At 42.6% G+C, this 115,343-nt stretch carries 108 protein-coding genes, 1 tRNA gene, 1 other RNA gene and 3 pseudogenes (2 of these 113 only partly in view); 20 read left to right on the top strand and 93 right to left on the bottom strand.

Annotated elements, in window-relative coordinates; all coding sequences use genetic code 11:
• The 4 genes from EL081_RS04425 to yghU form a co-directional block, all read right to left on the bottom strand.
• Positions 1-37, bottom strand: partial view of an NAD(P)/FAD-dependent oxidoreductase gene (locus EL081_RS04425; protein ID WP_126404120.1) — the beginning only. It extends 1,079 nt beyond the left edge of the window; 37 of the gene's 1,116 nt are visible here — the first part of the coding sequence; the start codon lies at positions 35-37; its stop codon lies off the left edge, out of view.
• Between the two features lie 9 nt (positions 38-46).
• Positions 47-844 carry a Nif3-like dinuclear metal center hexameric protein gene (locus EL081_RS04420; RefSeq protein WP_126404119.1) on the bottom strand — a complete coding sequence of 266 codons (798 nt, stop codon included), beginning with the start codon at positions 842-844 and terminating at the stop codon, positions 47-49.
• Complete coding sequence (locus EL081_RS04415) at positions 831-1,520, bottom strand: tRNA (adenine(22)-N(1))-methyltransferase (RefSeq protein WP_126404118.1); 690 nt, start codon at positions 1,518-1,520, stop codon at positions 831-833. The genes EL081_RS04420 and EL081_RS04415 overlap by 14 nt, the downstream gene beginning before the upstream one ends.
• A gap of 81 nt (positions 1,521-1,601) precedes the next feature.
• Positions 1,602-2,393, bottom strand: a complete 792-nt coding sequence (yghU, locus tag EL081_RS04410) for a glutathione-dependent disulfide-bond oxidoreductase (protein ID WP_126404117.1) — start codon at positions 2,391-2,393, stop codon at positions 1,602-1,604.
• Positions 2,394-2,531: 138 nt separating this feature from the next.
• Between yghU and add the strand changes: the two genes are divergently transcribed.
• Complete coding sequence (add, locus tag EL081_RS04405; protein WP_126404116.1) at positions 2,532-3,551, top strand: adenosine deaminase; 1,020 nt, start codon at positions 2,532-2,534, stop codon at positions 3,549-3,551.
• Between the two features lie 319 nt (positions 3,552-3,870).
• On the opposite strand, the gene EL081_RS04400 is transcribed toward add, so the two are convergent.
• The 15 genes from EL081_RS04400 to EL081_RS04335 all read right to left on the bottom strand — a co-directional run bounded on the left by EL081_RS04400 (position 3,871) and on the right by EL081_RS04335 (position 16,277).
• Positions 3,871-5,058, bottom strand: a complete 1,188-nt coding sequence (locus EL081_RS04400; protein WP_126404115.1) for a glycerophosphodiester phosphodiesterase family protein — start codon at positions 5,056-5,058, stop codon at positions 3,871-3,873.
• A 21-nt stretch (positions 5,059-5,079) separates the two neighbouring features.
• Positions 5,080-5,766 (bottom strand): DnaD domain-containing protein, encoded by a 687-nt coding sequence (locus EL081_RS04395; RefSeq protein ID WP_126404114.1) that lies wholly within the window; start codon positions 5,764-5,766, stop codon positions 5,080-5,082.
• A 9-nt stretch (positions 5,767-5,775) separates the two neighbouring features.
• Complete coding sequence (gene metA / locus EL081_RS04390; protein ID WP_126404113.1) at positions 5,776-6,720, bottom strand: homoserine O-acetyltransferase MetA; 945 nt, start codon at positions 6,718-6,720, stop codon at positions 5,776-5,778.
• Between the two features lie 101 nt (positions 6,721-6,821).
• Complete coding sequence (locus tag EL081_RS04385) at positions 6,822-7,334, bottom strand: adenine phosphoribosyltransferase (protein ID WP_003002788.1); 513 nt, start codon at positions 7,332-7,334, stop codon at positions 6,822-6,824.
• Between the two features lie 161 nt (positions 7,335-7,495).
• Positions 7,496-8,089 (bottom strand): TipC family immunity protein, encoded by a 594-nt coding sequence (locus EL081_RS04380; protein ID WP_126404112.1) that lies wholly within the window; start codon positions 8,087-8,089, stop codon positions 7,496-7,498.
• On the bottom strand, positions 8,089-10,302 hold the full coding sequence (recJ, locus tag EL081_RS04375) for a single-stranded-DNA-specific exonuclease RecJ (RefSeq protein ID WP_126404111.1): 2,214 nt from the start codon (positions 10,300-10,302) through the stop codon (positions 8,089-8,091). Before recJ ends, EL081_RS04380 begins: the two co-directional genes overlap by 1 nt.
• Positions 10,303-10,735: 433 nt before the next feature.
• Complete coding sequence (locus tag EL081_RS04370; RefSeq protein ID WP_126404110.1) at positions 10,736-11,173, bottom strand: protein-export chaperone SecB; 438 nt, start codon at positions 11,171-11,173, stop codon at positions 10,736-10,738.
• Positions 11,170-11,460 carry a hypothetical protein gene (locus EL081_RS04365; RefSeq protein ID WP_126404109.1) on the bottom strand — a complete coding sequence of 97 codons (291 nt, stop codon included), beginning with the start codon at positions 11,458-11,460 and terminating at the stop codon, positions 11,170-11,172. Before EL081_RS04365 ends, EL081_RS04370 begins: the two co-directional genes overlap by 4 nt.
• Positions 11,454-12,008, bottom strand: a complete 555-nt coding sequence (locus EL081_RS04360) for a hypothetical protein (RefSeq protein ID WP_126404108.1) — start codon at positions 12,006-12,008, stop codon at positions 11,454-11,456. The genes EL081_RS04365 and EL081_RS04360 overlap by 7 nt, the downstream gene beginning before the upstream one ends.
• 726 nt (positions 12,009-12,734) lie before the next feature.
• A complete protein-coding gene (locus EL081_RS04355) occupies positions 12,735-13,145 on the bottom strand; it encodes a DUF1492 domain-containing protein (protein WP_126404107.1) in 411 nt (136 codons plus the stop codon).
• Between the two features lie 35 nt (positions 13,146-13,180).
• A complete protein-coding gene (locus EL081_RS10050) occupies positions 13,181-13,357 on the bottom strand; it encodes a hypothetical protein (protein WP_164555432.1) in 177 nt (58 codons plus the stop codon).
• 301 nt (positions 13,358-13,658) lie between these two features.
• The gene (locus EL081_RS04350; RefSeq protein ID WP_126405040.1) at positions 13,659-15,086 is read right to left on the bottom strand and encodes a phage/plasmid primase, P4 family; all 1,428 of its coding nucleotides are present in this window, start codon (positions 15,084-15,086) and stop codon (positions 13,659-13,661) included.
• A gap of 312 nt (positions 15,087-15,398) precedes the next feature.
• Positions 15,399-15,671, bottom strand: a complete 273-nt coding sequence (locus tag EL081_RS04345) for a MerR family transcriptional regulator (protein WP_126405039.1) — start codon at positions 15,669-15,671, stop codon at positions 15,399-15,401.
• A complete protein-coding gene (locus tag EL081_RS04340; protein ID WP_126404106.1) occupies positions 15,664-15,843 on the bottom strand; it encodes a hypothetical protein in 180 nt (59 codons plus the stop codon). The genes EL081_RS04345 and EL081_RS04340 overlap by 8 nt, the downstream gene beginning before the upstream one ends.
• 233 nt (positions 15,844-16,076) lie before the next feature.
• Entirely contained in the window at positions 16,077-16,277 is a 201-nt protein-coding gene (locus EL081_RS04335; protein WP_126404105.1) for a helix-turn-helix transcriptional regulator, read from the bottom strand.
• A 179-nt stretch (positions 16,278-16,456) separates the two neighbouring features.
• Here EL081_RS04335 and EL081_RS10130 point away from each other — a divergent pair, with 179 nt between their 5' ends.
• From EL081_RS10130 to EL081_RS04300, 6 genes are all read left to right on the top strand, one after another.
• On the top strand, positions 16,457-16,969 hold the full coding sequence (locus EL081_RS10130; RefSeq protein ID WP_232011402.1) for a helix-turn-helix domain-containing protein: 513 nt from the start codon (positions 16,457-16,459) through the stop codon (positions 16,967-16,969).
• Between the two features lie 138 nt (positions 16,970-17,107).
• The gene (locus EL081_RS04325) at positions 17,108-17,362 is read left to right on the top strand and encodes a hypothetical protein (RefSeq protein WP_126404104.1); all 255 of its coding nucleotides are present in this window, start codon (positions 17,108-17,110) and stop codon (positions 17,360-17,362) included.
• A 2-nt stretch (positions 17,363-17,364) separates the two neighbouring features.
• Positions 17,365-17,574: a hypothetical protein gene (locus EL081_RS04320; protein WP_126404103.1), complete on the top strand. Its 210-nt coding sequence runs from the start codon at positions 17,365-17,367 to the stop codon at positions 17,572-17,574.
• Positions 17,575-17,801: 227 nt separating this feature from the next.
• Positions 17,802-18,617 carry an EbhA gene (locus tag EL081_RS04310; protein ID WP_126404102.1) on the top strand — a complete coding sequence of 272 codons (816 nt, stop codon included), beginning with the start codon at positions 17,802-17,804 and terminating at the stop codon, positions 18,615-18,617.
• A 299-nt stretch (positions 18,618-18,916) separates the two neighbouring features.
• Complete coding sequence (locus EL081_RS04305) at positions 18,917-20,089, top strand: site-specific integrase (RefSeq protein ID WP_126404101.1); 1,173 nt, start codon at positions 18,917-18,919, stop codon at positions 20,087-20,089.
• Between the two features lie 625 nt (positions 20,090-20,714).
• Entirely contained in the window at positions 20,715-22,691 is a 1,977-nt protein-coding gene (locus tag EL081_RS04300) for an Ig-like domain-containing protein (protein WP_232011403.1), read from the top strand.
• Between the two features lie 221 nt (positions 22,692-22,912).
• Here the strand turns inward: EL081_RS04300 and EL081_RS04295 are convergent, their stop codons facing one another.
• The 9 genes from EL081_RS04295 to miaA form a co-directional block, all read right to left on the bottom strand.
• Positions 22,913-24,271: a hypothetical protein gene (locus tag EL081_RS04295; protein ID WP_126404100.1), complete on the bottom strand. Its 1,359-nt coding sequence runs from the start codon at positions 24,269-24,271 to the stop codon at positions 22,913-22,915.
• Positions 24,272-24,581: 310 nt separating this feature from the next.
• The gene (locus tag EL081_RS10125; protein WP_232011404.1) at positions 24,582-25,358 is read right to left on the bottom strand and encodes a hypothetical protein; all 777 of its coding nucleotides are present in this window, start codon (positions 25,356-25,358) and stop codon (positions 24,582-24,584) included.
• A gap of 342 nt (positions 25,359-25,700) precedes the next feature.
• The gene (locus EL081_RS04275; RefSeq protein WP_126404099.1) at positions 25,701-26,105 is read right to left on the bottom strand and encodes a GNAT family N-acetyltransferase; all 405 of its coding nucleotides are present in this window, start codon (positions 26,103-26,105) and stop codon (positions 25,701-25,703) included.
• Between the two features lies 1 nt (position 26,106).
• A complete protein-coding gene (locus EL081_RS04270; RefSeq protein ID WP_126404098.1) occupies positions 26,107-26,817 on the bottom strand; it encodes a class I SAM-dependent methyltransferase in 711 nt (236 codons plus the stop codon).
• Positions 26,818-26,827: 10 nt separating this feature from the next.
• The gene (locus tag EL081_RS04265; RefSeq protein ID WP_126404097.1) at positions 26,828-27,583 is read right to left on the bottom strand and encodes an SDR family NAD(P)-dependent oxidoreductase; all 756 of its coding nucleotides are present in this window, start codon (positions 27,581-27,583) and stop codon (positions 26,828-26,830) included.
• Position 27,584: 1 nt separating this feature from the next.
• Positions 27,585-28,514 carry a ribonuclease Z gene (gene rnz / locus EL081_RS04260; protein ID WP_126404096.1) on the bottom strand — a complete coding sequence of 310 codons (930 nt, stop codon included), beginning with the start codon at positions 28,512-28,514 and terminating at the stop codon, positions 27,585-27,587.
• A gap of 10 nt (positions 28,515-28,524) precedes the next feature.
• The gene (locus EL081_RS04255; protein WP_164555451.1) at positions 28,525-29,145 is read right to left on the bottom strand and encodes a cystathionine beta-lyase; all 621 of its coding nucleotides are present in this window, start codon (positions 29,143-29,145) and stop codon (positions 28,525-28,527) included.
• Complete coding sequence (gene hflX, locus EL081_RS04250; RefSeq protein WP_048691349.1) at positions 29,129-30,379, bottom strand: GTPase HflX; 1,251 nt, start codon at positions 30,377-30,379, stop codon at positions 29,129-29,131. Before hflX ends, EL081_RS04255 begins: the two co-directional genes overlap by 17 nt.
• Entirely contained in the window at positions 30,366-31,256 is an 891-nt protein-coding gene (miaA, locus tag EL081_RS04245) for a tRNA (adenosine(37)-N6)-dimethylallyltransferase MiaA (RefSeq protein WP_126404094.1), read from the bottom strand. Before miaA ends, hflX begins: the two co-directional genes overlap by 14 nt.
• Before the next feature lie 83 nt (positions 31,257-31,339).
• On the opposite strand from miaA, the gene EL081_RS04240 reads away from it, so the two are divergent.
• On the top strand, positions 31,340-31,510 hold the full coding sequence (locus tag EL081_RS04240) for a DUF3042 family protein (RefSeq protein ID WP_003002781.1): 171 nt from the start codon (positions 31,340-31,342) through the stop codon (positions 31,508-31,510).
• A gap of 319 nt (positions 31,511-31,829) precedes the next feature.
• On the opposite strand, the gene EL081_RS04235 is transcribed toward EL081_RS04240, so the two are convergent.
• The 7 genes from EL081_RS04235 to EL081_RS04200 form a co-directional block, all read right to left on the bottom strand.
• Positions 31,830-32,135 (bottom strand): DUF4298 domain-containing protein, encoded by a 306-nt coding sequence (locus tag EL081_RS04235; RefSeq protein WP_126404093.1) that lies wholly within the window; start codon positions 32,133-32,135, stop codon positions 31,830-31,832.
• Positions 32,132-35,824, bottom strand: a complete 3,693-nt coding sequence (gene addA / locus EL081_RS04230; RefSeq protein ID WP_126404092.1) for a helicase-exonuclease AddAB subunit AddA — start codon at positions 35,822-35,824, stop codon at positions 32,132-32,134. Before addA ends, EL081_RS04235 begins: the two co-directional genes overlap by 4 nt.
• Entirely contained in the window at positions 35,821-39,099 is a 3,279-nt protein-coding gene (gene rexB / locus EL081_RS04225) for an ATP-dependent nuclease subunit B (RefSeq protein ID WP_126404091.1), read from the bottom strand. The genes addA and rexB overlap by 4 nt, the downstream gene beginning before the upstream one ends.
• Before the next feature lie 135 nt (positions 39,100-39,234).
• Positions 39,235-39,999 carry a CPBP family intramembrane glutamic endopeptidase gene (locus EL081_RS04220; protein ID WP_126405036.1) on the bottom strand — a complete coding sequence of 255 codons (765 nt, stop codon included), beginning with the start codon at positions 39,997-39,999 and terminating at the stop codon, positions 39,235-39,237.
• 285 nt (positions 40,000-40,284) lie between these two features.
• Complete coding sequence (locus tag EL081_RS04210; protein ID WP_126404090.1) at positions 40,285-40,959, bottom strand: potassium channel family protein; 675 nt, start codon at positions 40,957-40,959, stop codon at positions 40,285-40,287.
• A 9-nt stretch (positions 40,960-40,968) separates the two neighbouring features.
• Positions 40,969-42,351 (bottom strand): TrkH family potassium uptake protein, encoded by a 1,383-nt coding sequence (locus EL081_RS04205; protein ID WP_126404089.1) that lies wholly within the window; start codon positions 42,349-42,351, stop codon positions 40,969-40,971.
• Between the two features lie 31 nt (positions 42,352-42,382).
• A complete protein-coding gene (locus tag EL081_RS04200) occupies positions 42,383-43,147 on the bottom strand; it encodes a nucleoside phosphorylase (protein WP_126404088.1) in 765 nt (254 codons plus the stop codon).
• A 158-nt stretch (positions 43,148-43,305) separates the two neighbouring features.
• Here EL081_RS04200 and EL081_RS04195 point away from each other — a divergent pair, with 158 nt between their 5' ends.
• Complete coding sequence (locus EL081_RS04195; RefSeq protein ID WP_126404087.1) at positions 43,306-46,020, top strand: DEAD/DEAH box helicase family protein; 2,715 nt, start codon at positions 43,306-43,308, stop codon at positions 46,018-46,020.
• Positions 46,021-46,078: 58 nt separating this feature from the next.
• Here the strand turns inward: EL081_RS04195 and EL081_RS04190 are convergent, their stop codons facing one another.
• Positions 46,079-47,116 (bottom strand): zinc-binding dehydrogenase, encoded by a 1,038-nt coding sequence (locus EL081_RS04190; RefSeq protein WP_126405035.1) that lies wholly within the window; start codon positions 47,114-47,116, stop codon positions 46,079-46,081.
• A 79-nt stretch (positions 47,117-47,195) separates the two neighbouring features.
• A complete protein-coding gene (locus tag EL081_RS04185) occupies positions 47,196-48,098 on the bottom strand; it encodes a cation diffusion facilitator family transporter (protein WP_126404086.1) in 903 nt (300 codons plus the stop codon).
• Between the two features lie 132 nt (positions 48,099-48,230).
• Here EL081_RS04185 and EL081_RS04180 point away from each other — a divergent pair, with 132 nt between their 5' ends.
• On the top strand, positions 48,231-48,770 hold the full coding sequence (locus EL081_RS04180) for a TetR/AcrR family transcriptional regulator (RefSeq protein WP_232011431.1): 540 nt from the start codon (positions 48,231-48,233) through the stop codon (positions 48,768-48,770).
• Between the two features lie 51 nt (positions 48,771-48,821).
• Positions 48,822-49,142 carry a glucuronide permease gene (locus EL081_RS10240; RefSeq protein WP_126405034.1) on the top strand — a complete coding sequence of 107 codons (321 nt, stop codon included), beginning with the start codon at positions 48,822-48,824 and terminating at the stop codon, positions 49,140-49,142.
• A 50-nt stretch (positions 49,143-49,192) separates the two neighbouring features.
• On the opposite strand, the gene EL081_RS04170 is transcribed toward EL081_RS10240, so the two are convergent.
• From EL081_RS04170 to EL081_RS04115, 12 genes and pseudogenes are all read right to left on the bottom strand, one after another.
• Positions 49,193-50,131: an AEC family transporter gene (locus EL081_RS04170; RefSeq protein WP_126404084.1), complete on the bottom strand. Its 939-nt coding sequence runs from the start codon at positions 50,129-50,131 to the stop codon at positions 49,193-49,195.
• A 227-nt stretch (positions 50,132-50,358) separates the two neighbouring features.
• Positions 50,359-51,879: an ABC transporter permease/substrate-binding protein gene (locus EL081_RS04165; protein ID WP_126404083.1), complete on the bottom strand. Its 1,521-nt coding sequence runs from the start codon at positions 51,877-51,879 to the stop codon at positions 50,359-50,361.
• Positions 51,872-52,600, bottom strand: a complete 729-nt coding sequence (locus EL081_RS04160; RefSeq protein ID WP_126404082.1) for an ATP-binding cassette domain-containing protein — start codon at positions 52,598-52,600, stop codon at positions 51,872-51,874. Before EL081_RS04160 ends, EL081_RS04165 begins: the two co-directional genes overlap by 8 nt.
• 159 nt (positions 52,601-52,759) lie before the next feature.
• Positions 52,760-53,908: a DUF4767 domain-containing protein gene (locus tag EL081_RS04155; protein WP_126404081.1), complete on the bottom strand. Its 1,149-nt coding sequence runs from the start codon at positions 53,906-53,908 to the stop codon at positions 52,760-52,762.
• Positions 53,909-54,018: 110 nt separating this feature from the next.
• Positions 54,019-54,878 (bottom strand): annotated as a pseudogene (locus EL081_RS04150) (alpha/beta hydrolase).
• On the bottom strand, positions 54,865-56,157 hold the full coding sequence (locus tag EL081_RS04145) for a PTS transporter subunit EIIC (RefSeq protein WP_126404080.1): 1,293 nt from the start codon (positions 56,155-56,157) through the stop codon (positions 54,865-54,867). Before EL081_RS04145 ends, EL081_RS04150 begins: the two are co-directional and overlap by 14 nt.
• A 155-nt stretch (positions 56,158-56,312) precedes the next feature.
• Positions 56,313-56,621: an ABC transporter gene (locus EL081_RS04140; RefSeq protein WP_126404079.1), complete on the bottom strand. Its 309-nt coding sequence runs from the start codon at positions 56,619-56,621 to the stop codon at positions 56,313-56,315.
• 155 nt (positions 56,622-56,776) lie between these two features.
• Positions 56,777-57,361 carry a DUF1307 domain-containing protein gene (locus EL081_RS04135; protein ID WP_126404078.1) on the bottom strand — a complete coding sequence of 195 codons (585 nt, stop codon included), beginning with the start codon at positions 57,359-57,361 and terminating at the stop codon, positions 56,777-56,779.
• A gap of 128 nt (positions 57,362-57,489) precedes the next feature.
• Positions 57,490-58,488 carry a UDP-glucose 4-epimerase GalE gene (galE, locus tag EL081_RS04130; protein WP_126404077.1) on the bottom strand — a complete coding sequence of 333 codons (999 nt, stop codon included), beginning with the start codon at positions 58,486-58,488 and terminating at the stop codon, positions 57,490-57,492.
• 63 nt (positions 58,489-58,551) lie between these two features.
• Entirely contained in the window at positions 58,552-60,024 is a 1,473-nt protein-coding gene (galT, locus tag EL081_RS04125) for a UDP-glucose--hexose-1-phosphate uridylyltransferase (RefSeq protein WP_126404076.1), read from the bottom strand.
• Positions 60,021-60,680, bottom strand: coding sequence for an HAD family hydrolase (locus EL081_RS04120; RefSeq protein WP_126404075.1), 660 nt, complete (start codon positions 60,678-60,680; stop codon positions 60,021-60,023). The genes galT and EL081_RS04120 overlap by 4 nt, the downstream gene beginning before the upstream one ends.
• 11 nt (positions 60,681-60,691) lie before the next feature.
• Positions 60,692-61,858 carry a galactokinase gene (locus tag EL081_RS04115; protein ID WP_126404074.1) on the bottom strand — a complete coding sequence of 389 codons (1,167 nt, stop codon included), beginning with the start codon at positions 61,856-61,858 and terminating at the stop codon, positions 60,692-60,694.
• Positions 61,859-61,999: 141 nt separating this feature from the next.
• Here EL081_RS04115 and EL081_RS04110 point away from each other — a divergent pair, with 141 nt between their 5' ends.
• Together EL081_RS04110 and birA are read left to right on the top strand one after the other, a co-directional pair.
• On the top strand, positions 62,000-63,001 hold the full coding sequence (locus EL081_RS04110) for a LacI family DNA-binding transcriptional regulator (protein WP_126404073.1): 1,002 nt from the start codon (positions 62,000-62,002) through the stop codon (positions 62,999-63,001).
• 29 nt (positions 63,002-63,030) lie between these two features.
• Positions 63,031-63,972 (top strand): bifunctional biotin--[acetyl-CoA-carboxylase] ligase/biotin operon repressor BirA, encoded by a 942-nt coding sequence (birA, locus tag EL081_RS04105; protein WP_126404072.1) that lies wholly within the window; start codon positions 63,031-63,033, stop codon positions 63,970-63,972.
• Positions 63,973-64,939: 967 nt separating this feature from the next.
• Here the strand turns inward: birA and EL081_RS04095 are convergent.
• From EL081_RS04095 to udk, 5 genes are all read right to left on the bottom strand, one after another.
• On the bottom strand, positions 64,940-65,152 hold the full coding sequence (locus EL081_RS04095) for a DUF3272 family protein (RefSeq protein WP_126404070.1): 213 nt from the start codon (positions 65,150-65,152) through the stop codon (positions 64,940-64,942).
• A gap of 38 nt (positions 65,153-65,190) precedes the next feature.
• Positions 65,191-66,867 (bottom strand): DNA polymerase III subunit gamma/tau, encoded by a 1,677-nt coding sequence (dnaX, locus tag EL081_RS04090; protein WP_126404069.1) that lies wholly within the window; start codon positions 66,865-66,867, stop codon positions 65,191-65,193.
• Positions 66,867-67,364 carry a GAF domain-containing protein gene (locus EL081_RS04085; protein WP_126404068.1) on the bottom strand — a complete coding sequence of 166 codons (498 nt, stop codon included), beginning with the start codon at positions 67,362-67,364 and terminating at the stop codon, positions 66,867-66,869. The genes dnaX and EL081_RS04085 overlap by 1 nt, the downstream gene beginning before the upstream one ends.
• Positions 67,365-67,676: 312 nt before the next feature.
• Positions 67,677-68,348: a YoaK family protein gene (locus EL081_RS04075; protein ID WP_048788887.1), complete on the bottom strand. Its 672-nt coding sequence runs from the start codon at positions 68,346-68,348 to the stop codon at positions 67,677-67,679.
• A gap of 66 nt (positions 68,349-68,414) precedes the next feature.
• Positions 68,415-69,050 (bottom strand): uridine kinase, encoded by a 636-nt coding sequence (gene udk, locus EL081_RS04070; protein WP_048691384.1) that lies wholly within the window; start codon positions 69,048-69,050, stop codon positions 68,415-68,417.
• Positions 69,051-69,259: 209 nt separating this feature from the next.
• On the opposite strand from udk, the gene EL081_RS04060 reads away from it, so the two are divergent.
• Together EL081_RS04060 and EL081_RS04055 are read left to right on the top strand one after the other, a co-directional pair.
• On the top strand, positions 69,260-70,237 hold the full coding sequence (locus tag EL081_RS04060; RefSeq protein WP_126404066.1) for a Gfo/Idh/MocA family protein: 978 nt from the start codon (positions 69,260-69,262) through the stop codon (positions 70,235-70,237).
• Position 70,238: 1 nt separating this feature from the next.
• Complete coding sequence (locus EL081_RS04055; protein ID WP_164555431.1) at positions 70,239-71,327, top strand: DEAD/DEAH box helicase; 1,089 nt, start codon at positions 70,239-70,241, stop codon at positions 71,325-71,327.
• A gap of 308 nt (positions 71,328-71,635) precedes the next feature.
• Here the strand turns inward: EL081_RS04055 and EL081_RS04050 are convergent, their stop codons facing one another.
• The 5 genes from EL081_RS04050 to EL081_RS04025 form a co-directional block, all read right to left on the bottom strand.
• Positions 71,636-73,021 (bottom strand): polysaccharide deacetylase family protein, encoded by a 1,386-nt coding sequence (locus EL081_RS04050; RefSeq protein WP_126404064.1) that lies wholly within the window; start codon positions 73,019-73,021, stop codon positions 71,636-71,638.
• A gap of 195 nt (positions 73,022-73,216) precedes the next feature.
• Positions 73,217-73,603, bottom strand: a complete 387-nt coding sequence (gloA, locus tag EL081_RS04045; RefSeq protein ID WP_126404063.1) for a lactoylglutathione lyase — start codon at positions 73,601-73,603, stop codon at positions 73,217-73,219.
• A 247-nt stretch (positions 73,604-73,850) separates the two neighbouring features.
• Complete coding sequence (locus EL081_RS04035; RefSeq protein WP_126404062.1) at positions 73,851-75,224, bottom strand: sensor histidine kinase; 1,374 nt, start codon at positions 75,222-75,224, stop codon at positions 73,851-73,853.
• On the bottom strand, positions 75,214-75,888 hold the full coding sequence (locus EL081_RS04030; RefSeq protein ID WP_006596563.1) for a response regulator transcription factor: 675 nt from the start codon (positions 75,886-75,888) through the stop codon (positions 75,214-75,216). The genes EL081_RS04035 and EL081_RS04030 overlap by 11 nt, the downstream gene beginning before the upstream one ends.
• A gap of 113 nt (positions 75,889-76,001) precedes the next feature.
• Positions 76,002-76,598: a hypothetical protein gene (locus EL081_RS04025; RefSeq protein ID WP_126404061.1), complete on the bottom strand. Its 597-nt coding sequence runs from the start codon at positions 76,596-76,598 to the stop codon at positions 76,002-76,004.
• Positions 76,599-76,807: 209 nt separating this feature from the next.
• On the opposite strand from EL081_RS04025, the gene EL081_RS04020 reads away from it, so the two are divergent.
• On the top strand, positions 76,808-77,350 hold the full coding sequence (locus EL081_RS04020; RefSeq protein WP_126404060.1) for a biotin transporter BioY: 543 nt from the start codon (positions 76,808-76,810) through the stop codon (positions 77,348-77,350).
• Positions 77,351-77,405: 55 nt separating this feature from the next.
• On the opposite strand, the gene EL081_RS04015 is transcribed toward EL081_RS04020, so the two are convergent.
• From EL081_RS04015 to truB (EL081_RS03940), 17 genes and pseudogenes are all read right to left on the bottom strand, one after another.
• Entirely contained in the window at positions 77,406-79,949 is a 2,544-nt protein-coding gene (locus EL081_RS04015) for a M1 family metallopeptidase (protein WP_126404059.1), read from the bottom strand.
• A gap of 130 nt (positions 79,950-80,079) precedes the next feature.
• Positions 80,080-80,733, bottom strand: coding sequence for a phosphate signaling complex protein PhoU (gene phoU, locus EL081_RS04010; protein WP_126404058.1), 654 nt, complete (start codon positions 80,731-80,733; stop codon positions 80,080-80,082).
• Positions 80,734-80,747: 14 nt separating this feature from the next.
• Complete coding sequence (gene pstB / locus EL081_RS04005; RefSeq protein ID WP_126404057.1) at positions 80,748-81,506, bottom strand: phosphate ABC transporter ATP-binding protein PstB; 759 nt, start codon at positions 81,504-81,506, stop codon at positions 80,748-80,750.
• A gap of 36 nt (positions 81,507-81,542) precedes the next feature.
• Positions 81,543-82,346, bottom strand: coding sequence for a phosphate ABC transporter ATP-binding protein PstB (pstB, locus tag EL081_RS04000; protein WP_048689960.1), 804 nt, complete (start codon positions 82,344-82,346; stop codon positions 81,543-81,545).
• Between the two features lie 11 nt (positions 82,347-82,357).
• A complete protein-coding gene (gene pstA / locus EL081_RS03995; RefSeq protein WP_061563816.1) occupies positions 82,358-83,242 on the bottom strand; it encodes a phosphate ABC transporter permease PstA in 885 nt (294 codons plus the stop codon).
• The gene (gene pstC, locus EL081_RS03990) at positions 83,232-84,143 is read right to left on the bottom strand and encodes a phosphate ABC transporter permease subunit PstC (RefSeq protein ID WP_006596571.1); all 912 of its coding nucleotides are present in this window, start codon (positions 84,141-84,143) and stop codon (positions 83,232-83,234) included. Before pstC ends, pstA begins: the two co-directional genes overlap by 11 nt.
• 17 nt (positions 84,144-84,160) lie before the next feature.
• The gene (locus EL081_RS03985; RefSeq protein ID WP_126404056.1) at positions 84,161-85,027 is read right to left on the bottom strand and encodes a phosphate ABC transporter substrate-binding protein PstS family protein; all 867 of its coding nucleotides are present in this window, start codon (positions 85,025-85,027) and stop codon (positions 84,161-84,163) included.
• A 129-nt stretch (positions 85,028-85,156) separates the two neighbouring features.
• Positions 85,157-86,461 (bottom strand): RsmF rRNA methyltransferase first C-terminal domain-containing protein, encoded by a 1,305-nt coding sequence (locus EL081_RS03980; protein WP_126404055.1) that lies wholly within the window; start codon positions 86,459-86,461, stop codon positions 85,157-85,159.
• Positions 86,458-87,231: an inositol monophosphatase family protein gene (locus tag EL081_RS03975; RefSeq protein WP_126404054.1), complete on the bottom strand. Its 774-nt coding sequence runs from the start codon at positions 87,229-87,231 to the stop codon at positions 86,458-86,460. The genes EL081_RS03980 and EL081_RS03975 overlap by 4 nt, the downstream gene beginning before the upstream one ends.
• On the bottom strand, positions 87,221-87,499 hold the full coding sequence (locus tag EL081_RS03970; RefSeq protein ID WP_048689976.1) for a UPF0223 family protein: 279 nt from the start codon (positions 87,497-87,499) through the stop codon (positions 87,221-87,223). Before EL081_RS03970 ends, EL081_RS03975 begins: the two co-directional genes overlap by 11 nt.
• Before the next feature lies 1 nt (position 87,500).
• The gene (locus EL081_RS03965) at positions 87,501-87,902 is read right to left on the bottom strand and encodes a Spx/MgsR family RNA polymerase-binding regulatory protein (RefSeq protein ID WP_040803090.1); all 402 of its coding nucleotides are present in this window, start codon (positions 87,900-87,902) and stop codon (positions 87,501-87,503) included.
• A 127-nt stretch (positions 87,903-88,029) separates the two neighbouring features.
• Positions 88,030-88,947, bottom strand: coding sequence for a bifunctional riboflavin kinase/FAD synthetase (locus EL081_RS03960; RefSeq protein ID WP_126404053.1), 918 nt, complete (start codon positions 88,945-88,947; stop codon positions 88,030-88,032).
• 4 nt (positions 88,948-88,951) lie between these two features.
• Positions 88,952-89,848, bottom strand: a complete 897-nt coding sequence (gene truB / locus EL081_RS03955) for a tRNA pseudouridine(55) synthase TruB (RefSeq protein ID WP_126404052.1) — start codon at positions 89,846-89,848, stop codon at positions 88,952-88,954.
• Between the two features lie 164 nt (positions 89,849-90,012).
• Complete coding sequence (locus tag EL081_RS03950) at positions 90,013-90,774, bottom strand: hypothetical protein (protein ID WP_126404051.1); 762 nt, start codon at positions 90,772-90,774, stop codon at positions 90,013-90,015.
• 44 nt (positions 90,775-90,818) lie between these two features.
• Positions 90,819-90,932: a DUF4176 domain-containing protein gene (locus EL081_RS10040; protein WP_223363364.1), complete on the bottom strand. Its 114-nt coding sequence runs from the start codon at positions 90,930-90,932 to the stop codon at positions 90,819-90,821.
• Positions 90,932-91,372: pseudogene (locus tag EL081_RS03945) on the bottom strand (hypothetical protein); the annotation flags it as partial. The pseudogene EL081_RS03945 and the gene EL081_RS10040, both read right to left, overlap by 1 nt.
• 2 nt (positions 91,373-91,374) lie before the next feature.
• Positions 91,375-91,622: pseudogene (gene truB, locus EL081_RS03940) on the bottom strand (tRNA pseudouridine(55) synthase TruB); the annotation flags it as partial.
• A gap of 588 nt (positions 91,623-92,210) precedes the next feature.
• Between truB (EL081_RS03940) and EL081_RS03935 the strand changes: the two are divergent.
• Positions 92,211-93,527 carry an FAD-containing oxidoreductase gene (locus EL081_RS03935; RefSeq protein ID WP_126404050.1) on the top strand — a complete coding sequence of 439 codons (1,317 nt, stop codon included), beginning with the start codon at positions 92,211-92,213 and terminating at the stop codon, positions 93,525-93,527.
• A 33-nt stretch (positions 93,528-93,560) separates the two neighbouring features.
• Here the strand turns inward: EL081_RS03935 and EL081_RS03930 are convergent, their stop codons facing one another.
• The 3 genes from EL081_RS03930 to pcrA all read right to left on the bottom strand — a co-directional run bounded on the left by EL081_RS03930 (position 93,561) and on the right by pcrA (position 98,294).
• Positions 93,561-94,361, bottom strand: coding sequence for an alpha/beta fold hydrolase (locus EL081_RS03930; protein WP_126404049.1), 801 nt, complete (start codon positions 94,359-94,361; stop codon positions 93,561-93,563).
• A 3-nt stretch (positions 94,362-94,364) separates the two neighbouring features.
• A complete protein-coding gene (locus EL081_RS03925; protein ID WP_126404048.1) occupies positions 94,365-95,639 on the bottom strand; it encodes a DUF2130 domain-containing protein in 1,275 nt (424 codons plus the stop codon).
• Between the two features lie 369 nt (positions 95,640-96,008).
• Complete coding sequence (gene pcrA / locus EL081_RS03920; protein ID WP_126404047.1) at positions 96,009-98,294, bottom strand: DNA helicase PcrA; 2,286 nt, start codon at positions 98,292-98,294, stop codon at positions 96,009-96,011.
• 191 nt (positions 98,295-98,485) lie between these two features.
• Here pcrA and EL081_RS03915 point away from each other — a divergent pair, with 191 nt between their 5' ends.
• The gene (locus tag EL081_RS03915; RefSeq protein WP_126404046.1) at positions 98,486-99,679 is read left to right on the top strand and encodes a cation diffusion facilitator family transporter; all 1,194 of its coding nucleotides are present in this window, start codon (positions 98,486-98,488) and stop codon (positions 99,677-99,679) included.
• 89 nt (positions 99,680-99,768) lie between these two features.
• Here the strand turns inward: EL081_RS03915 and lepB are convergent, their stop codons facing one another.
• From lepB to dnaG, 11 genes are all read right to left on the bottom strand, one after another.
• Positions 99,769-100,326, bottom strand: coding sequence for a signal peptidase I (gene lepB / locus EL081_RS03910; RefSeq protein WP_126404045.1), 558 nt, complete (start codon positions 100,324-100,326; stop codon positions 99,769-99,771).
• Between the two features lie 151 nt (positions 100,327-100,477).
• The gene (gene pyk / locus EL081_RS03905) at positions 100,478-101,983 is read right to left on the bottom strand and encodes a pyruvate kinase (RefSeq protein WP_126404044.1); all 1,506 of its coding nucleotides are present in this window, start codon (positions 101,981-101,983) and stop codon (positions 100,478-100,480) included.
• A gap of 58 nt (positions 101,984-102,041) precedes the next feature.
• Positions 102,042-103,055 (bottom strand): 6-phosphofructokinase, encoded by a 1,014-nt coding sequence (gene pfkA, locus EL081_RS03900; protein ID WP_023026651.1) that lies wholly within the window; start codon positions 103,053-103,055, stop codon positions 102,042-102,044.
• 85 nt (positions 103,056-103,140) lie between these two features.
• Positions 103,141-106,242 (bottom strand): DNA polymerase III subunit alpha, encoded by a 3,102-nt coding sequence (locus tag EL081_RS03895; RefSeq protein WP_126404043.1) that lies wholly within the window; start codon positions 106,240-106,242, stop codon positions 103,141-103,143.
• 127 nt (positions 106,243-106,369) lie between these two features.
• Positions 106,370-106,457 (bottom strand) — tRNA-Ser (locus EL081_RS03890).
• 132 nt (positions 106,458-106,589) lie between these two features.
• Positions 106,590-106,937, bottom strand: a transfer-messenger RNA (tmRNA) gene (gene ssrA, locus EL081_RS03885).
• A gap of 76 nt (positions 106,938-107,013) precedes the next feature.
• Positions 107,014-107,814: an ABC transporter ATP-binding protein gene (locus tag EL081_RS03880; protein WP_126404042.1), complete on the bottom strand. Its 801-nt coding sequence runs from the start codon at positions 107,812-107,814 to the stop codon at positions 107,014-107,016.
• 9 nt (positions 107,815-107,823) lie between these two features.
• Positions 107,824-108,531, bottom strand: a complete 708-nt coding sequence (locus tag EL081_RS03875) for an ABC transporter ATP-binding protein (protein ID WP_006596589.1) — start codon at positions 108,529-108,531, stop codon at positions 107,824-107,826.
• A gap of 156 nt (positions 108,532-108,687) precedes the next feature.
• The gene (locus EL081_RS03870; protein WP_006596590.1) at positions 108,688-109,017 is read right to left on the bottom strand and encodes a metal-sulfur cluster assembly factor; all 330 of its coding nucleotides are present in this window, start codon (positions 109,015-109,017) and stop codon (positions 108,688-108,690) included.
• Between the two features lie 344 nt (positions 109,018-109,361).
• Positions 109,362-110,474 (bottom strand): RNA polymerase sigma factor RpoD, encoded by a 1,113-nt coding sequence (gene rpoD, locus EL081_RS03865; RefSeq protein ID WP_006596591.1) that lies wholly within the window; start codon positions 110,472-110,474, stop codon positions 109,362-109,364.
• Positions 110,475-110,476: 2 nt separating this feature from the next.
• Positions 110,477-112,261 carry a DNA primase gene (gene dnaG, locus EL081_RS03860; RefSeq protein ID WP_126404041.1) on the bottom strand — a complete coding sequence of 595 codons (1,785 nt, stop codon included), beginning with the start codon at positions 112,259-112,261 and terminating at the stop codon, positions 110,477-110,479.
• A 238-nt stretch (positions 112,262-112,499) separates the two neighbouring features.
• On the opposite strand from dnaG, the gene mscL reads away from it, so the two are divergent.
• Complete coding sequence (mscL, locus tag EL081_RS03855; RefSeq protein WP_126404040.1) at positions 112,500-112,880, top strand: large conductance mechanosensitive channel protein MscL; 381 nt, start codon at positions 112,500-112,502, stop codon at positions 112,878-112,880.
• Positions 112,881-112,982: 102 nt separating this feature from the next.
• Here mscL and rpsU read toward each other — a convergent pair whose 3' ends face one another.
• The 3 genes from rpsU to gla form a co-directional block, all read right to left on the bottom strand.
• Positions 112,983-113,159, bottom strand: a complete 177-nt coding sequence (gene rpsU, locus EL081_RS03850) for a 30S ribosomal protein S21 (protein ID WP_000048054.1) — start codon at positions 113,157-113,159, stop codon at positions 112,983-112,985.
• Positions 113,160-113,305: 146 nt separating this feature from the next.
• On the bottom strand, positions 113,306-113,617 hold the full coding sequence (locus EL081_RS03845; protein WP_126404039.1) for a hypothetical protein: 312 nt from the start codon (positions 113,615-113,617) through the stop codon (positions 113,306-113,308).
• Between the two features lie 79 nt (positions 113,618-113,696).
• Positions 113,697-114,566 (bottom strand): aquaglyceroporin Gla, encoded by an 870-nt coding sequence (gla, locus tag EL081_RS03840; protein WP_023026647.1) that lies wholly within the window; start codon positions 114,564-114,566, stop codon positions 113,697-113,699.
• A gap of 206 nt (positions 114,567-114,772) precedes the next feature.
• On the opposite strand from gla, the gene EL081_RS03835 reads away from it, so the two are divergent.
• A protein-coding gene (locus tag EL081_RS03835) for an NAD(P)/FAD-dependent oxidoreductase (protein ID WP_126404038.1) crosses the window boundary here: on the top strand, positions 114,773-115,343 show its 5' portion. 398 nt of this gene lie beyond the right edge of the window; the window shows 571 of its 969 coding nt (coding positions 1-571); it begins with the start codon at positions 114,773-114,775; the stop codon falls past the right edge of the window.

Raw genomic sequence — 115,343 nt, 5'->3', positions numbered from 1 at the left:
ATCCAACGATCCCTGCACCGATAATGGCAACTTTCATGATAACCCCTTAGATATGGTAAAAAGGATTGGTGCTGGCTTGACTGCCAATCACTTCGATCTCCCACGCTTCTTCAGACTTCCACTGATTGAGTTTTTCGACTAGTTTCGACACAAAGAGAACTTCGATATGGTGACCTGGATCCAAGGCTAGGAGACCATCGCTCAGCATGTCTTGAGCCGTGTGGTAGTAGATATCTCCTGTGATATAGACCTCTGCCCCCTTAGCAAGAGCATCCTTGTAAAAGGATTGGCCACTTCCGCCACAGATAGCGACGCGCTCAATCACCCGATCCAGGTCCGCCTGGTCATAACCAACCAAGCGTAAGGCATCTAAGCCAAAGGTTTCTTTTACCTTATGAGCCAACTGGCCAAAGGTTTGGGTGCGCACTTGACCGATACGGCCGATTCCTAGACCTTCTCCTGTCATGCTGAGAGGCTCTGCATCTTCAATTTCCAAGAGCTGGCAAAACCAATCGTTGAGACCATCTGGGACAATATCAATATTGGTATGGCTGACATAGACCGCAATATCGTGCTTGATCAAGTCAATGTAGATCTGATTTTGAGCCCGATCGGAAACCAAATCCTTAATAGGACGAAAAATGGGCGCATGCTTGACGATGATCAAGTCCACTCCATGGTCAATGGCTTCTGCCACCGTCTGCTCCCGGATATCCAAGGCTACCATGACCTTCTTGATGTCTTTTTGCAGGGTGCCGACCTGTAGCCCACGGACATCTCCCTCCATGGAAAGTTCCTGGGGACAGTAGGCTTCATAGCGTTTGATGACTTCACTTGCTAACATGTAGGACCTCCTTGATTTGGGCGATACGGTCTTCTAACGATGCTCTGGCGGACTGATTCTCAACTGGGACCTGTTCCAAGGCAAAGGCTAATTTCTCCACTTCCTTGGACCATTTTTGAACAAAGGCTGGAGCTTGTTCCAGTATCAAATACGGACCAAAACGCAGTTCCTTAGCTGATAACTCTTGAGAACCCTGTTCGACCACGAGGATCTCATAAAACTTCTCATTTTCTTCTAAGATAGCTTCATCAACAAGGCGGAAATCATGGTCTACTAACCAAGTCCGCAATTCATCCTCCCGATTATTGGGTTGCAAGACCAAGCGAGAGACACCGGCTAATTTCTCAAGTCCAGCTGCTAAGATATCTGCAATCAAGCGCCCGCCCATTCCTGCAATGGTGATGCAGGAAATACTATCTGTTGGTTCAAATGCAGCCAAACCATTAGCTAGGCGGACTTCAATCTTGTCCTCTAAGCCATTATCGGCGACGTTTTGCAGGGCAGACTGATAAGGTCCCTCAACCACTTCCCCTGCAATAGCAGCCTCAATCTTGCCTTCTTGTAAGAGGGCGATTGGGAGATAAGCGTGATCACTTCCCACATCTAACAGACGCGCTCCTTCTGGGACGAAGCTAGCCACCAAGTCCAAGCGATTTGATAATTTTGTAAATTCCATGTGCTACTTTCTAAACTTTTATTCCACCCTTAAGTATACCATGTTTGCACCATTAAAAAAAGGCGCGACGGCGCCTTTTCATTATTCATCAATTTCTTTATATTCTACTTCCAAGCCACGTTGAACAGCTGGGCGATTAGCAATTTTCTCTGTCCAAGCTTGCAAATGCTTGTATTCCTTCACATCTAAGAAAATTCCTGCACGGTCCCAGATCTTGTCTTGGGCTAGACGGCCATACCAAGACCAGATGGCGATATCTGCAATGGTATAGTCATCTCCTGCGATATAAGGTTTAGTAGCCAGTTCCTTGTCCAGTAGGTCCAATTGGCGTTTGGCTTCCATGGCAAAACGGTTGATGGCATACTCGATTTTTTCAGGAGCATAGTGGAAGAAATGACCAAAGCCTCCACCTAAGAATGGTGCCGCACCCGTCTGCCAGAAGAGCCAGTTGAGCACTTCTGTCCGCTTAGCAGGATCTGTCGGGATTAATTGGCCAAATTTCTCTGCTAGATACAAGAGAATATTAGCTGATTCAAAGACCCGAATCGCTTCCTCTCCTGATTGATCCAACATAGCTGGAATTTTCGAGTTTGGATTGATGGCTACAAAGTCACTGCCAAATTGATCTCCCTCACCAATCTTGATGCGATAAGCGTCGTAGTCTGCATCCACTCCCAGCTCTTTCAATTCCTCCAGCAAAATGGTTACCTTAATCCCATTTGGAGTTGGAAGGGTATAGAGTTGGAAAGGCTGATCCCCTTTTGGAAGAGTTTGTTCAAAGCGGGCACCTGCTGTTGGTTGGTTCAGGCCACCCCAGGCACCTCCCATCTGGCTCGGTGCTTCCCATACTTCTGGTAATTGATAATCTGACATCTCTTTTCTCCTTTGTCTATGTTACTACTAGCATATCAAATCCTGCCTCTAGTTTCAAAAATCTGCTACACTAGCTTTACTTGACTTTTCTTGGCAAAATGATAGTATAGAAAAAATACATTTTGAAGGAGAAAAAACATGTCCACGATCGACTTTCATAGTTTGGCAAAGACAGAACTACACTGCCACTTAGACGGTTCCTTGTCTCTTCCGACCATTCGCCAATTGGCAGCCATGGCCAATATTGACCTTCCTGCTAGTGATGAAGAGCTCAAGCACCATGTTACTGCACCTGCCCACTGTGAGAATCTTTTGGACTATTTGGAGGCCTTTGACTACATTCGCCCTCTTCTTCAGACCAAGGAAGCCTTGACCCTTGCTGCTTACGATGTTGCCAAGCAAGCTGCTTTGGAAAATGTCGTCTACATTGAGGTTCGTTTTGCCCCTGAATTGTCCATGGACCAAGGGCTCACTGTCCCAGAAACAATCGATGCAGTCTGTGAAGGACTGCGCCAAGCCCAGGATGAATTTGGCATTGTTGCAAAAGCCCTCGTCTGTGGTATGCGCCAGTCTGATCAAGAACTCACTTCTCGTATCCTGGCAGAATCCAACCAAGTTAGGGATCAAGATTTTGTCGGCTTTGACTTCGCTGGGGATGAACACCACTACCCACCACAAGCCATTGATGCCCTCATCCAACAGGTTAAAAGTTACAACCGTCCCATGACCCTGCATGCTGGCGAGTGCCACTGTCCAGCCAATGTCGCTCAATCCATGGCCTATGGCATCAAACGAAATGGTCACGTGACCTTGCTAGCGGATGAACCAAAGCTTCTAAAAGAGTTTGTGAAAAATGGGGTCACCGGTGAGCTCTGTTTGACTAGTAACCTTCAAACCAAGGCAGCTGCCTCTGTGGCGGACTTCCCTTACCTCAAGATGAAGGAAGCTCAAGCCCATATCAGTATCAACACCGATAACCGGACCGTCTCTGATACGGATTTGACCAAGGAATATACCCTCTACCATCGCCACTTCCATACGACGCCAGCTGACTTTTACCAGCACAATGTCGATGCCATCCAAGCTTCCTTTGCTAGTGACGAAGAAAAGCAAGAACTCCTAACCAAACTTGAAAAAGCTTACGCGGACTATTTATAAATATATTAGCTTGCATTTGATTAAGCAATGGCTTAAGGTTGAAGACAGAAACTTATTGGAAACTTTCCTTAGGTGAGTACGGACGTCAGCGAACTTCGAAGAAGTTCCATGACTTAGTTTTGAACCTAAAGTTTCAAAACTCCCGGGTACTAGAAACAATAATGTTTCTAGTACCTTTCTCACGGTGGAAAGTTCCAATATTCGCTTGTCTGCCTCCAAAAGCACCTATATATTTTACTGAATAATGCAAGGTTTTTATCGAAAAAAGTTCGACTACATTCAAAAACTAGCACTTTTATAAAGCGCTAGTTTTTTTCTATTATTTAGAAACTGATTCATACAATGCTACGTCTCTAGGCGTTAGCAAACCAGTATAAAAACCGTCTACATTTACATTGGCATACTTGGTTAAATCATCATAAGTATGAATGGTGTGAATGTAAATTCGTTTATTCAGTCGATGAACAGCATCAATAAAATCCTGATTGAAGCGAGGATCAGCAAATGAAATCGTCACTGCCTCGATTTCCTTATGTTTTGAAATAAAATCGATAACCTCTTCTGCACTATCTGGCGAAGAATACAAGGTATAGATGATATGTTGGAAAGGATAAATGGCTTCGATTTCCCCGAACATCTCTTGATTGTAGATTTGTGGAATCACACGATCCAATAGAGATTCATCTCGATTTTTAGCTTCAGTTACAATTTGCTCGAATTGCGTAACAGTATCTTCCTTAGGGATTTCCATCGATTTGGTATCTGTGATCAATACCATATCAGAGTTAATAACCATCTGATCTAAAACATCCCCAATCAGCATGGTCGTAAAGCGACTTGGTGTCTCTGGAGAACCATAGGCTTTGAAGTTTTTCCACTCCTCTGATGAAAGAGCAACACCATCTTTATTCCCAAATTGATGCCAGTCATGGACAGCCGCCAATTTACGATCGCTAGTTAAATAGAAATCCATTTCAAACAAGCGATGCCCTAGACCATAATTCTGTTGCAAAGCTTCAAGGGAGTTGGTATAAAAAGTATTGTATTCTTTCTCACGTATGGTACCACCTGCATGGGCAACCAATCTTGGCGAATCCTTTAACCAATTCTTTTTCTTGTTCTCCGTATAGTGGACAAATCCGAAGGTGTTTGAAAATTTCCCGTTAGTAAGCACTTCTAAACTTTCTTTATCCACATACTGAGAAGACAATAATTTGGCTTCTTGCTGAGTCGAAATAAGGTAATGGTTTTTATCAAATTGCTTTTTCTCTTTGTTCCATTTAATTGTAATGGTGACATTGGATTGTTTCTTTTCGAAACCATCCGATGTTTTTTTATAGCCTGCTTGGATCAAAGATTCTTCAACTGGATACAAACCAGACGAAATCATGCTTAGCTTGCTAATATACAAACCAAGAAAACCAAGAATGACTACTGTTCCTAATACAAATAAGGCTGAATAGATCCGTTTGTGCGATCTATTTTCCTTTCTATCTCCCCTTCTCATCTCTAAACCGAATCTCCTCTATTAATCTTTCCACAAATCCATCGCCTGTAAGAAATCATCTGAAACTGTGACATTTTCAGGCTGAAGAGCTTCCCGTTCTTGTTGTTTGATTTTTAATTGTGTCAAACTGGCAATCCCCTCCCGTCGCCAATTGCGCAGGATTGCCTGGATATATTTCCAGTGAGGCTTGCCATTAAAGACAGCTTCTCTCAAGGCAGCCTTTACAATATCAGGGTCTGTTTGGTCCTGTTTGACTGTCTGCGTCAAATCTTCGATTTCAAATGGCGTCAACAAACGTCCTAACTCCTGCTCAAAAGTTTTGACCAAATCAGCCAGTTCATTTTCTGCTTGCTTGTCTTGCCCACGCTGTGCTACCTCCGTCTTGCTTTGAAGCAGGTCATCCAAGCGTTCGAGGGCAATGGTCGCATCAAAAAGAACTTCAATCTCGCCATCTAACTCAATAGTCCGATATTGGAGCAACCCTTGGTTGGTTAGGCGAGACATAGACTGGTTGACTTCTGCGACAGACTTGCCAATCGCATCTGCAATTTGATTAGGTGTGAGGCTGGATTGGTTGGTTGTGTTTTGCAAATAAAAGAACTGCCAAACCAGAAAATCCTCTGCGTCTTTAAATAAATGGTGATAATGGAAAAGTAAGGCACTTGGTAAGACCAAATTGCCCGACTTAAATGCTTGTGAATATGTCATACTACCCCTTTATAGGTAACCATAAAATGAAATATCTTTTTCTAACTCCTCCAAACGATAAGGAGTCTCTTGGTAAACTGCATAATTGATCCAATTACTAAAGAAGTTGGCTGCCGCTAAGTTCCACCGCATCCGAGGGTCCCGACTACTGTCATCCTGATCATAATAATTCTTTGGAAGATCTGGATTCAAGCCTGCTTTGACATCTCGCTGGTATTCCTTGGCCAAGGTATCACGGTCATATTCCAAATGGCCAAAACTATAGACCTCTCGAAGGTCTGGACTGGCCAGGATAGATAGGCCTACCTCATCCCCTTGAGCTAAGACTTGCAAATTACTCTTGTCTAGCACTTCTTTGAGGGGGACATCCGTATACCGTGAGTGAGGGGCCAAAAAAGCATCGTCAAAACCACGCATCAAACGGTTCTGTGGATTCATGACAGTTTGCTCATAGATGCCAGATAGCTTGTCGCACAGAGCTACTTTTTCAATACCATAGCGGTAATAGAGACCAGCTTGGGCACCCCAACAAAGATGGAGGGTTGAAAAGACATGGCGTTTAGACCAAGCAAAGACCTTTGTTAACTCCTCCCAGTAATCCACTTCCTCAAAAGCTAATTTCTCTACAGGAGCTCCTGTAATAATCAAGCCGTCATAATAGTTTTCTTCAATATCCTCAAAGGATTTATAGAAGACCTCCATATGCTCTGCTGCCGTCGTCTTAGACTTATGGCTAGTCATATAGAGGAAATCCACATTAATCTGCAAGGGAGTATTGGCCAGGAGGCGTAGCAGTTGAGTCTCAGTTGCTTCCTTAGTCGGCATGAGATTCAAAATCAGAACATTTATAGGACGAATATCTTGGTGAGTTGCCCGAATATCATCCATGACAAAAATATTTTCTGAACGAAGAATATCAACTGCTGGTAATTTCTTATCTAAGGTAATTGGCATAAAAAGCTCCCATCTTACAAGTTGTTACCTCTTATTATAAGACAGGAGCATATAGTTTTCAATTATGGTTTTTCTCTATCTAGATATAGTTCTAAACTATATTAGTAATGCATCAAGACCTTGTAATCGTAGTCTCCGATTGCTTCGCGGCCTTTGAGATCATCGAGCTCGATCAAGAAGGCGCAACCTGCAACCACTCCACCGAGTTTTTCAATCATTTCGATAGTTGCTTTAACCGTGCCACCTGTTGCCAAGAGGTCATCGACGATGAGGACGCGTTGACCTGGTTTGATAGCATCAGCGTGCATGGTTAAGGTATCCACACCGTATTCTTTTTCGTAGTCCGCTGAGATAACTTCACGTGGCAACTTGCCAGGCTTACGAACAGGTGCAAAACCAATTCCTAATTCAAAAGCGACTGGACATCCAACGATGAAGCCACGCGCTTCAGGACCAACGATCATATCAATCTTCTTATCGGTTGCATATTGAACGATTTCACGAATCGCATAACTATAAGCATTGCCATCTGCCATCAAAGGGCTGATATCACGAAAGGTAATCCCTTCTTGTGGATAGTTTTCAATGCTTGCAATGTAATCTTTTAAATTCATGGTTAACTTTCTTTCATAAAAAAATTTTTACATTCCATTATACCATGAATTCTACTAACGTGCATCATTTTTTACTAAATCATTTTCCCAAACACCTGTAGCGATAGCAAAAATCCCACATCTGAAAAAGATGCGGGATAATTCTTGAAAGAAAGAGCCTTTTACTTCTCTTCTAACAATTCATTGTACTCAATTTTCATATCCCCTAGGTTTTTCAAGGAATAACGCGAGCTGCCATTCTTAAACCAAGTACCAAGGATGTATTGTTCGGCGACCTTCTTGCTTTGGTTTCGAAGCCAAGTAAGGTCTTTGCCGTAGTTAGCAAGTTTCTGTAAAAAATCACTCCCTTCAACTGTTTGATTATCCTCGTAAAGATACACTTTTTCTTGAATCAATGCTCTTTTTTTAGAATTGTATTTGAAGGTCATCCAAACGTATGCATTTTCGTTTAGATGGTATTCATACCAGTAAACCCATTCAGAACTGTCTCGAAACATCATGACAGATAGGTCTTCCTGACCACCAACGATGTCATCTGAATAGGGATAGGACTGAAATCCTTCATCCTCCTTCCAGATGCGATCACTACCGATTGTCTCTGTATAGGGGCTAAACATCACATAGCGCATCCAGCTGCCATTTTCAGCGTAGTTGATCTCCTCCATGGGGTTTCTCAAACTCCAGTAGATCCCCAACCAATAGAGGGCAAAAAGGAGGAAAGGGCTGAGCCAGAGAAATATTTTCTTTTTGTTCATTAAATCGATTCCGTTAAATAGTCATAAATTTCTTGCACAGATCCTAAAGCCATGAGTTCCTGGTCTTTGACCGTCTGCACCAAGTCCTGATAGATGGAACTAGAGGCAATCTCCTTCTTCTCCGCATCCTTGTTGACCGTCATGATGCCATTTTCAATCTGGACAAAGCCCAACTCTTGGAAGATCTGGATCATCTTGATCAACAAGACTTGTGGAATCTTGAGGTAGTCAGATAGTTGGCTGAGCTTATGGCGAATATCAAACTCAGGGAACTGATACAGTGTTTTGTAGAGTTTGGCATACTGATCCCGACTACCATAGCCAGTCAAATAATAGGCCTTGTCTAGGTGATTTTTAAAATAGACCGCTTGGAAGCTCTGTTCTTGGAAGAGGGCTTTCAAGTCAGCCAGGTCATCCGGTATGCGATCGATGACAATGGCAGGAGAATCTTCCCCTTCTTCCAACTGACTAAAGAGGGGAATATCTTGTGGGAGAGGAGCATTTTTCCCTCGGATATTATAGAGCTGTACTCCTTCTACACGGGCATCCACCACCATCAGTTGCAGGGTGGTCTGTCCATTCCACTGATTGACGGACAAGGATACCACCAACTCCAAGTTTTTCGCTTGGGAGTACTCCAATTCCAAATGGCCCTGGCCAAAAGCCACGACATCAAAGCGGGCATCGCCTTTTTGAATCTTCAACTTCAGATGGCTATTGCCAGCCCCCATGGTCCGACTAGACTCCACTTGGAAATCACGAATGTAAAAGACTGGCTTCTGATGGTCCATCCCAAAAGGAGCGAGACGGTCAAAACTCTTCAAGGTATCCAAGGTCAGCTCTTCTAGGTCCAATTCCTCATCAACAAAGAGGGTAGATTTGGCCGTCAGGTCAATCCCTTTTTCACGAATATAATCGGAAAAAATCTCGGTCAGACGAGGGAGCTTGTCAACTTCCAGAGTCATACCAGCTGCACCCGCATGGCCTCCAAAGGCGATAAAGAGATCCCGATGGGGATCTAGGGCTTCAAAAATATGAACACTTTCAGGGCTACGTGCGCTCCCCTTGGCCTTGCCTTGGTCTATGGTGAGGACGATAATGGGCTGATGGAGCTCTTCAAGTAGTCGACCGGCCACGATCCCTAAGACACCTGGATTCCAGCCTTCCTTGGCCAAGATTTGGACAGGAAGGCTTGGGTCAACCATGGCTTTGGCCTCATCGTAGATGGCTTGGACGATCTCCTTGCGCTCTTCATTCTTGGCTTGAATCATCAGCGCAATTTCCAGCGCTTCTTCGTCATCAAAACCTGTCAAGAGTTCGACCGCTGGATTTGGGTCATCCAAGCGACCCAGCGCATTGAGACGAGGGGCAATCTGAAAACCAACCGTTTCTTCATTTACATCTTGAGGGGCGATGGAGGCCAGCTTGAGCATTTCCTGGAGGCCGATCCGTTGGGTTTGACGAAGGACACCTAGGCCGTACTTGACCAGGATGCGGTTTTCGTCTGTCAGACTGACCATATCCGCAATGGTCCCAATGGCTACCAAATCTAGAAAATCTAGAGGCACCTCTTCTAAGAGAGCAGTCGCTAATTTAAAGGCAACTCCACAGCCCGCTAAGTGTTTGAAAGGGTAATCGGCATTTGGATGCTCGGGGTGAATGACAGCATAGGCATCGGGTAAGACTTCGGGCATGGCATGGTGGTCTGTCACAATGACATCTACCCCCATGCTTTGGGCCAAGTCAATGGCTTCGTGTCCAGCTACTCCATTGTCCACCGTGATGATGAGGGAAATCCCCTGCTGTTCGATAAAGTACTTGTAGACACTGGCATTGGGACCATATCCATCTGTAAAGCGGTTAGGCAGATAGACCGCTACTTCCGCCCCCATCTGCTCCAGGGTTTCCTTTATGATAGAAGCGGCCGTCATCCCGTCCGCATCATAGTCCCCATAAACTAGGATTTGTTCATAATCTTCAATGGCTTGGCGAATGCGATCCACTGCCTTGTCCATATCGTGAAGCAGGTAGGGATCATGCAGATCTTCTAGCCGAGGTTCAAGAAAACGATCCAGCGCCTCTTCCGTCTGGATCCCTCGTTCTCCCAGTAACTTGGCTGCAGATGCTTCTAATCCTCTCTTCTTTGCCTGCGCCAAAAAAGTATCATCTGAAAAGGGCGCAGCAAACTGCCATTCATATTTTGACGTGATCATCTCGGTCCTTGTCTCCTGTTTTTCTTATCAGCATATTATATCACATTGCATAATATAGTTGAAATTAATTCGCAAAAATCCCATAAAATAGGCGTTTTCGGGTTATACACTATTCAATTATACCGACTTAAACAGTTCACAAAGTTCCTAAAAAGTCCACAAAAAAATTGACCCTAAAAGGATCAATCATTTACGAGTTCAGCAGGCAAGATCTAGCACCCTCACACGGTGCTTTTTTTGCATCTATATCAGCCACTTCTCCCCAATGATCAAAGCTCAGTATAGTTTTTCAATACTGGTAAGTTCCGTATCTATAATACTACTATATACTTATAGTTAATACAAAAGAAAAACCCTAGAATTCTTCTAAGGTTTTATATTATGACAGGAAAGAATACTAATTGATTTACAAGCCTTTTCGCCTGGTAATATTTTATTTTTTATTATTTGATTTAGATAGATTTGTCATTAGATCATAAACATTGATTGCCGGAATCTGTACATTTTGAATTCCAAACATCCCTGTTGTAGCTGATATATATGATCTGACGTATGGATATAGTATGCTAATCATATTCGGGAAATACTTTTCAAAAACGTTCATATTTGACGTTTGATCAGAGTCAGTAAACATCCCTTGAACAACAATTTCAATATGAAAAGGTTTATTGTTTTCTATATAAAATTCATCAAATAATTCAACTGATAATTCTACAACACCTGAATGGATATCATCTTTAGCTAATTTAGGTGTTGGTGATATCAAAATATCGACATCTTTTATCTCAGACAAATCAATTGCCTCGTTGATTGAATAATTTAAAGACTTGACTCTAACATTTTTTAAAATTAATTCACTATCTATGCTCATGCAGCATCACCTAATTTATTCATTTCTATATTTCTAATATTTGCAGAGTTACTACCCAATTTTGATTTAATAAAAAATTCAAAGTTGATTTGTTCAACACTAACTTTAGTTTTTATCTTTGGATATATACTTTGATTCAAATTAGATAAGTATCCACTTGGTAATTGGGTTTCTTCATATTTTTCAATTTGTCCATTGCTATATATAATAAATGGCTCTTCTTGGTCTACTTCAAAATTAACATCTGCACCTTTTAAAAGCTCTATTAATTGTTCTCTACTTAACATATTTTACCTCCTTCATGTACCAATCGAATTAATTCTATATTCTCAAACGGGATTACGCTCTGATCAACAATACACAACTGATCAGATAATAAGTTAAAGCCAGCACCGTTTTCCTTCAAACCTGTTTTAGTTGAGTCAAAAGTTCTATGAACTGCTTTATATCCCTTGTTTTTTTCCAAAAACATATCAATTACTTTACAATTTTTTTCATGTATATCTTTAAATTTGATAGTTATTTTCTCTCTTTTCAAGGATTCAAAGAAATCTATAGCAAAATCATCAAGTTTGATAAGGTCTCTCTCAGTATTTAAATCTAATAATTCTGTGCTTTTAAGTTCAACCTCACATTTTAGCACTACTGGACTTGTTTCTTTATTAGGTCGATTATGCTTCGCCCACCATTCAGCCTTATCATAATCATTAATAAAAAAATAAACTCCTTGCCCTAACCAATGATTCGATCGATACTTGAATTTAAATTCCTTAGAAGATTGGATTTGTTTAGAATTACTTTCGCCAGTACCATGGTAACATTGATATTTAATCAATTATCGACCTCAGTTCTCGCCACTAAATTATAAAATTATTTTTATATATAGATTAATTTTCTATACACTATTCCAGTATATCATAAAACACTCATTACGTGTATTAATTTATTTCTTTATTTTGAAAATATTTCTTTCAATACTTTGATTTTATTAGCTAACAATTTAAAAAATGTATTATCAACTCTATCTTCAATATTATAAAAGTTTTTCTTTCTTTGTTTTCAATGCTCTAACTTTGAAAAAGTTCCCTTCACTAATACCCGATTAGCTAAAAAAGACCAAATAGAGAAAATTAAAAATGATAACAAGTATTTTGTTACCATTTTCTTATGATTCAAGATATTATTTTACAAATTAAACTTAATGAACTAAAACTAGACGAACGTCTCAATATTGAAGATCTAAAAGATAGAATTTTGAAATTAGAAAAATCTATCGAATTATTGAATGATCAATTAGATAGAATATACCTGGACTAAAACCATTTATAAATTCTTCCTTTACCATTTACCAACTTTTAAAAGATCCAATCCCTTCAGTATTTTATTGAATTGAAAAGGTAAAATAATTAGTTTTTTCTTATTGCTTTTTAAATGTTAGTAATTGTCAGCCTGCAGGTATTTTAAATAGCATTTTCCTTTTCCTATTGTATTTAAAACCTTAGCAAATGATAACATTTTTGTTTTTTTTCAATTGGTAAAACACGCGCACCACTTATCTTTTCTATAAAATCTTCGCTAATCGTTCTTTTCCTCTTCTTAGAATCAGGTACATTGCTGATACTGATCTATCTATTTTTTCCGCCACAGCCCAGTTCGGCAAGTTGCTGACGTAGAATAAACGTAGCACTGTACGTTCCAAAACGTATGGGTTTTTGTCAATCATCCCAACGATTTCCAGGCGTTCTTCAATAACCCTATCCAGTCGTTCTTCCAGGTCTTCTTTCAACTTAATAGTAGAAACTATTTTGTTTTCAGCATTATTATTAGTATTTTTTTGAAATGGTGAAGCAGAAAGATGATTACGCTTATATACCCCACTATCAAGTGATTCTATTTCTAATTTAAGTGCCTCTATTTCTTTATCTAGCCATTTTATATTTTCTAGCCTTTCATTTAATTGCTCTAATTCCATTTGTGCCCTCTCTGCCTTCTAAGTACTTTTTATCCTTATTGATAAACCACTAATAAGGTAGTCTGTGCTGACATATCTTCGCTACTGCCCAACGTTGCCCCTGAGATCTTCACATCCACCAATTGAACAGTGGCCAAAAAGTCATTCACTTCTTGCTCAAAATCTTCTAATGGTTGTTTCCAGGCACGATAAATAAATAATTTAGTTTTCATTTGTTTGCTCCTTTTTGTCCAAATTCTATACACTTTTTACAAATTCTATACACTTTATTTTAGAAGTGTATAGATTTTTCTATCAGTTATATCAAGGCTTTAGCTCTATTTCTATACACTTTATACACTTTATACACTTAAAATAAAATATATATAGAGAATTATTGAGCCCTTAATAATAACAAATATACTGTAAGAGAAAAAACCTAGTGTATAGAGTGTATAAAGTGTCTAAACCCCTTGGTGCTCTAAGGGTTCTAGCTCCCACACTTTCATTTAGAAGTGTATAGAGTGTATAAAATCATTTTCTCTTTTTAGCATTTCCGTTAAAATATCCCCGTTCATTCCTAGATTTTTTACGTCGTTCAGGTTTTTCCCTGCCATTGAAATATACCTGAGCGTAGGGGGTTTTATCCTCATTAGGATAGAAGCCAGCGGGAAGTTGTCTCCCTGCTGATATTGTTTTCTGCCCTGTGGTTATCCAACTAGGAAGATTATTTTTAATCTCTCTGTGTAAGCTCATTTCTGATTTATGTAGCTTAATTCCATAATGTTCAGTATATGCTTTCCAGTTATGGAATACAAAACTGTTAGGTAAAAACTCACTAGTTAGATCTTCAGTAAAGAATGACGATACAAAAGCGATAACAGGGTTATTTTCTTCGTGATACTCCCTTAAAATCTCTTTTGATTTCTTAGGTGTAATATCTTCTGTTGGTGTTTCAAGAGCTATGCGCGTGAAGTATTCTAAAACTTCTTTCTTGTTAATGTAGTAGTCTTTGATAGCCTTGTTTGGTTTGCCTTTAAAGACTTTAGTAAAAGGTAAAATTTTAAACCGTCTATCAATCGCTTCTCTGTCCCCGTTCATTCTTGGTAAACCATTAGACGATTGTACAATAGTCATATTTAAACGTAAACTATAAGGGCGCTTCCCTTTATCTTCTATGGTCATGATGTCCCCTGTTGCAAGACTAAACATATTAGAGGTATCTCTAATAATTGCATCCTTTTGTACGTCGTCCCCGATAACCAAAGTTTTACCTAAAAGGATAGAGGTAGAAAAACGGCTTTTATCAAACTCAGTCATTTTCAAACTTGCTACATTTTCCATACCTACCAAGTTTATGAGTAATTGCTGAAAAGTACCTTTACCAGTTCCACCCTCTCCATAAAGCCAAAAGATATTTTTTAAGGATCTTCCTGTGATACTTGCTTTAATAATTTGAATAGCTAGGTTATATAGTTCCTGGTCATTGTCAAACAATTCAGAAAGCCACTTGCTGGGTTTCCAACCTTTTATAGTTGGTTCTTCAGCTTCAGGATTGTACCCCGTTTTAATCTTTCTAGTTACAATTACACTAGGTGTCAGCTCTTCAAACTCTTCAGAATCTGAATTGTAAAGCTTATCCCCGATAACAGTATAATTGCTCTGTATCTTTCTAAGTGTACTTTGATGTGCAATTTTATAGAGAATATCAAACGCCTTTTTTTCCGTTACTTCAGGATATATAACTGAAATTAAATCCTGTAAAAACTCGTTATCTTCAAGCCATATTCCTTTATCAGGATCATAATAATACAATGGCGCTTTCTGTCCCTGCACTTCAGGCTTAATTCTAATAAATCGCACGAATTTCCGAAGCATTAAAGCAACCCCTAAGGTTGAAGACGGCAAGGCCTTTTTTCTTGCCTTTTGTGCTTGTTCTTTGGCTAATACCTCCAGTTCCATTTCAGTAATTGAACCACTATTAACCTTTTCAAGTTGCTTAGGGTCGCTTTTAACTTCCTGGTACGCTTGTTGATAGGCTTTGTCCTTTATAATGTCACACTCAAAGCCTAATTGACCTCTTGCTCCTCTAAGTGATAAAAAATAAGTTTCTTCATTTCCCAAATCTATATTATCCCTTTCTACGTTTTTTTCTTAACTTCTTAAGTCGCTTTTGTTCTTTCAACTGCTCTACTGTTGGTCGTCTATCCTTGTATACGTCCATTTCTCCAACTCTTAACCCTCTACCATTTGCAGGGTGTATATCAAATCTTGTCATTCTTCCACCCCCAAAAAGATCAAGATATCACTCACTTTATAGTACGCTTTGCGCGTGTCTTCTAAAGGTGGTTGGTAACGTTTCAAGCCTTTTTCTTCCCATCGTTTCAGTGTGTTGTCTGTTACGTTAAGTTCATCTTTTAACTGCTTTGCTGTCATAAGGCCCAAAAGTCTTTGTTCTGGTTGGCTTTTAGATTTTAAAAAATTATCTACCAGGTCTAGAAGCGCGTGAGATAAATCAAATTCACTTTCTTTACTCAAACTAAACATTTTCATCCTCCTTGATCCCGTTAAGTGAAACCTCTCCACGAATTTCAAAAAGAATGTTACAAATGGTATTTAAACCAGTGATTAGAGTTTTTTCACCCTCCATAATTTCAGCTAAGAAATCTAGCCGATTCATTGCCTTATCAATCTTGTTGATCAATTCTGTTTTGTTCATGTTGTTCTCCAATCTTTCTTTAATATACTTCTGTACTAAGTCTTTTTCGACTTTTAATAAACACCAAAGAATGGTATAATTTAACCATAAAAATATTTCCTAAAACCCTTACGGCTTGCCTGCTGTCCTGTGTTTTAGTTAATTCCATTTAAGGCTTGTTAGTTGGTGGCTACAGGCTTTTTTTTATTGCCTCACGCGCCTTACGGTGAGTTCATTTTCCTACATCGTTTTTTCTAGCTATAAAACAATTCATCTATAGTTATATCTGGTTTGATTTTCGCAACCATTGACTTGATTATCAGGCGCTCTTTATCATTAAAAGCTGTTTTAGCTAGTTCCTTATTATTGTATGATTGTAAAGAAATTTCTAGCTTATCAGCCATTTCTTGCTGAGTCAGGCCTAACATAACCCGATAACCTCGTAATTTACTCATCTTTTACTCCTTTCCCAAAAGCTTCAATAAAAACAACAATACACATTTTTATTGTGCATCTATAACTATATGATACACACCTTTTTTTCGTTTGTCAACTATTTTTTTGTATTTTGCACAAAATAAATGTACTTTTTTCAAAATATAGTATATAATCATTTGAGAAAGGCAATTTAAAAATGAATAGATTGAAAGAATTAAGACAAGAAAAAAAGTTATCTCAAAAAGAGTTAGCAGAAATTTTAAGGGTTCATTATAGAACTCTTCAAAATTGGGAAAATGGAGAAAGCCAAATCAAACCAGAAAAGGCCAAACAACTTGCCGATTTTTTTAATGTAAGTGTAGGGTATTTATTGGGTTATGATACTAAAATATCAGAATTACAGAATGATCTTTTGATTTCTACAAAAGGATTAGAAAGAACAATAAGCGAAGCATTTTCGCAAGCAAATTCATATTTTGAGTTACAAACTCAAGGAATTGTAGATACTATTGATTTATTAATTGAAGGGGTAAAAAATGAACAATTACCTCCCAAACAAATAGTAGAAGCTTTGGAATTTATTAAAGAAAGTGCCAAATCTCTGGATGAAATCGTGGATAAAATGACCGAATACCAGGCAAAATACACAGCAGAAAATCTATTAAGATATCGATTAGAAAACAAAATTAATAAAAATAATAAAGGTTAAATTTTGTTAAATAAATCAACTATTATCAACAACAAGAAGAGATCACAGCCATTATTAATTTAAGGTTGATAATGAGCTGTGTTCTATAAATTAGTATTAGCGGAAGTAGAAAAAGCCAAAAATGAAAGGAAAATCATCATGAGTAAAAAAAGTAGAACAGAAAAAGGAAAAGTATTAGCTGACGCAGATTGGGGAGTATGGGCTTTAGCTATCATAGTTACGGTTATGGGGATATTAGCTTATAACTACGAATGCATAGGAGACAAATGGACAAAAGTGTTAGAAATAGTGGGCGCGCCGTTTGCTTTAGGTTTAGGTTTCTTTGCTTTCGATAAAAGTTTTGAAGTACTAGACAAGTATAACGAAAGAAAGAACAAAGAAGAGGATCAATAAAGATGAATAAAGAAAACCGCAGAGTAGCTATATTATGTAGCTTTGCACTAACAGGCCTAGGGGTGCTACTGTATGCATTGCCTTACATTGATGATAAAGGGTTAACAAGTTTAGTAGAAAATTTAGCAACACCGTTTACCCTTACGCTTATCTTCTTTTTAATTGAAAGTATAAGAGATCAACAAAAACAAGACGAGGACGCAGAGGAGTGATACTTATTGAAGAGCCAAGAAACAAAGACAGAATTTGTTAGATTAAGAGCGTCTGGAAAGTCTTTTGACTACATAGCTAAAGAACTGAATATTAGTAAGTCCAACTTGTAGCAGTTGGGAAAAATAACCGCTCAAAATATGATTTAAGCGCGTGAAATGCATGGTTTGTTAAAATACTAGAAAAATAAAAGATTAGGATATTATTTAAAACTTTTAGGAGAAAAATTATGAAAAAGAATGTTATTACTACTGCTGTTGTTTTAGCTCTTGCCACTGGTGGAGCAAGCTATTATTTCTCGGAGTATGCACCACACCAAACTGCAATAAGTCACTTTGAAAAGTCTGTTGATACTCTTAATGAGAATAATAAAGCAATTGAAAAACAAATTGCTGATACTGAAAAAATCATTAAAGAAAAAGCTGAACCATTAGAAGCTAAGACTTTAGAAGATTTAAAAACTGCTGTCAAAGAAGCAAAAAACTCGATTCGTAAAGCCCCAAAAATGGAAAGCGATACACAAAAGATCGAAGATCAAGCGAAAGAAATTGCAAAACCTGTCGATTATTCTGAAACTCAAAAAAACCTCACTGAGAAACTAACAGCTTACCAAAACAGCGTTAAGCAACTAGCACAGATTACAAACCCCAAGGATTCTTTTGTTGAGGAACGGTTGAAAGAAATCGATACAATCCAAGAAGTACAACATGCTACAGAAGAAAATGACCCTAATGGAATATTAAATAAACAAGGTGGCTATACTGCTTCTATCTATTTTGCAGATAACCAGGTAACAGAACCTGTTGAGGGGACTGATCTATTAGATAAGGGGACTGAAGCAGGCGGTTGCATTGAAGTATACAAGACCAAAGAAGAAGCTGAAAAGAGAAATACTTACCTATCAGCGTTTGACGGTGGAATATTAGATCCTGGATCTCATTACGTGTATGGTACTATCGTAATTCGTACCTCTCACCACCTCACTGCTAGCCAACAAAAAGCCTTAACTGAAAAAATTCACAATAAACTAATTGAACTGAAGTAATTCTTATAAAATAGATATTTTCGCCTATTCTAAGTTCAAAGATTATATATATCAAACCTTAGCAAACCTTAGCACTTCTATTTTTCTTTAGGGTGTCCGAAAACTCCGATTTTAAAAAATAAAGTGTGCTTTAACCGTCTAATACAAGCCCTATACACGCTTTCTAAATCCGATATATAATCCAACCGTCTGACCCTTTAAAATCGAATACAGGGCATTCTGTGAAGCCCTGGCATGATATAAACCACAAACTAAAACCTTTACGGCTTGCCTGCTGATGAATTAGAAAGGTTTAGATCATGAATATTACAGAATACAAAAAGAAAGACGGTACAACCGTGTACCGCACCAGCTTATATCTTGGTATTGATTCAATCACAGGGAAGAAGATTAAAACAACCATTTCAGCCCGTACCAAGAAAGAAATTAAGAACAAGGCTTTACAAGCAAAAGTTGAATTTGAAAAGAACGGTGCAACTCGTACCGCTTTTACTCAATTTGAAACATATAGCGAATTACTAGATAGTTGGTGGGAAACTTACTCACCCACGATCAAAACAAACTCTCAAATCGCTATCAAGTCACAGATAGAAAATTATTTACGCCCCGCTTTTGGATCGTACAAACTAGATAAGTTGACCCCTGCCATTATTCAGCAACAAGTGAACAAATGGGCTAGAGATTACAACCAAAATGATGGGGGCTTTAAACGATATGGGCAACTCCACTCATTCAATAAGCGTATCTTACAGTATGGAGCTTCATTACAAGCGATTGCTTCCAATCCTGCAAAAGATATACTAGTACCAAAGATCAAAAAAGAAAAGAACAAGGTAAAGACAAAGCATTTTACAGATCCAGAATTAAAACAATTCTTCGAATACTTGGATAATTTGGATCAAACTAGCTTCAAAAATCTCTTTTGTATCACTCTTTACAAGTTTCTACTTGCTACTGGTTGCCGTATCAATGAAGCTTTGGCGTTGGAATGGTCTGATATTGATCTTGATAATGCTGTTGTTCACATTACAAAGACACTTAATTATAGACTTGAAATTAATAGTCCTAAATCAAAATCTAGCTACCGTGATATTGATATTGACCCCAAAACGGTTACAATGCTAAAACAATATAAACATAGACAAACTAAAGAGGCTTGGACACTTGGAAGAACTGAAAAAGTGGTCTTTTCAGATTTTATCCATGAATACCCAAACAACCGCACTCTTCAAGCAAGATTAAAAATACATTTTAAACGGGCGCAAGTTCCTGACGTTGGTTTTCACGGTTTCCGACACACTCACGCTAGTTTGTTATTAAATGCTGGAATACCATATAAAGAACTCCAGCACCGACTAGGACACTCCACCTTATCCATGACAATGGACATATATAGTCACCTCTCAAAAGAGAGCGCAAAAAAAGCCGTCTCAATCTTCGAAACGGCACTAAATAATATCAAAAGTTCCTAAAAAGGAGAACATTTTTCACTTAAAGATACGTTAATCCCTTATGAACCAAGGCTTTGACGTATCTTTAAATTATATCAGCATATTATAACATGAAAGCCGGGAATCCGGAAAATGAAAGCTAGCTTTGAATCAGTAGGGGTAAAATCTTCTATCCAAGGTCATAAAAATCAAGCTTAGCCCAGCTCCCAAACTGCGTCTGTTACAAGTCTTCTTCCAATCTTTTCAATCTTTTTAACCTACGAAAAAACCTCCCAATAAAAAAATCCTACTATTTTTTATTATTTAGATACAAATTACTTGACACTGCAAAGGATTGTAATATAATATAAGAGGCCTAAAATTATAGGGAAACAAAGCGATCGGTTTTTCAGCCGTCTTGGTTTGAAACTCTTGACTTTATGGCCCTTGGAGTTATTAATTCTGTGTGTGGAAAGGACAATCAGTTTTTTATTTTAAGCTGTCACAGTCGACTTTCGCTTTTCTCTGGCTACAACGATGGTCTCTACCATTCAGTCCTAGCAGAAAAACCGTCATAAACATCTAGCCGACTTTTTGTCGGTATAGAACTGGACACGCTTAAAATGTGTGGAAAAAAAGTGATATACTTCCAAACCAGGAAAAAGGAATGGAGGAACAAGTGAAAACTTTCTATAAAAAATTATTCGCGTTTGTAGCAATGATTAGTGTAGTTGCTCTTGGCTTGTCAATCATTAAGCCAGTTTCTGCAGCAACTGTTACACCAACCATTACAAACCTTAAAGCAGATACATCTGGTCAAAAGGTCACATTTTCTTTTGACTGGGACTTAACAGGAATTTCTGTTAAGGAAGGTGATACGTTTACCATCGATGCTCCTGAAGGTGTCAATATCACCAAACTTGCAACGGAGTCACTTCAAGCTAATGGTGCTGAAGTTGCTACCTTGTCGATGACAGACAAAAAGATTACTTTTACCTTTAAAAAAGCAATCGAATCCATGAACCAAAACGTTAAGGGTGGTTTCTCATACCAAGCAGTGTGGGATAGCACTCCAGGAAATCCTGGAAATAAGACTGCCACTTCTAAAGTCGGTTCAGAATCTGTCATCATCACTCGTCCTGATGGACCTGGCGTATTTGAATCTGTTTTGAACAAGTACAACCTTACTGGTGACTATGTATCTAAAGAATTCAAACTCGATGCATCAGAAAACTATGCATGGATGAATGTTGGAGATGACTACTACCTTACAAAATGGTTCATCCGTATCAACGGAGATGGTAAAAAACAAGCCATCACAAATCCTGTTGTATCAGATAAAATCCAAGCTTCAGCTGTAGATTACTCAAAAATCACTTTTAAAACACCTGCTAATCACGCTGCAAGTGAATTCTTCGTTGGAACTTACTTGAAACCATCCTTCACATTAAGAAAAGGTGGTCAAGTGGTTGCTTCAGGATGGAACTTCTGGAAACATGTGACATTTGATCCAGATGGTAATGGATTTACTGTGAACTTATCAGATGTCAGCGATGTCTTCAAGACAGCTACAGATGAAGAAATCATTGTTGAATACCAAACAATCATTCCTAAAACAACTATCCGTGTTGACAACAACGCTACCTTGACAGCTGACGAAATCACAACACCTCAAACAGACCCAGCCTTCTGGAACAATACAGAATTGAAATTCTGGGTATCTGGTGACACAACTGTGACCGTTCAGAAAGAATGGGTTGGTGATGAAGAAGCTGACCGTAAAGATATCACTGTTCAATTGTATGCTGACGGCAAAGCTTTAGAAGGAATGACACAAACTCTTACAAAAGCTTCTGGTTGGCAAGCAGAATTTACCAAATTGCCAGGTATCAAAGACGGTAAGAAGATTGAGTACTCAGTAGTGGAAACAAACACACCTGAAGGTTACACTTCAAAAGTTGAAAAAATTGATGATGCTAACGTGATCAAGGTCATTAACACATCAAACAAACCAACTACAACGACTACAACAACCACTACTACGACATCTACAACTACTACTACAACTACAACTGAAGAGCCAACTACTTCAACTACTACAACAACCGAAGAGCCAACTACTTCAACCACTACAACAACTGAAGAGCCAACTACTTCAACTACTACAACAACCGAAGAGCCAACTACTTCAACCACTACAACAACTGAAGAGCCAACTACTTCAACTACTACAACAACTGGAGAGGCAACTACTTCAACTACTACAACAACTGGAGAGGCAACTACTTCAACTACTACAACAACTGAAGAGCCTAAGACTACAGTAACTACTACACCTGAAACTCCTGCTACAACTGTTTCTACAAAGGAGCCTAAGACTACTGTAACTACTACGCCTGGAACACCAACTACAACACCTGGAGGACCTACTACAACACCAACGACTACACCTGGAGGACCTACTACAACACCTGAAGGTACTACACCTGAAAATCCAACCGGACCTAACGCTGGAGGCAATGGTGGCGGACGTAAGAAACTTCTTCCAAGTACAGGTGAAGTTGTCGCAACAGGTCTTGTTCTTACAGGAGTATTGGTCTTGGCCGGTGCCGTTGTATTGAAACGTAAAATGACTGATAACTAATTCAGTTCAGAAAACTACTATTAGCTTGCACTAGCTCCACCTCCTAGTCACTAATAGCACGAGAGAGAATCACATTCTCTCTCTTTTTTATGGACCTATGACGATAGAATAAACTAGAAAACCAAGTCCTACCTCATTCTCATTTTTCTGTCCTAGAGGTTATATAAAAGAGCCTGTGAAAACTTCACTAGGCTCTTTTGTATCTTCACTTATATTCCAGTCTATTTCATATATGGGAATGTTTCTATTATTTTCTTCCTTAATTTTTCATTTTCTATCTTTTCAATATTGAGGACCTTTTGAAATTGGAGCACATCTTGAATCACATGTTCTTGCCCATCTTTTGAAAACTCGGCGGGAATGGTTAAATTTTTAAAAAGATCTCTCCTTATGTATCCTTCTGGTGTTTCTTCGTAAAATATATTCATAAGATCCAACTCAAAATTAGTACTGTTTTTTTGAGGCTGAGATTTGAAGTATTGAAGAAATTCTTCTTTATTCTGAACAAGGTGCTCTTGCCCATCTATTGAAAAATCAGCAGGAAGCGTGAAATCTTTAACAAATGAATTATAGGGACTTGTTAGTAATTCTAAAAAGGAGAGACGAAACTCTACATCTTCCTCGCCTAAGAAATACAAAACTGAGCGATAGTGATTTTTCAACATCTGATAGGCCTTTGGATAGACTGCTGCTAGAGATATTTTGTACCTTTCAGTTTCCCTAAAACTTTGATTAAACCTAAGTTGTAATCCTCTAGAAATGTAGTCATTTCCTCCGGAACCAGATAATCTCGTTTTTGGCATAAGAGCGAATGGATGTCTATTCTCAAGTCTCTGTTTTGACTCCGTTTTAACTTCTTCAACACTTTTACCAGAGGAACTCTTTTTAGATATTTTTCCTGTTTTTGCATCAATCAGCCCCTCCTCAACCGGATACTGTGAAGTCTCGTTAAACCCCTCCGTAACAACTTTCATAGTTCCATTTTCAATCACTGCTTTTGATTCCTTGGGTGCTAACATAGTAATAAGAAAGTAGGCTTCATTATCCTCTGTTTCATATATTTCTCCTGAAATATCGAGTGGGATATATTTCTTATTATAGTCACGCACCATTTTAAAGACATCATAGGTTTTAGGTTTTAGTTTTCGATCCTTCGTGTCGTATACATCAATCAACCAATACTCCCCTTCTTTGGGCTCATTGTAGCTTAGATAAGGCGCCGAACCTGGTGCAGTACGATAGCGTGAAAACTTATCACTACTCGCTTTTAACTTATAGCTTTCTTGCATGATATAGCGCTCACCACTTGCACCATTAGGTGTATTAAGTTGGTACGCAAATTGTGGTTCATCTTTAGTAGCTTCTTTAATTAATTCTCTCTCATCAGCATCGTCCCATTCGATGACTAGTGCTTCCCCGTTATGAATAAATTCATAGTCCTTAATGACTGGCCTCGGTTTCCATTGAACATACTGACGCAATTCTCTTATACGAATTTGTTCTTTGATAGAGTACACAGAGCCAACTACCACGACGAATAAAGTAAATAAAAACAACTTTGACTTAAATAACTTGGGCATAAACAACTCCTCCTAATCTCCCCCTCATTTTACCATCAATTCTCTCTTTTGTCAGTCAAATAAATAATGAGGCTGGGACAAAAGTCCTAGCCTCTCAATTGTCTTTGGATTGTCGAGCAAGACGCAGTGGTGACTGGGCTCTACTACGCTGATTTCATCAGCTTTTACAGCCCTACTCAACTGTGCGGAGGTGGGACGACGAAATCGAATTCTAACGAATTACCGATTTCTGTCCCACTCTCATTTAAGTAGCATTATAAAAATAGATTTGTTAAGCCTTACTAGGTTACTCAAGAATACTCTTTTTAGTTTAATCCTCTAGTTCATCCTTTTGATCTTCAGAAAAAACAACTTGACCATCTTTAACTTTGAAGGAGTATCTGAGCGTGTCTTCCGAATCATCTTTACGATTGGAATAATAGAAACTATAGGAACCATTCGGTAGTTTGCTCGCATCTAGCTTTTTAGCTGCCGCTTTTAGGTCTTGCTCCTTAACGGACACGGTATCATCTACATAAATGGTCATACGGATTAACTCTTGATCTATCAAGGTTTGAAAAGGGATTTGATAGTAGCCGGCAAAGTCCTTCTTTCCTTCTTTGAGATTTTGCTTAGCGATGCTATCCAGAATTTCCTCTTTTTCATCAGGATAAAAGTTACTTAAAACGATAAAGAATTCAATTGGAAGGCCGAGAGATTGCTTCTTTATTTCCTTCTCTAGTTTTTCCTCGATATTTTTTATGGATTTCTGCTCTAAAAACACTTTCTTATAGTCCGGAAGATTAGTAATAGATGAACTTGACCAGTCATCATGAAAAGTTGCATCATGTTCCAATCGTACCGTTTGATCATCGTAAGTTGTCTCAGAGTAAGCGTAGCTTACGTTATAAGTTGGGAATTCTAGGGCAGTCCAGGACAAGTTAGTGATGGTAACTTTGCCATACAAACCAACGTGAGTAAGCTCACCGCTAACAACTTCTTTAGCCTTTTTGTAATCGCTCGATGTCATGATCTTACAACTGGTTAGGAACATCGTTAAGAATAGGATGGGAACTAGGAATAAAAAAGAATAAGGTTTGTTTTTCATAGATCTACCTCCAAAAACAGAAAACTTCCAAAAGTTGGATAGATAACGAGCAAGAACTATAGGATGAAGGGTTCTCATAATTTGAAATGCTGATCAAGGTACTCAATAATCTAGCTCTATTCTACCATTATTTACGAGTAATGTCAGGAAAAACAAAAAAAGAGGCCGGTGCAAAAGTCCTAGCCTCTCAATTGTCTTTGGATTGTTGAGCAAGACGCAGTGGTTGAGTGGGCTCTACTAGGCTGATTTCATCAACTTTTACAGCCCTACTCAACTGTGCGGAGGTGGGACGACGAAATCGAATTCTAACGAATTACCGATTTCTGTCCCACTCTCTCTCCGTCAATTATTATAAATCATCCCCGTACAGGCTTGCTCTGACAATTCGACAAAGCCAAGGGATTGGTAAAAGGCAAGATTTTTCTCGCTACATTCAGTGACAAGAAGCCGTTGATAGACATTAGGAAAGGTCGCTAAAGCCTCTTCTAGGAGTTTCTTTCCGATACCTTGCCTCTGATGATCTGGTCGCACCAAGAGATCTTGCACCAACAGAACTGAGTGCCCATCTCCTACCAAGCGAATGTAAGCGACCTGCTCTTCCTTATCATAGACTGCTAACTGCCAGAGACTGGCTTTGACAGCCTCTTCTAGCATAGTTGGGTTATTGGTATAATTGGTCCAGCCGACCGAGCTGTAGAGTGCGACTAGGTCTGTCATCGGTGGAATCTCTTGTTTGTACTCTAACATCTTAACTCCTTTTTAGGGTATAGTGCTGGAAGAAGGCGATATCTCTGTAAGGGGACTCTTGGCAAACGGCCAGCTCCATCTTGAGCATAGACTCTCGCCAGCCTTCTTGTCCTTTAAAGCGATTGTCCTGCAAGGCGTAAAAGACACGAATTCCTTGGTAGGCCTGAACTTCGAGGGCTAGGTCTTCTACTGCTCTATCTAGATCATAGGCCTGGGCCAAGCCCATGGAGTGGGTTTCCAGATCCTGACCTGCTAGGAGATCGAGCGCTTTCTGAGTATCATCTTCAAAGACGACGGTCTGCAGGACGCGTCCAACCTCATTGTGCTTGACGATGGATAGGAGACCATCTGGTTTCAAGAGACGGGTAAATTCTTCAAGAACTAGCTTGCGATCCTCTACATACTCCAAGACATTATGGCAAAGGATGACATCAAAGCTGGCATCTTCAAGGCTTGCTAACTGGTCCAGACTTCCTACCAGTTGCTGGTAGGAATGTTCTTGGGCCCGCAAAGCTACCATTTCTTCATTAGGCTCCACAGCAAGGACTTGATTGTCTTGCGCCAGGTGGTTGGCCACCAGGCCAAAGCCACTGCCAAAATCAAGGACTTGCTTTCCCTTGATGTCCTGTAATTGGTCAAAAAGAATATCATAATAGATCTGTCCCCAAGGTTTCCGGATGTTTTCTAAATAGGCTTGAATATTAGCTGCCATCTGGCTCCTCCTATTTGTAATTAAACATCTTGCTGGCCAGCTTGTCCGAGATGCGTGGGAATAGGGTATAGAGCTTGTGGGTCAGGTTCAAGAGCCAAGGAAGATTGAGCTCGCGTTTTGCTTTTCCAAAGTTTTTAACGATCTTCTTAGCCACAAAGTCTGGTTCCAAAATGTAGCGGTCCACAGCCTTGACATAGCTTCCGTCAGGATCTGCCTGATCAAAGAAACTAGTCCGAATGGGGCCTGGATTGACCGTCGTCACATGGACACCAAAAGGCATGAGTTCCAAGCGGAGGGCATTGGAAAAGCCAATGGCCGCAAACTTGGTCGCCGAATAAAGGCTAGATTTGGCAGTTGCGACGAGACCCGCCATGCTGACGATATTGACAATGTGCCCCTTGCCAGCTACCTTCATGTGCGCCCCTACCAAACGTGAAAACTGCATCAATGCAAAGGTGTTGACCTCAAACATCTCTCGCACCTGTTGGTCAGAAATGCTATCAAACTCTTCAAAGATCCCATACCCAGCATTGTTGACCAAGACATCGATCTTTCCATAGCGCTGATAGAGCTCTTCGACTAGCTGTTGGATAGCTGATGGATCTGTGATATCGATCCCGATGCATTCGGCCTGAGGATGGCTAGCATAGAGGTCTTCCAGTTTTTCTTGATTTCTACCTAGGAGAATGAGCCGGTCCTCGGGGAGGAGCTTGACCATTTCCTGTGCTAGTCCCCCGCTTGCTCCTGTGATGATGATAGTTCGCATCTTAGATCTCCACTTCTTCTAAATCCTTGACGACATAAACATTTTCAAAAATGCTGGACGCATCCTTGCGCAATTGGCTGACGTCCTTGGAGAGGAAGCGGGCACTGATATGGTTGAGAAGAAGACGTTTGGCCCCTGCTTCACGCGCTACTTCTGACGCCTGTATATTGGTCGAGTGTCCATGCTTCCGAGCAATCTTCTCATCGCCCTTGCCATAAGTGGACTCATGCACGAGGACATCTGCATTGACGGCAAGTCTGACGCTAGCATTGGTCTTACGTGTATCTCCCAGGATAGTGATGACCTTACCAGGTCGAGGGGCTGAGATATAGTCCGCCGCAATGATCTTGGTGCCATCTTCTAGGGTGACATCTTGGCCATTTTTGACCTGGCCAAAGAGCGGGCCAAACGGCACTCCTGCTGCCTTGAGCTTGTCTGCATCCAACGTTCCTTCCAGGTCTTTTTGCATGATGCGATAGCCCACACAGAAGATGGTATGGTCTAAGGCCTCGGCATAGACCGTGAACTTATCGGTCTCCATGATTTTCCCAAGTGAACCTTCATCGAACTCATGAAAATGGATCTTGTATGGCAGGCGGGAACCAGAAACCCGAAGACTGGTCAAGACAAAGGATTTGATCCCAATCGGTCCATAAATCTCTAGATCGGTCTGCTCTTCATTGGCTTGAAAGGCACGACTAGAGAGGAAACCTGGCAAGCCAAAGATATGGTCCCCATGTAAGTGGGTGATAAAAATCTTGCTGACTTTTCGAGGACGAATGCTGGTTTCTAAGATTTGGTTTTGCGTCCCTTCCCCACAGTCAAAGAGCCAAACTTCATTGATCTCATCCAAGAGTTTGAGCGCTAGACTTGAGACATTACGAGATTTGGACGGCTGGCCCGCACCCGTTCCTAAAAATTGAATTTCCATTGTATTCTTTCTAACTTATATAGATCATAGCAGTCCGATTTTTTGATCGAACGGCGATTTTTCCTGGGTAGGCCCTAGCTAATTGAGCCAATTCGTCCTGGTTGTAGCCAGTCAGGCGGATGCTGCCATCTGCTAACTCTTCAAGATTAGATAGAGGTGACAATTCCTTGATCTCCACCACCTCTTGATCGTTCACCAGACGCATCAAGATCAAGCCTTCCTCTTCATAGACCAGGTAGTGAGGGAAGATTTGCGCAATCTCAAACAAGAGGTCCATGCTGATGGCTTCTGCTTGCTGGGCAAAGACTTGAGCCAGCCCCTTTTCTCGGTAGCAAAATCCATAGGCCTTGCCAGACAGATTGAGACGGACAAAGGGTTTGTCCTCCTCAAAGCTAGGACTGGTCTGATAGAGATCAAAGGCCTCAGTGACTTGTTCAAAGTAGTCTGTTGCTGCTTCGGGGCTCTTCTTTTGGTAAAGCTCAGCGAAGTAGGCATTGATGACACTGGGCGGTGGCGTGATAAACTGGAGCTTTTGCTCTTCTGTCAATCCCTCTAAGATCCGCTCCAAATAGACCTTGTCGAGACTGGTATAGCCTCCATAGCTGAGGGCGATATTAAGATAATCCATGATGGTAAAACTCCTCTAGTCTCCATGCATTTTTAGGGGCGATGTAGCCTGTTATGACCTCACCAGTTTCCTCATAGGAACGCTCAGCCAAGATGGCAATGGTCTCCAATTCATGGATGCGGTAGGCTTGATCAAAAGGAACCTGAATCGTAAAGGGATGGAAGAGCTCCTGCATCTTTTCAAGTAGAATGTCCTGCAGTTTAGTCCGACTATCGGGATCCTTGGCCGAAACCAGGCGATAAGGTGTCTGAGTCGGAGTAAAGTCCGCGACTTTATCAGCCTTATTGTAGAGAGTTAAGCGTGGAATCTCCAGCATCTCCAAATCCTTCATAATCTGAAGAACTGTCTTTTCATGCTCTTCATGGTTGGGATCAGAGGCATCGATGACATGGACCAAGAGATCCACATTCTTACTTTCTTCTAGAGTCGACTTAAAACTGGTCACCAACTCTGTCGGCAAGTCCTGAATAAAACCAACTGTATCTGTCAGAGTTACTTGTAGATTGCCTGTTAGATGGATGCTCTTGGTGGTGGCATCCAAGGTCGCAAAGAGTTCATCTGCCTCGTATTGGGTCTTACTGGTCAAGGCATTCATAATGGTTGATTTGCCGGCATTGGTATAGCCAATCAAGCCAATCTTAAAGATGGGGGATTCTAGGCGTTTTTCCCGGACCACTTCACGGTTCTTCTCGACCACCTTGAGTTGACGCTCGATATCGGTGATTTGATTGCGGACACTCCGGCGGTTCAACTCCAACTGACTTTCTCCCGGTCCACGGGAACCAATCCCCCCGGCCTGACGGCTGAGCATGATCCCTTGACCCACTAGACGAGGCAAGAGGTACTTGAGCTGGGCTAGATGAACCTGGAGCTTGCCTTCGTGGCTCCGAGCCCGCATGGCAAAGATATCCAAAATCAGCTGCATCCGGTCGATGACCTTCACACCCAAAATTTCTTCTAAATTCACATTCTGGCGAGGGGTCAAACGGTTGTTAACGACAACGGTCGAAACCTCATCCGCATCGACCATTTGGGCAATCTCTTCTAGCTTCCCAGAGCCGACAAAGGTCTTACTGTCGTACTTCTCCCTCTTTTGAGTGTAGACGCCGACGACTTCTGCCCCGGCTGTCTTGGCTAGACTGGCCAACTCTTCCATGGACATGTCAAAGTTCTCCATGCCTTGGAGCTCGACACCGACAATGAGGACCCGCTCCTGTTTTTTCTCAGTTTCTATCATTTAAAAATCTTTCTATATCTTGAAGAACCCGCTCCTTGAAGCCTTCTTCTCCAATCTGGTAAAAATGAACTGTCATCCGATTGCGGAACCAGGTCAACTGGCGCTTAGCAAAACGGCGCGTATTTTGCTTGAGCTGTTCAAGAGCCTCTTCTAAACTTTGCTCCCCCTTGAAATAAGGAAAGAGCTCCTTGTAGCCAATCCCCTTAGCCGCCTGAACCTCAGGATGGTTGTCATAGAGCCATTGGGCTTCTTCTAACAAGCCCTGCTTGACCATGAGATCCACCCGTCGATTGATGCGGTCATACAAGGCTTGGCGATCATCGTCTAGACAGATGATATAGGGTTCATAGGCTGGAGCTTGATTTTCCAAATCTTGACCGAAATGGGCGATTTCCAAGGCCCGCATAGCCCGTCTGCGATTGATCTGAGGAATTTCAATTCCCTCTTTTGCTACTCGGTCAAACAGTTCTTCATCAGTGAGAGGAGACAAGGACTCCCGATAGGCTAGGATATCCTGGTGGGGGACATCTCCTCCTAGGTGATAGCCTTCTAAGAGACTCTGGACATAGAGGCCTGTCCCTCCAGCAATAATAGGAAGGCGCCCCCGTCCTTGAATCTCCTCAATGGCTTGGCTAGCTTCTGTCACAAAATCGTAGGCTGAGTAAGTCTCTGTCACCTCGCGGACATCGATCAGATGATGGGGAGCTGCTGCCTGCTCTTCTGGACTAGCCTTGGCCGTTCCAATATCTAGAGTGCGGTAGACCTGCTGGCTATCTCCGCTGATGACCTCCCCCTGAAAGCGCTGGGCCACCTCGATAGCGAGGGCTGTTTTCCCAACAGCGGTCGGTCCCACTATCACAATTATCTTGTTTTTCATCGTTTTTCCTTGCAAAAATCGCATTTTTTCGTTACCATATATTATAACATAAAAATTTAAAGTTCTAAAAAGGAGAAATTCTCATGGCTAAAGGATTTGGTAAAGGTTTTGTTACTGGTGTTGCTGGTACAGTTGCTGCTGTAGCAGGTGCAGTTTACACATTCAAGAAAAAAGTAATCGAGCCTGAAGAACAAAAAGCAGCTTTCATCGAAGAAAACCGCAAAAAAGCAGCACGTCGTCGTGTATCACACTAATCAAAAGAAAAAACTCCGGGAAACCGGAGTTTTTTTTTGTGAATGTAGACAAACTATTTTTACATTACTAGCTAGATAATTTTTTCAAAAAAGTTATTTATTATTTAAGATTTTAAGCAAGTCAAAAACTTTCCGCTGTGAGAAAAGTGCTAGAAACACGATTGTTTCTAGCACACGGGAGTTTTGGAACCTTAGGTCCAAAACTAAGTCATGGAACTTCGTAGAAGTTCGCTGACGTCCGTACTCACCTAAGGAAAGTTTTTCAGAAGAATTTATCTTTAATCTAAAAACTCCGGAAAACCGGAGTTTTTTTGTGCTCTTATCGTTCTTTCAACATCTTGGTCGCAAGGTCTAGCATCTCTACCGCCTTTTGGTAGTGCTCGTCCAACAAATCGTAGACGGCATCTTCCGATAAGACTCCACAGTAGACCTCTTCAGGGAAGTCTGGCTGATTGGACAATTCGACATCGTCCATGTAGACCTGGCTAGTGTAGTAATCGCGAAGGGCGATATAGCGAGACTGGCCAGCTTCCACTCGTTGCAAACATGCTTCAAGCTCCTCGATTAAGCCTTGGTAGGCGTTGAGATGGCCTTCCATCTCTTGGATTCGTTCAATTGGGGTCATGAGTTGTCCTTTCTATCTGCTAGAGAAACGACTTGCAACTGCTCGCCACCCAGTAAGATCAAATACGATTCAACCTGGTCCACAGCATATGAGCGGCGGAGGGCTTCTGCGTAGAGTTCCAGTTGGGCTTGGTAGCGATCCAGCAATTCTTGAGGGTTCCGGTAACGGTCTGTCTTGTAGTCAAAGAGAAGGATCCGATCTTCCAACAGTAGGTAGCCGTCTAAGATACCCCGGACCACAAAGTCCTGGCCACTAGCTGGATCCGTCTTGAGCATGGCAAAGGGCGCTTCACGATGGACCTTGTCGGACTCTTTCAGCAAGAGTTGGCCCAAGTCGGTCTGGAAGAAGGCCAAGACCTTCTTGAGGTCGATCCGCTTCTTGACAGCCGGACTGGCATTGACCTCTTGGAGGACCATTGCTAGGCTCTCCATGGTTGGAACCGTCGTCAATGGGATCCGTTGCATCAGTTCGTGCAGGGCACTACCGACTGCCGCCCCTGTCACAGCTTCTTCCTTTCCAAAGGTTGGAAACTCAAAGCTTGGTAAGGCAAGATCCCCTTTTTCCATGAGGTCCACTCCGTCGATATCTTGGATAGGTTCATAGAATTTCTTAATTTGGCTCGGAGTACGCACACTCGGAAGTTGGATGGCTGCTTGGTACTGGGTGTTGAGCCGGTCCACTGATTCTAAGACATCTAAGGCTCGGCGGATCTCATCTGATTGGCGGTTGTCCTTGAGGTCATCGACTGGGAGGGACGTCTTCATCTCCAAGTGACCGATTTGCTCCGGCGTCAAGTCTTGGTCAGTCACAAAGCGAGTCTGATAGGCCAAATGTTGCTGGGCAAAGACGGCCTGAATAGCGTAGAGCCAGTCTTGGAAACAATTGATCTCCTTGCGAAGAGCTGGGCTCAAGCGTCCATTGACACTGGCTCCCCATTTTCTCTCTTCCAACTTATCTTGCCGCCCCTTACCGACCAAGTATAGCTTGCGCTCTGCCCGGGTCATAGCGACATAGAGGAGGCGCATCTGCTCCGACAAGGCTGCTAGACGAATTTCCTCGACATTCCGCTGGTAAGGCAGAGTCTCAATGACCAAGCGTACCGACTCGGGAAGTCCCTCTTGATCAGACTCGACGGGGAGATTCGCAACATACTTGATCCCGACCCCATTTTTCCGACTGATGACAGCATTCGTGGAAAGTTCCTTGCCGACAAACTTTTTGTCAGTATTGAGGATAAAGACATAAGGAAACTCAAGTCCCTTGCTCTTATGGATGGTCATGAGCTGGACAGCATCCTTAGGAACTGCCTGGGCGACATTGGCCAAGTCGTGTTGGTTTTCCAGAATCTTATCAATCATGGAGATGAAGCGTGGCAAACCTTTGAAACTAGAGCTTTCAAAGTCATTTGCCCGAAGGGTCAAGGCATAGAGATTGGCCTGCCGTTGGGCTCCATTTGGCAGGGCACCCACATAATCATAATAGTGGCGATCCTGGTAAATCTTCCAGAGCAGGTCATAGAGAGAATGCGTCTGAGCATAGTCACGCCAGGCATCTAGTGTCTCCATAAAGCGGGTGAGCTTCTCTCTCAAGCTGGAATCGATCAAATGAGGAGCACTCCCTGTCTGGTCTAGGGCGTGTTGCAGTTTCTCATAGAGATTCTCTGCCTTCTTGCCTTCAACTCCCTGTAAGGCTAAACGAGCCAACTGGTCCTCATCAAACTCAAACATGGCTGATTTCAGGAGGGCCACCAAGGGATAGTCCTGCAAGGGATTGTTAATGGTCCGGAGGGTGTCCAAAAGGACCATGACTTCAACCGATTGGAGGTAGTTTTCCTCTCCTCCATCTGCAACGATAGGAATCTGATAGGCTTCAAAGGCTGAAAGCACCTTGTCGTTGCGAGTCCGAGACGCCGTTAAAAGCGTAATATCCTTGAAAGGTACCCCTTCTTCATTGTGGAGGCGGATGATCTCCTTGATGACCAAAAGGACTTCACCTGAGGATAGGCCATCCCCTTCTTGTTCATCTTCTTCAGCTACTTCAGTTGCTTCAGCCACATCCTGACTGCCATCGTAGAGCAGGAACTCAGTTTCATAGGCGGGCGTCGGCTCTTTCTTCTCGGGATTGCCCGCAATCAAGCGGTGGCTCTGGTCATAAAGAATCTCCCCAACTTCCTCGTCCATGAGGCGTTCAAAGACATGGTTGGTCGCTTCCAAGACTTCTACGTGGCTTCGAAAATTCTCCTTGAGCAGGATCAACTTACCATCAGCCCCTTCTTCTTGATAGGCCTTAAACTTGTCATTAAAAATCTGAGGATCTGCCTGACGGAAACGGTAGATAGACTGTTTGATATCTCCCACCATGAAGCGGTTGTGGCCATTGGACAAGAGTTCCAACATCCGCTCTTGGGTATGGTTGGTATCCTGGTACTCATCGACCATGACCTCGTGGTAGCGCTCTTGATAGAGACTACGGATATGGGGGAATTCTTCAAGGATCTGGATAGCAAAATGGCTGATGTCGCCAAATTCAAAGGCATTTTCCTGCTTCTTGCGCTCTAAATAAGCAGTAGAGAAAGCTTGGACAAAGTCCCTGAGCAAGACCAGCAAAGGCAAGGGTTCATCCTTGAAGCGAATCTGATAGGTTAGTTGGTAGTGCTGGGAAGCTGCTGCCCGCAAGGCTTCGATGCGTTCTTTGCGTTCGTCATTGAAGGCCGTAGCTAACTCTTTCAGGTCTTCTTTTCGTGTCGTGATGGCCAGACTTCGTCCTCCGCTAGCACGGGAGATCAAGACCACCCGCTCTAAGACCTCAAAGATAGCTTCCTGGCTGGATTTCTCATTGAGACTAGCGATTAAGTCTTGAATAGCGGTGACATTCTCTTGGTACTTGGCCCCTGCAAAGGCTTGACCTTCATTGGCCAGGTGGAAGGTAAAGAAAGATTCCAGTTCAAAGAGTTGCTCTTTTACCTCTTGGGCCAGCTGATCCAAGGCTTCATCATAGTCCAGGTCCTGATAGCCTTTGAGGAAGGACTCCTCAAGCCAGGCTTGGGGATCCGCAGTTGATTGGAGGAAGTCTACCAGGGCATAAACCTGGTCCTTAAAACCAGCTAGCGACTTGCCCTTTCCTGTAAAGTTCTTGACCAGACGACTAAAGAGGAGGTCGGTCCCTTGCTCCTCATAAAAGCGCTCAAAAACTTGTTCAAAACAGTCATTCTTGAGCAAGTACTGCTCGCTCGCGCTTTGAAGGATGCGGAAGGTCGGCGAGAGGCCTAATAAATAGCCATATTTAGAGACCAGGCGCTGCGTGAAGGCATCCATGGTTCCAATATCACTAGTTGGCAATTCTGCAATTTGTTGGGCCAAGTGGTGCTTGAGCTCCTCATCCTGGCTAGCCTTGAGGCTCTTCTCCAACTCTTTTTCTAACCGTTCCTTGAGCTCAGTCGCTGCTTTGACGGTAAAGGTCGAGACGAACAATTGCTGGATGGAAATCCCCCGATGCAATTGATCCAGGATTCGTTGGACCATGACGAAGGTCTTTCCAGATCCAGCCGAAGCCGAGACCAGGATATTGGTCCCTGATGAATAGATGGCTTCTATCTGCTCAGGGGTCCGCTTTGGTTCCTTGTCAGACTGGGCCTCCTGGATTTGGAGGTCTTGAATCTGGCTGGGACTTAAAAATTCAATTTCTTTCATTGATTCAATTCCTCCTTCATTTTTTCTATCCAGGCCTGGCGGAGCTTGTCACCAACTGGGCGTTTCTCGTACTGACTTGGATCCAATTTCTCCAAGAAACGAGCTTGTCCCAGGTGGCGATTGGCTTCAAATCCAGTAATCGATTTGTACTGTTCTACATAGGGAGCAATGCTTCGTCCATTTTCAGTATAAGGGTTGATAGCAAAGTTACCAGACAAGATCCCCTCGGCTGCCTCTTGATAGAGATGGGCATTGTAGAGCAAGAGCAGGTCTAGCTCCTCTTGACTCAGGAGCATGGATTTGTTTTTCTCATAGTTCTCTCCAAGTTGGCTGGCCTGATCTGCCAAGAACAGACCCTTGTATTGCTGGGTTTTTAGAACGGCTTGGACAGCATCATCGACCGCCTTGGTATCCTTGAGAGCCACCAAAGGATCCGTCATCTGCAAGTACATGGCTCCGAAGATCCCCTTGTCAGGATCAAAGGCCTGAAAGTCTTTGATAGCGGACAGATAGGTTGGCAACTGGGAGTTAAGGCCATTATAGAACTTCTCAAAGTTAAACTTGGTCTCACTGGACTTGTAGTCCACCACTCCCAAAGCTCCTGTGTCAGATAGTCGGTCAATCCGATCGACCTTGCCCTTAACCAAGAGCGGACGGCCATCCTCTAGGGTTAGGAAGGGACGATCTGCCTGACCGAAGAGAGCTTCTTCTCCAATGGTTTCAATGCAATCATTGTGAGCGAGGACACGACCGGTCGCTCGAGCTGTATCCAAGAGCAATTCTTTTGAAAAGGCAGCCATGGCATTCTCCTGATAAAGGAGGGCAAACTCTGTCTCCTGGCTGGTTTCGCGGATGGCCTTGTTCAAGCGCTCATCAAAATCCTCTTCTGAAGGATCTTTCAGCACCCGTTCAAAAATTCGGTGCAAGAAGTTTCCATGGCTTCTCGCATCTGGTCGCAAGTGCCACTCCTCCTGCAAACCTAAGACATAGTGGAGATAATAGCTGTATTGGTTTTGGTAGTATGTGTTGAGGGCTGAGGCAGATAAAGACAGAGCCTGACCTTTAGGATAAAGAGCTTCCAGCGTCTCATCTTCTAGGACCTTGGTTGTCAAGCTTTGGCTGATTTGCGGAATGTGCAAGCCTTCTGACGCTAATTTTTTCCGAAGAACACGAATGGCTACTGCCCAGAAGGTCGCTTCTTCCTTGCTCAACTCCTGGTCAATTTCTCCCTGGTGCAATTCAATCAATCGAGCTAAGAGGGCCTGGTAAGAACCCATATCTTCACTAGAAGCCGTTGCTTTCTTCGGAATGACAGATAAATTGAGGGGGGCCTTGGTCAGCTCGAGCAAGTAAGGGGACATCTTGTCGTCCACCTCATTGACAAGAATAGGGCTTGACAAGACCAGCTGTTTGGTGGCCGCATTGAAGAGAGATAGGGCGACGAAGCGATTCTTCCGTAAGTTGTCTTGACTGGCAATTTGGAGATTAGCCTGTTCCTCTGAAGCTTGGTTCAAGACCTGGCGTTCTTCATCCGTCAGCAAGGATTGGTCCTTGGCAATCTTAGGGAAACGCTCCTGGGTCAAGCCAATGGCATAGACATAAGGAGCTGATAAGGGCTCAATCAAATCATAGGACTGAACCGTCACTACATCCACTGTCGCTGGGACTGTCCGATAGCTTGCCAACAAGATCCCTGACAAGAGAAGGCTAAGAAAATCATCTAAGGTCACCTTGATTTGATCAAAGACCTGCGCAAATTGTTCTAGCACATGGCTAAAGGACTTCCAGACCTGGTCATAGCGTTCCATTTCCTGTTCAGAGCCACGACTGGCTAACTGTTGCATGTTTTGCGCCAACTGGGCATCTTGACAAAACTGGGTAAACTTCTTCAATAGGCCCTGACTGGTCTGGCTCTTGGTCTTGTAAAAATCCTGAAGGGGACCGATGACTTGCTGGCGAATCTGGTTGAGACGCTCTAGGTCAAATTTGTCCTGGTGGTTGGCCGTAAAGTCACGAGAAAAGGCAGCTAAACCCTTGATTTCTGCAAAGCGAACATATTGTTCAAAATGGTCGATGTCCTCTCGCGTTAGCGCCCCATAGAGCCCCGTCTTCAAGAGATTGACCATATCCTCGGTCAAAAACCGATAGCGACGAAGACGGTCCAAGGATTCCACCCATTGGACCAGGGGATGCTGGGACATGGACTCACTCTTTCCGAGATAGAAAGGAATCTGGTACTGGTCAAAGATGGTTTTGAGCTGGAGCTGATAAGCATCCACATCCCCCAAGAGGACTCGAATATCTTTGTAACGAGCTCCCTCATACAGACGCTGGCGAATGGAGCGGGCTACAGCCTCTAATTCTTCCTTTTGATGGTTACAGGTCCAAATCTCTACTGCTTCTCGATCTTGATCAGACAGCTCACCCTCTACCTCTGTAAAGTCATAACGAGCTTCCAAGATCCGCGTCATACGACTAAAGGCATCCTCTTTTCCTTGACCGACATAGCTTGGCGTGACCTGGTAGGTCCTAGCCAAGTCTAGCAGGAAGTCGACACTTGCCTGGTAGAGGTTTCCTTCACGAAAGGTCGAGCGATAGGCTTTCTCACTGGCGTATGCCCCAATAATGATCTCGACGCCCTTGTCGTGCAGTAAATGAACCAGGTAGTCCTCCTCGGCTGAGAAACGCGTAAAACCGTCAATTACTAGGGCCAAGTCTTTCAACTCCTCATCCAAATCTCCCTTGATAAGATGAGAGGCAAAACTAGCCAACTTAGACTCAGACTCAAAAGAACCTGCAACTAACTGGTCTTGAACAGCCTTCAAGATATGGATCAAGTCTTCTCTCTTCTCCTGATCTGGCAAGGCATCCAAGTCGGATGCTGTCATCTGGGCTGTCTGCAACTCATGAAAGAGCTGGATCAATTGTTGGATAAACTGGGGATCCTTCTTAAGACGTGCATAAACCTTGAGCTCTTCATCCGGCATCTGAGAAAGCACCTTAAAAAAGAGCATGCCAAGACCGATATCATCTAGCGCTTGTTGCTGGTGGTTTTCATTAAGTGTAAAATAGCGTGCCATCTGAGCAAAGCGCGTAATGGTGATGGCAAAAGAAGCCTCCTCGTCTATGAGTTGCAAGACTTTGCGCTCCTTCTCAAAAGATAGAGAGTTGGGCGCGATATAAAAGACCCGCTTCCCTTCTTCAACCAAGCGATTGGCCTCATCCACCAAGACCTGGGTTAAAGGGGTTCGAATATCTGTATAGACTAATTTCATAATGTTTTGATTCCTGTAAAATGATAGTTCTATTATACCATCTTTGCGCCTTTTCTACAGGGATTTTCCCATCATTCAAGAGATTCAAAGCAGATAAAAAAACCGGACAAAACGTCCAGTTTTTCAACTATTTTTTTAACTTCCCCAATTGATTAAAAGATAGAGTATGCTAGAGCCAAACATATCGGCCAAAGCATGCATGAGGAAGAATGGCAAAAGGTTTTTGATCACCTTCTTGTAGAGAACATAGTAGAAGAGTCCATAGATAACTCCAATGACCACTGCCCAAAGCAAACCTTGGTAGGTATGGAAGGAAATCCGAATTAAGATCGAATAAGCCAGTGCCCACCACTTGTACTTGTCATTAACAGATGTCATGACTCCCAAGAAGAAGAACTCTTCGTAGAAACCATTGAGCAAGGAATAAGTAATCGCCATGGGACTAAGCGCTAAGAACTTGTGAATAATCTGCATGGGATCGATATAAGGGAGGAGATTGATATTGAAGTAATCGTACTCTCCACTCACCGTTGTCACGATATCCCCAAACAGACCAACAATGGCAAAGATCAAAGGTACCCAAAAGAGGACGGACCATTTAAAGCGAACCGGAAGCTGTTTAAAATCGAAATTCCTGAGCAGCAAGTAAGCTAAGGCAAGGGCTAATAAGATAATCTGTAAAGTAAAGTTACTGGAGTAGGCTGCCCCATCCGTTGCTGTATTGGTAGCTGTCTCCGTGGCTGTGCTAACGGTTTGCGCAACTGGTTGAAGACTGGCAAGGAAGAGTTCTGTAGACCAGACAATAAACTGCCCAAACATGATCGCAGTCACAATAGCGATATCATACCATTTGAGCTCTTTTAATGGCTTTTCAGGTCGTATAAATTTAAGAATGTTCATCATTCATCCTTCTATTCCCATGATGGAAGTGTTTTTGATAGTTCTACTATAGTAGGATATGCTTAAAGAAACTTTAATTTTTAGTTAGTAATAAAATGCTATTAGTAAAGAGGCTGGGACAAAAGTCCGGCCTCTCAATTGTCTTTGGATTGTCAATCAAGACGCAGTGGTTGAGTGGGCTCTACTACGCTGATTTCATCAGCTTTTAGAGCCCTACTCAACTGTGCGGAGGTGGGACGACGAAATCGAATTCTAACGAATTACCGATTTCTGTCCCACTCTCTCTCAGTTTGTTTCCTCTAAGAGGTCTTGGATTCTATCCAGATACTGGTTGTCTGTCACCGCCATCACGCGCACCCCTTCTGGCCAGATAAAGTCGGGACCAATCTGACTTCGCAAAGGCTGGTCTTCCGCATCTCGATAGCCAATAATATTGAGTTGATATTGGTCTCTGATTTCCAAGTCTCGGATACTTTTTCCTACCCAGCTAGCTGGAACTGTAAACTCAACCACCACCACTGCTTCATCCAACTGGAAGACTTCAATCCCGTGTTGGAAAAGGATCATCTTAGCTAGAGACATCCCCGCTTCTACCTCTGGTAGGATGACCAAATCAGCCCCAATCTTCTCAAGGACTTCCTTGGTCACTTCATTCTTGACCTTGACAATGACTCGCTCAACACCAAGGGCCTTACAGTGCATGACCGCCAGCACACTGGATTCCAAGTTTTCTCCTGTCGCGATAACGACTGTGTCACAGTTCCCAATATCTGCCGCGTCCAAGAGGTCCATTTCTGTAATGTCTCCAACAATTCCAGTCGTAATCATGGATTCATATTGGTTGATCACATCTGCGTGATCGTCAATTGCAATAATATCCACATCCTGATCCTGCAGAGTTTTCAGGACACTCTGTCCAAAAATTCCTAATCCTAAAATTCCAATGGTTCGATTCTCCATAAGTTTCTCCTATCCAATAATGATGTCTGCCTTGGCATACTGCAAGGTATCTGCTTTCTTGGCCTGGTAATTGTTCAAGCTAACCATGAGGGTCAAAGGACCAATCCGTCCGATAAACATGAGGACCATGATAATGCCTAGTCCCGCTCCATTTAAGGTTGAGGTTACATTGGCGGTCACTCCCACTGTCGCTAGAGCGGATACCACCTCAAAGACCAAATAAATAAAGCGTTGGCCATCCGGCGTCACCAAACAGATTCCTAATAGCCCCACTAAGAAGGTCAACTGGAAAATCACCGCCGTCCCAAAGGAACGTTGAACAATGTCTGGTGAAATCGTACGTTTTCCTAAATTGGTATGTGGTAGCCCCAATAGTTCCTTCCGAGCCAGGAGCAAGAGGACCAGGAAGGTGGTGATCTTCATCCCCCCTGCTGTCCCGCCTGGTGCTCCACCTAAAAACATCTGCAAGAGATAGACGAAGAGCGTCACTGGTCGGACTGCTGTATAATCTAAGGAAGCAAAACCAGCTGTCCGCATGCTGACGGTTTGGAAAAAGCTGACTAAAATTTTCTCTCCCAAGGGGAGGGCCCCAATGGTTGCCGGATTATCAAACTCGGTCAAGAGACTGGTTACTGTCCCAAAGAGAAGGATCGCAGCTGTTAACCAGAGAACCACCTTAGTATGGAAGCGAAGAGTCCGCCGTCCTGATTGATTGCGGGCCTTGGTAGCGAGGTCAAACCAAACCATAAAGCCCAAGCCCCCAGTAATAATAAGGGTAGACAAGGTCAGGTTCACCAGCCAATCGGTCTGGAAACTCATCATACTATCGCCCCCAAAATTATCAAAGCCTGCATTACAAAAAGCTGAAACTGCGACAAAGATGGAGTTAAAGATTCCATGGTCCCAGCCAAAGCGAGGAATGAAGCGAATCATGAGGAGCAAGGCCCCCAGTCCTTCGATGGTAAAGGTGGTAATGAAAATAGAACGGACAAAACGGGCCAAGCTCTGGTTATTGCTAAAGCTAAAGCTGTCCCGAATGGTCTGTCGGTCCTTGTAGCTGAGCTTTTGACGACTTTCCATAAAGAAGAGACCGATAAAGGTCAAGATCCCCAGGCCACCGATCTGAATCAAGAGCATACAGATCAACTGCCCCCAGGCATTGTAGGTCGAGGCTACTGACTGGGTAAAGAGGCCCGTCACACAGACCATAGAGACTGCTGTAAAAAGGTGGTCGAGATAACCTGCTTTTGAGCTTGCTTGCTGGACAAAAGGCAGACTCAATAAGAGGGAGCCAATTAAGATAACCAAGAAAAAGCTGAAAAAGAGCCTCCTTGCTGGAGATAGACTTTTCATCTTGGACTGCCATTGTTTTAAAAATAATTTGACTAACATAGCTTCATTGTACCATAAAAAGAGAATAGACTTACAAGTGAAGAACCATTTCTAGGCACAATTCTAAGGCTTTATCGAATGCTTCGGATCCCCAGTCACGCTGGTCATAATTTTCCAGGTCTGCAAGGGAATCTGCGGTAAATAGGAGCAAGCCCCAAACCGCATCACGAAGCTGGGCTACTGCTGCCAATGAGGCGCACTCCATCTCCACAACACTACACCCTTCTTCAATGCGATAGGCCACCTTGTCAGGCGTTTCTCTATAAAAGCCGTCCGTCGACCAAGTCAGGACCTCTTGATAAGGAATTTCTTTTCCTTTTAAGACAGTTTCAATGGCAGTCAGTGCTCGACGATCCACTTCTATATAGCGAGAAGGCGCCACATAATGGTAACTAGCTCCCTCATCTCGCAAGGCCTTGGTCGGGATTAAAAAGGCATTTTCTTCCATGTCCACCAAGACGCCACAGCTACCTGCCGAAATCATCTTCTTCACCCCATAGCCAATTAACCAATCCATGAATTGAGCTGCTGGTGCAGATCCAACTGGCGCTTGGGCTAAGCAGATTTCCTCTCCTTGGTGCTCCATGACATAAACCGGATAGGTCTTGGTTGCTGAGACAAAGCTAGCTACTTGTTTGGCTCCAGCAGCTTTGGCAAAGCGGTCAATCTCATCCTCTAAGAAAGCATAAACGCATTTATCAGGCAAATGCAGGTCTAACCCCTCATGAGTCGGCATAATAACTGCCTGTGGGTTGTCATCAAACTCTAAAATAGGAATTTCATGTTTATGGATCATCAGCTACCTCCAAACTTGTTTGTAACATTATATAAGTCCATCTAGCCGGTGTCAAGAAGAGATTGCAAAAAGTACGATTTCCCTTCCATGGCAACTCCCCTTCTTAACTGAATACCTTCAACTATGATATAATGGGGACAGTACAAGGGAGGAAACCAATGTTACAAGAACTAGCATTTACAGGCCAATGGAGACACTATCAAAAACGCGTTCTCGATAAGAGTGACGCTTTTATGGCGGATGGCCACCTGCATTTGGTAGCAGCTCCTGGCTCTGGAAAAACAACCCTGGGAATCGAATTTATCAGACGCTTTGGTCAGCCAACCCTGATTTTAGCTCCTACAGTCACCATTCGTCAACAATGGGTGGACCGGATTGTCCAGGCATTTTTAAAAGACGAAAGCCAAGCGGAGCAACTGATCTCTCAGGACCTCAAACATCCTAAGCTGATTACAGTGGCTACCTATCAGGCCCTACACAGCGCCATGAACCAAGTCGTCGGTCAATCACAAGCTGAGGATACCGATGACCAGGCAGAGATTGAAACGTTTGATTTCAAAGGCTTTGATATCCTTACTACTTTCAAAGCCATCTCACTCGGAACCCTTTGTTTAGATGAGTGCCATCACCTGCGCAATGAATGGTGGAAGAGTTTGGAATCCTTTCGTCAAGCCTTCGCTGACTTAAAGATGATCTCCCTCACCGCTACCCCTCCCTATGAAGGGGATCCTGCCCTTTGGGAACGCTATATCCGCATGTGTGGTGAGATTGACGAGGAAATTACGGTTCCCGAATTGGTCAAGGAAGACACCCTTTGTCCTCACCAAGACTATGTCTACTTTGCCTTTCCAACCAAGGAAGAGCAAGAGCAGTTGAACGCCTTTAGCCAACAAAAGAATGCTCTCTTACAGCAACTGACTTCCGATCCCCTCTTTTGCCAATACCTCCAAACCTGCCAAGCCTTATCGGGTCAGATTAGCGATGATGAATTGCTCAATGAGCCCAAATATCTCTCAGCCACCCTGATCTTTCTTCGAAGCAAGGGGATTGACTTTCCCAAACGTTTCCAGGACCTTTTAGGAGCCAAGAAACTACCTGCTTTCACTCTGGACTGGCTTGAAATTCTCCTGCAAGGTCTGCTCTTTCAGGTGCCTCACTGGTACAATCTACCTGAGGAATACGAGAAGCAAGTCCTCCATGAATTAAAAGCGGCCAGCTTGATCGATCGAAAACAAGTCAAACTGGTCCGCAACAAAAAACAAGACCTCCTGCTCAACCAATCCCTCGGAAAACTCAATGCGGTTCGAGAGATTTTCAAGGCGGAATACCAGGCTCTTGGAAGTCAACTGCGCCAACTGGTCCTAACAGACTACATTCGCCAAGACTTTGAAGTTCATCTAGGAGACCAGGAGGCCCAATTCACTCAATTGGGAGTGCTCTCTTATTTCGAATCCATTCGCAGGGAAAGCTTAGAGCTAACTAGTCCTCCTGCCATCGCTGTCTTGACCGGCAGCATCGTCATCATCCCGACGGTCGCTAAGCCAAGATTAGAAGACCTTCTAGGAGAGAATCGATTGACTTACCAAAGTGTCGGCCAATTATCTCCTGATGACTTTCTCAAGGTTCGCTTGGTTGGTTCTCAACATGATTTGGTGACAGCCGTGACCCAGCTCTTTCAAGAAGGGCTTATCCAAGTCGTCATTGGAACCAAGTCACTTCTAGGAGAAGGCTGGGATGCTCCTTGCGTTAATTCCCTGATCCTAGCGAGCTTTGTCGGCAGTTTTATGCTCAGTAATCAAATGCGAGGCCGTGCCATCCGAGTGTGGCCTGAGGATCCAGACAAGACCAGTAACATCTGGCACCTGGTCTCCATCAATCTTTCCCTAAAGAAATGGTATGAAAAGTCCGATCTTGAAAAGGAAGAGATCGAAGCCATCACTGATCAACTGAAAGAATACAGTCCTGATCTAGAGCTTTTAGAGAGACGGATGAAACAATTTTTAGGCCTCCACTACAAGGAACCCTTTATCGAATCCGGAATCGAACGTCTATCCTTTGACAATATCCGCTATACTAAAAAACAGTTACAGAAACTCAACGAAGAGTCCTTAGAGCGCTCCACTCATCGTCAAGAACTTCGGGATGGCTGGCAAAAAGCTCTTCCGATTCTGGAGAATATGGAGATTGCAAATGAGGTCCAAGTGGATAAACACTTCCTGCCTCTGGCCCTATTTTTTGATGCCAGAAAGCTAGCTCGCTGGCTGACGGCCGCTGCTTTGACCGATGCTTTCGTCAACCTGATTTACTACTCACATAGAGGAGGAGGGAATAAAGCGTCTCTAATTCTTCTATTCGTTTTAGCTGTTCTCGCTATCCTTGCCTGGCTGCGCTACTATCTCTATAAGAGTCCTTATAAACGGCTAGAAGTGTTTGGCCAGGCCATTCACCAAGCCCTTCTCCTTTCTGGGCATATTCAAACCCAGGAGACCCGTATCCAAGTCGTACGAGACAGAAAGGATGCCATCAACACGCTGATCTATTTGAAGGGCGGAACCATGCGGGAGAAGGAACTCTTCTCGCAAACTATGATCGAGTTTTTCGCGCCGATTGAAAATCAGCGCTATATCCTGAAAGCACAGGAAAAAGTATCCGATCAGACAGAATATTTCGCTGTACCAAGCCTCTTTGACAAACGGAAAGAGGATGCCCAAGCCTTTGTGGAGCAAATCCGAAAGAGCCTAGGCAAGTATGACCTCGTCTATACCCGAAGTGCCGAAGGCCGTGCCATTCTTCTAGATGCGCGCATTAAGGCCTTAGCTAACAAACAAGAGCGTACCTTCACCAAGAAACAAGTGATGTCGGATTTGAAATAAGAATTTATTTCACAATAAAAGAAAAGTCTAGTAGTTTCATTTCTACTAGACTTTTTCATTACTCAATGACAATCATAGATTTAATGGTCTTGCGTTCATCCATGTCTTTATAGGCTTGATCAATCTCATCCAAGCTATAGCTATGAGTGAAGACGCGGCCTGGATTGATGTCGCCATCGAGGACAGCCTTGAGCAAGAACTGCTTGTCATAGGTGGTGACAGAGGCTGCCCCACCTGCCACTGAGATATTTTGGGCAAAGGTCGAACCTAGAGCACGGTTATTGTAATGAGGCACACCGACAAAACCTAAACGTCCACCATTGTGAAGAACCCCAAGGGCTTGATCGACAGCTGCTGCGGTACCCACACATTCAAGGGCGGCATCTGCTCCTCCTCCGAGGATTTCACGGACCTTGGCAATGCCTTCTTCACTACGCTCAGCCACAACAGCTGTCGCACCTGACTCCAAGGCCATCTTTTGACGGTCTTCGTGGCGACTCATGAGAACGATTTGCGATGCCCCACGCATCTTAGCCGCGATAACAGCGCATTGACCAACAGCACCATCTCCAATAACGACAACTTTGTCACCTGGTTTTACACCAGCCACACGCGCTGCATGGTAACCGGTCGGCATGACGTCAGCAAGTGTCAAAAGTGACTTAAGCATCCCTTCTGTGTAGTCAGACGGTTGTCCAGGAATTTTAACAAGGGCCCAATTAGCGTAGTGGAAGCGGATATATTCAGCTTGGAAATTCCCTCCAAGGTTATTCCCAATATGATTATCGCAAGAACCATCAAATCCAGCACGACAAGCATCGCATTCGCCACAGCCATGAGTAAATGGCACAATCACAAAATCACCTGGCTTAACTGTAGTAATGGCTTCTCCAGCTTCTTCAACGATTCCAATCGCTTCGTGTCCACTATTTTTGTGACCCGCTTTGATATCTGGATTACGATAGCTCCAAAGGTCTGAACCACAAACGCAAGCACGAACTACACGGATAATAACATCATCTGATTCTTGAATGCTTGGACGCTTGACTTCTTCAATACCGATCTGACCTGCCTTAGTATAGACTGCTGATTTCATAAACATTTACCTCTCTGTATCTAACTTATTTCAAGTATACACTATTTATGAAGCTTTCGCTCACTTATACTATAGTTCATTAATGATAATGTTCATGTCCATGGCTTTGGACTGCTTCTATCTCCTCCATATTGCGCTTATGGGCTTGGTGAGTTGCTAGGTCTACATCAACTTCAATGGTGATATTTTGGAAACCACAATCCTTGAGTATGCTTCGAATCGATTCCTTGCAAAGCTCCATCTGTTCAATCTCTTTTAAACAAACATGGACAATGGCATTTTTTTCCAAACCATCCATGGTCCAGAGATTGAGCTGATTGATACTAGCGACATGGTCTAACTCTGCCAAATCCGTCTTAATCTTCTGGACATCCACTCCTTCTGGCACGGCGTCGAGGAAAATCTTGAGTGTAGACCAAAAACGTGGAATAGCTTTTGAGAGAATAAAGATCGAAATGACAAGAGATAAGAGCGGATCCAGAATATACCAGTCGGTAAATCGCAGAACAATGGCCATTAGGATGACGGCCACCCAACCCAAAGTATCTTCCAGAAAATGCAGGCTAAGGATGGATTCGTTTTTTGTTTTTCCTTTACGAACTACTAGACTTGCCAATACATTGATACTGACCGCTATGATTCCTAACCAGAGGATTCCCTCATCATTGACCGGCTGTGGATGAAAGATTTTTGTTATATTTTCCAAGATAACCAGAACAGACCCTGTCATGAGAATCACAGCCGTGACCATGGCCCCCAAGAGGCTAAAGCGCTTATACCCCAAGGTATAGCGGCTGTCTTCTTCACGATTGGAAATACTCTCCAAAAAGGCTGAGATCCCAATAGCGATCGCATCCCCCAAGTCGTGGATGGAATCCGCAAGGACCGCACTGGACCCAAAAATCCCTCCTGCAATAAACTCAACAATGGCATAACTCAAATTCAAGAAAAAAGCTAACCAAACTGCATATTTTGTCTTCATAATCCTATATCCTTTGTTATAATAGATTCATGAACATCATGTTCATTATCATTATCCACTACTATCAACAGAAAGGATAGAAGCAAACTGCTCGCTATGTACGTTACTGAACAGTTTGTTCAAAGTGTCCATATGACAGCTAAGGATCGTCGCATCACCAAAACTCGAAAAGCTATCTATCAGGCGTTCTTACACTTACTCAACCAAAAAGACTACGAGGCCATCACCGTTCAGGAAATCATTGACCTTGCTGATGTGGGGCGCTCAACCTTTTACAGCCATTACGAGAGCAAGGAATTATTACTTGACGAGCTCTGTCAAAAGCTCTTTCATCACCTCTTTGAGCGTGCTGAACACCTATCCCCACAAGACTATCTGGCCCATATCTTTCAGCATTTCAAGAAAAATCAAGACCATGTGACCAGTCTCTTGCTCTCCAAAAACGATTATTTTATCCGGCAACTGCGAAAAGAACTAGAGCACGACGTCTACCCAATGGTAGCTGAGGAACTGATTCAATCACACCCCAACATTCCTAGCTCCTATCTCAAACACCTGGTCGTTACCAACTTCATTGAAACCCTCAGCTGGTGGTTGAAAAAAGGCAAGTCCTACACGGAACAAGAAGTGGTCCAGTTTTATTTGGAGATTTTAAAAGTCTCTTCTAACTAAGAACCGAGTTCATATTATTCATCATAGAAAGGAAATCCTACGTTCTTCTCCATTCTTCTCGGCTTTTTTACAGCCTTCTTAGCCCTTGCCTTTCCTGTCCTTCATTTATTGGCCAGCCTTTCAGAATTAAGAAAGGGCAAGAATACTCTAGGAAATCAGCTTCTGTTCATTGGTAGTTGCCTTGCGACCTTTTCTCTCATCCTCTACTTCTTTTTATCGATTGTTGCTTTATTCCTTTGGCTGATCGGCTGTGGTTTGATTTGCTACGGGGCCTATTGGAATGGGAAACACAAAGGAAACTTCCACCCAGTTCATCACCTGATTCGGATGTGCATCGCTCTGGTCCTTACCATCTTGTTAGCCTTGTTATAAGAAAAGCTCAAGTTTTAAGAAAAAACTTGAGCTTTTGTATTTTCTATTGATCAAGCCATCAACAGCATGAGAATAGGTATCACCACCATGGTTGCAAGGGTCGTCTCTGTCACCATGACTGCTGCATAATCACTATCAGCTCCGCAGAGTCTGGCAACAACTGGCGCATTGGTCATCACAGGCATGGCGGACTGGATGATAAAGACTTGCTTCATCAAACTTGGAAGGGGCACCCAGTAGACGATGGAGGCCATCAAGAGAGGGGCAACCAGGAAGCGACCTAGTAGAATCAATAGCTGATCTTTTCCCAGAACCAACTGCTTCACGCCTACATGAGACACCGACAAACCGATGAATATCATAGACAAGGGGGTCGTTAAATTACCCAGATACTGCAAATCACTGGCTAGAAAGGCTGGCAGCTGGATATGAAGGATCACCAAGACTATCCCTAAGAGAAAGCCCATCAGAGGCGGAGAAAAGACTTTTTTCAGACTGGTTTTGAGATCAAACTGAGCTTCTCCCTCACCATCTCGCTGGATCAGGTAGGTTCCCAAGGTCCAGAAAAAGGTCGTATTGCACATGTAATAGATCAAAACATAGGGAATACTAGCATCTCCAAAGAGGGCCTGGTTAATAGGGAGACCAACGAAAATGGTATTGGAATTAAAAAACATGGAAATAAAGAGGCCACGACGGTCCTGTCTCACCGCAAAGATCCTGGCTACACCTGTCGCTAGTCCAAGCAAAATAACCATAGACAGGGCAGGAAACCGCAAGGCTGGCAACATTTTAAGTAGATCTGCTGCTGTGAAGCGCTGCGTGATGGTGTAGAGCATATAGCAGGGAAGAGCAACCTGAGTGACCAGTTTAGCGATCAGGCCACGTGATTTGTCATCAAACCAGCCTTTTTCACATATGACAAAGCCCACTAAAATCATGCCCAGGATGACGAGAATCCCCGATATGCTCCTCAAAAAGATGTCCATGTTCTCTCCTTTTACTTTTTTTGAAATGAGAGTGTTTCTCCAAGTCTCAAAAACTATTCTAGTATATCACAAAAAGAGGTGGGGCAAAATGCCCCACCTCTAGTAGTCTGTTGATCATCCGTTCTACTTCTTCTTACTAACCTTTAACAACTAAATAATTCCGACTCATAGGGAAATCCTTAATAAGTAACTTAAATAAAGTGACTTTTTTCTATTTAAAAATCGCATTATTTTTTGATAACCCCTTCTTTCTCCAAAAAGTCACGCGCTACTTGATTAGCAGACTTGCCTTCTACTCCAACTTGGTAGTTCATCTGGCTCATCTGCTTCTCTGTAATTTTACCAGCCAACTTATTGAGAACAGCTTCCAATTCTGGATGTTTCTGAAGAAGCGCTTCTTTCATGAGGGGCGCCCCTTGATAAGGTGGGAAGAGTTGCTTGTCATCTTCGAGGACCACCAGGTCATAACGAGCAAGCTCGGCATCCGTTGAGTAGGCATCCGTTATCTGGATATCGCCAGACTGGATAGCCTGGTAACGGAGGGCTGGCTCCATAGTGGAGACTTGTAGATTAAGACCATAGACCTTCTGCAAGCCCTTGTTTCCGTCTTCTCGGTCGTTAAACTCCAAGGTAAAGCCTGCTTTGAGTTGTCCTTCTACCTTTTTCAAGTCGGAAATGGTCTTGAGGCCATAATCTTGGGCAATTTTCTTAGGCACTGCGACAGCATAGGTATTCTGATAAGCCATGGGTTTGAGCAAGGCTAGGTCGTCTTGTCGCTTGATCCCATCTCGGGCAGCTTTGTAGACTGCTTCTGGATCATGACCGACTTGTGGTGCTGGCTTGAGGAGACTTTCGGTCACGGTCCCTGTAAACTCTGGATAGATAGCGATGTCCCCTTTTTTCAGGGCTTCATAGAGGAAGGTAGTCTTTCCAAAATTCGGCTTGACGGTCACTGTCATATCTGTATTTTCTTCGATCAAGATCTTATACATATTAGCTAGAATTTCGGGTTCTGGTCCTAACTTCCCAGCAATGACCAGGTTTTCTTTCTTCGTTTTTGGAAGAAGACTTGGCGTATAAGAAGCTCCTAATCCAAGGACCATGACAGCAAAGGCCGCAAAGATGGTCCGCAATTTAGCCTTTTCCATCCATTTGAGAAGAAGGTTAAAAGCGATGGCCAAGAAGGCAGAGGATAGGGCACCGATCAAAATCAGACTGGCATTATTGCGGTCAATCCCTAGAAGGATAAAGGAACCAAGTCCCCCAGCTCCAATCAAGGCAGCTAGAGTAGCCGTCCCGATAATCATCACAGCTGCTGTCCGAATCCCAGACATAATAACAGGCATGGCCAAGGGAATCTCGAACTTCTTGAGTCGTTCCCACTTGGTCATCCCAAAGGCGACCCCTGCTTCTTCAAGGCTTGGATCAATCCCTTGTAAACCAGTGATGGTATTTTGAAGGATGGGGAAAATGGCATAGATGACGAGAGCTGTCAAAGCTGGGAGCGTCCCAATGCCCATAATGGGAATGAAGAGGCCGAGAAGAGCCATGGAAGGAATGGTCTGGAAGATCCCAGCTACCTGCAAGACCCAGTTGCTCGCTCTCATGCGCGTACTTAAATAAATAGCTAATGGAACAGCTAGAAAAATCGCAAGGAGCAAGGTCAGTAATGACAGTTGCAAATGTTGCCCCAGTGCTGTAAGCCAGTCCCCAAAGCGTTCTTGAAAGGTTGCAAATAGTTTAGACATGGTGCGCACCTCCAAATAGATCTGCAACAAAGTCGTTGGCTGGCTGGTCTAGAATTGTCTCAGAATCCGCCACTTGTACAATCTCTCCTTCTTGCAGTACTGCAATCCGATCCCCTAATTTCAAAGCCTCATCCGTATCATGTGTTACGAAGATGGTGGTCATCCCGAACTCCTTGTGCAAATCCTTGGTGAGAGCTTGCAACTGCTTGCGAGAGATGGCATCCAAGGCTGAAAAAGGCTCGTCCATCAATAGAATTTTTGGTTCCCCAATGATGGCTCGTACAATGCCAATCCGCTGTTGCTCCCCACCAGATAACTCGCTTGGTAACCGATGAGCGTACTCTGCAGCAGGGAGACCAACCTTGTTCAATAGTTCTTCTGTTTTAGAAGCAATTTGCTCCTTGCTCCAGCCCTTCATCTCAGGAATGAGAGCTATATTTTCCGCAACCGTCAAGTTAGGAAATAAGGCAATGGCTTGAAGGACATAGCCGGTACTGAGACGTAACTCCCGTTCATCATAGTCCTTGATACGTTTCCCATCCATATAGATATTGCCATCTGTCGGCTCCAAAAGACGGTTCACCATCTTGATCATGGTGGTCTTACCAGATCCTGAAGGACCCACTAGCACCATGAATTCTCCATTTTCAATGCGGAGATTGACATCTTTTAAAATGTCTGTATCCGTGTAGCGCAGGACTACATTTTTGTATTCAATCATTCAGATTACTCTTTACTTTCTTCATTAATCTCAACTGAAGTTCCTAGTCTTTAACTTATACATGAAATTGTAATACTCGCCATTACATCTGTCAATTGATTTGATTTCAAATGCTGAAGAAAAAGAGCTTGGCCAAGACCAAACTCTGGATAATGAAAATTATTCCTCTTCCACCAAGCGTTTGAACTCTGCCTGGAGTTCAGCATTTTCAGTCGGTTTAAGATACATTTGTCCTCCATTAGTTGTATCTGAATGAAAAACAATAGGTTCTCCCGTATTGGTGATAGCGAAAAAGTAACTATGAACATCTGGAAATTTATCCCAATTACTGTAGCGTTCTACAATTCGATATTGAGCATTTCCTAGACCTGTATCCGTATACTCGGCATTCATTTTCTCACTTGGTCCATCATCCCTAAGTGTATAGAGGTGGTCTGGCCCTACATCCCCTCCTGCGATCCCCTTTTGGTAATTGGGTTGTCCTAGTCTTTCTCCCCAGTCCTTTATAAAAGCTTCCAGTTTCGCTGATTTGTTGGCATTCCAAGGAGCTTTTAGTTGTGTTTCTGATTTAGTTGAACGACTTGGAACTTCAAATTCCTGCCAATCGAGGCCTCTTAAGTCAATTTGATCCGATGCATTTTTTCCAAAATCAGCAGCAATATCATTTGCTTGTATTTGAATCTCTTTTTCTTGGAGTATAGTCGCTTGCTCTTGCTTGGCATTAAGTCGATAAAGAGTCCCATAACCTTGCCCCGTTCCTGAAGACCAGCTAAGCTCTAGAACTTCTCCTCCTTTATAGACAAGCGCAGCATTTCTTGCTCCACCATGACCTGCCACGAACCCTTCTCCCAAAAGGACAGGTTTCCCAGCTTGCAAATAGTAGAGACCGGTTAAGAAATATTTGCCACTCACATTTAGGTCTGCAATCAGCAGTTCCTCTATCCCATCATTATTCAAATCCGCAAAGGCATAGCGCATTTCATCTGCTTGATTGACCGCATTCTCGACTGCCCAACTATTGATTGGACGCTCAGTTGCTTGTAAACTTTGATAGAGACTTGCAATACTTGCTGTATCCTTTGGCGAGGTCAAAATCTTTTGATAATCCTCAAATACAGGCTGGTACAACTTCTTGTAATCTTTTTTTACGTCTTTTTTTGTGACCTTTTTACTAGAAGATGATAAAGTCGTTGTTTCCGAGCTGTTATTCAACTGACTAGAATGTCGAGGAGTTCGTTTGCTACAACCAACCGTAACAAGTCCTGCTGCTAGGAGAATGACTGCTCCCAATTTCTCTTTTCGTTTCATAAGTTTCTCCTTTTGTGTCATCCTTGATAGCTGTACTTTTCTCTTTATATTATACCCAAAAAGAAGGCTACACCTAATAATTTGTGTAAAACCTTCTTAGTATATATGATTTAATTCGGATTTTTCTGCTCCCGCTGATTTTGATGATCCTGGCTTTCAATGTGTTGCTTGATCAAGGCAACCACTTCATCATTGGTCGGAAGGTCTGAGTGTTGCGCATCCTCTCCTGTCACCGTAATCTCTGTATAACTGGCTGCTTGATTTTGATAGATATACTTACCGGCCGATACACTAGCATCCGGAACTAACTCATCTGAGTCATAGGTAATGGTCCCTGCTACCGAATACATATGGAGAGTTGTCGGGATAGCCTTTCTAGCCTTGATAAAGTCTGCCAACATCTCTGATTTATTTTTGATGTTGGTCTCGGTAAAGTTATAAGGGGTCCCAATGGTCATGAGGGTCTTGAGATCCACGTCATAATCCCCTAGATAATTTTCAATAAAGGCGGTATAAATCAAGCCTCCATTGGAGTGGGCCAGTCCCTTAAAGTTATTGAAGTTGTATTTTTCTTGCAAGGCTTCAAAGGCTTGGTTAACCATCTTGGCTTGCTTTTTAATATTGCTGTAGCCATCCTTGTTGTTTTCAAAACCAATGACGATAATCGGTTCATTGTCTTTGGCATCAATACTCCCACTATAAGTAATGGTCCCATCATTCCAGACCTTGCCTTGAGCAGGCTGTGTTTGGTTCCTTGCCGGTCTTGGTTGAGCTTAGTCACCAAGCCATCAAAGCGATTTTCCGTCGCGGAACTTCCAGGAATCATGATAATAGGCGATAGTTTTGAATTATAGAATTTTTCGATTTTCTGGACATTTTTTCGAGTCCAGCTATAAGAAGGCACAGCCAAGCCAATCAAGAAAAGGCAGACCAAGGTGAAGACCAGCGCTGTTTTTTTAGAGATTTTCATGGCTTCCTCCTTCTTCTAGCAAATCTTTCCGAACTTGGTTGCCCATACGGACAAAAGGAATATAAAGGGCTACGTCTAGGGCAAAGCAGAGGAGACTCACAGCTAAAGCTCTCAGGCTTCCTCCCGTCCCAATAAATGCATAAAGGATGCTTGGTGTCCCATCTGGCACTGGATAGACAGCTGCTGGCATCAGTTTGAAGCACAAGGCCAGAGCTGCAATTCCCATATTGACCAAGGGGACCAATAAGAAGGGAATCACATATAGCAGGTTAAGGAGGACTGGAATTCCTACCATAAAAGGAGCGCCATTGTTAAAGAGACTTGGAAAGATACTAAGGAAACTAACTTTCTTGTCCTTTTGACTTCGTGAAACCAGTAAGATCGCAACCAAAAGTGCCAGGACTGCACCCACTCCTGCCACCATGCCATAACTGCGGTACAAATTGGTCAAGGTGTAGAGATAAGGAATGCCTGTTGTCGTATGATTGGTGACGGCATAAGTCAGATTTTCCAAGGCAAAACTATCATCCGCAATCGAGTTCAAGGCAAAAACCTGACTGTTTCCTACCCAAGCCGATAAGCTATTCAAGAGTCCCATGACAAAGGTGGATAAGAGATGATGACTGGTCGCCGTCAGTGAACTGAAAAACTGACCGATGGTCTGAAAGACACGGTACTGATTGCCCAGGACTAAGAGACCATTTAGACTGACTCCTAAGAGCAGAGACAAGAAAATCGGGCGTACAGTCTTGGGTTGATAAATAAAGTCTTTATTGACGATTTGGTCGTCACTGGCTTTGGAAAGACGAAAAATCTGGCCAATTAGGTAACCTAAAAAAATCGCCAAGAAAATATTGGTCGTCGCAGGTAGATTGATGTGAGTTAGTTGCCCATCCCGAAGAGGCCCCATCAATAATCCCTGTGAGCTAACAAGAAAACTGACCATAAGAGCTGTCACACCAGCCGTCCCTGTACTTCTCCCATAATGTCCAGCAGTATATTTCCCTGCAAAATAGGTTGCTAAAGGTCCAGCCAAACCACTTGTAAAATTAGAAAGATTGGACAAGACTTGACCCGTGAGCTGAAACCTTGGGAACCAGTCCGAAACAGAAAAGAGCATATTTATATAGCCTCTATCTGAAAAGAAGGACTGGGAAATCACGCGAACAATTGCTGAGAAAAGTAAAAATGGAAAGAGAGATACCAAGGTCTTCTGGGTGATTTGTACAAATCCACGCTCTCGAAACCAGAGAAATTTTTGCACCAAATATTTTATCATTCTTGCTCCTACTATCCTTGTTGACCAGTTAGGTGACATTACTCGTGCACACCCTTCTGTTTTCTTCATTATAGTATATCCTTACCCTTCTCAGGTTTACCTAGACTTCTTATATCGAGTAGTTAAAGTAAAAGAGAGGTATTTTAAACCTCTCTTTATTGATTCAATAAATGCTCAGAAATTATCTTGTTAGAAGAGGATAGAATATTGTTAATATGGTTTCTTTTTTCAAAGTCATTATCCCAATAGTAAATATCAGATAAGCCTCCGTGTGGTGGAAAAAGGGCTTGATACAGTGACAATTTATCCCTTAAACTCATTTCTTTATTAGTATTTACATATTCTTTCAAAATATGTAGCTCATCCACTTGTGGACCAATATTTTTAATATTATATTTGTCAATGATAGACAACAAATGATTGATCGCTTCTAAAAAAGTTTCTTTCATACTACTATTCATCATTATAGAAACCTCATTAACAACTGCTATTTTTTCATACAACAGTTAAGTTAAATTTCTTTAAACTCACTTTTCCTTAAATCCTATTCTACCAAAATATGCCCATGAATTCATACCAAAACAAAAAGAGCAGCAAACTGAGCTGCTCTCCATTTAGTTTATTTTTCGACCATACCGCCTTTGATAAGACTGTCTTTCGTTACTGAATAACTAACTGTTTTGTCATCTAGGGGATTAAAGCCTGGTACGATTTCTTTTAATTTTTTCAAATCGATTTTTGTGTAATCAATGGTATTGCGGATATAAAAGATTCCATCTTTGTATTCTGATGTCAGTTCAAATCCTTGTCCCATCAAATCTTTGAACATTTCTTGGCTCTTAGCAACGGCTTCTTTCATGGATTCAAGAGGGTTTTCACCAGGAACTTTTGAGACGTCGTAATCATCAACTTTTTCTTGTACTAACAAGGTATCTCCCTTGTAATACAAGGTTACAGTGGACTTACCTGCTTCATCACTCGATTCAAGAACCGTTTTTTGAGCACCTGCTAGTGCATCCTCTTTTTGGCTTTCATCCGTTGATGACTCTTTTGTCTTCTCTTTAGCGGATGATTTGCTTGTTGCTTTACTAGTCGCCTTAGTGGACGATGGACTAGTAGATTTTGTACTCTCTTTTTGTGCACAACCAGCTAAAAGAAGACCCGCTGTCAAGAAGACGGCTAACATTTTTGTGGTTTTATTCATTTTGAATACCTCACTTTTTTATGATGGTTAGGGAAATGACTGATGTCTGAAACGAGTCATTTAGCAAGATCAACTGTCGTTTTAGATGTTATTAGAAAAGCCTCAAAAATGATGTTCGCAGTCCCTCCTTATCGATCATTGTAGCCATCCGGGTGGCTGGAATGCCAAGCCCAGGCTGTTTGAATGATGGTTTCGATATTGTCAAATTTTGGTTGCCAGCCGAGGATGGCACGCGCCTTCTCAGATGATGCAATCAGGGTATCTGGATCTCCTGGTCTACGATCTGCAATCTCCAGAGGGATTGGATGTCCCGTCACCTTTCGGGCTGCTTCTACGATTTGAAGATTGGAGAATCCAGTCGACGAGCCCAGGTTAAAGGCAGTAGATGGGTTGCCATTACGCAGATACTCCACTGCTAAAAGATGGGCATCCGCCAAGTCAAATGGATGGACATAGTCCCGAACATTGGTGCCATCTGGTGTCTGGTAGTCATCTCCAAAAATAGAGATCTTCTCGCGTTTTCCTTGGGCCACTTGTAAGACGATCGGTAAGAGATGGGTCTCTGGTCCATGGTCTTCCCCGATAGATCCGTCAGGCTTAGCACCCGCTACATTAAAGTAACGAAGGGGCACATACTTGATGCCGTAGGCTTGATCGGCCCAACGCATAATAGTTTCCATCATGAGCTTGCTTTCTCCATAAGGGTTGATCGGATTTTGCGGAGTGGTTTCAAGAATCGGAATTTCTTCTGGAATGCCGTAGGTGGCAGCAGTTGAAGAAAAGACGATGTAGTGCACCCCACATTCATGCATGACTTCCAAGAGTTTGACCATGCCTGCTGTATTGTTGTCAAAATATTTCAATGGATCTGCCATGGATTCAGCGACCAGTGAGTAGGCCGCAAAGTGGATGACAGCGTCAATATCTGCATGTTCCTTAAAAACAGTGCGCATAAAGTCTTGATCTGCTAGGTCTCCTTGGTAAAAGACGGCATCTGGATGCACCGCTGCAAGGTGGCCTGTGACCAAGCTATCAACCACGACGACTTTTTCCTGTCCTTCATTAACCAAGCGGTCCACCATGTGGGAACCGATATAGCCGGCTCCTCCGAGTACGAGTATTGCCATTTATTTTCCTTTCGCTTCTTTGTTTCTCTCTTATTGTACCAAATTTCTGCCTCTTCTCCACACTTAAAGTGTCGCAACAAAGCGTCTAAAGGCAGCTTGTCCTTCTGCTGTTCGCTTGTAGACTCCAGCATCTTCCAGCACCCGCGCAAAGATTTGACCGACTGATTTACGGACAAGGGCTTCTGCCTCTGCTTCATCTGTGAGGGATGGGTGAGTGGCTTTCAAATCATCTGCCCAAGGCTGGTGGTAGGTCGCTACCGTGCTCTCACGTCCAAGTAGATAGTCTTGGACCTGCTTGAGTTCTTCCTTAAGACGAGGTGGCAAAATCGCTAGCCCCATGACTTCGATTAGGCCGATATTTTCTTTTTTGATGTGTTGCACATCTGCATGCGGGTGATAAATGCCATCTGGATGCTCTGGTGAGGTTTGGTTGTCACGGAGCACCAAATCCAGTTCATAATGCCCATCACGAATCCGTGCAATAGGGGTAATGGTATGGTGGGGCTGACCGTCGGATGCCGCTAAGACTTGAACGGCTGGATCCGAGTAGCCTCGCCAGGCTGTTAGGATATGGTCTGCCAGGGCAATCAATTGCGCCTTGTCATCTGATTGCAAACGAAGAACTGACATGGGCCAGTTGACAATCCCTAGCGATACAGCCTCAAATCCCTCAACGCTAAAGCTTTCCTCAACAGGAGCTAGCTCCATAGGGAAGGTGTGCCGTCCGCCTTGGTAATGGTCATGAGTCAGGATGGATCCCCCTACAATGGGCAGATCTGCATTAGACCCTGCAAAATAGCCTGGAAAAGTCTCGACAATGGTCAAGAGTCGCTCAAAGGTCTTGCGACTAATGGCCATGGGCACATGCTGGCTATCGAGGAAAATGCAGTGTTCATTGAAGTAAGCGTAAGGGGAATACTGGAAGCCCCAATCATGACCGTCCATATCAAAACGAATAATCCGGTGATTGGCCCGTGCTGGATGGTCTAGGCGACCTTGATAGCCTTCATTTTCAAAGCACAATTGGCAGGCTGGATAATGACTGACTTTGGCAAGTTTGGCCGCTGCAATGTCTTTAGGATCTTTTTCAGGTTTTGACAGATTGATGGTGATTTCAAGAGAGCCATAGGGAGTCTCTGCTTCAAAAGCTATATTCTGCGCAATGGCTTTGACTTTGATGTAATCATTGCGCTTAGAAAGGGCATAGAAATCCGCAATCGCGTCTTCCTTGGACTGACGGTAAGTCTCCCAGAAACGATGGTTGACCTGACTAGGACTGGGGGTGATCCAATCCATCAACTCCGCACCTAGGCTGTCCTTAGCGGCCATGCTGTCTTGGATCTTATTATTCGCAACAGCGATCTCTACCAGCTGATCTTTGAGCGCAATCAAGTCTTCTTTTTGAGCTGGAGCGTCTAGCCCTTCTTCTCCAACGCGACTCATGACGCGATTTTTTAGATAAATCCGATCCATCTCTTCGTAGTCACTCGTCGCAATGACGGCTGTGACAAATGCATCCAAAATTCCCTGATTCATTGATTCTCCTTCTTACATTTTAAATAGTCTCTGACACAATCTAAATCCTGGAAAACTTGTTCTGCTTTAGTTAAGAAAGACTGTGCTGGTACTTTTAAATCTGGAACACAAATAACTGGAATCCCAGCCCGATAGGCTGCTTCAATCCCTGCTTCACTATCCTCTAGTACTAAGCAATTCTCTGGCAAAGCATTCAAATCACTACAAGCCTTTAAAAATATATCTGGATAAGGTTTACTTCGCTTGACATCTTTTGCAAAAACTAAATGGTCAAATAGGGACAATATATCATTGCTATCCAAGATCATTCTAGCCCGAGATTCAACACTTGAAGTTGCTAGGGCGATTGGGATGCCCTCTGTTTTCAAAAAAGTAAGCAAATTTTTAGCACCTTTTTTTAAATTGACACCTTGGGCTAAGATTTTAGCTTCCAGTTCATAGACTTTAGCCAAGGTTTGGTCAAAGTTCCAGGGTAAATCATAGGTATCCAAAAATCGTTGAACATTCTCCTCTTCCCTATGTCCACTGTAGTCTCTGGAGTAGGTTTCTTCTGTGAAAGGAATTCCAAAATCTCCAAGCAATTCTTGATAAACTTTTAGAGAAATGATTTCCGTATCAGCTAATAAGCCATCTAAATCAAATATTACAGCTTCCATTTACCTCTCTCCTAATCTAAAACGCGACTGCCCCCTGCTACTTCAGCAATGTAGAAGCTAGGCGCATAGCCAACGACTTCTTCATAGCGTTTGCCGACAGCTTCTTTAAATGCTTCAACCTTATCTTTGTTTACGAGGGCAATGGCGCAACCACCAAAGCCTGCTCCTGTCATACGAGCGCCCAAGACGCCTTCTTGTTCCCAGGCTGTATGCACCAAGGTATCCAATTCTAGACCAGTCACTTCATAGTCATGCTCCAAGGATACGTGGGAAGCATTCATGAGACGGCCAAAGCCTTCCAAATCACCTGCTTCAAGTGCCTTAAGTGCTTGGAGAGTCCGTTGGTTTTCAAGTACAGCATGACGAGCCCGTTTGATACGATTTTCATCCTTGATCAAGTAGCTGTAAGCATCAAAAGCCCAGAGATCCAATTCCCCTAAAGTTTGGATGTCTAGTTTTTCTTGGAGTTCAGAGACGGCGGTTTCACATTCCGCACGACGTTCATTGTATTTGGAATCCGCTAATTCCCGGCGTTTGTTGGTATTCATGATGACCACGACATTGTCTTTAAGATCCAGCGGTACCAAATCATATTCTAGGGTGTTGGTATCGAGATAAATAGCCCGTTGATCTGCCCCCATACCGATGGCAAATTGGTCCATGATACCTGAGTTGACACCGATGAAATGATTTTCGGTTTGTTTGCCGATCTTGACTAGATCTAAGCGATCTAACTGAAGATCAAATAGTTTCTCAGCAATGACGCCAATCAAGAGCTCTAAGGAAGCCGAAGAGGAGAGGCCTGATCCATTGGGAATATTGCCATAAACATAGACGTCCATGCCGCTATCAATGACGTGTCCCGCTTCTTGTAAGAAATGGAGCACACCTTTTGGATAGTTGGTCCAGTTGTGCTCTTTTTCAAAACGAAGATGATCCAGTGGGACTTCAATGATCCCCTTGTCTTCAAAATTTCCTGAGAAGAAACGCAAGACCTTATCCTCACGTTTTCTTGCAGCCCCGTAGGTACCAAGTGTAATGGCTGCTGGGAAGACATGCCCTCCGTTGTAGTCTGTGTGTTCACCGATCAAATTAATCCGTCCTGGTGAAAAGAAGGTATGATCCGCTTCTGCTCCAAAGACTGTTTGAAAAGCGTTCCGAAGTTCTAGAGTATTCATTGAGATTACCTCACTTATATAGTTATTTATCTTTAGTGTAACCCTTTTCATCAAGCAAATCAATTCATTTACTAAAATTTTAGTAAAATACATTAACCAGGCCAAAGCTATGATATACTAGAAGACAGAAGGAGAAAACTTATGGCTACATTAAAGGATATTGCCAGTCTCGCTAACGTATCCATCGCCACTGTTTCACGTGTGCTTAATCAAGATACTAGTCTTTCTGTAACGGAGGAAACCCGCCACAGAATTTTGACCGTTGCTGACGAACTAGGCTACACCAGACATCAGAAAAGTGGGAACTTTAAGAAAGAAAAACAACAAATTGTCATCATCCAATGGAAAAGTGAAGAGGGAGAACTGGACGACCTTTACTACTACAACATCCGTTTAGGCATTGAAAAAAGAGCACAGGACCTCGACTATGGCATCCTCCGCTATTTCAATGATATTCCTTTTCGATTAGGGGAGGAAATTGTTGGGGTCCTTTGTATCGGAAAGTTTAGTAGGGTACAGATTATCGAACTAGAAAAGCTAGCCAAGCCTCTGGTTTTTGTTGATAGTAACACTCTCAACCAAGGGCATCCTTGTGTCACGACTGAATTTGAAAATGCTGTTCAGACTGCTCTTCACTATTTAAGAAAACAAGGGTGTCAAACAATTGGTCTCTTAACCGGTGAGGAAAAAACGACCGACCTATCGGAAAGTATTCCCGATCCCCGGCGTAGAGCTTATCGAAACTACTGTATTGAAAGAAACATGTATCACCCTGAACTCATCCTCACAGGTAGTTTTACAGCTCAATCAGGCTATGACCTCATTTCCTCTCAACTTCAGTCTGGCTCACCCTTACCAGATGCCTATTTTGCTGCCAGTGATAGTTTGGCAATTGGGGCTCTTCGCGCCTTTCAAGAAGCCGGCATCAAGGTCCCTGATAACATCCAACTCATCTCCTTTAATGATACCAGTTTAGCCAAACAAGTCTTTCCTCCCCTCTCGACCATCACTGTTTTTACAGAAGAAATGGGACGAACCGCTATGGACGTCCTCAATAAACAAGTCCTAGCTCCGAGAGAAATACCGACCCTTACCATGCTAGGAACCAAACTCACCTTAAGAGAAAGTACCAAGAATGGATGATCTTCCATCCTTTTCGAAAATAAGAAACTATGAAAACACACGAAATTTTATACCAAACTTTGGCCCAAGCCCAGGATTATGTCAACGGCGAGCAACTAGCCCAGGAAATGGGCCTGTCTCGCACCTCTATCTGGAAGGCCATCCAGCGTCTAGAAAAAGAAGGCATCGAGATTGAGTCTGTTAAAAATCGAGGCTACAAGATCCTTTCTGGAGACCTCCTAATCCCCCAAGTCATCGAAGACCTTTGTCCATTGACAGTCTCCTATAATCCCCAGTGCCAATCCACCCAGTTAGACGCTAAGAATGCCATGGAAGCGGGTGGCCAATCTGCTACTCTGTATCTAGCTCCTTTCCAAACAGCTGGTAAGGGGCGTTTTGGGCGCGACTACTTCTGTCCTTCTCAAGGGGGAATCTACATGTCTCTCCACCTCAAGCCCAACCTCCCTTTCGATCAAGCACCTGCCTATACCCTCATGGTCGCAGCTGCTATCTATAAGGCTCTGAAAAATCTAGCCTTACTGGATGTCGATATCAAGTGGGTCAATGACATCTACTACAAGGGGAAAAAAGTTGGAGGCATTCTGACTGAAGCCATCAGTTCTATCGAAACAGGCCTCATCACAGATGTCATTATTGGTGTGGGGCTCAATTTTTCCATCACTGATTTTCCAAAGGAACTGAAAGACAAGGCAGGGTCCCTCTTTGGTGCCCAGCCTCCCATTTCCCGCAATGAACTGATTGCTGAGATTTGGAAGGAATTTTTCACCACTCCAGAAGAGGAGCTGATCTACCTCTACAAGCAACGTTCACTGGTCCTAGGTAAGGAAGTCCGCTTCGAACAAAATCAAACCAGCTACCAAGGTCTGGCCAAGGATATCTCAGATAGTGGACAACTACTAGTCCAACTGAAGGACGGCCAAGAACGCTGGCTTAATAGTGGCGAAATTTCCCTCAAACAGTGGGACCTGTAAAACAGACCAACAGCTCAAAAAAGAGTCTGAGACAAAACATTTCTCAGACTCTTTTGTGTGAAGATATATCAAAAATTTTTAAAATAATTCTTGATATACTCTAAGCATATATCCAGTAAGAATTTGATAAATAATAATACAATTCCAATCTTCACAAACATGTAATATTTAAATGTGGTGTCTTCAAATTCACTCACAAAAATCGGAAAGTTTAAAATATTATACTCATTGATAAGAAAATAAAGTGAGATACAAATGGATAAAACCAAGGCCACTATAAAAATTTTTTTATGTAATTGCATTTTTTACCTTACCCTTTCTTGTTTTACAACATTAAATACCAATTTTATATAGCCTGATTCATTCTTTTCCCTCTTTCTAACAGGCTATTTTTATAGTTTTTACACCTTTATCATACACCAATTTCAAAATCATTCAAGTCTGTTTTTCTAATTATTTTTATGGTATAATAATAAAGTTGGAGTGATAAATAAAAACTCAGCAACTATCTTAGTAAACTCTATAAAATTAACTTTTTAGATAGCAGCATGCTATACTTAAGGTTCTTAAAAGTTCAAGCATTATAAACATAAAGAAAAGACCCATGGTATATACTGACCCCAAAAAGTTAGACAATGAATTTACACAAAGGATTTCGTTCTGTATTGCACAGGACTAAGTCTTTTTCTACAAGAAAATAAGCACCATAATTCCTACTTACATAAAGTAGTCAGCTTACTCTTCGAAAAAATGACTTCTATTTTTTGAGTCAGGTAAGGAAATTAAAAAATTTCCGCTGTGAGAAAAGTGCCTGAAACACAATTGTTTCAGGCACTCGGGAGTTTTGGAACCTTAGGTCCAAAACTAAGTCATGGAACTTCTTCGAAGTTCGCTGACGTCCGTACTCACCTAAGGAAAGTTTTTAAGTAGACTTTATATTCAATCTAAAATAAGCACCAGTCGGTGCTTATTTTTTATACTTATCTCGTTTTTTCTGATTGAGCTGTTGATCGATACTTTCGACCAATTTCCCTAAGATATAGCTGACTTGCAAATTTCTCAGTATCAAGAGAACCCAGAAGATAGCTGCCAGGTAGCTTTCTCTCATCACTGCATCATTGAAAAAATAAGTTTCAAAGGCTGTAAAGATAGCCATAGTCCAAAATTGACGTTTATTCATATTGATATTCTACCACGATTTTCTGGAAAAAGCACATCCTAGTCTTCCTGAACAGTAATTTTGTCAGAGAGGAAATCGAAACCTTCCGGAATGACAGACTCTTCTGCTACCTCGACTTCTTCCTTGTGACCACGCGCTTTCTTCGAGAATTCCGCCCGAACCTGGGTCCATTCCTCCATTGAAATAGCCAGAATCTCCGGAGAGAAACCTGCCGCATTGCTTAAAATATTGCCAAACATGGTATTGAGGTTATCTCGCTTCATGGTCTGTTCGGCATTAAAGGCAGACTCAAAAGCTAAAATCGCATGGCGTTCATTGGCCGCAACCGGCTGTGAACCAACCAGTAAAGCCCTATCTGCCCCTGCTAGGCTTTCAATAATTTCCCCCCAAGCATTCTGTAAGCGAATGAGATTGTTACGGGCTAAATCTGGATTTTCAACTGCTTCTTGTAAGATAGCTTGAAGCTTATTGCGGTCCACTCGATAGCCCTTGCTAGACTTCTGAGGACGAGCAGGGCTTGATTTAGCTGCAGGAGCCCCACTCGCTACTTGAGCTAACTGATTCTTCAGAGACTCGACTTCTCTTTTGAGCTGGTCTACTTGTGCTGAAAAATCTACTGGAAGAGCCACTTGGCTAGCCGAAGGGCCCTCACCCTTGTATTCTGCCAAACGAATGGTCATCATCTCCGTATAGATTTTCGGCTGCAGGCTGTTTTTGATATCCGCTAAACTCCTTGTCGCAAGATCAATCCAAGCAAAGAGGGTTGCTTGTGGAATGGCTAGATTCTGATTAAATCGCTCACTGACATGGAGATTTTCCCCACCTGTCTGAACGATCAAGAGATCCCGTAAATACTGCAAGAGGTCCGTCACAAAGCGGGCCATGTTTTTCCCATTATCAAAGATCAGGTTCAACTGGTCCAAGGCAGCTGTTGCATCTTGTGCTGACAAGGCTACAACGTAGAGATCTAAAGCTTCTTGACTGATGGAACCTGTGATTTCTTCAGCCGTCACAGTGGTCAATTGGGCACCAGCTGTCAGGCTGAGGGCCTGGTCCAAAATGGACAAGGCATCTCGCATCCCACCTTCTGCCCGACGGGCAATTATGGCTACAGCTTCTTCTTCGTAATCAATCCCTTCTTTATCCAAAACAGCTTTTAGGTGGTCTTGAATGGCTGGCGTCTTGATCGATTTGAACTCAAAGCGTTGAACCCGTGAAAGGATGGTTGCTGGAATCTTGTGCAATTCCGTTGTTGCTAGGATAAAGACTACATTTTCTGTCGGTTCTTCCAAGGTTTTGAGAAGGGCATTAAAGGCTCCCGTTGAGAGCATATGGACCTCATCGATAATATAGACCTTATGAGGAGCCAAACTAGGCGCATAGGTAGATTTATCGCGGATATCTCGGATCTCATCTACCCCATTATTTGAGGCTGCGTCAATCTCGATAACATCCTCTAAACTGCCATTGGTAATGGCTTCACAGATATAGCAATCATTACAAGGCTCTCCCCCTTTTTGGTTGGGGCAGTTCATGGCCTTGGCAAAGATTTTTGCCACACTGGTCTTCCCCGTCCCACGAGGTCCAGAAAAGAGATAGGCATGGCTAATTTTCCCCTGTTCGACAGCTTGTCGAAGGGTCGTCGCAATAACCTCCTGCCCTACAAGTTGGCCAAAGGTCTGGCTACGGTATTTACGATAGAGGGCTTGATACATTAGTCTACTACTCCAAACATCCTAAAATTCCAATTTGTTTTTTCAAGCAAGATAGCTACAAAACGTTCCAAATAAAGGCGATCCAGGTCGTCATAATCTCCCACTTGGTCCGAATCTAGATCCAACACTCCCAGCAACTGGTCTTTCAAGACCATGGGAACCACAATCTCACTCATGGCGCGACTGTCACAAGAGATATAATTGGCATGCTGGGTCACATCCTCAATTACCAGCGTTTCTCTTTTCTCTGCTGCTTCTCCACAGACGCCTTTTCCTAAGGCAATGTGGACACAGGAAACCTGACCTTGAAAGGGGCCTAAAATCAGCTCTTTTTGATCATAAAGATAAAAACCTGCAAAGACCGAATGTGGTAGGGCTTGATTGAGCAAAGCACTGGCATTGGATAAATTGGCCAAGGCATTGCTTTCACCATCTAAAAGAGCTTCTAACTGGGCTAGTAAGAGTTGGTAACGTGATTCTTTTTCCTGTATATTCATAACCTTTATTATACCAAACTTTAGTTAGAAAATTAAGTATTTACAACGGAGCAACCTTTGATAACAACCCAGCTTGCCATCAGAACTATCAAGCAAATATTCCCAATTAAAAGAGAGTGGGACAGAAATCGGTAATTCGTTAGAATTCGATTTCGTCGTCCCACCTCCGCACAGTTGAGTAGGGCTGTAAAAGCTGATGAAATCAGCGTAGTAGAGTCCACTCAACCACTGCGGCTTGCTCGATAATCCAAAGAAAATTTAGAGGCTAGGACTTTTGTCCCAGCCTCGATTGATCAAACTATTTGAATGTGACTAGATATCCCTTCGAACATATTGAATCGCCCGATAAGAGAGAAAGAGGGTCAGAACAAGGGAAACAAACCAGATGGTCCGAAGGCCGTAATATTGGATGAGGAAGGTGGAAAGAATAGCTCCTCCCACAAAGCTCCCAATCAAAGAAGTCATAAAGAGAGACTCCCAGAAAAACTCCATCTTCCGCTCCCGTACAAAATTTCCATATGCGACCATGGTCTTCTTGAGATTCCCTGTCATAAAAGAATGGTTGTAGGCGTAATCATCTACTTCTCCAAAGGAAGTGGCTACAATCCCCAAGCTCAGTCCAAAGAAAGGCACAATCAGAACATTGGGCACTTCTTTGGGAAGAAATCCTGCCACCAAGGTCGTCAAAACCAAGGGCACCAAGGTACTGAGCCGCCAAACCGAATGACTAAAGAAGCGTTGAAAGACGGTCATCAAGAAAATCCCGATCATAAAGGCCAACATGGTTGCTAGTTTGACCTCCACATCCGCGATTTCATGGCCAATTAACCCAACGGATAGAAAAACCACGTTCCCAGTTTGGCCCGCGGCCAAGGTCCCTCCTCTTTCGATAAAGGTGTAGGCATCTGAAAAGCCTGCACACATGGTCAGTAGGCAGGCAAAGGCCTTACTTCTGGAGTGAAACTCCCTTCTTAACTTTTTCATATTTCTCCCTATTTGTCATGGAAAAGAGGCTGGGACACTACTTCCTAACCTCTCTCACTTGTTATCTTATCCTTCACGTGATTCGCTCAAAATCTTCTCAATCTTGGTCGTAATCAAATCAATGGCTACAGTATTGGTCACGCCTTCTGGAATGATAACATCCGCATAGCGCTTGGTTGGCTCGATGAACTGATGGTACATCGGCTTCACCACTCCTAAGTACTGCTCAATGACGCTGTCCAAACTCCGACCACGCTCTTCCATATCTCGCTTAATCCGGCGAATGATCCGCACATCATCATCGGTATCAACGAAAATCTTAATATCCATCAAGTCACGAAGACGCTTGTCCTCCAAGACCAAAATCCCCTCAACGATAAAGACATCCTGAGGCTCCTGGCGATAAGTCTTGGCGCTACGCGTATGCGCTGCATAGTCATAAGTTGGAATGTCAACCGGACGGCCAGCCAACAACTCATTGATTTGCTCAATCATGAGGTCTGTATCAAAGGCAAAAGGATGGTCATAGTTGGTCTGAATCCGCTCTTCAAAGGTTAGATGACTTTGATCCTTGTAATAAGAATCGTGCTCAATCATAGCAATCTTTTCATCTGGAAAGTGGGACAAAATAGCTCGAGAAACACTGGTTTTCCCCCCACCAGAACCACCTGTTACACCGATAATAATTGGTCTGTTTCGCATCTTCTTCTCCATTTTTTATAATCCTATTTATTCTATCACAAAAGCGGTCTCTTGACCACGACTTAAACCTTTTTTCTAAGGATTTTCATCAACCTTCTAAGAAGACCTTCCCTCCTATCCTCCGTCCCAATTAGAAAGGCCCATTCCATCTTTTTAGGATGAAACATGATATAATGAAACCAGTAAATACCTGATTGAAAGGAGCTGCCATGCTGAAACTCGGTATCATCGGCACCAGTGCCATTTCCCATTCCTTCCTTGCTGCAGCTAAAGAAACAGACCAGTATGAGTTAAGAGCGGTCTATTCACGGACCTTGGAGAAAGCTCGTAGTTTCACCCAACCTTATGAACAAGTGGCCCTCTATGATGACCTGATTGCCTTTTTAGATAGTGACCTAGATGTCATCTACATTGCTAGTCCCAATTCACTCCACTATCCTCAGGCAAAGTTAGCCCTCTTGGCTAAGAAACATGTCATCCTTGAAAAACCAGCTGTCACCACTCCCAAGGAATGGAAAGAGTTGGTTAAATTAGCCAAGGAGCACCAGGTCTATCTATTTGAAGCCGCTCGCAACTATCATGAAAAAGCCTTTGAGATCATCCAAGACTTTCTCAAAGACAAGACCATCTTGGGTGGCCACATGACTTATGCCAAATACTCTTCTAAAATGCCCGAGCTCTTGAAAGGAAATACTCCCAATATTTTCTCCGACCAATTTGCGGGTGGAGCCCTCATGGATTTGGGAGTCTATCCTCTCTACTTTGCAATCGGCCTCTTTGGTCAACCTGAATCAGTAACTTATCAAGCGCGGCAATTGCCTAATTCAATCGATTTGAACGGACATGGTAGCTTGGTTTATTCTGACTTTGTCATTGGCATTCAAGCCGGCAAAGATGTGACCAGCAATCTTCCTGCTGAAATTTACACGACAGACGGCACCCTTTTCTTAAGTGGAATCGAAGCCGTTAGTCAGGCTTTCTTTCAAGATCATTCTGGAACTAGTTACCAACTTCCGATTACTCCTGCTTCTCATAACATGCTGGAAGAAGCTCAGGCCTTTGCAAGTATAATGACAGAAGGTAACCAGACACTTTACCAGACTTGGCTTCAAACAGGACAGATGGTTCACCAAACCCTCTACGCTATGCGCCAAGATGCTGGAATACACTTTAAGGACGAACATTAATATGACACTAGCATTTCCACCGCTTTGGCAAGAGCAACTCAAAACCCTCGGCTTTGAGCAACTGACTGAAATCCAAGAACGCCTCTTTGAGCCGATCACCCAAGGGGAGAACGTGCTTGGAGTCAGCCCGACAGGAACCGGAAAGACCCTGGCCTATCTCTTCCCTAGTCTTCTCAAGCTAAAACCTAAAAAAGCACAACAATTGTTGATCCTATCACCCAATACAGAATTGGCCGGACAAATCTTTGATGTTGCCAAACAATGGGCGGAACCTCTTGGACTCAGTGCCCAACTCTTCCTTTCAGGCTCTAGTCAAAAACGGCAAATCGAACGCCTCAAAAAGGGACCCGAAATTCTCATTGGAACTCCAGGCCGTATTTTTGAATTGATCAAGTTAAAGAAAATCAAGATGATGAATGTTGATACCATCATCCTGGATGAATTTGATCAACTGTTTAGCGACTCTCAGTATCACTTTGTCGATAAGATTTGCCACTACGCGCCCCGAGATCATCAATTTATCTATATGAGTGCAACGACCAAGTTTGATCCAGAACAAATCGAACCCAATACTCTAACCATTCAAGTGGAAGGACAAAACTTGGACAATATCCAGCACTTCTATATGGAAGTGGATAAGCGAGAAAAGGTTGAACTCCTCAGAAAACTCTCCAATGTCGAAGACTTTCGTGGCCTCGTTTTCTTCAACAGCTTGTCAGACCTAGGAAGCGCCGAAGAAAAACTCCAATACCGAGAAGTTAGCGCCGTCTCACTTGCTAGTGACGTTAATGTCAAGTTCCGAAAAGTCATTCTGGAACGCTTTAAGGACCACCAGCTGACACTCCTTCTTGCAACAGATTTGGTGGCACGAGGAATTGATATTGACTCTCTAGAATGTGTCGTCAACTATGAAGTCCCTCGAGATACCGAAACCTACATCCACCGATCTGGACGTACCGGACGCATGGGTAAAGAGGGCTATGTCATCACCTTGGTCAGCCACCCAGAAGAATTAAAAAGTTTGAAAAAATTAACCGCCGTTCGTCCCCTGGTTCTCAAAGGAGCTCAACTTTATATAGGGGAAGAATAAGAAAATCGTTCGTATCATTACGAACGATTCAGATTGAAGATAAAGTCATTTTTAAAACTTTCCTTAAGTGAGTACGGACGTCAGCGAACTTCGTAGAAGTTCCATGACTTAGTTTTGAACCTAAAGTTTCAAAACTCCCGAGTGCCTGAAACAATTGTGTTTCAGGCATTTTTCTCACAGCGGAAAGTTTTTCATATTCTTAAATGATTAAAAAATAAAAGTCAATTTTTGAAAATCATCCCGGTGTTTTATGTAAAACAATAGTTTGTCTACATTCAAAATCGTTCGTAAATCTACGAACGATTTTTTTAATTACGATTGTAATAGAGGCGATGACTTTCCACTTGGTGGTTTAAGAGTTCATCAACCGTGACGATGGTGTAGCCTTGCGATTGAAGGTATTCAATCACGGCTGGAAGAGCATTAATAGATGTTTGGTGAATATCGTGCATCAGGATGATCGATCCTGGTTTGACTTGTTTTTTCACTTCTGCCAAGATGGCTTGTGTATTGTGGGTCTTCCAATCCAATGTATCCACATCCCACATGATAAAGGCCTGATCAACGGCATATTGAATGGCACTATTAATCGAACCATAAGGCGGACGAGTAATCTTCGTTTGCACTCCTGTGACCTTTTGAATCACTTCCTTCGTATCCATGATTTCTTTTTGGGCAGACTCCAAAGGCAACTTGGTTAAGACAGGATGATTCCAGGTATGGATTCCGATTTCATGTCCTTCCTGACGTACCCGTTTAGCCACTTCAGGATAGGCCGAGACATTCTTCCCAAGCATAAAGAAAGTAGCCTTAACATGGTACTTGTTGAGGATATCCAGGGCTTGAGGGGTCGTCGTTGGATCTGGACCATCATCAAATGTTAAGGCAACCATCTTAGCATGACGTTGAGTTTGGTAGGCCTCATAAGCTTGAAGATCTCCGGGATTCAGACGAGTAGAATCAATCACATCATAGAGCTTCGAAAGGGGTACATCGAAGGTTTCCATGCCCTCAATAGTAACTGGAAGGGTAATAGAAAGAACCCCTTGATTGTAGGTGAACTGCCAGCCTGCCATATCACTTGCTGAAACAGCTTGCATTAGCTCTTCAATTCGATCTTCCCCTAACTGTAGGAAGACCAGCTGAGAACGCAATTCTGTCAAAAGAATTTCTTTGGCTAGATCTGCATTCGTAAACAATTGGGAAAATTGGAAGACCGTCCCCTCATCCGTTAGATAGAGGAGAGGTAGTTTGTCAATCCCATCTTTAATGAATTTGCCATTTTTCCACTTGTACTGGGTCTTCTTCATCTGATAAGGATGAACCCCTACAAATGGGTCTTCTGAACGTTCGGTATGGTAGAACAAAAGCTCTTTTGCTTGCTGGTTATTCTTCTCTTCTTGGGGAAGAGAGCCAACGTCAGCCAAAATTCTCTCTTTAACCACTGCGATGGGTTCTTCATTATTTTTCGGGTAGTAAGCCGCGACATATGTTTGACCAACCATTCCTTTTTGAAGGCTGGTATCCTTGTCTTTTTCAATTGCTTCTTCTTCCCGGACAGCTTTGGAAAACTGTTGATTATAATTTTTGATGGCGCGTGCTTCCTCAATCTTCTGATAAGCTAGGTAAATTCCTCCGATAAAAAGGAGGTTTAGAATAATGAGGATAAACATTTTCAAGTAGGAATTCTTCATACTCTTATTATAGCAATTTTATCACTAAAAAAACAGGAGAAAACTCTAGAATCTAGAAAATAAAACCTAAAAAATAGTAGGAAAATAGAATCAATCCTGTCCTATCTCTTGTCACTCCCTAGAGGCCATCTTCATGCACAAAAAAAGAACAGGTCAATTCTCGCCTGCTCTTTATCACATGTTATATGATGCTGATTATAAGGACTTTTCACGAATCACTTCTACTTTGTAGCCATCTGGGTCCACAATAAAGTAATAGTTTGGAAGCGTTCCTGGCAATCCTTTTGGATCAGTTACTTGGTAACCTTTTTCCTTATGCTCTCCATGAAGGGCTTCAAGATCTGGGGTACTTAAGGCAACATGGGCAAAACCATCACCAATGACATAAGGACCATGATCATAGTTGTAAGTTAATTCTAACTCATAGTCATCTCCTTCTATGCCAAGATAGACGATCGTAAATTTGTATTCAGGAAAATCCTTGCGACGCAATTCCTTAAATCCAAACGCATCTGCATAAAAAGCAATTGATTTTTCTAAATTCTCCACTCGTAAACAAGTGTGTAACATTTTTGAAGCCATAAGACACCTCTTTCTTTTTTACTATTATACACTAGTCAAACAAAAATAGCGATTATTTGAAATGGATGAAAAAGAGAGTGGGACAGAATCGGTAATTCGTTAGAATTCGACTTCGTCGTCCCACCTCCGCACAGTTGAATAGGACTGTAAAAGCTGATGAAATCAGCGTAGTAGAGCCCACTCAACCACTGCGTCTTGCTCGACAATCCAAAGACAATTGAGAGACTAGGACTTCTGTCCCACTCTCTTACTTGTTTTTTGTTGATTTAGAACCTGATTTCTTTTTACTATCTGACTTGGTTGCTAGTTTGACCTCGAAAATAGCACCTTTAGGCTTGTTATCTCGAACAGTAATGGTACCATTAAAGGCTTCTACGATTTGCTTGGCTAAGGACAGTCCTAACCCAAAACCACCCTTTTGACGCGTCCGCGCCTTATCCACTCGGTAGAATCGATCAAATATCCGCTTTTTATCTTCGTCTGAAATCCCTGGTCCATTATCCTCTACCCGAAGATAGAGATAGCGATCCTTGAATTGGGCGACAAACCGTATCTTTCCTTCTTCCTCTGTGTATTTGAGGGCATTGTCATACAAAATGGTCATCAGCTGCTTCAGTAGGACCTTGTCAGACACCAGACTTCTTTCGACCTGATTCTCATACTCGAAGATTTTATCATTTTCCTCGGCAATGATTTCATAATTGGCAAAGGTTTGGTCGAAAAAAGAGGGAGGGATTTCACAAAACTCCGGTTTAATCCCATCATCTCGACGGGCTAAGTTTAAGAGATTGGTCGTCAGTAAGCGCATATTGCGAACCTCATCCAAAGAGGAGGCGATGTTCTCACTGGATTCCATGATCGTTGCCTCTGGTTTTCGGAACAGGGTCTCCAAACGATTTTGCAAAACGGCTAAAGGTGTCCGCAATTCATGAGAGGCATTTTCGACAAAAGCCTTTTGCCGGTTCATGCTCTCTAAGAGAGGTTTCACACTCATTTTAGCCAGGAAGATACTTGCAAAGAGGGAAATGCCCCAGAAGCAAATCATGACCAAGGCGATTTGGCTCTCGTGTTTTTCACTGGTCTGCTCCAACTGGCTGATATTGGTCATGATTACGGCGTATTTCACCCCATCGATATAATCATCGGGGTCAATATCTACCAAATAAGCTCGGTAACTTTCTTTTTGCTTATAATGATTGGTAATTTGAATCTGTTTGATCTTGTTTAAATAACCGCGACTAAAAGTTACTGTTTTTAGATCTAGGAAACCATTATCCGTCGTTACATTTTCAAAATTATCATTCAAGAGGATGGCAGTACTATTGGAAGTGACCGATGGTCTAGGGCCATCCTCAGGATCAGGCTCATCATCTTCTAGTCGGTCATCATCTGGTTCGTCTCTTCCCATCCCATTTCCTGTACGATTGGCCAAGCTAATAATAGAATAACGATCTTTACTCAGCATCTTTAAATTTTCATCAACCGTTGTATACAGACTTGACCGCATCACTTGAATAATAATCAAGGTCATGGTTGAGAAAATTAAGGTAAAGAGTCCGAAATAGCGGATGAAATAAGAAAAGTCATCCGCATTGACAGTTTTTTTAATTTTATTGAGCATCTTTCAGAATGTACCCCACGCTACGCAATGTTTGGAGATTTTTTGCAAAGTCTGTTCCTTTTAACTTCTTACGAATCTTAGAAACATACACTTCGACAACCGAAATGGTTGTATCACTATCGAATCCCCAAAGTCGATCAAAGATTTGTGTTTTTGGCAGGATAACATTTTGATTTTGAAGGAAATAGACCAAGAGATCAAATTCTTTTCCTAATAGTTCTACTTCTTTTCCTTCAACAAGCGTAGAGTTAGTCGAGAGATTAACGGTCACATTCCCATACGAAAGGGTATTTTCATTGACCTTACCAGAGCGCTTCAACAATGCTTGGATTCGCATCTTGAGTTCTTCTAAGTAGAATGGCTTGGTCAGATAATCATCTGCACCTAGCTCAAAACCATGGCCCTTATCGTCTAAGCTCTCTTTGGCTGTCATAATCAATACTGGAGTGGAGACACCCTTATCTCTCAATTCTTTCAGAACTTGGAAACCATCTTTTTCAGGAAGCATGAGGTCTAGCAAAATGAGGTCATAGATGCCACTTTCAGCCTCATACAGACCTTCATCCCCATCAAAGACTTGCATGACATCCGCAAAATCATCTAAAAAATCAAAAACTGAATTAGACAAACCAAGGTCGTCTTCGACTAATAAAATCTTAATCATCTTTACTTTCTCCTTCTCATTCTTCCATACAGGGATGATGAGTATTTTCTACTCTATTATAACATGACCGGGCTTCATTCAGTAGCATTCAGATAGCGATTTCAAGTTTTTTCTTAGCCCGCTGTCCCTGTCTCATCCTTTGATGAATGTTTTGTATTGCTTGACGTTTTTTTCGAAGAGGACTTCTTAGAGGACTTTTTATTGGAGTTCCTATTTTGTTGGTTTCCCTCTTGATCTTGAGGCATCCCATCTTGTGGAGGTTGACCATTCCTATTCCCTTGTCCTGGTCCACCGTTTTGACCATTTTGCGGTGGCATACCATCTGGTCCTCCACCAAATCCATCTTGTCCTTGGCCCCCTTGTGACCCGCCTCCTTGAGGTGGTTGGCCGTTCATTTGGCCTTGCCCTGGTCCACCATTTTGGCCATTAAGACCTTGTGAGTTAGAATGTCCATCCTGTCCTTGATTATTTCCCTGGCTGTTTTGTCCTTGAGGATTTTGGGCAGGCTGGTTGCCATTTTGTGTAGCGACTGTTGCTTGTTGGCGTTGAGGAGTCGTATTGGCTGTCGCCAACATTCCCAATCCAAATCCACTAGTCATCCCAACGATGAGTCCTCCTGTTGCTGCGGCAGTTGCCCACCACTTAGGACTTTTCTTAACGACAATCATTTTTTCAGTTCTTTCTTGCTTTTGTTCATTCGAAGCTTGCATTCTTTCAATTCCTTAAATTATTTATTTAAACAAGGCCTTTGTTTAGATAGGGATAGTTTACAGGCTTTTCCTTAACAGTGACTAAATTTTTTCTTAAACTTTCCTAAAATGATTAAGGAGACATTTGTCACAGCTGAAAAGAGGACTTGACAGGCTTGCCTTATTTTTTGTAGAATAGTTACCATAAAAATATAGTGAGGTTTACTGTTTTGAAAAAAATAGAATCAATGACATTAATTGCTCTTGGAGCAGCTTTGATTGCTGCCCTATCCCCTTTTACAATCCCACTTGGACCCATTCCTATCACGCTTCAGACTTTAGCGATTGGATTGATCGCCAGCATCTACCGTCCAAAAGAAGCCACCCTTTCCGTTCTCATTTACCTCCTCTTAGGTGCCATTGGCCTCCCCGTCTTTGCAGGTGGTCACGGAGGCATCAGCTCCTTCTACGGTCCCACTGCTGGATTCCTTTTCTTCTTTCCCCTTCGTGCTTTGGTGACTTCAATCTTTGCTGGCCAAAAAGGACAACCCATTCGTATTTTTCTTGCTAACGCTTTAGGAGAAGTCGTTCTCTTTATTGGAGGTGCCTTAGGTTTTATGCTCATTGCCCATAAATCTTTAGATTTCGCAGTAAAATTTGTCGTCTTACCTTTTGTGGTGCCAGATTTGATTAAGATGACGTTAACAACAATTTTCGCGGTCATTCTTTATCGAAATCTTAAACATTTACCTTATTTCAAAAAAGCAAAATAAAAAACTCTTAGAGAGGTTTGCAGATCTGCAAAGCACTCTCTAGGAGCTTTTTTCATTATTTTGTTGCTAGAAGGGCTGCTTCAACAACTGCTTTCTCCCGCTCAATAAGATCGATACGAGCCGCTATTTCTTTAATTCCCATCTTGATATTGCGGCTAATCGCCATATCATCCAATTGAGGTTCAAAGAAGGCCTTGTATTCATTCAATCGTTCATGGGTCTTGAAACAGTTAGCTGGGTAGATGACAAACTTATCAAAACTCATATCACCACCGAGTGCCTTCTTGATCCAGTCCCAGTTCTCACGCGCCCAAGTCCAGGTTCTACCTTGGGTAAAGTCATGCTGCAAGAAATTGAAGTACCAGCTCATAGCCAAGTCTTGAGGTTTCACCACATCCTTGTTCTTCCACTCCTTCAATAGAGCTTCCAAGGTTTCCGCATCCTTGGTGTAAGAAAGAGCTGCAGCCAACTGGCGTTTAAAGTTTCCATCCACTGTCTTCACATAGGTATCTAGGTATTGCTGGCTAAGCGCCTTGGTTTCCTGATGCTTGATTTGGTTAATCAATATTTGCATACGAATAGCAGCTGGAAGTTTTTCTAGATCAGATGCATGAGCTTCAAAGATGGCACTCGCTTGTGCTTGTGCAGCTTCGTCATTGGCCTTGATCATGTTAGCAATCATTAGTTGACGAACTTTTTCGTCCTCTTCTGCTTCACCTGGCTTAGCTTCTAGTCCCAAGCGTTCAAAGTTATAACGGTTCATCCGTTTCAACAGCTCATGGAAGGCAGCTTCTGTTTCAGTTCCTTCATCCACAAAGAGACTGATTCCACTTAAGACGCTCGAAACAGCAGAAACAACCAAGAAGGAACTTTCTTCTGTCAAGTGTTCAATCACTGGCAAGAGGCTTGCATAAGAAATTTGACCACTTTCCGCTAAGAGACGGCGTTCTTGAACCACTTGCAATTTCGAAGTGCTATCCAAGTTCGCAAGGTCAGTAAGGATGTCTTCCAACAATTCCCCACGGTAATCACTGATATAGTGAGCCGTATTTTCTGTATTGAAGCGAAGAGCACCACTATTAGCCACTTTCAAGGCACTGTAGTTTGGAATTTCTAAGACTTCTGTTTCTAAGGTATCTGGAATACCTGTCCAGTTGCTGTTCAAAGGAACAACCCACTTGCGACCTTTTTCTTCTTTTTCTCCGATAAAGAACTGCTCTTGACGGATGATCAAGGTGTCGTTCTCTACAGAAGCTGAGACAACAGGGTATCCTGGTTGCTCCAACCAAGAATCCATAAAGGCTGCGACATCACGACCTGAAGCTTGACCAAGAGCATCCCAAAGGTCACGACCGATGGTATTGCCGTATTGGTGTTTTTCAAAGTAGATCTTCAAACCTTTACGGAAGGCATCATCGCCTAACCAACGGCGAAGCATGTGCATGAGCCGGCTACCCTTAGCGTAAACGATTGCAGGGTCAAAGAGGGTGTTGATCTCGTCTGGGTGTTTCACTTCTACATGGACGGATTGAACGCCATCTGTAGCATCGCGTTTCAATGCAGCAGGTACACCTGTTGTTTGGAAGTCTTCAAAGATATTCCAGCTTGGTTCGATGGCATCCAAGCAGACATATTCCATCATATTGGCGAAGCTTTCATTCAACCAGAGGTCATCCCACCACTTCATGGTCACGAGGTTACCAAACCATTGGTGAGCCAATTCGTGAGCTACGACCAAGGCTACTGTTTGACGGCTTTGGGCTGTCGAGTTCTCATCTACAAGGAGGTAGACTTCGCGGTAGGTTACCAAGCCCCAGTTTTCCATAGCTCCTGAAGAGAAGTCTGGAAGGGCGATATGAAGGGATTGAGGGATTGGGTAAGCCACTCCGTAATAGTCCTCGTAGAATTCAATGGCACGAACGGCAATATCTAATGAGAAATCCAAGTTTTCTAATGGATGAGCTTTGGTAGAGTAGACACCGACTAGGGTTCCATTCTTGGTCTTAGCTGTCACACCCTGCAAATCTCCAGCCGCAAAGGCCAAGAGATAAGATGACATACGAGGAGTCGTATCAAACTTCCAAATACCTGTTTCTTTCCGAGTCTCAACATCGATTTCAGGCATGTTAGAAAGAACGATTTCTCCTTCTTCTTGGTCAAATTTCACAGCCAAATCAAAGGTCGCTTTGGCTTCTGGTTCATCCACACTTGGGAAGGCTTCACGAGCAAAGTGACTTTCAAATTGAGTAGAGATCACTTCCTTTTTAACGCCATCTACTGTGTAATAAGACGGATAGATCCCAGTCATATTATCGGTAATTTTCCCTGTATAAGTGAGGGTAAGGTTTACTTTACCTGTAGCAGGAAGTTCGACAAAGACCGCTTCTTCCTCATCATTGACTGTAAAGGCACAATCTTGCCCATCTACTTGAGCAGATTCGATGGTCAAATCCTTTTGATGAAGAGAGATGCGAGTCTCCTTTGCCTCTCCAGTTATGGTCACTTTCCCCGAGAAAGTTTTGTCTGAGCGGTTTAAATCTAAGAATAGATCATAGTGCTCAGGTACAAATGTATCAATAAAATGTGCAACTGCTTGCATGAGTAACTCCTTCTTCATTTTTTATCATCTTCTATTCTAACATAAATCCTACTAACTGTAAGGTAAGAGGGGGGCAAAACCAGATCTATAAAAAATAAAGTCTGAGATGATGACCTCAGACTTTCTTTTCTTATAATTCCACAATTTTTCCTGTTTCGAAGTAGACAACCCACTCACAGATATTTTTAGCATAATCACCAATACGCTCCAAGTAATTGATCACTTGGAAATAATCCCGACCAGTGATAATCAAGTCAGGATTATGCTTGATTTCTTCCGTTGCCAACTCTTGAATACGATCATAGTACTCATTAATTTTTTCATCGCGAGTTGCTACTTCATAGGCCGTTTCAACATCCCCTTTTAAGTAAAGCTCCAAGGTTGCTTCGACAAAGTCTTTGACTTCTCGACCCATTTTGCTGATTTCTTCCTCTACAACCTTACTATGAAGTTCTCCCTTCATACGAATGGTTGCACGGGCAATGGACACAGCGTGGTCTCCCATCCGCTCTACGTCAGATACAGCTTTTAAGACTGTCATGACCATCCGAAGGTCCTGAGAAACAGGTTGTTGAAGGGCAATCATCTCAAAGGATTTGCGCTCCAACTTCACTTCATATTCATTAATCTCCGCATCATCTTCGATAACCTGGCGTGCCAGATCCCGGTCATGAGTGACAAAAGCTCGAACCGTGCGGTTGATCTGAGTCAAGACTTCATTTCCCATAGCATAAAACTGGTTATGAAGTTTTTCTAAATCTTCTTCAAATTGTACACGTAACATTTACTTTCCCTTTCTTATCCAAACTTCCCTGATACATAATCTTCTGTTTCCTTACGAGCAGGGTTCAAGAAGATTTTTGAGGTGTCATCATACTCGATGAGGTCCCCATCCAAGAAAAAGGCTGTCTTATCCGAAATCCGACTGGCTTGTTGCATAGACCGGGTCACCAAAAGCATAGTGTAACGATCCTTCAACCCATAAAGCGTTTCTTCAATCTTTCCAGCAGAAATCGGGTCCAAGGCTGAGGTTGGCTCATCCAAGAGGATAATCTTTGGACTAGTTGCTAGGACACGCGCCACACAAACCCGTTGTTGTTGCCCCCCTGAAAGCCCGATTGCTGAATCATGAAGGCGATCCTTGACCTCATCCCAAATAGAAGCGTTTTTCAAAGAGGTTTCGACCGCTTCATCCAAGACTTGCTTGTCCTTGATTCCATTAATCATGAGTCCATAGGTGACATTGTCATAGATAGACATAGGGAAGGGGTTGGGCTGTTGGAAGACCATCCCGATTTCCTTACGGAGCTCCACCGTATCCGTCCGTGGACTATAGATATTATGACCATTATAGAGGACGGTTCCTGTCGTCGTCACCTCATGGTTCAAATCTCCCATCCGGTTAATAGCCTTGAGCAAGGTAGACTTCCCAGATCCAGAAGGACCGATTAAAGCCGTGATTTCTTTAGGGGTGAAATCCAGTGACACACTATTCAGTGCCTTTTTCTTATTGTAATAAACCGACAAGTCCTTGACTTGCAAAATTGGTTCTGTCATGTTTTCATCCTTATGTTGTTTCTATGTTACCAAATCCTATCCAAAGTGACCAGATACATAATCGTTGGTTGATTGTAGTTTTGCATTTTGGAAAATGTTGGCTGTTTTATCATACTCAATCAAATCGCCTAGATAAAAGAATCCTGTATAATCACTAGCACGAGCAGCCTGTTGCATACTGTGGGTCACGATGATAATAGTGTAATCCTTCTTCAACTCCAGCATGGTTTCTTCCAACTGGGCTGTTGCGATAGGATCTAAGGCTGAAGCCGGCTCATCCATGAGCAAAATCTCTGGTTTGACGGAGATGGCACGGGCAATACAAAGGCGTTGCTGTTGACCTCCTGAGAGCGTCAAAGCAGACTTGTGCAAGTCATCCTTAACCTGATCCCAGAGGGCTGCTTGCTTCAAGGATTTTTCTACGATTTCGTCCAAGACCTTCTTGTCTTTGACTCCTGCACGTTCGTGAGGGAAGGTAATATTGCGGTAGATGGACTTGGCAAAGGGATTTGGTCGTTGGAAGACCATCCCGATATGTTTTCTCATTTCATAGACATTGATATCAGGACGGTTGACGTCGATCCCTTCATACCAGATCTCACCAGTCACACGCGCAATATCAATGGTATCGTTCATCCGGTTCAAACTTCTAAGATAGGTGGACTTTCCAGATCCAGAAGGACCAATCAAAGCTGTGATTTTATTCTTCTCAAACTGCATATCCACGCCCTTGATGGATTCATTTGAACCATAGTAGACATGCAAGTCTTTGGTCGAAAGGACCACTTTTTCTTCAGGAAAAGTAATGATATGTTTCTCATCCCAATTGTACTTTGACATTTCTTCTCCTTTTATGCTGAGGTTAATTTCTTATGGAGGTAAGTACCGAGCTTACGCGCTCCAAAGTTGAAAATCAAAATGAAGATCAACAAAACTGCTGCAGATCCAGCGGATACTTCAATAGCATCTGGAATGGTTCCTTCACTATTGACCTTCCAAATGTGGACTGCTAGTGTTTCTGCTTGACGGAAAATAGAGATCGGACTGGTCACACTAAAGAGGTTCCAGTTACTCCAATCCAAGGCTGGGGCAGACTGACCGGCTGTATAAATCAAGGCCGCTGCTTCCCCAAAAATCCGTCCAGAAGCTAGTACAACACCCGTAATGATACTTGGTAAAGCTTCCGGTACCACCACGTGAATCACGGTTTCCCAACGAGAAATCCCAAGCGCAAGTCCTGCCTCTCTTTGTGTATGGTGGACGTTTTGCAAACTATCTTCAATGTTCCGCGTCATCTGTGGCAGGTTAAAGACCGTCAAGGCCAAGGCTCCAGAAATAATCGAGAAGCCATATTGGAACTGCACTACAAAGACCAAGTAGCCAAAGAGACCGACTACGACCGATGGGAGAGAAGACAAGATCTCAATACAGGTCCGAACCAAGTTGGTCAATGGGCCCTTCTTGGCATACTCTGACAAGTAGATCCCTGCCCCCAAAGAAAGTGGGAAGGAAATAATCAAGGTAATGACTAAGAGGAAGAAGGAATTATAGAGCTGAATCCCAATCCCTCCACCTGCTTGGTAAGAAGAGGATTTGCTGGTCAAGAAGGTCCAAGACACATGCGGTAACCCTCTAACCAGGATATAGAGAATCAAAGAGGCAAGAATCGTAACAATAATTCCAGCAATAGCATAGAGAATTCCTGTTGCTATCTTATCTATTTTTTTAGCGTGCATAGTTCTTCTTACCTCTTTCTTTCGTGATCAATTTGATAACGCTGTTGAATGCCAAACTCATCAGCAAGAGCACCAAGGCAAGTGACCAGAGAACGTTGTTGTTAACTGTTCCCATAACGGTATTTCCGATACCCATAGTCAAAATAGAGGTTAAGGTGGAAGCTGGAGTCGTTAAAGATGTTGGAACAACCGCTGAGTTTCCGACTACCATCTGAATAGCCAAGGCTTCACCAAAAGCACGCGCCATTCCAAAGACAACTGCCGTAAAAATACCGGAGCGAGCAGCCTTTAAGGTGACATGCCAGATGGTTTGCCAACGAGTCGCTCCCATAGCCATACTCGCTTCCCGATAGTGACGAGGTACTGCCCGTAAGCTGTCTGTTGTCATAAAGGTCACAGTTGGAAGAATCATGACAAAGAGGACAAAGACCCCTGACAAGATTCCAAACCCTGTCCCACCAAAGATGGAACGAACAAATGGAACCACCACTTGCAAACCAATAAATCCGTAAACAACAGAAGGGATCCCTACCAACAACTCAATGGCTGGTTGTAAGAGACGAGCTCCCTTTGGAGAAACCTCTGTCATAAAGACTGCCGCACCGATGGCAAAAGGCGTCGCCACCAAGGCAGACAAAAGGGTTACAATGAAGGAACCCAAGATCATTGGCAAAGCCCCAAATTCTTTCCCTGACGGATTCCAAGTGGATCCAAAAAGGAAACTAAAGACATTAACCTTGTTGACAAAGAAGGTCGATAATCCCTTTTGGGCTACAAAAATCAAAATCAAAGCTACAACAAAGACAATCAAACTCATACAGCAGAAAGTAATGGTTTTACCAAATTTTTCCAAACGAGAATTATTGGACTTTGCGAGCATTTTTTTTGCTACTTCGTTCATGTTTTACCTAATTCTTCTTATTTCTTCGTAATGTTACCGTCAAGATCACGGCTGACTTTCATATCATTGATTGGGATATAGCCCATCTTACCAACGATTTCCTGCTGGACCTCATCTGTCATCATATAATCCAAGAATTTCTTTGCCAGTTTACTTGGCTCACCCTTGGTATACATGTGTTCATAGGACCAAATTGGCCAGTTATTATTCACTACGTTTTCCTTAGTTGGTTCATAGCCATTTAACTTCATGGTTTTGACACTATCATCCACGTAGGTAAAGGCCAGATAAGAAATGGCACCTGGAGTCTGGGAAACAATGTTCTTCACCATTCCGTTGGAATCCTGTTCCTGAGCCTGTTTAGGGTCTTTGCCGTCCATGATGATGTCATCGAATACAGCACGGCTACCAGATCCTACTGCCCGGTTCACAATGGTAATTTCCAAGTCCTCACCACCCAATTGCTTCCAGTTGGTATATTCACCAGTAAAAATCTTACGCAATTGTTCAGTAGTTAAATCGTCTACGGAAATCCCCTTGTTCGCAATGATGGCTGTTCCTGCTACTGCTACTTGATGATCCACCAAGCTAGAAGCATCGATGCCATCTTTTTCCTCTGCAAAAAGGTCACTATTTCCAATGTCGACAGCTCCTGATTGGACCTGAGAAAGACCTGTACCAGATCCACCCCCTTGGACATTAACAATCTTACCGGGATGCTCTTCAATATAACGATCTACCACCCCTTCAACGAGCGGTTGTAGGGCTGTTGATCCAACAGCTGTAATCGCTTCTCCACGGTCAATCCAAGACGCACAGGCAGAAAGAGAAGCTGCAAGTGCTACTGTTGCTAGCCCAAGGACTAGCTTTTTGCATTTATTCAATGTAAGTCTCCTTGAATCATAATCAAATATCGTTTAAATCTTATCTCTAAACACTTGTTATCTTCTAGTATTCTAGCAAGAATCACTCTATTTCCACTATAACATAGAAAGACGGCATTTCCTAATAATTTATCTAAATCTCAAACCTTTAGGAAAGAAATTTTTTAAGGTCCGTCCAGTCACTTTTGCAAAACCTAAACCATTGCCTCCAGCCAGGACCTGATACCAACCATTTGGGTAGTCTTGATCTAGCTGAATAGTCTCTCCAGCCACGTACTTCATAAAGTCTGGATCCGACAAGCTGACCGATTTCTTCACTTGATCTGGTTTCAGAGCTAGGCCCAAAGCAAAGCTAGGTTCAAAGCGATTTTTCTTAAAGGTTCCAAGGTGCAATCCATTGCGAGCAATCTTGACCTTTTTTAAATCAGGGAGACCAACAGGTAAGAGATAAAGCTGATCTCCAAAACACTGGTAGAGACCCTCTAAATCAATGGCTAAACAGTCCTTGGCAAAAGCTTGCCACAGTTTCTTCTGCTCAGCCGTTAGATTGGAACGTCCTTCCTTGATCTTCTTAACTTCAGGCTCTCCCCGATAAAGGAATTTAGCAACAAATTGCCCTTCCCCTTTGAAACGATGGGGATACATCCGGGCTGTTTCAGGATAGCCGATCCCCTCTACCATGCCATTGATTTTTTCAATCGGTAGCAATTCCAACTCATATTCTTCTAAGAGCCAAGAGATAATCTCTTCATTCTCTTCCGGTGCCCAGGTACAGGTCGAATAAACTAGCTGTCCACCTGGTGCCAACATCTTGATAGCATCTGTTAAAATTTCTCTTTGAAGACCAGCACATTGAGCTGGATAATCTGGGTGCCAGTAGTCCATGGCATCTGGCTGCTTCCGGAACATTCCTTCACCAGAACACGGAGCATCCAAAACAATCAGATCAAAATAGGCTGGAAAAACCTTTGCCAAGCGCTCAGCTGATTCATTGGTCACCACGACGTTACGAGCCCCAAAACGTTCGACATTCTCGACCAAAATCTTGGAGCGACCCTTGTGAATTTCATTAGAAACGAGAAGTCCTTGATCGTCTAAATAAGAAAGCAAGTGGGTCGTCTTCCCGCCAGGGGCTGCCGCAAGATCCAAGACCTTCATACCCGGACTTGGATGCGCAACTTGGGCTACCATTTGAGCAGCAGGTTCTTGTGAGTAGACCAGTCCAGTGACATGGGCAATGGATTTTCCCGACACCTTACCATAGTAACTCCAAGGCATACCTGGAATAGGCTCATTACCTCTGATTTGCTCCGCCTTTAACGGATTGGTTCGATAGGCAGATACGGCCGGCTCGTCAAAGGTTTGAAAGAAAGCCTCGGCCTCCTCTCCAAGTAATTGGGTATACTTTTCTTTAAATCCTTGAGGAAAGGTCATGCGTCTTTTCCTTTCGTCAAAAAAGGTTGAATCTCATCTAGTTTACAAGTTGGGACCATCATGATAGGCTCCAAGGTCTCATAGTTAGGTTCTTTCCCTTCCAAGGTCAAGACTGAGTATCCGAGGCACTCGCCCATAATAGCTGCAGCGGCATAATCCCAAGGCCAGATATAGCTAAAGTAGCCTAACATGCCACCAGATAGAATCTTGGTAAAGCTGATACCAGCGCTCCCGTAGACCCGAATTCCCAAGCACTCTGCTCCCAGATCAGCCATACCCCAGGCGTTGGACTTGAGCATGCCGACATTAGAAGCCACTAATAAGTCCCCAAGAGGCCGATTTTGAAAGGGTTTCAGTTCTTTGTCATTGCAAAAGACTCCAGAATCCTTTCCACCAAAAAAGAGATGGTCGCGCATGACATCATAGATCAAGCCAAACTGGCCAAGACCTTCTTCAAAATAGGCAACCATAACAGCAAAATCTTCTTTTTGGGTCACAAAATTATTGGTCCCATCAATGGGATCAATGACCCAGACCTTACCGGAACGAATAGGTGCACGAAGGTCATCCTCTTCCGCAAAAATGTGGTCTTCTGGATAGGCTTCTAAAATCTTGCCAACCAGGGTTGCTTGCACTTCTTGGTCCATCTGAGTCACCAAATCCGTCGGATTTGTTTTGACTGTAATTGCTAGCTGGTCATGTAAGTGTTCTCTTAGATAGCTTCCTGCTTCTTTGACAATGGTCTTAGCAAATTCTAATTTATTGATCAATCGAAAACCATCCTTCCCCTTTTTCTTTCGCGGCTTTGGTTGCGCGGTAAAGTGAGTAGCCGCTGACCTCTTCAAACTCCTTGCCCAGACGCTTTTCTTCGCCAATACTTGGGACAACTTTCTTAAAGGCCTTATAGGCTTCTAGGTAGATACGAGCATCTGCCTTTTGTTCATAGGCTTGTTCAACCTGATTAAAAAAAGAAAGCACCGAAGCAAGCTCTTCAGTGCTCCACGATAAATCGAGTGGGTAACTATAATTCTTATTCATATTAATGGATCTCCGCTCTTAATGTAGCAGATCTTAACTCTTCCTTACGATATCCTCGAGGGAGAAATGCGCGAATTTCATCCTCATTAAAACCGATTTGCATCCGTTTCTTGTCTAGAATAATTGGTCGACGCAAAAGACTAGGATTTTCCTCAATCAACTTGATTAAAGCAGAAATCGATAAATCCTCTACATCAACATTTAACTTCTGAAAAATTTTAGAACGAGTTGAAATAATATCGTCTGTACCGTTCTCAGTTAGAGCTAAAATATTACGCAACTCCTCAGTTGTTAGAGGACTCGTCATAATATTGTGTTCCTTAAAAGGAACCTCATGTTTTTCTAACCAAGCCCGGGCCTTCCGACAGGATGTACAACTCGGAGACAAAAATAATGTAATCATGTTCTTCTCTTCTTTTTTTGGACACACTTAGCTGACTCTATTATACAAAATTATTCCGTGCTTGCATAGTGATTTTTTAATTTAGACAAAGAAAATTCTCCCCTTAAGGGAGAATTTCTAACAAAAATTAATTTGTCCATTGACGAGCCAAAATCTCATCCTGGCGTAGTTGCTCTACAAGAGCTTCTACACTGTCAAATTTGACCATTTCTCGAATCTTGTCTAACCAAAAAATCCGAATGGTGTGCCCATAAATATCTTTTGAAAAATCAAAGATATTGGCTTCAAAGCGAAGCTCCGTCCCATCAAAGGTGGAGTTTTTCCCTACAGAAGCCATCCCACGGTGACGTTTCCCCAGCACTTCTACTTCGACGACATAAACACCATCCTGAGGGAGATGGGTGCGATCGATAGGCGCCAGATTGGCTGTTGGAAAACCAATGGTACGACCCCGTGCATCACCATGGACTACGATACCACGGCTGGATAAGGGATAGCCTAAAAGATCAGCTGCTTCTTTCACTTGGCCTGATGCAATGGCCTGCCGAATACGAGTTGAGCTGATTTTTTCGCCCTGGTCTAGGACAGGTGGAACCACTATGACTTGGCCTTTAAAATAGGTTTCCAAATCACTAGCTACTTTCTTGTCGCTACCAAAGCTATAATCAAAGCCTGCCACTAAGACACGCGCTCGAAGTCTTGTTAGGTAGGTAGCAACGAATTCTTCAGCTGTATGAGCCGCAAAATCACTGGTAAAATCAATGAGATAAAGATCATCGACTCCAAGTTCTTCCATTCGTTTAAAACGCTCCTCTGGATTTTGGAGGTGGAGGAGTAATTCTGGTTGGTAACGGGCAAAAGCCAATTTTGGAGATTCTGGAAAGGTCAAAACAGCTACTCGAAGTCCTTGCTCATCGGCAATGGTGCGAGCTGTCCGAAAGAGCTCCTGATGCCCACGATGAAGACCGTCAAAATAGCCCAAGACAAGAACGGCATCTGCTTGAGCTTTTATTTCTTTTTCACTAGTTACATAACAAATGTTCATAAATTTATTGTAACACACTTTCTGTCAGAAAAACCTTGCGAGGTTTGTAAAGTTCTTCCCTTTTTTCTAAAATGGCTATCAATTTCTCTTGGTAAAAAGCAGCTAACTCTCTGGCTTCGCTCTCAACTGGAATAAAGCGTCCCACTTGGACTTCGCCGACCTCTTCTACTGTCAGCTCCACTTTTTCCAGATCCCCGGTTCCAATCTCAAGTGGGTGAAGGAAGCTCAAATCTCCTTGACTTACCTTTTCAGCCACTTCTTCCAGGGTTAGGGCATCTTCTAATGACAAACCAGCGGCACTGGTTCTAGTCAAATGAGACATATGGGCTGCATAACCCAACTTTTGACCAAGGTCCACCGACAAGGTCCGGATATAGGTCCCCTTGCTGCATTTGACCCGGAAGCGAAAACGGGCCAGGCCTTCCTCGTAGCCAATATCACTGGTACGCGTAAAGTCATAAATGGTCACTTGCCGCACAGGCCGTTCCACTTCTTCACCTGCACGCGCATATTCATAGAGCTTGCGACCATTGACTTTGACAGCCGAGTACATTGGTGGGATTTGAGTGATAGGACCAGTCAAACTCGCAATCGCTTCATCAACAAGCTTTTCATCCAGCGGAGACAAAACAGGAGTCTCTGCGACAACTTCCCCACTAGCATCCTCGGTCGTCGTTGAATAGCCAAGAGTGATTTCCCCCTCGTAGACCTTGCCCTCATCCTGCATAAACTCTACCATGCGCGTAGCTTTACCAACTGCAATAGGTAAAACGCCAACCACATCAGGATCCAAGGTCCCACCATGGCCAATCTTCTTAGTCCCTAAAATCTTACGCAATTTAAAAACCGCATCATGCGAAGTCATGCCTGCTTCTTTTTTTAAGTTGATAATACCGTTCATGTTTGCTTTCTGATTTCCTTTCTCATCATGTGGTTAATAAAATTTTTTTCATTCGTTCCAGTATCATTTAAACCATCCTCTCATGCCTTTAATTAGGCTATTGGCACCTTTTTAATATTTCTTTTAATGTAGTATCAATAATAAATCAATAGGTAAATACCCTACTATTCACCTCTGTCTCTCCAATTCTTTAAGATAGTATAAATATAATGTATTAGTAATCCTACTAAAAATGCGAACAAAGGGCGTAATGATACCAAGCTTACACCCACAACAAGGAAGGCTGATAAAAAATAAATGATAAACGCCTCTAACTTAGAAGGTCTTCTCTCCTCTGGAAGCATATCTAAATGTTCCTTCGTTATAGCTGAGCGATCATCGAATTGATAAAAGAAACGATATCTTGCAGATAAAGAATCAATATCTAAAAAGTCATATCCCCTAATATAATCAATTACGTAAAACATCAGTAAATTGTCAATTTCGTCAATATTTTCAGTATAGAGAGAAAAGTTTCTCTTTCCAGCAATTGCAATATTACTTGCAGCATTAACGGCAATCGGAATGCCATCTTTTGTGACAGGTGAAATATCTCCTTTGCTACCTGAACCTACACTCGTCATTTCATAGTTATTTAAATTAAATTGAAAAACTCCATGCCAGTATGCTTGTTCCCATAAATGTTCAAATCTTTTTTCTTCATAATAAATCAAATCCTTATTTAACCCTCTTGCGACTATTCTTTTCTTCTTAGAAATGAATTCTGATACTTTCAAGACTAGAATTTCTACATCTTTTGCATATAGACGATAACCTTCATCTTCTTGAACGATTTCAATTCTTTCAGTCCAATGTTCATCATCAGGTAATTTTGACTCAAGGATAAATCCTTCTGAGTTTCCACGTAATTTTAATTGTATTTCCATGTTTTACCCCCCTATTAATAAGCCCAATCCAAATGGTCCTAGTTTCACTTTTGCCTCTGCTTTTTAGTATCTGGACAATGATTAACAATCATGACAGGCTCCACACCTTCTCTCACCCGAACAACACTCCCAATCGGTAAAGCTCTACGTTCCGACATCAGTTTTCTCCTTCTAAATATTTCTGCGCTTCCTGAACATAAAATAGTTCTGGATTTTCATGGGCGATGCTTTCAAACAAACTACGAGCACGAGCTTCATCTCCTATTAATTGGGCATTGAGAGCTCCGTAATAAGAGAACATGATTCGAGCTAGATTACTTTCTGATTCGGCAGTGTCGAAGTAGTCGTTCACTTCTTGATTAAACACGATATCTTTTATGGCTTGAGCAACGAGTTTTGCCTTACCATCTTTCGAATCTGGCGCCTTGGACAATTGTTCCTCAAAGAAAGCAATATCTTGTGCATCTTGAAGATGAATGCAAACTTTTAATAGCTCAAAGCTTGATATTAGAAATGTATCGTCTCTTAATCTACCCCAAATTTTTTTCAAATTATACTTGGACATATTTTCCATGGCAGATTGAAAGTCTCCTTTTAACCCCCACTGGCATCTTCCGTCGTGGTAGAAAATCCCAAAGTGATTTCTCCCACGTAGATTTTACCCTCATCCTGCATAAATTCAACCATCCGGGTCGCTTTTCCTACGGCAATCGGAGCACTCCCACCACATCCGGCTCCAGAGTCCCTCCATTGCCAATCTTCTTAGTTCCTAAGATTTTCCGCAGTTTAAAGACCACATCATGTGAAGTCATCCCTGCTTCTTTTTTTAGATTGATAATTCCGTCTATTAGAATTGCTCTTTCTATCTCATGTGTGACCACCCTAGTCACCGACCCTTTATTATACCATGAAAATTAAATACATTCTATCAGTTACCAATTAAGTGCGGATAGTTGATTTTACTATATTTTAGGTACTGTCAGATAATGCTCAAACGAATAAAAACGTAGTCAATTACGTAGTCACTCGATTGCCGTTATAACAGAAAATAGAAAAGGCTGAATAAACAACCTTTTTATTTTTTATCTAGCCAATTTGAACCTTACTTACTGTTTCTATACTTAAATCTTCAAATCGCTTCTTTCCGGACCGTAGCCAGGTAATGGCTTTTGGTAAATATTTCATTTCTTTGATCGATATGATATAATCATGGTAGGTCTAAGGGGCTTTCGCCCCAACCTACCAGAGCCTTACTTGAACCGCTTTGCTTTGCGTGGCTTGCGTTCTTTTGGCTCTTTTTTTAATTTTTTACAGTAAAAAACGAGACTTCTTGTCCCTCTTTCCCACTTCCCATGAGCTTCAAAAAAATCCCGTAGCAGATTTCAGACTTTTTAAAATGGGTTTGATACAATAGAAAGCGAAAGAAGGTGTAACATATGTTAATGTATGATGTTATTGTTATTGGATTTGGTAAAGCTGGTAAAACACTTGCAGCGAAATTATCAAGCCAAGGAAAAAAAGTTGCTCTGATTGAAAAGAGCAAGTCTATGTATGGTGGTACTTGTATCAATATCGCTTGTATTCCAACTAAGACCTTGATCGTCGCAGCAGAAAAAGGCTTGAATTTTGAACAAGCTATGAGCGAAAAAAATGCGGTCACTACTCGTCTCAACGGCAAGAACTACGCAACTATTGCTGGAACTGGTGTAGACATTATCGACGCGACTGCTCGATTCGTTTCCAACAAGGTCATTGAAATTCAAGCTGGAGATGAAAAGGAAGAATTGACTGCTGAAACCATTATTATTAATACTGGTGCGGTGCCAACTATCCTTCCAATCCCAGGACTGGCTGAAAGCAAGTTTGCAGTGGATTCAACCGGTATTCAACGTTTGGAAAATCTACCTAAACGCCTGGGCGTCCTTGGTGGTGGACCAATCGGATTGGAATTTGCCCACCTCTACAATACCTTGGGTAGCCAAGTAACAGTACTGGATGCTTCTGAAGCGTTCTTGCCACGGATTGAGCCAAGCATTGCAGCTCTTGCAAAAGGCTACCTTGAAAAAGATGGTATTCAATTCTTGCAAGGCGTTCATACCCAAGAAATCAAAGATGGTGAAGCTAGCTTAACCCTTGTAACCGATAAGGGAGACTTCGAGTTTGATATTCTTCTCTACGCAACAGGACGTAAACCAAATACAGCTGGTCTTGGTCTTGAGAACACAGATATCCAAGTTACTGATCGTGGAGCGATTCAAGTCAACCGTCATTTGGAAACCAGCGTCCCTGGTGTCTTTGCAGTTGGGGATGTCAATGGTGGGCCTCAGTTCACCTATATGTCCCTCGATGACTTCCGCATCGTCTTCAACTACCTTACAGGAGATGGTAGCTACAATCTCGAAACACGCGGAAACTATGCGACAACACTCTTCATTGCTCCTCCATTGGCCCAAGTCGGCTTGACTGAGCAAGAAGCACGTGACAAAGGACTTCCAGTGGCTGTCAAAGAATTGCCAGTTGCTGCCATGCCACGTGGCCATGTCAATGCAGACCTTCGAGGTGCCTTCAAAGCTGTGGTCAATCCAGAAACCAAAGAAATCCTTGGAGCAACTCTCTTTGGAGAAGCTGCAGGCGAACTCATCAACCTGATCACCATGGCCATGGACAACAAGATTCCTTATACTTACATCGCAAAACAAATCTTTACCCACCCAACCATGGCAGAAAACTTAAACGATCTCTTTGCGATTTAACTAACATAAAAAAGCTGGAAAATTCCAGCTTTTTTAGTTTAAGAATCCACAGACAGCCTCTTGAAATACTTTATTCTCTTCATACAGAGCATGCCCAGAATGCTTTAGAATAAGGAGCTGACAACCCGAAATCGCTTTTGCCAGTTCCTTGGATCCATTCACACCGATCACATCATCTTCAAGTGCACCAAGGACAAAGGTCGGACAATGAATGTCCTTTAAGATCTCAAGGCTATTGTGAGTAAGGCAAGACTGAGATTGAATGGCAATTCGTTTCTTATCCTTAATTCGTCCCAAGCGACCCATAATATTATAAAGCAACCGCCACTTTTGATAGCTCTTTTGAGTGTAGGAGTGTTGTGCAATATCCAGCATGAGATGCTTAAAATTTCCAGATTGACTGAGTTTTTTCCAATGCTCAATTCGTTCTCTAGCAAGTTGACTAGGCTTCGCTGTTGTCACAGCTAGTATGAGCCTTTGAACCCTTTCTGGAAAATCTACAGCTAGCCATTGAGCAATCATTCCACCTTGTGAAATCCCCATAACATAAGCATCTTCTAGATTTAGTGTCTCCATTGCTTCTGCTACATCTGCTGCCATATCCCGTGTTGTATAGCCCTGCCTCAACTCATTGATTCGAGAAAAAACATAAATTTTGTAACGTTTGGCAAGTATACGGTATGTGATTGAAAAAGGCATAGCCATACCTTTAACCGTCTGTAGTCCATCACCCAATCCTGGTATAATCACCAGAGGTTGATTTCCTTTTCCAAATGTCACATAGTCCATGGTTTTCCCATTTATGGACAAGGTAGCGTTCTTAGCTGAATACAAAAATTATTCCCCCTTCAAGGCATCAAACTTTGCTTTCATAGTTGGATTCTTCCGAGTCAATTTCTTAACGGAGACATCGTCCAACTTATTGTTTGCGAGGCGGAGTTGGTTTTCTGATGTAGTCAGAAATTTCTTGACCTCTTCCATCCGTTTGATGGCCTTGTCGATTTCATCAATAGCCTTGCCGAAGTTGACAGAGGCTGAATTGTAGTTCTTAGCAAAGGCAACCTTGAAGGCGTCTAGGTCTTCTTCAAAGTGGGTAATGTCAATATTTTGCTCACGGATAAGTGCTAGTTCTTGCTTGTATTTAAGAGAGTTAAGAGCCGCATTACGCAAGAGCCCAATCAGTTGGATAAAGAACTGAGGACGCACCACATACATCTTCTCATACTCGTGGCTAACATCGACAATCCCTGTGTTGAAGTAATCGTTATCAGCTTCAAGCATACTTACCAAAACAGCATACTCACAGTTCTTTTCTCGACGGTCCTTATCCAACTCCTTGTAAAAGTCTGCATTCTTATGCTTTTTCTCAGTTCCATCCGCTTCATTTTTCATCTCAAACATGATGGAAATGAATTCCAGCCCATTTTCATCAAAGTCACGGAAGATAAAGTCCCCTTTAGACCCACGTGCAGAGACCTTGTTGTCCTTTTCAAAATAGGCATTAGGGAAGGCAAAGCTACGAACCTTGTTAAACTCACTCTCCGCATACTGCTCCAGACTTTCCCCAATGGCCTTGGTTGATTGTTGGGCCTTGAAATTTTTGTAAAACTCAACTTGCTCATTAGCCGCCTTAAGCTGGGCCTCATAGTTTTGTTTCACCGAAGTCAGAGAAAGCTCGTTTTCTTTTTCTTGTAAAAGGAGCTGATTTTTGACCTGATCTCTTTCTTTCTCTAGATTAGACAGTGTCTTTTGCAGTTGGTTTTCATGCTCCAAGCGCAAGGTCGCCAGCTGATTCTCAAGTTGTTGAACTTCTTTTTCTTTCTCTAGCAGACTTTGGCTAGCCGTTTGCTCCACCTCTTTTTTGGCCAATTCTTTTTCGGTATCAAACTGTTGAATCTGGTTCTGTAACTGGGCAATTTCTTGGTCCTTCTTTGCTAACTTCTCTTGCTGTTCATTAAGGGCCTTTTGCTCAGCTAAAGCCAACTCTTGCCGAATCCGCTCATGAATTTCCTTGTCAAACTCAGCTGTCCGTACCTGTGACAAGAGTTCGCTGTATTGACTTTCGTTGACTGTAAAGACTTCCCCACAGTTGGGGCACTTGATTTCGTTCATAGCATGCCTCTTTCTCTATTCTTAGTATATTATATCATGCCACCTGTAAAATCAAAACCAGCAAACGAGGCTTGCTGGTTTTAAGTAAATATTCATTTTTTTATAGAGACTTTCCTTAAGTGAGGACGGACGGTAGCGACTCCCTTTGGGATTCCATACCTTAGATTTGAGCCTTCCGTCTCAAATCTACCGAGCACCAGAAACCAATGCGTTTCTGGTGCTTTCCTCACGGCGAAAAGTCTCAATCTATTTTGAACTAGTTCCAAAATATCCTTTTTCAATAGTCTCATTCAGTAATAACTTAAGATTTCTGAATAGAGGTTGCTTGTTTATAATCTGAAACAGTAAACTTAGCTTCCTTATCTCGACTTATTTCTTCTCAATTGGCGCGACACTAGCCAAGAGTTTTTTGAGACCCACTTCTGGGAAGTTGATCTTGAGCTCTTGGGTATTGCCACTACCAGAGACTTCTAGGACAGTTCCTTCGCCCCACTTCTTGTGAAGGGCAATATCACCAATGGCCCAAGCGACACTTTCTTTGGCGCTAGAACGGTTGCTATTGCCAAAGGGGAGGCTTGATGACGTGAGGGCACTTGGAGCTGCTTGTCTCTTGCGCTCTTGAAGGGCTTGTGACAGGCTCATTCCTTTTCCAAAGGTCGTTCCGCCTCCATTGCTATAAGAAGCCTTAAAGCTAGTGTTGGCTGGACGCGCTAATCCTTGATAGGTCAATAAATCCGAGCTAATTTCATTGATGAAACGCGTCGGGCGGTTGTAGCTGGTCCGTCCAAAGAGCAAACGAGAGTTGGCATTGGTCAAGAAGAGAACCTTCTCTGCCCGCGTGATTCCTACATATGCTAGGCGACGCTCTTCTTCCAATTCATCCGGATCCTCAGCTGCTCGACTAAGAGGAAAGACATTTTCTTCCATCCCAATCAAGAAGACGACTGGAAACTCCAATCCTTTAGCCGCGTGAAGGGTCATCAAGGTGACTTCTGAGGTCTCTTGCGCTCCATCATCTGTATCGGCAATCAAGGCTAAGTCGTTCAAGAAACGACTCAAGGTGTCCACACCTGATTCGTCTTCAACAGAATCGCCGTTTTCATCAAAATTCTTGGTAACAGACAAGAACTCTTGGATATTCTCGATACGAGCCTGACTTTCTAAATTCCCCTGATTGGTTAGGGCCGTCATATAACCTGTTTTGTCAAGGACCTCTTCGACCAACTCTGTAATGGTCAGCTGGTCCAATCTTTCTCTCAAATCAAGAATGAGATTGGCAAAGTCCCAGATGGCCTGGGCTGCCTTTCCTTTGATGCCTGAAAGCATGATATTGGCTGAAGCATCCAGGAGTGAAGACTCTTGCATTTGGGCAAAATCACGAATCTTATCCACTGTACCTGGCCCGATTCCCCGCTTGGGTTCATTGATAATGCGCTCAAAACTGATATTGTCACTGAGGTTGGCAATCAAGTTCAGATAAGCAATGACATCCCGAATTTCCTTGCGGCTGTAGAACTTGGTGCCCCCTACCATGGTGTAGGGAATATTGGATTTGAGCAGGGCTTCTTCAATGGTCCGTGACTGGGCATTGGTCCGGTAAAGAACCGCAAAATCACGGTGTTTGTAGCCCGCTTCGCGACTGAGCTCTTCAATGGTTTTAGCAACAAAGACCGCTTCATCCTGCTCATCATTGGCCCGGTAATAGACAATCTCTTCCCCGTCAGCATTTTGAGTCCAAAGATTCTTCGGACGGCGGTTCCGATTGTTTTTGATGACGTCATTGGCTGCTTGCAAGATCGTCTTAGTCGAGCGGTAATTTTCCTCTAACAAAACGACCTTGGCATCAGGATAATCCTTCTCAAAGTCTAGGATATTCTGCATATCCGCTCCCCGCCAGCCATAAATAGACTGGTCCGCATCCCCAACGACACAGATATTTTTAAAACGTGAAGCCAAGAGTTTGACTAACTGGTATTGGGCATGGTTGGTATCTTGGTACTCATCCACATGGATATATTGAAACTTCTGCTGGTAATAGGTCAGCACATCTGGATACTGGTCAAAAAGACGCAAGGTCAGCATGATCAAATCATCAAAGTCTACCGCTTCTGACTGACGGAGTTCCTTTTGGTAAGCCTCATAGCACTTAGCGACGATCTGGGTATACATATCTCCAGCCTGGGCAGCATAGGCCACTTCATCGATCAGGTCATTTTTAGCATTGGAAATGGTCCCCAAGATGGTCCGTTCATTCCATTTCTTAGGATCCAAATTCAAGGACTTCAAGATCCGCTTCATCAAGGTCCTTTGCTCACCTGGATCAACAATGGTAAAGTTACGATTGTAACCAATGTGATCCGCATCGCGTCGAAGGATACGCACACACATGGAGTGGAAGGTGGCGATCAAGCAATCTTGGGTTGCTGGATTCAACTGGTAAGCTCGCTCTTTCATCTCCCGAGCGGCCTTATTGGTAAAGGTAATGGCCAAAATATTCCAAGGATTGACCATTTTTTCATCAATCAAGTAAGCAATCCGATGGGTCAAGACACGTGTCTTACCAGAACCTGCCCCCGCCATGATCAAGAGGGGACCTTCTGTCGTTTGGACCGCCTCCGCTTGGCGGTCATTCATACCATTCAATAAAGGATTCATCTCATACTCCTCGTTCATTCAATCGTTCTATTATACCACAATTTGCCTCTTTCTCCTTGAGAAAATTGTCGGCTTCATTTGAATTTTAAGCGTAAAAAGTCTATAATGAATCTTTAAGAAGATACGTTTTTCTTTATCAAAGGAAAACGAGGAAACGAATGAAATAAAAAATGAAAAGTAAGGAGGGACTCGTGGAAAAGTCACAAAGTAATTTAAAACTAGCCGAACGTGGAGCCCTGATCAGTATCGTGGCCTACCTGCTCCTATCCGCTGCTAAGTTAGCAACAGGACACCTCCTTCACTCCTCTAGTTTGGTTGCCGATGGTTTTAATAACCTTTCCGATATTATCAGCAATGTCGCCCTTCTCATCGGTATTCGCATGGCCCGCCAGCCAGCTGACCGCGACCACCGGTTTGGTCATTGGAAGATTGAAGATCTAGCTAGCCTGGTAACTTCCATCATCATGTTTTATGTGGGCTTTGATGTCCTACGAGATACGGTTCAAAAAATCCTCAGCAGGGAAACAACTGTTATTGATCCTTTAGGAGCCATTGTTGGAGTTGGGTCAGCCCTTGTCATGTTTGCGGTCTATCTTCATAACCGCACTTTAGCCAAGAAAGCCCAATCCAAGGCCCTCAATGCTGCTGCTAAAGATAACCTGTCTGACGTGGTCACTTCTTTAGGAACCTCTGTTGCGATTGGAGCTAGTGCTCTTAACTATCCAATTGTGGACCAATTAGTGGCCATCGTTATTACCTTCTTTATCCTAAAAACTGCCTACGACATTTTCATTGAATCCTCCTTCAGCCTCTCAGATGGATTTGATGAAAGTCTTCTTGATAAATACAAGGCTGCCATTCTAGAATTGCCCAAAGTCAGCCGAGTCAAATCCCAAAGGGGACGGACCTACGGAAGTAATATTTATCTAGATGTCGTCATCGAAATGAATCCAGACCTCTCTGTTTATGAGAGTCATGCCATTACCGAAGAGGTCGAGCGCCTTCTCAAGGAAAAATTTGGTGTCTTTGACATCGATGTGCATGTGGAGCCAAGTTCTATCCCAGAAGATGAGATTCTGGACAATGTCCTTCTCAAATTAAAAACTTATGAAGAACGCTTGCAGGCTCAGCAGGAATATTCAACCCTCCTAGCAGACAACTTCACCCTCATTAATGAATTCGGCCAAGAAAGCCACAAAGAGGACCTAGTCCGTTTGCAAGAAGAGCATCAAATTCCCTTTAAGAATTTCGAGATCGAATCCATCAGCCAAAAGACCAAATTGATTCGCTATGAATTACACAACCAGGTTCACACCAGTCTCTGGCGTCGCCATGAACACTGGCAAAAGGTCTTTCACCAAATCACAAGTAAACAGGAAAAATAGATCCCTCTCCCTCAATCTAACCAGAACAAAAAGCTACTGCAATTCCTTTCTGCAGTAGCTTTTTTGTAAGAAAAAATAGTCCTCATGGACTATTCTTCTTCTTTAATAAAACCAAATTTATTTAGAGGGTACAATCTGAAATCGACAACACCCTCAATCTGATCTGCTTGAATATAACCAAATTCACGACTGTCTTTAGTATTGTTGCGATCATCATTTAGAACTAAGTAACTATTACTAGGTACTTTTCCAGCCTTGGTTCCCTTGAGTTCTCTAGAGAAAAAATCATTTGTAAAATAATCGCCACTTGGGGCAGCCAAATGTTTGGTCTTCATCTTGTCCAAATATGGCTCTGCTGTAGCTACACCATTCAGATAAAAGACATCGTCCACATAGCTGACCTCATCGCTCTCTATCGCAATGACACGTCCAAGATATTGTTTCTCTTTTACATGATAGAGGACCAAGTCTGTTCGATCAATTTTCCCCTTTTTAGTCGCTAATACTAAATCATCTTTCTTAACGGAGGCATTGGCCATTTGATCAGATACCCACAATGGTTGAAAAACAAATAGGCGCAAAGTAATAAGTACCAAGCCCAATATTCCAATGATGATCATATTCCGAATCAAATCCCTTTTCGACATTCCTATCCCCCCTTTCAGCTCATTTCATTATACCATTTTATTAGACAATAAAAAAGACCCACATTCCCAAATTGTCAGAAACTTGCTCTAAAAAGAAAAACCTTGTCTCCAAGCTTTTAACTTAGAAAACAAGGTTTGTTCATTGGTTAGATTAACGTACTGTACGGATACGCATTGTGTTTGTACGAACAGCTTCGCCAAGTGGCACACCTGCAACGATAACGATATCGTCACCAGATTCTACAAGACCTGCTTCTACTGCTTTACGTTCTGCGATTTCGAACATATCGTCAGTTGATGATGGAGCATCTGTCAACATTGGGATAACACCCCAGTTCAACATCAATCCACGTTCAGTCAATTCGTCAAATGTCAATGCCAAGATGTCAGCATTTGGACGGTATTTAGAAATCAAACGTGCAGTGTGACCAGTCTTAGTCAAAGTTACAACCAATTTGATATTCATTGAGTTAGTAGCGTCTTTAACAGCTGAAGCCATAACTTCTGTCTTAGAGTTACGTTCGAAAGTATCTGAGTTCAAACGTCCGTATTCGTTAAGAAGAGTTTGTGCGTTCTTGTCAATTGTAGCCATTGTTGTTACTGACTCAAGTGGGTATTTACCGTTTGCAGACTCACCTGAAAGCATTGTAGCATCAGTTCCGTCGATAACAGCGTTAAATACGTCTGATACTTCTGAACGAGTTGCACGTGGTTTTTCAGTCATTGTTTCAAGCATGTTTGTTGCTGTGATAACAACTTTACCTGCTGCGTTCACTTTAGTGATGATCATTTTTTGGTAAACTGGAACCATTTCGAATGGTACTTCGATACCCATATCACCACGAGCGATCATGATACCGTCAGCAGCTTCAATGATTTCATCCAAGTTATCGATACCTTGTTGGTTTTCGATTTTCGCAAACAATTGAACATGACCGTTACCAGTTTCTTCACAGATGGCACGAACTTCGTTCACGTCTTTTGCAGTACGTACGAATGAGATCGCGATGAAGTTGATACCTTGTTCCAAACCAAAACGGATATCATCGTTATCGCGTTCAGCAAGAGCTGGGAAAGGAATTTTCGTGTTAGGGATGTTCACACCTTTCTGCTTAGCAATAATACCGTCATTTTCAACAACTACTTCAAATTCACGAGTTTCATCGTCTTTAGCGAAAATACGAAGACCCAATTTACCATCGTCAACCAAGACTTGATGACCAACTTCAACATCATCGTAGATATCAAGACCACCAGCAACGTTCAAAGCAATCACTTCACGAGTTGATTTGATACCTTGTTTAGTCGCAACACGGATCTTTTCACCAGTCTTGTATGAGTACTCTTTAGCATCGCCTTCGAACAATTCAGTACGGATTTCTGGACCTTTAGTATCGAGAAGGAATCCAACTTTTTTACCTGCAAGTTTTTCTGCGAGTTTAACAGTTGCCATACGGTCACCTTGTTCTTGGTGGTCACCGTGTGAGAAGTTGAAACGGAAAGTGTTTGCTCCAGCTTCGATCAATTGAGCAATGTTTTCAGCTGATGCTTCAACGTCAAGTTTTTCACCCCAGTATCCGTCATCACCGAATTTTTTACCACCACGGATTTCTACCGCAGGACCTAAGGTTGCAACGATTTTTACACGTTTGTTCATGATTTTGTGACTCCTTTTAAAATACACTGTCTTTTAGACAAATTTTAACAAATAAATATTAAATAGAAGATAAGCTACGGTTCAACTCTGCAAGGTTCAAGTCAGCCTTGTGAGGGTTGTTCACTTTAATCTTACCATCTTCAGTTAAGCTAAAGAGGGCACCTTCTTCTGCACTACCAAGAATTGGGTTTTCCACCATTTGTTCATTGCGGATACCAACAGCTACGCCACCGATACCAGCTTTCAACAACTTAACAGCATGTGCACCCAAACGTGAAGCAAGAACACGGTCACGCGCAGTTGGTGAACCACCACGTTGGATATGTCCAAGTTCTGTTACACGAAGATCGCTTGTATCTCCAGCATCTTTCAAGGCTTTACCAAATTCAGCAGCTGACATCACACCTTCAGCAAGAACGATGATGTTGTGTGTACGACCTTTTTCGTAGCCCTTCTTGATACTCTCAACGACATCTTCGATAGCAAAGCCTTCTTCTGGAATGATAATTTCATCCGCACCAGAAGCAATACCAGACCAAAGGGCAATATCCCCTGCGTGACGTCCCATTACCTCGATAACGAAAGTACGATGGTGACTAGATGAGGTATCGCGGATCTTATCAATCGCGTCCATAACAGTTGTAACTGCTGTATCAAACCCGATTGTAAAATCTGTACCAACGATATCATTATCAATTGTTCCAGGAAGTCCTACAGCTGGGAAGCCATGTTCAGTCAAACGCATCGCTCCGTGGTATGATCCATCACCACCGATAACGACAACACCTTCGATTCCATGTTTCTTCAACTGCTCGATCCCTTTTAATTGACCTTCGCGTTCAGCAAATTCAGGATAGCGAGCTGAATGAAGCATCGTTCCACCACGAGAAATAATATCTCCAACTGATGAAGCATCCAATTGATGGATATCACCAGCAACCATACCAGCGTATCCATTATAGATACCAAATACTTCCATTCCTTCAGAAATTGCTTGGCGAACAACTGCACGGATAGCAGCATTCATTCCAGGGGCATCTCCTCCACTGGTTAAAACAGCAATACGTTTCATTTCGATATTTGCTCCTTTTTTTTCTTTTACATTCTAAATGATTATAACACAAAGAGGCTCAAATTTCTCCTATTTTCCGTAGATTTTATCGATAAATCGTTTTCATAGCAATACTTGACAGCTCATTTTCTAACTTCTCGTTTTTCTGGACGGAAACTCCTTTTAATTGAATGGTCTTTTTCTCCTCTTCATAGCGAATAACGACAGGATAAGGACCTGGATAAGCTTTTAAAATATCTAAGACTGCCCGGTCCTCCTGGTGATCAAACAATTGAATCCAAAAACGCTGATTGGTGGCTTCTTCTGCTTCCATTAAAACCATCTGAAGACGACCATCTCTAGATTGCACTTTTCCTTTAAGATAGTAATAGCCCTTCTCTCTTATTTTTGAGCTATAGTGGCGATAAGTATCAGGAAAAAGAGTGACATCCATCTTCTTTTGGAGGTCGGAAACTTGTAAAAAGGCCATATTTTCTCCATTTTTGGTTCGGATGGTCCGGATCGATTGAACTTCAACCAGGATAGTGGCCTGTTCTCCTTCGCTTAAAGAGGCGATCGGTCGAGTCGGTTTGCTACTTGCAGCTACAATTTCCACCAGAGGATGTGGGCTAAGACCGACACCAATGACCCTCTGCTCCATTTCATACTTCTCAGCCTTGCTATAATCCTCGGCATCCATCCAGGAATAATTGGCTTCCCCAAACAAACTCCCCAGTTCATCCGCAAAGACAAATAGGTTAGGAAGGTTCTGAAGGACTTTTCTGCGATTCTTTTCAAAGCAGTCAAACAAGCCCAATTCTACCAGTGGCGTTAAGAGAGGAAGTTTGTGATACTGGCTAGGCAAGCGCAAGATAAAATCTTCAATGCTCTCAAAGGGACGTTGGTCAATAATCCAATAGGATAGATCTTTTGGGAGACCTTTGATATTTTTCATTCCTAGATAAATCTTCTGATCTTGGAACTTATCCTTATAAGGAATGGTATTAATGGTCAAAGGAGCTACTTGGAAGTCAAATTGGAGCGCATCAGTCAAGTAATCACTACTAGAGTAGTTGAGCATAATGTCAAAAAAGACATCTGGATAATGGACTTTAAAGTAAGCCAATTGGAAGGCCAAGGCTGAGTAGGCATAGGCATGGGAACGGTTGAAGCCATAGCCAGCAAATTTTTCCATAATGGCAAAGACTTGCTTGGCTTTTTCTGCACTATGCCCAAGCACGACAGCCCCCTTGATAAAGTCATCTTCCATTCGATGCATTTCTGCCACGTTCTTTTTCCCCATGGCCCGTCTGAGGATATCGGCTTTTCCTAGACTAAAGCCAGCAAAGGTCTGGGCCACCTGCATGACTTGCTCCTGATAGAGCATGATGCCATATGTTGGTGCTAGAATGCCTTCCAAACTAGGATCAATCATATCGACCTTCTCTTTGCCATGCTTGCGTTTGACGAAATTATCAATATAGTCACTAGCCCCAGGCCGGTTCAAAGATGTGGTCGCAACAATCTCCTCAAAACAGTTGGGTTGAACCCGTCTTAATAAACGGATAGCTCCTGCTTGCTCAAACTGGAAGATTCCCTTGGTATTTCCCGCAGCAAATAAAGCAATCGTTTCTGGATCTTCTAGAGGAATATCCTCGATTTTAATATCCTTTTGATATTTTTCCTTCACTGCTTCCTGCATCCGTTGAGCAAAGGTTAAATTTCGCAGTCCTAAGAAGTCCATCTTGAGCAAGCCATTTGCTTCAACACCATGGGCATCATATTGGGTCAGGTTCATCTCCTCACCCATCTTGATCGGAATTTGATTGGTGAGGTCTTCTCCACTCATGACGACACCTGCCGCATGAATCGACGTCTGACGCGGTTGCCCTTCAATCCTCTTCGCAATTTCAAACCCCTTACGGTATTCTGGACGACTTTGGATGGCTTGACGGAAGGCTAAATTCTTTTCATAAGCAGAGGCTAAGGTGTCCCGTAAGCCAATCCGCTTGGTAAGGTTGGTTAACTCATACTCTGGGGTTCCAAATCTCTTAAAGACATCTCGAATGGCTTGTTTCGCTCCAAAAGTTGAGAAGGTCACAATTTGAGCCACATGAGGACTGCGGTAGCGATTTTTAACATACTGGATAAATTTAGGACGATAGACATCTGGAATATCAATATCAATATCTGGCATGGTATAGCGCTCTAAGTTCAAAAAACGCTCAAAGAGGAGATTGTTCTTGACTGGATCAATCCCTGTGATATCCAAGGCATAGGCTACTAGACTTCCAACTGCTGATCCACGGCCCATCCCCATATAGTAACCTTGGCTTCGACCAAACCGTAATAAATCCCAGACAATCAAGAAGTAGTCATCAAAGCCCATCTGATGGATGACAGCTAATTCATGACGCAAACGCTCTTGGTAAACCGTCTGGTCCAGCCCCTTGCTTCTCAAACCTTCTTCAGCCAATTCACATAATTCCTCGACAGCAGGCTTCTCTGGATTAAAACGGGGAAGCTTTAATTGCGTATCAATCTCATAATGAACAGCCGCAAGGGTCTTCTCTAGATAAGAAATACTATCTGGATAATTATGAGCAAAGGCCCGCTCCAACTCTTCTGGTGGCAGGAACATCATAGAAGTGTCAACAGCTCCTACTTCCTTCAGACTGCAATTATTACGAATAGCGTGGAGCATCTGAAGACTCTCCAAATCACTCGTAGAAAAATAGCGGACCGTATGGAGTGGGAAAACAGGACGGGAAAACTGTTTCGCTGGAGTATCTGGAAAGACACCAATCGCAAAGTCTTGGCCCAAGTCTAAATACTCAATCCCTTCAAAATAGGGAACGATGATGGCTATATCCTCCAAAAAGTGTTGGAAAGCCGACCAGTCTGTTGTCCCCATCATTTTCATGCTGGAAATCTTGATTAAATGTTTATAGCCTTTGGTTCCTAATGCAATCAAACGGATAGATAAAGGACCCACCGGTAACTCGACCTCCAAATCAAGACCTAGGATAGCCCCCATACCAGCTTTTTGACACTCTTCTAAAAACTCGTAGCCCCCATATAAATTATCTATGTCCATGAGACCAATTTGTTGGTAACCCATTTCTTTGGCACGCTGAATATAGTCTCGAATAGAGACTAAACTGTCCATAAAGGTATAAACCGATTTTGTGTCCAGTTGTGTAATCACCTTGCACTCCTTTTCGTCCGTTCTTTCCTTCTATTATACAGGAAATCCGACAAAGAAGACACTCTTACCCATTGCCAATCCTGCCTAACAAAAAAACAGATCAACTGATCTGCTTTCCTTTCTCTTACGGAAGACATGGGATTCGAACCCACGCACGCTGTTACACGCCTACCGCGTTTCCAACACGGCCTCTTAAGCCTCTTGAGTAATCTTCCAAACTAGTATCCATTATACGGAAAAGCGCTCCTCCTGTCAACAAAAAATTTAGGAATCGCTCACAAGATATCAATACTTGATAGATTTTAAAGAAATAAAAAACGACAAGGATTTGTCGTTTGCATATATAAAAATGGAGCCGGTGGGAGTCGAACCCACGTCCAAACATCTGCCAGCATATTTGTCTACAACCATAGGTTATGTATTGCTTTAACAGCTCCTCGACACATAACTCAAGCCTAGGAACTGCGAGTCTATCAATCTCTTATCAAACTGCTAGACAAAGTTTGATCGTATCTCGCTAAAATTAAGACCTGTCATCAGACACGAGCAATCCGAATCGGGTCACGCCTGCTGGTTTTTAGGCAGCTAGAGCGTAAGAAGTATTATTTTTTGCAGTTATATTTAACTGAGCGTTTACGTCGCAACACGAGTCGCAAAATATGCCTCATAATGCCTGTCGAATCCGTAACGACCCCAAAATGATATACTCCAGTGTATCATTTTTTGGGTAAAATGGCAAAAGAAAAAGAGGAATTCCTTCCTCTTTCATTCTTATTGCAAGTTCAATTTGAATTTTGTTACATAATGAACGGTAAAGTACATCGCTACAATTTTTACTAGCTCATAGATATAGGCTGGAATAAAGTTAACAACCAAGACATCACTAAGGGTATCAGAAGACATAGTTGCAGTTCTTGAAAGTTCTGAAATAGATATAGAAGGGAACAATCTTCCAATGATACTGAGAACGACCCAAAGGATAAATCCAAAGACGAAGGCCATCACGATACGATTGTTAATGAAGAGCTGACCCAGTGAGATGGCACAGTAGAGCATTAAAATACCTGAAATAGTCGCTAACACTTGAAATAGCAAGCTTTGCCAAATAAGAGATGACCCAATATGTTCGAACACTGGACCAAGCTCCTCAAAGATATTCTTTTGTTGAGCGAGGCCTATCACTCCTAAGAAAATAAGCAAAGAAAGAATCAAGCTAATAAAACAGAAAATACTCCAGATCAAAGCAGATGTTACTTTTACAAGTAAAACAGTATGAGATCCAGTTGGCAATGTCCAGGTCAAATAACCTTCACGACCAAAAATATTGTTATAAAAACGACGAATAATAATAATATAGTTGGTCAAGGTCAAGCCAATGTAACCTGCAAAAATAACCAGGACAATAATTCCCACAATTGTATAAGTTGTATTTGCTGTATAAGTCGCTGCCCCAGTTATAACACTAGAAGCTAATAAACCAGCAAAAATGGAGAGAATAGCAAGCACACCCGAAATAATGAGATACCACTTATAGGTTGCTTTTAATTCATATTTCATTAATTTCCCAAACATAAGAACCTCCTAATACATTCTAAATTGTTCACGGAAGATCTCATCAATCGATTTACCGTATTGGTTGCGAAGAACAGTTGTGTTTTCATGCAACAGAATACGACCTTGATTGATAAAGAGCGCTTCATCCAAGACTTGTTCAACGTCCGCAATCAAGTGGGTTGAAATCAATACTGATGAGTTTGGACGACGATTTTGAATGATGGTTCTAAGAATGTAATCACGCGCAGCAGGGTCCACTCCACCAATAGGTTCATCAAGAATGTACAAATCCGCTTCACGGCTCATGACCAAAATTAATTGAACTTTTTCCTTATTCCCTTTAGAGAGTTGTTTCAATTTTTGCTCTGGGTGCAAATGTAAATCATTCAACAATTGATAAGCACGTTGAGCATTGAAATCCTTATAGAAGTCTTGGAAGAAACGAAGGGTTTCCGAAATCTTCATATTTTCATCCAAATAAGTTGTATCTGGCAAATAAGAAACGACTTGTTTGGTTTTTGCAGAAGGTACTTGGCCATGGATGTAGACATTACCAGAAGTTGGTTGCAAGAGCCCATTCACTAATTTAATAATGGTAGTTTTCCCACTTCCGTTTGGTCCTAACAAACCAATGATACGACCCGGTTGAATATTGACACTCACATCACCTAAGGCAATATGTTTACCATACACTTTCTGAACATGGTCTAAGTAGACCAAAGGGTACTGATTCATAATCTTCTCCTTAATTTAATAATGATTCTATTATAACCTTACTAAGAAGTGATTGCAAGATATAATCGTAAAAGAAGGTAGAATGTTCGTACTATTTGACATCCAAACCATCTTCACTAAAAAAAGAGGAACATCTGCCCCTCCTTTAAAACAATTTTATTTAATTCCCAATGCAATCCGCGCATAGCGGCTCATCTTCTCAACCGTCCAAGCTGGATACCAGACCAGTTTCACATCGACCTTGGTCACTTCTTCCATTCCCGTTAAGGCATCATAAATCTGGTCCGTCAGCAAGTCTGCCAATGGGCAACCCATGGTGGTTAGGGTCATATCGATTTCTGTTTCACCAGTTTCACCATCAAACCGAATTTCGTAGACCAAACCAAGGTTGACAATATCAATCCCTAATTCAGGATCGATGACCTGCTCTAGATTTTCAAGAATACGGTTTTTAATTTGTTCGATTTCTTCTGTCGTATAACTCATTCTTCACTCCTTCTTCATTTGGTTCAACACCATGAAGAATATCATTGTTTAAAGCAAGACCTTTATCCTAAGGCCTCCATAACAGTTCACCCACCCTGCCTCACTATCAAATTGCTCGGCTCGGGTTAAAAAGGGCCACCGGATCTTTCTAGCTTTTGAATTTCTCGGCTCGGGTTAAAAAGGTCACCAGGACCTAGGCCACTCTCTTGTTTTTGGGTGGCCGTTAAAAAGGTCCCCCGGACCTAGGTCGCTTCTTCATTTCTAGGCGACCGTTAAAAATGTCCGCAGGATCTAGGCCACTCTCTTGTTTTTGGGTGGCCGTTAAAAATGTCCACTGGACATTTTTAATCCTCTATAAAGTCACGTAATGGTTTGCTTCTGCTTGGGTGGCGGAGTTTACGGAGGGCTTTGGCTTCGATCTGACGGATCCGTTCACGGGTCACGTTAAAGACTTTGCCCACATCTTCCAAGGTCCGCATTTTTCCATCATCCAAACCGAAACGGAGACGAAGGACGTTTTCTTCCCGATCTGTCAAAGTATCGAGGACTTCATCCAATTGTTCGCGTAGAACCACACGAGTAGTATAGTCTACTGGATTTTCGATCACTTCGTCTTCGATGAAATCTCCCAAATGGCTATCATCTTCTTCCCCAATTGGGGTTTCGAGAGAAACGGGTTCTTGGGCAATTTTCAAGATTTCACGTACCTTATCTGGCGTCATATCCATGCGTTCAGCGATTTGTTCTGGTGTTGGATCTTGTCCCAATTCTTGCAAGAGATTGCGTTGCTCCCGAACCAATTTGTTAATGGTTTCCACCATGTGAACAGGAATCCGAATGGTACGGGCTTGGTCTGCAATGGCACGAGTGATAGCCTGACGGATCCACCAAGTGGCATAGGTAGAAAACTTGAACCCTTTTGTATAGTCAAACTTATCAACGGCCTTCATCAAGCCCATATTTCCTTCTTGGATCAAATCCAAGAATTGCATCCCACGACCAACATAGCGTTTCGCAATGGAAACAACCAAACGAAGGTTGGCTTCTGCCAAACGTTGCTTAGCTTCCAAATCCCCTTGTTCCACCAAGATAGCCAATTCTTGCTCTTCTTCATTGGTTAAAAGAGGAACGACCCCAATTTCTTTCAAATACATCCGAACAGGGTCATTGACCTTGGCAGAGTTACTTCCAAGCAATTCCTCATCCGTCAACTCTGGTTCTTCCTCTTCGGTGTTCAAGACACGCGCACTTGGATTTCCTTCCTTGTCCGTGATGGAAATCCCAGCATCCTGAATCCGTTGTAACAAATCATCAATTCCATCGGCATCCAAGGTAAAAGGAATGACCAATTGATCATTGATTTCATCATCTGTTGCAGTACCACTTTTCTTATGACTACGAATAAACTCTGCAATTTGGACATCTAAAGTTGTGATATCTTTTTGTTCTTTCGCCATTCCTACTCCATTCTTCTTTTTTGAGCGATTAGTCGCTCGAGTTCCAATAAAGCCTGATCCGCATCTCCACTGTGAGAGGCTTCTCGGACTTTTTTCCCTATTTGTTGACTTTCTTTACGGAGAAGCTCACGATTTCTCGTTTCTTCCACTTCTTCCAGCTCATTCTCCGCTATTTCATCTGGTAAATTTTCTTCTAACATCAGATACCAGGCCCGTTGGACTTCCTCTGTCTGCTCTGACAAATCCTGCGATGTCACTTCTCCATTTTGGCAAAGAAGTTTGTACAAGGTTTGCAAGGCAGGGGTATCAAATGAAAAATCTGTCCGAAGACGATATTCATTTAAAACATAAGGAAAAGCGTTCATCCGATGAAGAAGATGATTCTCAGCCCGAACCAGGCGAGGCAACTGCTTCTGTACAACAGTTGGACTAGCAACTGGAGCCTGTGTCTGGATTTGCGCTTGCTCCTGACGCTGACTCCGCATCTGTAGGCGACTAGCATTTACTGTTTGTTCCACCTGCAAATAATCAAAGTCTACCAACAGATCAGCTAATTTGTATATATAGGTGTTCTGAGCCGTTACAGAAGGTGTCTGAGCAATTAAAGGAGCCATTTTTTCAACAAATTCAATCTGCGCCTGCAAATTTTCAATATTGTCCGGCTTCCAATAATCCATGAGAAACTCTACGCGACTGAGACGTGTTTTTTCCAATAATTCCGCCAAAGCCTGAGGAGAATTCTTATTGAGATACTCGTCTGGGTCCATCTGATCAGGAATTTGAACAACCTCTACCTCGTGTTTATCTAAAACCTCTAAAGCCTTAGCAGTTGCTAACCGTCCAGCTTTATCTCCATCATAGGCTAAGATAACCTTTTTGGTAAATTTGCTCAGATGGGCCACATGTTCCTGCGTAAGCGCTGTCCCCATGGAGGCAACTGCATTCTCAATACCAGCCCGATAGGCTGCGATGACATCCATGAATCCTTCCATCAGGTATAGTTCATGGTTCTTCTTTGCAACTTGCTTGGCCTTGTCCAAATGGTAGAGCTCATAACTCTTGTTAAAAAGGAGCGTACTGCGGCTGTTCTTGTATTTCCCTTGAGGCTTTGCTCCCTCAACTGGTTCACGCCATAGTCGACCAGAAAAGGCAATGACTCGGCCAGTATCGTCCGATAAGGGAAACATAATGCGATCTTGAAAAGCATCATATATAGTCCCCATATCACTAATATGAAACAGTCCCGACTCGGCCATAATTTTTTCTGAAAACTTTCCAGAAACACTCTGATACAGATAATTTCCTTCTGCCGGCGCTAGCCCTATTTGAAAATGCCGAAGCACCTCATCATCAAGCCCTCGATCGTAAAGATATTGCCGAGCATCCTCTCCCATCTTTGTCGTCATCAGGATGGCATGATAGAACTTAGCAGCCTCCTGATGAATCTCATAAAAGGGTTGTTTCCCATCTGCTTGTTGTCCCCTTGACTGAGGAGCATGGGTCTGCACATGAATGCCTACTTGATCTCCAACAATTTGAACAGCTTCCATGAAGGAGACTCCACGATAGTCTTCGATAAACTTAAAAACATCGCCTGATTTGCCACAACCAAAACAATGATAGAACTGCTTATCCTCGACTACATTAAAAGAAGGCGTCTTTTCACCATGAAAAGGGCAGAGTCCTAAAAAGTTTCGTCCTGCCTTTGTCAATTGAACGACTTCTCCGATTACATCTACAATATTCACACTGTTTTTTATTTCTGAAATCAGTTGTTTGTCAACCATAAACAGTGCCTCCATTTTACCATAGAATATCATTAACTATTTTAAACTAATTTTTGTCAATTGTAAATCATTCAGATTGATTTTCATCCTATTTTTCCACATCTTTCCATACTTTCTAGAATCGACATCTTGCTTAAATCAACTTTTTTAAAAAATTTGAGTATAATGTTTGAATTCGAAAAAAATTTCAGTTATACTATACTCTGTAAAAAATTATTATGAAAGGACATATTAGGATATGTTAAAAGAATTGAAAGCTTTCCTCCTTCGTGGAAACGTTGTTGACCTTGCTGTTGCTGTGATTATCGGGGCTGCATTTGGAGCTATCGTTACTTCATTTGTGAACGATATCATCACTCCGCTTATTTTGAACCCAGCTTTGAAAGCTGCTGGTGTTGAAAAGATTGCTGAATTGACATGGAACGGTGTTGCATACGGTAGCTTCTTGAGCGCTGTAATCAACTTCCTTGTTATCGGTACTGTTCTTTTCTTCGTAGTGAAAGCTGCTGAGAAAGCTCAAAACCTTGGTAAAAAAGAAGAAGCTGCTGAAGAAGAAGCTTCTGCTCCTACTCAAGAAGAGTTGCTTGCTGAAATCCGCGACTTGCTTGCAAACAAATAATCAGATAAAAAGATCCGATCTTCTAGCTAGAAGGTCGGCTTTTTTTGTCTTCAATTTTTCTAGAGAAACAAAAAACAGACCGAAGTCTGTTCTTGTATTCAATTAGAATTTTTTACGTTTACGAGCTGCTTCTGATTTACGTTTACGTTTTACAGAAGGTTTTTCATAGAATTCACGTTTGCGTGTTTCTTGAAGAGTACCAGCTTTAGTAACCGCACGTTTGAAACGACGAAGAGCATCGTCAAGAGATTCATTCTTACGTACTACTGTTTTTGACATGTTTTTCACTCCCTTCAAGTTCAAGATCTATTCTATTTTACACGGAATTCTATAGATTGTCAAGAAAAAGTTAAAGGAATTCATCACTTGTCACTATCTAAACCTTTATCCAATCTGTTTGAGGATTCATTCTTTTTGAATTCCTTTCATTCATAACGATCATAAAGGTTTGATATTACTTGTTCGAATGCTTCTAATTCCTCCCAATAATTCATTGGGAGATTGCTAATTTTACTTAGATCCTTCTCATCAAAATGATAGACCAGATGGCGCAAGATTTGATTTTCAATCCAACGCAAGTCTCTTAGTTGCTCGATGCTGACTGATTCCAAAGCTACTAGATACTGACAAAGAGCAGCAAGTGACTCCGAATGAAACACTTTCTTCTCATGCAAATAATATAGAAAACTAAAATGATCAGCTCTTCTATTATCTTCTATTAAATTCTTTTCTTTCATCCTACTCCTTTTATAAAAACTGTTTACTCAACAAAAGATAAAAACACTTTCCGTAATGTCTACGAAAAGTGTTCTGGTCTTACAAATAAAGGAAGCTAAAGAGGGCAATGGCAACGATTGCAGCCAAGATTGGTGCTACAACAGGTACCCAAGCGTACCACCATTTTGAATCTCCCTTGTGTTCACCTAAAACAGATTTTGGAAGGAAGGCGTGAACCAAACGAGGACCAAGGTCACGTGCAGGGTTCAAACCAGGTCCTGTAGGACCACCAAGTGATGTCACCAAAGCCATAACGAGGAATCCAAGTGCCAAGTGAGCAACTCCTAGACCAGGAGCATGTGCTTGTGACAAAGCCAATTTTGCAGCTGTTGAAGAAGCATCAAAAATACCTCCCTGCTCAGTCGCAGCTCTTTGAGCTAGAGAAGCAACCTCTGCACCGAAGAAGTGTTTTGTCAAGGCAAGTGCACCGAAGAAAAGGACGAATGATCCAGCAAACTCATTGACGAAACCATTGATGGTTGCTGCTTTACGTGATTCTGGAGTTCCTTTATCCAAGCTAGAAATCGTTGAGAATGTTCCCAAGATATTGTTTGGATTTTCAGTTTGGAGGTAATATGGACGGTGAGTCGCAACGACAACCAATTGTCCAAACATAGCTCCGAGAATTTGAGCAACGATGTAGTATAAAACATTTTCCCAAGGGAAGAGTCCGCTAACTGCAAGACCAATCGTAAAGGCAGGGTTGATATGGTTACCAGAAACGTTACCAAACATCAAGGCTGGCATCATAACACCTATTCCGTAGCCAATCGCAATCACGAGCCATCCACTTTGATGCCCCTTGGTACCCTTCAACTCAACGTTTGCAACGGCACCATTTCCTAAAATAATCAATAATGCTGTTGCAATAAATTCGGTCGCAACCTTAACCCAAAAATCAAATTGCATTTTTGAATAATCTCCTTATAAATAAAAATAATAATAATTTATTCTATCAGATTATCGAACACTTGTAAATAAACCGAACATTATTTTTAAAAAATATCTCTCAATCCCCTGATTCATCCTTTTCTATCCTTGTATTCTCCTCCACTTTCTATTTAACTCCGAATTATGATACAATAGGATTAGTTACACATCACAAAGGAGATATCATGTCTGAAATCTATGACATTACCATTATCGGCGGTGGCCCTGTAGGGCTCTTTGCTGCCTTCTATGGCCATATGCGTCAAGTAAAAGTAAAATTGATTGATTCCCTTCCTCAACTAGGGGGTCAACCCGCTATTCTCTATCCTGAAAAACGAATCCTGGATGTTCCTGGTTTTACCAACCTAACAGGGGAAGAATTGTCCCAACGGTTGATCGATCAATTAGAAACATTCGAGACCGATATTTGTTTGAATGAAACTGTTTTAGACATTCATAAAAACGTAGATCACTTCCTGATTGAAACCAATAAAGGCCAGCATTTCAGTCGTGCTGTTATTATTGCGATGGGTGGTGGTGCCTTTAAACCACGTCCTTTAGAAGTGGACGGGGCTGAGGAATTCGAGAACGTCCACTACCATGTTTCAAATATCCAACAGTATGCCGGCAAACAAGTTGCTATTCTAGGCGGAGGAGATTCTGCTGTCGATTGGGCCCTAGCCTTTGAGAAAATCGCACCGACAACTCTGGTCCATCGTCGTGATAATTTCCGCGCTCTCGAACATAGCGTTGAAG

It is taken from the genome of Streptococcus viridans (assembly GCF_900636365.1).
GTDB classification, from domain to species: domain Bacteria; phylum Bacillota; class Bacilli; order Lactobacillales; family Streptococcaceae; genus Streptococcus; species Streptococcus viridans_A.
The sequence above is the reverse complement of the archived record's forward strand: the minus strand, read 5'-3'. Positions and strand labels throughout refer to the sequence as shown.

What these genes read in the sequence shown, in the direction of transcription:
- EL081_RS04420 (WP_126404119.1), bottom strand. Translation starts at nt 844, where the DNA reads ATGTTAGCAAGTGAAGTCATCAAACGCTATGAAGCCTACTGTCCCCAG.
- EL081_RS04415 (WP_126404118.1), bottom strand. Translation starts at nt 1,520, where the DNA reads ATGGAATTTACAAAATTATCAAATCGCTTGGACTTGGTGGCTAGCTTC.
- yghU (WP_126404117.1), bottom strand. Translation starts at nt 2,393, where the DNA reads ATGTCAGATTATCAATTACCAGAAGTATGGGAAGCACCGAGCCAGATG.
- add (WP_126404116.1), top strand. Translation starts at nt 2,532, where the DNA reads ATGTCCACGATCGACTTTCATAGTTTGGCAAAGACAGAACTACACTGC.
- EL081_RS04400 (WP_126404115.1), bottom strand. Translation starts at nt 5,058, where the DNA reads ATGAGAAGGGGAGATAGAAAGGAAAATAGATCGCACAAACGGATCTAT.
- EL081_RS04395 (WP_126404114.1), bottom strand. Translation starts at nt 5,766, where the DNA reads ATGACATATTCACAAGCATTTAAGTCGGGCAATTTGGTCTTACCAAGT.
- metA (WP_126404113.1), bottom strand. Translation starts at nt 6,720, where the DNA reads ATGCCAATTACCTTAGATAAGAAATTACCAGCAGTTGATATTCTTCGT.
- EL081_RS04385 (WP_003002788.1), bottom strand. Translation starts at nt 7,334, where the DNA reads ATGAATTTAAAAGATTACATTGCAAGCATTGAAAACTATCCACAAGAA.
- EL081_RS04380 (WP_126404112.1), bottom strand. Translation starts at nt 8,089, where the DNA reads ATGAACAAAAAGAAAATATTTCTCTGGCTCAGCCCTTTCCTCCTTTTT.
- recJ (WP_126404111.1), bottom strand. Translation starts at nt 10,302, where the DNA reads ATGATCACGTCAAAATATGAATGGCAGTTTGCTGCGCCCTTTTCAGAT.
- EL081_RS04370 (WP_126404110.1), bottom strand. Translation starts at nt 11,173, where the DNA reads ATGAGCATAGATAGTGAATTAATTTTAAAAAATGTTAGAGTCAAGTCT.
- EL081_RS04365 (WP_126404109.1), bottom strand. Translation starts at nt 11,460, where the DNA reads ATGTTAAGTAGAGAACAATTAATAGAGCTTTTAAAAGGTGCAGATGTT.
- EL081_RS04355 (WP_126404107.1), bottom strand. Translation starts at nt 13,145, where the DNA reads ATGGAATTAGAGCAATTAAATGAAAGGCTAGAAAATATAAAATGGCTA.
- EL081_RS10050 (WP_164555432.1), bottom strand. Translation starts at nt 13,357, where the DNA reads ATGAAAACTAAATTATTTATTTATCGTGCCTGGAAACAACCATTAGAA.
- EL081_RS04350 (WP_126405040.1), bottom strand. Translation starts at nt 15,086, where the DNA reads ATGGAACTGGAGGTATTAGCCAAAGAACAAGCACAAAAGGCAAGAAAA.
- EL081_RS04345 (WP_126405039.1), bottom strand. Translation starts at nt 15,671, where the DNA reads ATGTTTAGTTTGAGTAAAGAAAGTGAATTTGATTTATCTCACGCGCTT.
- EL081_RS04340 (WP_126404106.1), bottom strand. Translation starts at nt 15,843, where the DNA reads ATGAACAAAACAGAATTGATCAACAAGATTGATAAGGCAATGAATCGG.
- EL081_RS04335 (WP_126404105.1), bottom strand. Translation starts at nt 16,277, where the DNA reads ATGAGTAAATTACGAGGTTATCGGGTTATGTTAGGCCTGACTCAGCAA.
- EL081_RS10130 (WP_232011402.1), top strand. Translation starts at nt 16,457, where the DNA reads ATGAATAGATTGAAAGAATTAAGACAAGAAAAAAAGTTATCTCAAAAA.
- EL081_RS04325 (WP_126404104.1), top strand. Translation starts at nt 17,108, where the DNA reads ATGAGTAAAAAAAGTAGAACAGAAAAAGGAAAAGTATTAGCTGACGCA.
- EL081_RS04320 (WP_126404103.1), top strand. Translation starts at nt 17,365, where the DNA reads ATGAATAAAGAAAACCGCAGAGTAGCTATATTATGTAGCTTTGCACTA.
- EL081_RS04310 (WP_126404102.1), top strand. Translation starts at nt 17,802, where the DNA reads ATGAAAAAGAATGTTATTACTACTGCTGTTGTTTTAGCTCTTGCCACT.
- EL081_RS04305 (WP_126404101.1), top strand. Translation starts at nt 18,917, where the DNA reads ATGAATATTACAGAATACAAAAAGAAAGACGGTACAACCGTGTACCGC.
- EL081_RS04300 (WP_232011403.1), top strand. Translation starts at nt 20,715, where the DNA reads ATGGAGGAACAAGTGAAAACTTTCTATAAAAAATTATTCGCGTTTGTA.
- EL081_RS04295 (WP_126404100.1), bottom strand. Translation starts at nt 24,271, where the DNA reads ATGCCCAAGTTATTTAAGTCAAAGTTGTTTTTATTTACTTTATTCGTC.
- EL081_RS10125 (WP_232011404.1), bottom strand. Translation starts at nt 25,358, where the DNA reads ATGAAAAACAAACCTTATTCTTTTTTATTCCTAGTTCCCATCCTATTC.
- EL081_RS04275 (WP_126404099.1), bottom strand. Translation starts at nt 26,105, where the DNA reads ATGTTAGAGTACAAACAAGAGATTCCACCGATGACAGACCTAGTCGCA.
- EL081_RS04270 (WP_126404098.1), bottom strand. Translation starts at nt 26,817, where the DNA reads ATGGCAGCTAATATTCAAGCCTATTTAGAAAACATCCGGAAACCTTGG.
- EL081_RS04265 (WP_126404097.1), bottom strand. Translation starts at nt 27,583, where the DNA reads ATGCGAACTATCATCATCACAGGAGCAAGCGGGGGACTAGCACAGGAA.
- rnz (WP_126404096.1), bottom strand. Translation starts at nt 28,514, where the DNA reads ATGGAAATTCAATTTTTAGGAACGGGTGCGGGCCAGCCGTCCAAATCT.
- hflX (WP_048691349.1), bottom strand. Translation starts at nt 30,379, where the DNA reads ATGATAGAAACTGAGAAAAAACAGGAGCGGGTCCTCATTGTCGGTGTC.
- miaA (WP_126404094.1), bottom strand. Translation starts at nt 31,256, where the DNA reads ATGAAAAACAAGATAATTGTGATAGTGGGACCGACCGCTGTTGGGAAA.
- EL081_RS04240 (WP_003002781.1), top strand. Translation starts at nt 31,340, where the DNA reads ATGGCTAAAGGATTTGGTAAAGGTTTTGTTACTGGTGTTGCTGGTACA.
- EL081_RS04235 (WP_126404093.1), bottom strand. Translation starts at nt 32,135, where the DNA reads ATGACCCCAATTGAACGAATCCAAGAGATGGAAGGCCATCTCAACGCC.
- addA (WP_126404092.1), bottom strand. Translation starts at nt 35,824, where the DNA reads ATGAAAGAAATTGAATTTTTAAGTCCCAGCCAGATTCAAGACCTCCAA.
- rexB (WP_126404091.1), bottom strand. Translation starts at nt 39,099, where the DNA reads ATGAAATTAGTCTATACAGATATTCGAACCCCTTTAACCCAGGTCTTG.
- EL081_RS04220 (WP_126405036.1), bottom strand. Translation starts at nt 39,999, where the DNA reads ATGAACATTCTTAAATTTATACGACCTGAAAAGCCATTAAAAGAGCTC.
- EL081_RS04210 (WP_126404090.1), bottom strand. Translation starts at nt 40,959, where the DNA reads ATGGAGAATCGAACCATTGGAATTTTAGGATTAGGAATTTTTGGACAG.
- EL081_RS04205 (WP_126404089.1), bottom strand. Translation starts at nt 42,351, where the DNA reads ATGTTAGTCAAATTATTTTTAAAACAATGGCAGTCCAAGATGAAAAGT.
- EL081_RS04200 (WP_126404088.1), bottom strand. Translation starts at nt 43,147, where the DNA reads ATGATCCATAAACATGAAATTCCTATTTTAGAGTTTGATGACAACCCA.
- EL081_RS04195 (WP_126404087.1), top strand. Translation starts at nt 43,306, where the DNA reads ATGTTACAAGAACTAGCATTTACAGGCCAATGGAGACACTATCAAAAA.
- EL081_RS04190 (WP_126405035.1), bottom strand. Translation starts at nt 47,116, where the DNA reads ATGAAATCAGCAGTCTATACTAAGGCAGGTCAGATCGGTATTGAAGAA.
- EL081_RS04185 (WP_126404086.1), bottom strand. Translation starts at nt 48,098, where the DNA reads ATGAAGACAAAATATGCAGTTTGGTTAGCTTTTTTCTTGAATTTGAGT.
- EL081_RS04180 (WP_232011431.1), top strand. Translation starts at nt 48,231, where the DNA reads ATGACAGCTAAGGATCGTCGCATCACCAAAACTCGAAAAGCTATCTAT.
- EL081_RS04170 (WP_126404084.1), bottom strand. Translation starts at nt 50,131, where the DNA reads ATGGACATCTTTTTGAGGAGCATATCGGGGATTCTCGTCATCCTGGGC.
- EL081_RS04165 (WP_126404083.1), bottom strand. Translation starts at nt 51,879, where the DNA reads ATGTCTAAACTATTTGCAACCTTTCAAGAACGCTTTGGGGACTGGCTT.
- EL081_RS04160 (WP_126404082.1), bottom strand. Translation starts at nt 52,600, where the DNA reads ATGATTGAATACAAAAATGTAGTCCTGCGCTACACGGATACAGACATT.
- EL081_RS04155 (WP_126404081.1), bottom strand. Translation starts at nt 53,908, where the DNA reads ATGAAACGAAAAGAGAAATTGGGAGCAGTCATTCTCCTAGCAGCAGGA.
- EL081_RS04145 (WP_126404080.1), bottom strand. Translation starts at nt 56,157, where the DNA reads ATGATAAAATATTTGGTGCAAAAATTTCTCTGGTTTCGAGAGCGTGGA.
- EL081_RS04140 (WP_126404079.1), bottom strand. Translation starts at nt 56,621, where the DNA reads ATGATGAATAGTAGTATGAAAGAAACTTTTTTAGAAGCGATCAATCAT.
- EL081_RS04135 (WP_126404078.1), bottom strand. Translation starts at nt 57,361, where the DNA reads ATGAATAAAACCACAAAAATGTTAGCCGTCTTCTTGACAGCGGGTCTT.
- galE (WP_126404077.1), bottom strand. Translation starts at nt 58,488, where the DNA reads ATGGCAATACTCGTACTCGGAGGAGCCGGCTATATCGGTTCCCACATG.
- galT (WP_126404076.1), bottom strand. Translation starts at nt 60,024, where the DNA reads ATGAATCAGGGAATTTTGGATGCATTTGTCACAGCCGTCATTGCGACG.
- EL081_RS04120 (WP_126404075.1), bottom strand. Translation starts at nt 60,680, where the DNA reads ATGGAAGCTGTAATATTTGATTTAGATGGCTTATTAGCTGATACGGAA.
- EL081_RS04115 (WP_126404074.1), bottom strand. Translation starts at nt 61,858, where the DNA reads ATGAATACTCTAGAACTTCGGAACGCTTTTCAAACAGTCTTTGGAGCA.
- EL081_RS04110 (WP_126404073.1), top strand. Translation starts at nt 62,000, where the DNA reads ATGGCTACATTAAAGGATATTGCCAGTCTCGCTAACGTATCCATCGCC.
- birA (WP_126404072.1), top strand. Translation starts at nt 63,031, where the DNA reads ATGAAAACACACGAAATTTTATACCAAACTTTGGCCCAAGCCCAGGAT.
- EL081_RS04095 (WP_126404070.1), bottom strand. Translation starts at nt 65,152, where the DNA reads ATGAATAAACGTCAATTTTGGACTATGGCTATCTTTACAGCCTTTGAA.
- dnaX (WP_126404069.1), bottom strand. Translation starts at nt 66,867, where the DNA reads ATGTATCAAGCCCTCTATCGTAAATACCGTAGCCAGACCTTTGGCCAA.
- EL081_RS04085 (WP_126404068.1), bottom strand. Translation starts at nt 67,364, where the DNA reads ATGAATATACAGGAAAAAGAATCACGTTACCAACTCTTACTAGCCCAG.
- EL081_RS04075 (WP_048788887.1), bottom strand. Translation starts at nt 68,348, where the DNA reads ATGAAAAAGTTAAGAAGGGAGTTTCACTCCAGAAGTAAGGCCTTTGCC.
- udk (WP_048691384.1), bottom strand. Translation starts at nt 69,050, where the DNA reads ATGCGAAACAGACCAATTATTATCGGTGTAACAGGTGGTTCTGGTGGG.
- EL081_RS04060 (WP_126404066.1), top strand. Translation starts at nt 69,260, where the DNA reads ATGCTGAAACTCGGTATCATCGGCACCAGTGCCATTTCCCATTCCTTC.
- EL081_RS04055 (WP_164555431.1), top strand. Translation starts at nt 70,239, where the DNA reads ATGACACTAGCATTTCCACCGCTTTGGCAAGAGCAACTCAAAACCCTC.
- EL081_RS04050 (WP_126404064.1), bottom strand. Translation starts at nt 73,021, where the DNA reads ATGAAGAATTCCTACTTGAAAATGTTTATCCTCATTATTCTAAACCTC.
- gloA (WP_126404063.1), bottom strand. Translation starts at nt 73,603, where the DNA reads ATGGCTTCAAAAATGTTACACACTTGTTTACGAGTGGAGAATTTAGAA.
- EL081_RS04035 (WP_126404062.1), bottom strand. Translation starts at nt 75,224, where the DNA reads ATGCTCAATAAAATTAAAAAAACTGTCAATGCGGATGACTTTTCTTAT.
- EL081_RS04030 (WP_006596563.1), bottom strand. Translation starts at nt 75,888, where the DNA reads ATGATTAAGATTTTATTAGTCGAAGACGACCTTGGTTTGTCTAATTCA.
- EL081_RS04025 (WP_126404061.1), bottom strand. Translation starts at nt 76,598, where the DNA reads ATGCAAGCTTCGAATGAACAAAAGCAAGAAAGAACTGAAAAAATGATT.
- EL081_RS04015 (WP_126404059.1), bottom strand. Translation starts at nt 79,949, where the DNA reads ATGCAAGCAGTTGCACATTTTATTGATACATTTGTACCTGAGCACTAT.
- phoU (WP_126404058.1), bottom strand. Translation starts at nt 80,733, where the DNA reads ATGTTACGTGTACAATTTGAAGAAGATTTAGAAAAACTTCATAACCAG.
- pstB (WP_126404057.1), bottom strand. Translation starts at nt 81,506, where the DNA reads ATGACAGAACCAATTTTGCAAGTCAAGGACTTGTCGGTTTATTACAAT.
- pstB (WP_048689960.1), bottom strand. Translation starts at nt 82,346, where the DNA reads ATGTCAAAGTACAATTGGGATGAGAAACATATCATTACTTTTCCTGAA.
- pstA (WP_061563816.1), bottom strand. Translation starts at nt 83,242, where the DNA reads ATGCACGCTAAAAAAATAGATAAGATAGCAACAGGAATTCTCTATGCT.
- pstC (WP_006596571.1), bottom strand. Translation starts at nt 84,143, where the DNA reads ATGAACGAAGTAGCAAAAAAAATGCTCGCAAAGTCCAATAATTCTCGT.
- EL081_RS03980 (WP_126404055.1), bottom strand. Translation starts at nt 86,461, where the DNA reads ATGACCTTTCCTCAAGGATTTAAAGAAAAGTATACCCAATTACTTGGA.
- EL081_RS03970 (WP_048689976.1), bottom strand. Translation starts at nt 87,499, where the DNA reads ATGAATAAGAATTATAGTTACCCACTCGATTTATCGTGGAGCACTGAA.
- EL081_RS03965 (WP_040803090.1), bottom strand. Translation starts at nt 87,902, where the DNA reads ATGATTACATTATTTTTGTCTCCGAGTTGTACATCCTGTCGGAAGGCC.
- EL081_RS03960 (WP_126404053.1), bottom strand. Translation starts at nt 88,947, where the DNA reads ATGAACATTTGTTATGTAACTAGTGAAAAAGAAATAAAAGCTCAAGCA.
- truB (WP_126404052.1), bottom strand. Translation starts at nt 89,848, where the DNA reads ATGAACGGTATTATCAACTTAAAAAAAGAAGCAGGCATGACTTCGCAT.
- EL081_RS03950 (WP_126404051.1), bottom strand. Translation starts at nt 90,774, where the DNA reads ATGGAAATACAATTAAAATTACGTGGAAACTCAGAAGGATTTATCCTT.
- EL081_RS10040 (WP_223363364.1), bottom strand. Translation starts at nt 90,932, where the DNA reads ATGTCGGAACGTAGAGCTTTACCGATTGGGAGTGTTGTTCGGGTGAGA.
- EL081_RS03935 (WP_126404050.1), top strand. Translation starts at nt 92,211, where the DNA reads ATGTTAATGTATGATGTTATTGTTATTGGATTTGGTAAAGCTGGTAAA.
- EL081_RS03925 (WP_126404048.1), bottom strand. Translation starts at nt 95,639, where the DNA reads ATGAACGAAATCAAGTGCCCCAACTGTGGGGAAGTCTTTACAGTCAAC.
- pcrA (WP_126404047.1), bottom strand. Translation starts at nt 98,294, where the DNA reads ATGAATCCTTTATTGAATGGTATGAATGACCGCCAAGCGGAGGCGGTC.
- lepB (WP_126404045.1), bottom strand. Translation starts at nt 100,326, where the DNA reads ATGTCGAAAAGGGATTTGATTCGGAATATGATCATCATTGGAATATTG.
- pyk (WP_126404044.1), bottom strand. Translation starts at nt 101,983, where the DNA reads ATGAACAAACGTGTAAAAATCGTTGCAACCTTAGGTCCTGCGGTAGAA.
- pfkA (WP_023026651.1), bottom strand. Translation starts at nt 103,055, where the DNA reads ATGAAACGTATTGCTGTTTTAACCAGTGGAGGAGATGCCCCTGGAATG.
- EL081_RS03880 (WP_126404042.1), bottom strand. Translation starts at nt 107,814, where the DNA reads ATGTTTGGGAAATTAATGAAATATGAATTAAAAGCAACCTATAAGTGG.
- EL081_RS03875 (WP_006596589.1), bottom strand. Translation starts at nt 108,531, where the DNA reads ATGAATCAGTACCCTTTGGTCTACTTAGACCATGTTCAGAAAGTGTAT.
- EL081_RS03870 (WP_006596590.1), bottom strand. Translation starts at nt 109,017, where the DNA reads ATGAGTTATACGACAGAAGAAATCGAACAAATTAAAAACCGTATTCTT.
- rpoD (WP_006596591.1), bottom strand. Translation starts at nt 110,474, where the DNA reads ATGGCGAAAGAACAAAAAGATATCACAACTTTAGATGTCCAAATTGCA.
- dnaG (WP_126404041.1), bottom strand. Translation starts at nt 112,261, where the DNA reads ATGGTTGACAAACAACTGATTTCAGAAATAAAAAACAGTGTGAATATT.
- mscL (WP_126404040.1), top strand. Translation starts at nt 112,500, where the DNA reads ATGTTAAAAGAATTGAAAGCTTTCCTCCTTCGTGGAAACGTTGTTGAC.
- rpsU (WP_000048054.1), bottom strand. Translation starts at nt 113,159, where the DNA reads ATGTCAAAAACAGTAGTACGTAAGAATGAATCTCTTGACGATGCTCTT.
- EL081_RS03845 (WP_126404039.1), bottom strand. Translation starts at nt 113,617, where the DNA reads ATGAAAGAAAAGAATTTAATAGAAGATAATAGAAGAGCTGATCATTTT.
- gla (WP_023026647.1), bottom strand. Translation starts at nt 114,566, where the DNA reads ATGCAATTTGATTTTTGGGTTAAGGTTGCGACCGAATTTATTGCAACA.